Consider the following 113,533-nt stretch of genomic DNA (forward strand, 5'->3'; position numbering starts at 1 on the left):
GGGATGCTGTGCTCGTTGCGCTTCATGCTCGTAATCCTCCGCGACCGACCTGATCAGCGCTAGGGATTTGCGGTGCGACAAGGCGTCGCCCAGCGCATGATCGTAGGACACTTGGCACTCGCGGACCACGGACGGGAGCTCCATGATCCGGCCCGACCTGAGGCCTTCGGCATAGGCGAGGGGCGGCAGGTCCTCGAACCACATCAGCGACACGAAGCCCTCCAATAGGGCGTGGTAGCCGACCGAGAAGGGCAGGACGTGGACGCTGATGCGGTTGGTCTCAGCCAGGGCCGCGATGTGCCGGAGTTGCTTGCACATCACCTCTGGACCGCCGATCGGTCGCCGTAGCACCGCCTCGTCGAGCAGGACCCACACCTTCGGTGAGTGGAAGTCGTCGAGAATACGGGCGCGTTCCAGGCGGGTGACGAGGAGCTCGTCACGTTCGTCGTCGCTCTTGGGCACCGCACCCGAGCTGAGTACCTCGCGCGCGTAGGCCGGAGTCTGCAGGATGCCGGGCACCAACTTGGGGGCATACTCCCGGATTTCCGTCGCCCTCCCCTCGAACTCCAGTGCCTCCGCGAAGTGTTCCGCCACCTTGCGGCCGTCCAGCGTTGGAAGGAAGTTCTCGAAGAAGCCGCCCGTCTCCAGCATCTGATCCAGTCGCCGCGCGTCCTCCACGTCCGGCCTTCGCCGACCCGCCTCGATGTGCGCGATATGTGTGCGCGACATCACGGCACGCGCGCTCAGCTCCTCCTGCGTGAGTCCGGCCGCCTCCCGGCGTCGTTTCAGCTCGGCGCCGTACTGCTGCCTCGTCAGCGGATTGTCCTCGATCGCCACCGATCAACTCCCCCTCGTGCGGACCCCGTTGTCACGCTCAGCTACCTTCCGAGCGTACCCAGCGTCACGTCACTCTGTGCATGCATAAGCACAGAAAGTGAAAGGTGATGGCATGGACCTCACGAAAGAACAGGAAGAGGGCATGGCCGGGGCGCAGATCACCCTCCAGGTCTCGCGGGACGGGGGTCGCACCTGGGGACCCACGGTGACGTACCGCCCGACGCGGAAGGACGCGCCCATCGACCTGGCGGGCCGCTTCCCGCCGTGCCGGTGTCCGAGGTGCACGCGCGCGTAGCCTCACTGCTCCTTCAGCACCGGAAACCGCCGCGGCGCCAGCACCAGCAGCACCGCGAACGCCAGGGCCGCGGCGCACCCCGCCCCCACGTACACCGTGTGCACCGCGTCCGCGATGGCCGCGCGGGTCGTCTCCGGGGCCGTGCCGGCGTCCAACGCGCGCGTGACGGAGTCGAGGTCGCTCGCGCCGCCCAGGCGTGCGGCCAGGACGCCGTTGGCCACCGCGCCGAAGACCGCCGCGCCCACCGTCTGGCCGGTCTGGCGGCAGAAGAGGACGGACGCCGTGGTCGTGCCGCGTTCCGCCCAGCCGACCGTCGACTGGACCCCGACGATCAGGGGCAGTTGGAACAGGCCCAGCGCGGCGCCCAGGAGCAGCATCAGCAGGGTCGGCTGCCAGGCCGCGCCCGGGTAGGGGAGGAACGGGAAGGCGAACAGGATCAGGGCCGCCGTACCGATGCCCAGCATCGCCGTGTTGCGGAAGCCGATGCGCCGGTACACGTGCTGGCTCAGAGCCGCCGACACCGGCCAGCTCAGCGTCCATACGGACAGCACGAATCCGGCGGCGACCGGGGTGAGACCGAGCACCGACTGGGCGTACGTCGGCAGGAAGACCGTAGGGGCGACCATGAGGAGTCCCAGGGCGCCCAGGGCCAGGTTCACCGCGGCGATCGTGCGGCGGCGCCACACCCAGCCGGGGATGATCGGCTCCGCGGCCCGGCGTTCGATCAGGACCACGGCGACCACCAGGGCGAGTCCCGTGCCGAACAGGCCCAGTGACGGCCACGACAGCCACGCCCAGGCCACCCCGCCCTGCACGAGCGCCGTCAGCAAGACGCCCCCGCACGCGAACACCGCGAGCGCGCCCGCCCAGTCGACACGCGCGCGCGTGGTCTTCTCGGCGCGCCGCGGTTCGTGCAGATGACGGACGATCAGCCACAGCGCCACCGCGCCGATCGGCAGGTTGACCAGGAAGATCCAGCGCCAGTCCGCGTACGCGGCGAGCACCCCGCCGATGCCCGGTCCCGCGACCGCCGCCACCGCCCACACCGTGGACAGCTTGGCCTGGATCTTCGGGCGCTCCTCGAGCGGATACAGGTCGGCGGCAAGGGTCTGGACCGTGCCCTGCAGCGCGCCGCCGCCCAGCCCCTGGACGATCCGGAACGCGATCAGCGCCCCCATGTTCCACGCCACCGCGCACAGCAGGGAGCCGAGCAGGAACACCGCCGAGCCCGCGATCAGCACCGGTTTGCGCCCGAAGGTGTCGGAGAGCTTGCCGTAGACCGGCAGCGTCACCGTCACGGCCAGCAGATAACCGGAGAACAGCCAGGAGAAGACCGAGAAGCCGCCCAGGTCGCCGACGATCTGCGGGACGGCCGTGGAGACGATGGTGGCGTCCAGGGCCGCAAGGGCCATCGCCAGCATCAGAGCCGCTACGACAGCCCCGCGCCGGTTCGTGGAGACGTTCCGCGCGGGCTCCCGTATCGCCGGCTTCGTGTCGTCCACGCGGATTCCTTCCCCCTGCATCCATCTACCGGCGACCACTCTCCCACTTGACCCTCACGCGGCGGCAGGGTGCAGCCTGACTGCACCGGAGGGTGGACCCGTACCCCTAGATCGCCTCCACCCGGCGGTGGACTGCCCCTAGGGGTATCTCCGTACTACGGCTCGGGGCGGGTTCGTACCGCCGGAGGAGGAGAAGGGCCATGGTCCGTCCTTAACCTGGCTTTACGCCGCTGGGGAGCGGTGGGGGAGGGACGACCGGATCGACGGGGGTGGGGTTTTCCCCCGTAGAAGACGGTGCTGAGCACCAGCGCGCCGGACCGTCCCGCGGCACCAGACTGAACGCCGTACCCAAGCAACGAACCGATCGCCCTGCTGATCGGCTGTTGATTCACTGACCGATATAGGAGACATACCGTGACATCGGCTGTAACCATCACCAGGCACGGGGGCACTGGAGGGCGTACGGCCGTTGCCGCGCGGGCGCGGCAGGTCGTCAAGGCGTACGGGTCCGGCGAGACCCGCGTCGTCGCCCTCGACCATGTGGACGTGGACATCGCTCGCGGGCAGTTCACCGCGATCATGGGCCCCTCGGGGTCCGGCAAGTCCACCCTCATGCACTGCCTCGCCGGTCTCGACACCGTGACGAGCGGTCAGATCTACCTTGACGACACCGAGATCACCGGCCTGAAGGACAAGAAGCTCACCCAGCTGCGCCGGGACCGGGTCGGATTCATCTTCCAGGCGTTCAACCTGCTGCCGACGCTCAACGCGCTCGAGAACATCACGCTGCCCATGGACATCGCCGGGCGCAAGCCCGACAAGCAGTGGCTCGCACGCGTGGTGGACACGGTGGGACTTTCCGACCGACTCAGGCACCGGCCCACCCAGCTCTCCGGCGGACAGCAGCAGCGTGTCGCCGTGGCTCGCGCCCTGGCCGCGCGTCCCGAGATCATCTTCGGTGACGAGCCGACCGGAAACCTCGACTCGCGCGCGGGTGCCGAGGTCCTGGGCTTCCTGCGCCGTTCCGTCGACGAGCTCGGGCAGACCATCGTGATGGTCACGCACGACCCGGTGGCCGCCTCGTACGCGGACCGCGTGCTGTACCTCGCCGACGGCCGGATCGTCGACGAGATGTACAAGCCCACCGCGGAGGCCGTCCTGGACCGCATGAAGGACTTCGACGCCCGGGGGCGTACGTCATGACCGTCATGAAGACCTCCATGCGCAACTTCTTCGCGCACAAGGGACGCATGGCCCTGTCGGCCGTGGCGGTCCTGCTGTCGGTCGCCTTCGTCTGCGGGACGCTGGTGTTCACCGACACGATGAACACCACCTTCGACAAGCTCTTCGCGGCCACGTCCTCGGATGTGACGGTGAGCGCCAAGGGCGCCTCCGACAGCGGCGAGACGACCTCGGACAACGGCAAGCCGCCGGTCTTGCCGGCCTCCGTGCTCGGCAAGGTGCGTGAGGCACAGGGGGTGAAGACGGCGGAGGGGACCGTCTTCTCGACCTCGGTGACCGTCGTGGACGCCGACAAGGACAGCCTTTCGCCGTCCGGCGGCGGCCCGACCATCGTCGGCAACTGGAACCGCAACGACGCCCGCACCATGAAGGTCACCTCCGGTACGGCGCCGAAGAACTCCGGCCAGATCATGGTCGACAAGGACACCGTCGACAAGCACCACCTGAAGCTCGGTGACGAGATCGGCGTGATCAGCGCGGTCGGCACGCACACCGCGAAGATCTCGGGCGTCGCGGAGTTCCAGGTCACCAACCCCGGTGCCGCGATCTTCTACCTGGACACGAAGACCGCCCAGGAGAGCCTGGTCGGCGAGACGGGCGTGTTCACGAACGTCAACGTCACGGCCGCTTCCGGGCTCACCGACGCACAGCTCAAGAAGAACGTCGCCGCCGAGCTCGGCAGCGGCTACAGGGTGCAGACGGCCAAGGAGACCGCCGACGCCAACCAGAAGGACGTCGAGGGCTTCATGAACGTCATGAAGTACGCGATGCTCGGCTTCGCCGGGATCGCCTTCCTCGTCGGCATCTTCCTGATCATCAACACCTTCTCGATGCTCGTCGCGCAGCGGACCCGCGAGATCGGCCTGATGCGGGCCATCGGGTCCAGCCGCAAGCAGGTCAACCGCTCCGTGCTGGTCGAGGCCCTGCTCCTGGGCGTGACCGGTTCGGTGCTCGGGGTCGGGGCCGGTGTCGGCCTCGCGGTCGGCCTGATGAAACTCATGAGCTCCCTGGGCATACACCTGTCGACCAGCGACCTGACGATCGCCTGGACGACCCCGGTGGTCGGACTGCTCCTCGGCGTGGTCGTCACCGTGCTGGCCGCCTGGCTGCCGGCCCGCCGCGCGGGCAAGGTCTCGCCCATGGCCGCCCTCCGGGACGCCGGCGCCCCCGCCGACGCCAAGGCGGGCCGCGTACGGGCCCTGCTGGGCACGCTCCTGACCGCTGGCGGCGCCTACGCGCTCTACCTGGTCACCCAGGCGGACAAGGCCAAAGAGGGCTCCCTGTGGCTCGGCCTCGGCGTGGTGCTCTCCCTGATCGGCTTCGTCGTGATCGGCCCGCTCCTCGCGGGCGGTGTGGTGCGCGTCCTGGGCGCGGTCGTCCTCAGGGTGTTCGGCCCGGTCGGCCGCATGGCCGAGCGCAACGCCCTGCGCAACCCGCGCCGTACGGGAGCCACGGCCGCCGCCCTGATGATCGGCCTCGCGCTGGTCGCCTGTCTGTCGGTCGTCGGTTCGTCCATGGTCGCCTCGGCCTCGGACGAGCTCGACAAGACGGTCGGTACGGACTTCATCATCCAATCCGACAGCGGGCAGTTGGTCACGCCGGCCGCGGTGAAGACCGTCAAGAACACGCCCGGCCTTGAAGGGGTCACCGAGTACAGGACCACGGAGGCCGACTACACGACCCCCGACGGCAAGACGCTCAAGGACACCGACATCACGGCGGCCGACCCGTCCTACGCGACCGTCCTGCGGACCAAGACCGTCGCGGGGACGCTCGCCGACGCCTACCGGCCCGACTCGATGTCCGTGCACGAGAAGTTCGCCAGGGCGCACGGAATCCACCTGGGCTCGAAGATCAAGGTCGCCTTCAAGGACGGCGCCACCGCCGAGCTGACGGTCCGGGCGATCACCAGCAGTGACGTCGTCATCGACGCGGGCTCGAAGTACATCTCGATCGCCACGCTCGCCAAGTACGTGCCGGCCGACAAGATGCCGCTCGACCAGTTGGTCTTCGCCAACGCCAAGGACGGGCAGCAGGACGCCGCGTACAAGTCGCTGAAGTCGGCGCTGCACGACTATCCGCAGTACACCGTGCGCGACCAGACCGACTACAAGGAAGCCTTCAAGGACCAGATCGGACAGCTCCTGAACATGATCTACGGCCTGCTGGCCCTCGCGATCATCGTCGCGATCCTCGGTGTCGTGAACACCCTGGCGCTCTCGGTGGTCGAGCGGACCCGGGAGATCGGCCTGATGCGCGCCATCGGCCTCTCGCGGCGCCAGCTGCGACGGATGATCCGCATGGAGTCGGTGGTCATCGCGCTCTTCGGCGCACTGCTCGGCCTGGGCCTCGGCATGGGCTGGGGCGCGACCGCCCAGAAGCTCCTCGCCCTGCAGGGCCTGAAGGTCCTGGACATCCCCTGGCCGACGATCATCGGCGTCTTCGTCGGATCGGCCTTCGTGGGCCTGTTCGCCGCCCTGATCCCGGCGTTCCGGGCGGGCCGGATGAACGTCCTGAAGGCGATCGCGACCGAATAGCCACCCTGGGGACGGGGAACGCCCGGCGCCGAGAAGTCACGGGGGACTTCTCGGCGCCGGGTTCTTCGTTGTCCACGGGGAGCAGCTTGCGGGCTCTTCGCCGGCCACAGGGCGGCCGCGGGCGAGGCGGCGTTGTCCACAGGCTCCGACGGCCGGGCCGAGGCCGTCGTAGGCTGGAGACCCCCCGGCCCTTCGTTGTGTCGGGCCCTTCGCGTTGCCCACCCCCCAGAAACCCCCCGGACGAAAGCCGCCCAGAATGAGCTTGCACGGTCTGCTCGACGCCGTCGTCAAGGACCCCGCCCTCGCGGAAGCGATCACGGCGGCCCAGGACGGCAACCGCATGCACGTCGACCTGGTCGGTCCACCGGCGGCCCGTCCCTTCGCGGTCGCCGCCCTCGCGCGGGAGGCAGGCCGGCCCGTGCTCGCGGTGACGGCGACGGGCCGCGAGGCGGAGGACCTGGCCGCGGCCCTGCGCTCCCTGCTCCCGTCGGAGGGGGTCGTGGAGTACCCGTCCTGGGAGACCCTTCCGCACGAGCGCCTGAGCCCCCGCAGCGACACCGTCGGCCGCCGCCTGGCCGTCCTGCGACGGCTGGCCCACCCGCGCCCCGACGACCCCGAGACCGGCCCGGTCTCCGTGGTCGTCGCACCCGTACGGTCCGTGCTCCAGCCGCAGGTCAAGGGCCTCGGCGACCTGGAACCGGTCGCCCTGCGCACCGGGCAGACAGCCGACCTGAACACGATCGTGGAGGCTCTCGCCGCCGCCGCGTACGCGCGCGTCGAGCTTGTCGAGAAGCGCGGTGAGTTCGCCGTACGAGGCGGCATCCTCGACGTCTTCCCGCCCACCGAGGAACACCCCCTGCGCGTCGAGTTCTGGGGCGACGACGTCGAGGAGATCCGCTACTTCAAAGTCGCCGACCAGCGCTCCCTGGAGGTCGCCGAACACGGCCTGTGGGCCCCGCCCTGCCGCGAACTGCTCCTGACGGACGACGTACGCGCACGCGCGCGTGCCCTCGCCGAGGAGCACCCCGAGCTCGGCGACCTGCTCGGCAGGATCGGCGAGGGGATCGCCGTCGAGGGCATGGAGTCCCTGGCTCCCGTCCTCGTCGACGACATGGAGCTCCTGATCGACGTCCTGCCCAAGGGCGCCATGGCCGTCGTGTGCGATCCGGAGCGGGTCCGCACGCGTGCGTCCGACCTCGTGGCCACCTCGCAGGAGTTCCTGCAGGCGTCCTGGGCGGCCACCGCGGGCGGCGGCGAGGCGCCCATCGACGTCGGCGCGGCCTCCCTGTGGTCCATCGCCGACGTCCGCGAGCACGCGCGTGAGCTGGACATGATGTGGTGGTCGGTGTCGCCGTTCGCGGCGGACCTCGAACTGGAGGCGGACACCCTCAAGCTGGGCATGCATGCCCCCGAGACCTACCGCGGCGACACCGCGAAGGCCCTCGCCGACACCAAGGGCTGGCTCGCCGACGGCTGGCGCACCGTCTTCGTGACCGAGGCGCACGGCCCGGCGGCCCGTACCGTCGAGGTGCTCGGCGGCGAGGGCATCGCGGCCCGCCTCGACGCGGAACTCGCGTCGCTGAGTCCGTCCGTCGTGCACGTGGCGTGCGGCTCGATCGAGTACGGCTTCGTCGACCCGGCCCTGAGACTCGCCGTCCTGACGGAAACCGACCTGACCGGGCAGAAGGCGGCCGGCAAGGACGGCGCCCGGATGCCGGCCCGGCGCCGCAAGACGATCGACCCGCTCACCCTTGAGGCGGGCGACTACATCGTCCACGAACAGCACGGCGTGGGCCGCTACATCGAGATGGTCCAGCGGACCGTGCAGAGCGCCACGCGCGAGTACCTCGTCGTCGAGTACGCCCCCGCCAAGCGCGGCCAGCCCGGCGACCGGCTCTACATCCCCACCGACCAGCTGGAGCAGATCACCAAGTACGTCGGCGGCGAGGCGCCCACCCTGCACCGTCTCGGCGGCGCCGACTGGACCAAGACCAAGGCGCGCGCGAAGAAGGCCGTCAAGGAGATCGCCGCCGACCTGATCAAGCTGTACAGCGCGCGAATGGCGGCCCCCGGGCACGCGTTCGGCTCGGACACGCCCTGGCAGCGCGAGCTGGAGGACGCCTTCCCGTACGCGGAGACGCCGGACCAGCTCACCACCATCGCCGAGGTCAAGGAGGACATGGAGAAGTCGATCCCCATGGACCGCCTGGTCTGCGGCGACGTCGGCTACGGCAAGACCGAGATCGCGGTCAGGGCCGCCTTCAAGGCCGTACAGGACGGCAAGCAGGTGGCCGTCCTCGTACCGACGACCCTGCTGGTGCAGCAGCACTTCGGGACGTTCTCCGAGCGGTACTCGCAGTTCCCGGTGGTCGTGAAGGCGCTCAGCCGCTTCCAGACCGACACCGAGGCGAAGGCCGTCCTGGAGGGGCTGCGCGACAGCTCGGTGGACATCGTCATCGGCACCCACCGGCTGTTCTCCTCCGAGACCAAGTTCAAGGACCTCGGCCTGGTCATCGTCGACGAGGAGCAGCGCTTCGGCGTCGAGCACAAGGAGCAGCTGAAGAAGCTCCGCGCCAACGTCGACGTGCTGACCATGTCCGCGACCCCCATCCCGCGCACCCTGGAGATGGCGGTCACCGGCATCCGCGAGATGTCGACGATCACCACGCCCCCGGAGGAGCGCCACCCGGTGCTCACCTTCGTCGGGCCGTACGAGGAGAGGCAGATCGGCGCGGCCATTCGCCGTGAACTGCTGCGCGAGGGCCAGGTCTTCTACATCCACAACCGGGTCGAGTCGATCGACCGGGCCGCGGCCCGCCTGCGCGAGATCGTCCCCGAGGCGCGCATCGCGACCGCCCACGGCCAGATGTCGGAACAGGCCCTCGAGCAGGTCGTCGTCGACTTCTGGGAGAAGAAGTTCGACGTACTCGTGTCGACCACGATCGTCGAGTCGGGCATCGACATCTCCAACGCGAACACGCTGATCGTGGAGCGCGGCGACAACTTCGGTCTGTCCCAGCTGCACCAGCTGCGCGGCCGGGTGGGGCGTGGCCGCGAGCGGGGCTACGCCTACTTCCTGTACCCGCCGGAGAAGCCGCTGACGGAGACGGCGCACGAACGGCTCGCCACCATCGCCCAGCACACCGAGATGGGCGCGGGCATGTACGTGGCGATGAAGGACCTGGAGATCCGCGGCGCGGGCAACCTCCTCGGCGGCGAACAGTCCGGGCACATCGCGGGTGTCGGTTTCGACCTGTACGTCCGGATGGTCGGCGAGGCCGTCGCGGACTACCGGGCCTCCCTGGAGGGCGGTGTCGAGGAGGAGCCGCCGCTGGAGGTCAAGATCGAGCTCCCGGTCGACGCGCACGTCCCGCACGACTACGCGCCGGGTGAGCGGCTGCGCCTCCAGGCGTACCGCTCGATCGCCTCGGTGAACACGGAGGAGGACGTCAAGGCAGTACGCGAGGAACTCGTCGACCGTTATGGCAAGTTGCCGGAGCCGGTGGAGAACCTGCTGCTGGTGGCGGGGCTTCGGATGCTCGCACGCGCGTGTGGCGTCGGCGAGATCGTCCTCCAGGGCACCAACATCCGCTTCGCGCCGGTGGAGTTGCGGGAATCGCAGGAGTTGCGGGTCAAGCGTCTCTACCCGGGCACCGTCATCAAGCCGGCCGTGCACCAGGTGCTGGTGCCCCGTCCGAAGACGGCGAAGGTGGGCGGAAAGCCGCTGGTCGGGCGGGAGTTGCTCGGCTGGGTGGGGGAGTTCCTCACGTCGATCCTGGGGTCGTGACGGCGGGGGACCGTGACCGGGTGCCCCTCGACGGTGTGAGTCGCGGTCACTCGGTCACGCGGGGTGAGCTCAGGGCGTACGGAACAACGTGGTCGCGAGGGTACGGACGCCGGCCGTGACCTGCGCCACCGCGTGGAGCTCCACACCGACCAACTCGCCGCCGGGCCATGGCGGTTGCTCGGCGCGGCCGACACGGCCCGGCTCGCGGACCTGCTCGGCGACTTCTGGGTCGCGGTGCTGTCCTCCAGGTTGCTCCCGTCGGAGACGGCCTGGGCATCGGGAAGGTCTGACCGTGGTAGTCAGGAGGGATGCTCGGACGACTTCCTCTTGAGGAACAACTGGACGTGTTCCGTTCCACGCTCGGCCGGAACGAGACCCTGACCGAGGTGATGGCCAGGACGGCGACGCTTGACCTGCCGGGCTGGTACGTGACGGCGGGCTGCCTGTTCCAGACCGTGTGGAACGTGGTCACCGGCAGACCGCCGACCCGGGGCATCAGGGACTACGACATCTTCTACTTCGACGACACCGATCTCTCCTGGGAGGCCGAGGACGCCGTCATCGAGGCGGGACGGGAAGTGTTCGCAGGCCTGCGGGCCGAGGTGGAGATCCGCAACGAGGCCCGGGTGCACCTCTGGTACGAGCGGAAGTTCGGAGTGCCCTGCCCTCCGTACGACTCCACCGAGTCCGCCATCGACCGCTTCGCCGCGACGACGTGCTGTCTGGGCGTACGCCCGGAATCCGACGGGACGTGGCGCGTCTACGCACCCCACGGACTGTCCGACGTGTTCAACCTCGTGCTCCGCCCCAATCCCGTACTCGCTCCGAGAGAGGTCTACGAGACCAAGGCCGCGCGCTGGAAGGAGGAATGGCCGGAGCTCAGGGTGCTGCCATGGCCTGCGACGTGAAGCCGCCCGCGGGAAACCTTACGGCTGTTCGGGCCTGTCGCGATCCATGCCGAGCGACCCCTCGATCTTCTGCTGTGCGTCGTCGACCTGGCTCTCGTGCTTGTTGCCCGTCCGCTCGTTGACCTTCCGTTCCGCCACGTCGGACATGTCCTTGGTCTTGTCCTGCGCCTGGCGGTTGCTCTTGAACCTGTCGAAGATGCCCATCCCGAACTCCTTCCGGAGGTGACTCAGCAACGACGATACGGCTGATATGTCCGCATTGCCTACTCGGAAGGGCTGTGGTCTGGACCTCCTGAATGGCGCGGTGCGCCCGCTCGCTACGGTGTGCGCGACGTCGTACAGGGAAAGCGCTCCCTGCGGGGGCCGGACCGGGTTGCAAGGGGAGGGGCGCACGTGAGGCGTCTGAGGGGCGGGGCTGCGGCCGCCGTCGTGCTGGTGTTCGCCGTGGCCGGGTGCAAGGCGGAGACGGCCACAGGGTCCGGGGGGCCGGAGGAGAGCGGGGGTGCGGGCGGTTCGGGCGCGGCCCTCACCGCCGCCAAGTCACTCACCGTCAAGGGGCGGGCGCCCAAGACGGGGTACGAGCGCGACAGGTTCGGCACCGCGTGGGCGGACACGGACTCGAACGACTGCGACACCCGCGACGACATACTCAAACGGGATCTGGAGGACGTGAAGTTCACCCGCGGGGACTGCAAGGTGTCCTACGGCGTGCTCGAGTCGGACCCCTACTCGGGCAAGGAGGTGACCTACCGGCGTGGTCGCAGCCAGGTCGACATCGACCACGTGGTCGCGCTCTCCGACGCCTGGCAGAAGGGGGCCAAGTACTGGGAGCCCGGCAAGCGGATAGCTCTCGCCAACGACCCCCTCAACCTCCTCGCCGTCGACGCGAGCACCAACCGTTCCAAGGGGGACGGTGACACGGCGACCTGGCTGCCGCCGAACAAGGGGTACCGGTGCACGTATGTCGCCGCCCAGGTCGCCGTGAAGAAGAAGTACGACCTGTGGGTCACGGCCGCCGAGAAGTCCGCGATGGAGAAGGTCCTCTCGGGCTGCCCCGGCCAGAAGCTCCCGGCCGGCGGCAATCCGACGGCGGCGCCGCCGCGGTTCCACGCGGACTGAGGACTCGCGCCGGCCATGGGCTTCGGGCCTCGTGAGCCGTGGCCACCAGGGCTTGCGCCGAGCGGCCGCGGGGCGGGGGGCGGGAAATGCGCTTTCAGACGGGCGGGCCCGCGCCTACGGTGACCGCATGGAGCTGAAGGTGTCGAGTCTTGCCGAGCGTCCCGAGATGCGGGAGCGCGTTCTCGGCATGGCCAACAGCTGGCCGGAGTTCGTGACCCAGGACCCCGTGGGCAACGCCCACTACGGACGGATCTCCGCCGAACTCCCCGCGCACGTCCTGTTCGCCGAGGACGAGCGGGGAGAGGTCGTCGCGCATGCCCACAGCGTCCCCTTCGCCCTCCACGTCGAGGACCGCGGTGAACTGCCGGCGCGGGGCTGGGACGAGGTGCTGGTGTGGGCGTTCGAGGATCTGCGTCATGGCGTACGGCCCGACACGGCCAGCGCGATCTCGGTCGTCGTCGACCCGCGACTCCAGGGCCACGGCCTGTCCGCTCTGATGCTTTCGGCGATGCGTGACAACGCCCGCGCCCACGGCTTCAGCGAGGTCGTCGCGCCGGTCCGCCCCAGTGCCAAGCACCTGGAACCGCACACGCCGATCCAGGAGTACGCCCACCGGGTACGCCCCGACGGCCTGCCGTACGACCCCTGGGTGCGCGTCCACGCCCGGGCCGGCGGTGTCGTTCACGCGGTGGCACCGGCCTCCATGACGGTGTCCGGTTCGCTGGAGCAGTGGCGCGGCTGGACCGGACTGCCCTTCGACACCCAGGGCGACATCGAGGTGCCCGGGGCGCTGGTGCCGGTGCGGTGCGAGCCGGAGCGCGGCTATGCGGTGTACGTCGAGCCCAACGTATGGATGCGGCACGCCCTTTGAGCGTGCCGCATCCCTGGTGCGTCCTGATGCGCCGAGTCTCGGCGTGGCTCAGCCGCCGAGGGCGTCGAGGTCCAGGATCTCGCCGGCCGGCTTCTGCGCAGGGACCGGCTCGTCGAAGTCGCTGAAGATGACCGACCCCTGGTCCGCTCCGGCCGTGCTGTCGATCCGCAGCAGATACGGCTTGCCCTCGGTGGCGACATACAGCGTGTAGCGGTCCTTGCCGTCCTTCTCGTGCAGGGTGATCGCCGGCGCCCCGTCGACGGTGGTCGTGCTGCCGCGGCTCGCGTCGGAGTTGCCGTCCTCGGCGCCGTCGAGCACCGCGCCCAGGTCGCAGAAGCCCTCGAACTCCTTGGCGTCCTCGCCCGTCGCCTTCGTCTTGGTCCACTTGCCGGCCAGCATGGCCACGGCCGCGTCGGTGTCCGCCTTCGACTCGCCCTCGCTCTGCTCCCGCAGGAGCGCCTCGTCGAACTTCATGTACACGATGTCGCCGGTCTTGATCAGGTCGGCCTTGCCCTTGCCGCCCATGCCGATGGTGCCGGCGCACTCGCCCTTCTTGTTCAGGAGGACGTCGAGGCTGATGGTGCCGCCGCTCTCGTCGTCGGGGATGGCGCCCTTCATGCGCAGCGACGAGGCTCCGGTCGTGGCCTTGATGGCCCGGTCGGCTATCTCGCCGCCGGTCAGCCCGGCGAACGGTTCCTTCTTCGCGGCCGACTTGCCCGGCTCGGCGGATGCGCTGGACGCGCTCGTCCTGCTGTCCGCCTTGTCCTGGCCGGGCTGGCAGCCGGTGAGTCCTGCGGTGGCCGCGGCTGCGATGCAGAGAGCGGCAAGTGCGGTACGACGCATGGTGATTCCTTGGTGGGGATGCGGTGAGGTGATGAGGTGCGGGGCGCGCTGTGCGTGGGACGCGCCCCCGGTGGTGAGCGGAAGGAGACGGAAGCGGGCCGGCCGGCTCAGCCGGTCTTCTTCCAGTCCTTGCAACCGGTCGTCTTGAAGTAGGCGTCCGAGGCGCTGATCCTGACGACCGCCGTGCCGTTGACGTTGTCGTTCGCGACGATCGACTCGACGCCGTGGTCGGCGTCCTTGGTGCGCTCCCAGTAGCAGGAGTCGTCGGTGTTGCCGGTGGACTTGTAGGTGCCCGGGGCGATGTCGGCGCCGACTGCGAACATTCCGCCGTCACCGGACATCCGGGCGGCGGGGGAGCCCTTCGCCTTTTCGTCGACGGCCTCCCAGCCGTTGCAGTCGCTCGACTTGAAGAGCTTGTCGGTGGCTTTGACGGTGACGTAACCGGTGCCGGTGACATTGTCGTTGGCCAGCAGCGCGTCCATCTCGCCCGAGGCGTCCTTGGCCCGCTCCCAATGGCACATGCCGTCGCTGTTGCCGGTGGTGCGATACGTGACGGGCTTGATGTCCGAACCGACCTGGAAGTCGCCGTCCCCCGCGAACGCGGCCTCCTTCTCGGCGACCTCGGCCTTGCCGGTGCCGCCGTCCCCGTTGTCCCCGGCATTCGCCGACACGACTCCGATGACGACGACTCCCACGACGGCACCCAGCGCGATCTTGCCCTTCATGCCCATGGCCGTGTCCCCCTCCCGACGCGACGACCACCGCCAATCGACGGTCTTCTCGTTCGCCGGGTCAATGAGAGCAGAGTCTGTGAACCGAGTCAACACGATTCACGGTGTCTCTGGCGTACACGGCCGTGAAGGGGTGGATCTTGCCTACATCGGTATGCTCGACGTCACATGCGTACCGCAGGGCTGCTGCGGTACGACGAGGGGAGCGGCGAGTGCAGGACAACACGACTGAGGTGACCGCTGCCGGTATCGCACGGCTGGCCGGCGTGGGCCGCGCGGCCGTCAGTAACTGGCGCCGTCGGCACGCCGACTTCCCGAGGCCCGTCGGCGGCACCGAGACCAGCCCGTCCTTCGCGCTCGCCGAGGTCGAGTCCTGGCTGCGCAAGCAGGGAAAACTCGCTGAGGTCCCCTTGCGGGAACGCGTCTGGCAGCAGCTCTCCGGCCACCCTGAGGGCCCGGTCACCGCACTCACCCACGCGGGCTGCCTCCTGCTGCTGATCCACGACCGCCCGACGGTCTGGCTGGAGGTGAGCGCCGGCTCCGACGAGCGCCTCTCGGAGATGCTGCCGGGGGCGCTGCGGGAGGTGTTCACGCCGCGATTCGGACCCGAGTCGGCGATGAACACCGCACCCGCTGTGAACACCCCGGGGCGGGTTCACACCCCCGACGCCGACCGGGCCTCGGCGAACGCCGTGGACGGCACGACCGCCGCGGACGCCGTGAACCCCGCGAGCCGAGTGAACATCGCGGACGCCGTGAACACCGCGAACGCCGTGAACCCCCCACCCCCCGCACGCCCCGCCTCCGGTGTTCACACCCCCTCCGCTGTGAACACCCACCCCGCCGTTCACCTCCCCACCGGCTCGGAACTCCTGCCCTCCGCCCCCCTCCTGCGGGGCGTCGCCGAGCTGGCCGCCGAGCTGGGCGCCCGGCAGACCTTCGAGTTCCTGCTCGGCCGGCACCTCGACGCCAACCCGCGCCAGTACACGCTCACCCCCGCCGACCTGGCCGCTCTCATGGCCGACCTCGCCGGCCCCGCCCGCACCGTCCTGGACCCGGCCTGCGGCACCGGCGCCCTCCTGCGGGCCGCCGCCACCCGCCCCGACCAGGAGCTCCACGCCCAGGACAACGCCCCCGAACTCGCCGCGCTCACCACGCTCCGGCTCGCCCTGCAGACCTGGTCCACCGTGCACGCTGCGGTCGGCGACAGCCTGCGCGCGGACGCCCACCCCCGGCTGCGCGCCGACGCCGTCCTGTGCCACCCGCCGTTCAACGAGCGCAACTGGGGCCACGACGAACTCGCCTACGACCCCCGCTGGGAGTACGGCTTCCCGGCCCGCACCGAGTCCGAGCTCGCCTGGGTCCAGCACGCACTCGCGCGCCTCAAGGACGGCGGCGCCGGCGTCCTGCTCATGCCGCCCGCCGCCGCCTCCCGCCGCTCCGGCCGCCGTATCCGTGCCGATCTGCTGCGCCGCGGCGCCCTGCGCGCCGTGATCGCCCTGCCGGTCGGGGCGGCACCGCCGTACAACATCCCGCTGCACCTGTGGGTGCTGCGCCGCCCGGAGAAGGCGCCCGCGCAGCCGGAGGTGCTCCTCGTCGACGTGGGGCAGTTCGCGGGGGAGGGGCGCGGCGGGCCGGACTGGCGGGCCGTGCGCGAGGCCGTTCTCGACGCCTGGCAGGCCTTCGGACGGCCCGGTCGCTTCCCGGAACGGCCCGGAGTGGCCCGTGCGCTGCCCGTCATCGAACTCCTCGACGACGACGTGGACCTCGCTCCCGCCCGTCACCTGCCACCCCCCACGGCGGCCGGCGGCGCCGACCAGCTCACGGCCGTGCGCGAGCACCTGGGCGAAACCCTGCGCCTGACCGCCGACCTCACCCCGCCGCGCGGCGACGCCGCGCACCCCGCGCGGTGGCCGCTCACCACCATCGGCGAACTCGCGCGCGGGGGAGCCCTGATGCTGCGCACGGGCGGAAACGGCGGCCACGCACGCGTGCCCGTGCTCACCGACCACGATGTCCTCTTCGGGGCCGACCCCTCCGGGACGCTTCCCGAGAGCGAGGAGGAGGCGGTACTGACCGAACCGGGCGACGTCGTCGTACCGGTGCTGGGCGGCGGCTCGGTGGCGCGCGTGATCGACGCGACGACCGGGGGCGCCGCGCTGGGGCGCAACCTCGTGCTGCTGCGCCCCGATCCGGCGGCGCTCGACCCCTGGTTCCTGGCCGGCTTCCTGCGCGGCACCGCCAACAACCGCCAGGCCAGCAGTTATGCCTCCACCGCGACCCGCCTGGACGTGCGCAGGCTCCAGTTGCCCAGGCTCCCGCTCGACGAACAACGGCGCTACGGCCAACGCTTCCGCGTGCTCGACGAGTTCGAGCGGGCGCTCAGGCACGCGGGCCGGCTCGGAGAGCAGCTCGTGCGCGGAATGTACGACGGGCTCACCGACGGAACGGTCGCGCCCGACTGATCAGGACGACAACGGTTCGGTACAACCCGTGACCAGTTGTCGGTATCGGCCTATACGCTCGAACCCCACATCGAATCCCGGTTCAGGAGCGTTCATGTACGGCCACGGCGCGGCCCCGCCCGCCCGCGACTCGGGCACGGTCATCACCCTGCGCGTGGTGCTCGCCGCCGTCGGTTTCCTTTCGTGCGGCCTGCTCGCCTGCGCTCCGCTGTTCCGGATCGCCTTCCTGCGCGGGCGGTCGATCGACTGGGTGCTGTCCTGGGCGAGCCTTCCGGTGTCCATCGCGTGTTTCGCGGTGGTCGGCTCACTGCCCGAGAGCGATCCCAGGACCGACGTCGCCATGTCGCTGGTCCTGCTCCTCGGTCTCTTCAGCAGTGTGTACTTCGTCGTGATGGACATCCGGGTGCACCAGCAGCGGCGGTTCGCGGGCCACCCGCCGCCCCAGGGCCCGACCGTCCACAGCGGCTACGGCTATCCGCAGCCGACACCACCGCCGTACACGTCCACGCTTCTGCCGCAGCCGCCGGCACCTCCGGTCTCCGCCCCCGGTGTCGTCCCGCCCCCGCCGCCGCAGCGCCCCGCGCCCGCCCGGATCGACCAGGTGCGCGCCGAACTCGACGAGCTCAGCGACTATCTGCGCAAGCACGACGGCAACCCCGAGGGCGGCAGGTGACCGTGGCGACAGGACGTGTCGTCGCCGGCCGCTACGAACTGTCCACGCTCATCGGACAGGGCGGCATGGGCCAGGTGTGGACGGCGTACGACCAGCGGCTCGACCGGCGCGTGGCGGTGAAGCTGCTGCGCCCCGACAAGGTGGCCGGGCAGGAGGCTGACGAACTGCGCCGAAGGTTCGTGCGGGAGTGCCGGGTGACCGCGCAGGTCGACCACCCCGGGCTCGTCACCGTGCACGACGCGGGCAGCGAGGGCGAGGAGCTGTTCCTCGTCATGCAGTACGTCGACGGCGCGGACCTCTCCGACCATCTCGCCGAGCACGACCCGTACCCCTGGCAGTGGGCGGTCGCGGTCGCCGCGCAACTGTGCGCCGTGCTGAGCGCCGTGCACGCCGTGCCGATCGTCCACCGCGACCTCAAGCCGCGCAACGTGATGGTGAAGCAGGACGGCACGGTCACCGTCCTCGACCTCGGTGTCGCCTCCGTCATGGACACCGACACCACCCGTCTCACCCACACCGGTTCGCCGATCGGCTCGCCCGCCTACATGGCGCCCGAGCAGGCCATGGGCGGCGCGGTCGGCCCGTACACCGACCTGTACGCACTCGGCGTACTGCTGCACGAACTGCTCAGCGGCGACGTCCCGTTCGCGGGCTCCACCGCGCTCGGCGTACTGCACCGGCACCTGTACGAGCCCCCGCTGCCCGTGCGCCGCACCCGCCCCGAAGTCCCCGAGGCCCTCGAAGCGCTCGTCCTGCGGCTGCTCGCCAAGGACCCGCAGCACCGCCCGGCCTCCGCGCAGGACGTGTACGAGGACCTGGCGCTGCTCCTGCCCGCGCGCGGGATGCCCACCGGAGCACCCCTCGACCCCACCCGCCCCTTCCTGCGCCCGCACGCCCCCTGGCCGGACCGCGCCCGCACGCCCGCGCCCCAGCCCGCCCCGGTCACACCGGTCCCCGAGGCGACCGAGAAACCGGACGTCGCGCGCGCGGTCGACGAGGTCAAGCGGCTTCTCGGCGAGGGCCGCATCACCCAGGCCGTCGACATCCTCGGCGGCATCCTGCCCGCGGCCGCCGAACAGCACGGCGTGAACTCCCCGGTCGTACGCACCCTGCGCAAGCAGTACGCCGCCACCCTCATGGACGACGGCCAGTACCGCCGCGCACTGCCCGAACTGCGCCGCCTCGCCGACGAACGCGCCACCGAGGCCGGCCACGCCGACCCGCAGTCCCTGCGCTTCCGCTACGACGCCGCCCAGTGTCTGGAACAACTCGGGGAACCCGCGGCCGCACTGGCCGAATACCGCGCCCTGCTGCCGTACTACGAGAACCAGTACGTGGCCGGCGACCCCCAGCTCGCCCACGACGTCCGCCGCCGCATCGGGCACCTCCTGCTCGCCCTCGGCGACCGCGCCGCCGCCCACGACACACTCGCGCGCCTGCTGCACGACGTGGAGCGCTTGCACGGACCGGCGCACCCGCTCGCGGTCGAGGTCCGCCGGACGCTCCAGTGGCTGGGACAGGTGCGGGGTTAGAAGGCTCCGCCGCTTGGATTACGCTTCGTTTCAGCCAAATCACCATGTACAGCACAACCAACAGCACATCCAGGGGTGGGGTCGTCCATGTCCAGCCATCGGCAGTCGAAGAAGCGCAGATACGTCACGTGGGGCGTCGCCGGAGCCGCCGTGGTCGCCGGCGCGGGTCTCGCCGCGCAGAGCTCGATGGCCGCGACCACCTGGCCGGCGCAGAAGACGTACACCGGCCGCGCCTTCGACACCTGCGCCGCCCCCTCCCTCTCCGCGATGAAGGCCTGGCACGGCGGCCTCTACGGCGCCGCCGCCGTCTACGTGGGCGGCAAGAACCGGGGCTGCTCCCAGCCCAACCTCACCGCCTCCTGGGTCAAGTCGGTCAGCACGGTCGGCTGGAAGCTCATCCCGCTCTACGTCGGAGCCCAGCCGCCCTGCCAGAGCGGCTCCAACCCGGAGAAGCTCACCGCCTCCACCGCCGCCTCCCTGGGCGCGACGGACGGCGCGGACGCGGTGGCCAAGGCCTCCGCGCTCGGCATGAAGGTCGGCAGCCCGATCTATCTGGACATGGAGGCGTACGACATCACGAACAAGGCGTGCAACGACGCCGTGCTCACCTATGTGCGTGCCTTCGACAAGACCCTGCGCGCGAAGACGTACCGAGCGGGCTTCTACGGCTTCACCAGCTCCAGCGCCAAGGCGATCGCCAACGCGACCAACAAGACCGACCTGCCGGGCAACCTCTGGTACGCGCTGTGGGACAAGCAGAACACCACCACCGCGGACTGGCCCTTCGGCGCCACGCAGTACACGGATCACAGCCGTGGCCACCAGTACCTCGTGAACAGCAAGGAGTCGCGCAACGGCTACACGATCACCGTGGACCGGGACGCGTGGGACGGTCCGGTGGCCATCACCGGCTGACGGCAACCACGCGCGCGTGGCGCGGCGGTGCCCGAAGTCCTGGTGAATCGTTGGTCGAATGGGTTGGCCAGAGCCGGTCCCCTGCCTACCATCGATCACCGCAAGACCTTGTGCACCGTCGCACAATCTCCTCGGGAGGCCTCCTTGCACCGCCGTCGTCGCACCGCGCTCGTCCTCTCCGCCGCGCTCGCCGCCGCGGCACCCCTGCTCACCGCGTGTGGAAGCGACGCGCATCCCGGCGCCGCGGCCGTCGTCGGCGGGCAGCGGATCACTGTCGCGCAGCTGGAGAACCGGGTGACCGAGGTGCGGGACGCGCAGCGGGAGGCCGTCACCGACGAGGCCCAGTACGCGCAGGCCGTCGCCAAGACCGGCACCCTCACCCGCGACGTCCTGCACGGTATGGTCCTCGATCAGGTGCTGCACCGGGCGGCCGAGAACGCGGACGTGTCCGTCACCCGCAAGGAGGTCCAGGAGCTGCGCTCCGGCCTGGAGGAGCAGGCCGGCGGTGCCAAGGGCCTGGAGAAGGCATGGCTCCAGCAGTACGGCATCGCCCCCGAACGCCTCGACGAGAACCTCCTCCTCCAGCTGGAGGCCCAGAAACTCGCCGGAAAGCTCGGCACCGACACCGGCGACCCCGCCTTCTGGAACGCCCTGAGCAAGGCGTCCAAGCAACTCGACGTCGACCTCAACCCGCGCTACGGCACCTGGGACGTCGCGAAGAGCACCCGCGTCGACGCGAAGACCCCGTGGGTGCGGGAGGTCACGACGGCGGGCAGCGAGCAGAGCGCGTAGCGGGACCGAGGCAGCCCGCACCCGGGGATCAGCCCGACGTAGCGGGGCAGCCCACACGGCAGGCGGATGATCGTACGATCGCCCCGCCATCCCCCGCCTGTGGACAAACCGATCGCCCCGTCGACGCCGTGCGTTAGCTTCGAACTGTGAACGCAACCGGCTTCGAGCCCGCCCCTGACCAGGACCCGGACACGGCGTCCGCCCCCGGCCGCATCGTCCTGCTCACCACCAGCCACCGCGTCGCCCCCGGCCTGTTGTCCTGGCCCGCCTGGCAGGCGCTGCACGCCGCAGACCATGTTCTGTGCGCGGACGGAGCCCATCCCCAGCTGCCGTATCTGCGGGAGGCGGGGATAGCGGTCGACGAGACGTCCCCGACCGCCGAGGAGCTGGTCGGAGCGTGCGCGGGCGGACACACGGTGGTCGTCGTGGCCACGGGCGAGGGCGAGCCGGCCCTCACGGACGGTCTGGCACGCCTCGCCGGATCCGGACGCATACAGATGCCCGAGCTGGAGCTGCTCCCCGCCTCCTACGACCTGCCCGGTGCCCGGCTCCTCGACCTCGTCCAGGTCATGGACCGGATCCGCGCCGAGTGCCCGTGGTCCTCCCAGCAGACCCACGAGGGCCTCGCCAAGTACGGCATCGAGGAGGCGTACGAACTCGTCGAGGCCATCGAGGAGGGCGACCGCGACGAACTGCGCGAGGAACTCGGGGACGTCCTGCTCCAGGTCGTCTTCCACTCCCGTATCGCCGAGGAGGACCCGGACGCCCCCTTCTCCGTCGACGACGTCGCCGGCGGCATCGTCGCCAAGCTCATCCACCGCCATCCGCACGTCTTCGGCGACGAGACGGCCAGCACGCCGGAGGAGGTCAAGGCGCACTGGCTGCGCACCAAGGCGATAGAGAAGCAGCGCAGTTCGGTGACCGAAGGCATCCCGCTCGGCCAGCCCGGCCTCGCCCTCGCGGCGAAGCTGGCGTCGCGGGTTCGGACGGCGGGCCTGGACGTCCCGCTCCCGAAGACCGAGGGCATCGGCTACGAACTCCTCGTCCTGGCCGCCCGCGCCGAGGCGGAGGGCGTCGACCCGGAGGCGGCCCTGCGCGCGGCGGCACGGCTGTACCGGGACGCGATCCGGGAGGTCGAGGCACCCCACCCGCCGGATAACGTCAAGGAGTGACCGACCAGCCCTCAGCCACCCCCGCCGACCCTGCGACCCCCGGCACCCCCGCGTCCCCCGCCGTCCCCGCCGCCACGACTCCCGCCCCCGAGTTGTTCTCCTGGGAGTTCGCCACCAACCCCTATCCCGCCTACGCCTGGCTCCGCGAGCACGCCCCCGTGCACAGGACCCGGCTGCCCAGCGGGGTGGAGGCCTGGCTGGTCACCCGGTACGCCGATGCCAAGCAGGCCCTCGCCGACCAGCGGCTCAGCAAGAACCCGGCGCACCACGACGAGCCCGCGCACGCCAGGGGCAAGACGGGTATCCCGGGGGAGCGCAAGGCGGAGCTGATGACGCATCTGCTGAACATCGACCCGCCGGACCACACCAGGCTCCGACGGCTCGTCAGCAAGGCGTTCACACCCCGGAGGGTCGCCGAATTCACGCCGCGGGTGCAGGAGTTGACCGACCGCCTCATCGACGGGTTCGCGACCACCGGCACCGCCGACCTCATCCACGACTTCGCCTTCCCGCTCCCCATCTACGCGATCTGCGACCTGCTCGGCGTCCCCCGCGAGGACCAGGACGACTTCCGGGACTGGGCGGGCATGATGATCCGTCACGGAGGGGGGCCGCGCGGCGGGGTCGCGCGGTCCGTGAAGAAGATGCGCGGCTATCTCGCCGAGCTCATCCACCGGAAGCGGGAAGCGCTGCCCGACGAGCCGGCCCCGGGCGAGGACCTCATCTCCGGACTGATCCGCGCCTCCGACCACGGCGAGCACCTCACCGAGAACGAGGCCGCGGCGATGGCGTTCATCCTCTTGTTCGCCGGCTTCGAGACCACCGTCAATCTCATCGGGAACGGCGTGTACGCCCTCCTCACCCACCCCGAGCAGCGGAACCGGCTGCAGCAGTCCCTGGTCGCCGGGGAAAGAGGCCTCCTGGAGACCGGTGTGGAGGAGCTCCTGCGATACGACGGCCCGGTCGAGCTGGCCACCTGGCGGTTCGCCACCGAGCCCCTGAGGATCGGCGGTCAGGACATCGCGGCCGGTGACCCGGTGCTCGTCGTGCTCGCGGCGGCGGACCGGGATCCCGAGCGGTTCGCCGACCCCGATGTGCTCGATCTGTCCCGCCGTGACAATCAGCACCTCGGTTACGGCCACGGCATCCACTACTGCCTCGGTGCCCCGCTCGCCCGTCTGGAGGGGCAGACCGCGCTCGCCACCCTCCTCACCCGTCTCCCGGACCTGCAACTCGCGGTGGATTCAGCCGATTTGCGCTGGCGTGGGGGACTCATCATGCGTGGACTGCGCACTTTGCCCGTGGAGTTCACGCCCGTCCGGTAATCGACCGAGGGGTCCGGCCTATCCCCGCACGGGGCCTCGTAAACATGACGTGCCCTCAAGTCTGTGATCTTCACGTGATCTACGCGGCATTAACTTGTGACAAGTGATCGAATCCCTATACGTTCACGGACCAGCGCGGTGCCCTGCACCACCCGCCGCGCAGGTCCCTGCTCTCTCGGGAAAGGTCCCCCCATGCTCTCCGGGAACGGTCGTCACCGTCGCCCCCGTCAGGCTCCGGCTCTCCTCATTGCGGCCGGTGTGACGGGATCCGCCATCGCGATCCCACTGCTCGGGGCGACCGGAGCGAGCGCCGCCACCGGCACCACCTGGGACCGGGTCGCGGAATGCGAGAGCGGCGGCTCCTGGAGCGCGAACGACGGCAACGGCTACTACGGCGGCCTCCAGATGTCCCAGGAGAACTGGGAGAAGTACGGCGGCCTCGAATACGCCAAGACCGCGGATCTGGCCAGCCGCAACCAGCAGATAGCCGTGGCCGAGAAGCTTCTCGCGGACCAGGGCATCGCCGCGTGGCCGACCTGCGGTCTGCTCAACGGTCTCAGCAAGGACTCGAGCTCGGCCGATGTCGACACGGGTGTGGAGAGCGGGACGCCCTCGGCCTCCGCGTCCGGCTCGTCGGAATCATCCGGTTCGTCCGGTTCCTCCAACTCGTCGGGCTCCGGAGAGTCTTCCGGTCTGCTCGGCGCGCTGGACGGTTCGTCCACGACTCCCTCGCCGTCGGCCACCCCCTCCAGCGGTGACAAGGGTTCCGGCAAGTCGGACAAAAAGAACTCCTCGGGTTCCGAGGGTTCCGCCGCGGAAGGGGCGCAGTCTTCCGACAGCTCACCCGTGGTGAACCCAGAAGAGGACGAAGCGGACAAGTCGTGGCAGGAGGGCAGCTCTTCGGCCCTCGTGGACGTCGGCGCCCTCGGCTCCGGCAAGCACCGGGGTGGCAGCGCCGAGGAGAATGCGACGAAGAGCGCGGCCTCCTCCGCGGCCGGCCGCCACGCCGCCCGTACCTACACCGTCCAGGAGGGCGACTCCCTCGCCTCCATCGCCGACTCCCTTGGCCTCGACGGGGGATGGCGCGCCCTCTATGCCGAGAACAAGGACCGCATCGGGGCCGACCCGAGCAACATCGTCGCCGGTCAGACGCTCGACACAGGGGCTGAATAGGGCGGAAAAGCCCAGAAAAACAGCGGGAGTTCACGTCACACTTCGCACCGAATGTCCACTTTGGTGAAAGTGTGGGATGAGTCTCAGAAGCCCTGATCGTCTTTGAAATTCCGCCGAACGCGTGTCTACGGTCGTCACCGCTCGGCAACCCGAGCCCCGTCTGTCGCAACGCCGAATCCTGCCAGCGGCCGTACGGGAACAGTCGTCGCTTAACAGCGCCGTAGGCAGGAGCGGGGGACCCAAGGTAAGTGCCGGGCCCAGCAGTTGAGCTGGAACCGGCTTGGGGTTAAGCCGTGCACCGGGAGGTGCGCGGCCGGGCAACTCAACCGGCCCGAACCCGACAGCTCACCTCGTAGGCGTCGGTGAGGGGATCCACCATGCTGTTTTCCGGCAAGGGCAAGCACCGTCGTCCGTCCAAGGCCACTCGCGCCGCCGCGCTCGCCGGTGTCACCGGTGTCGCCATCGCCGCCCCGCTGATGGCGGCCGGCAACGCCTCCGCCGCCACCGCCTCCGAGTGGGACACCGTCGCCCAGTGCGAGTCCGGCGGCAACTGGTCCATCAACACCGGCAACGGCTACTACGGCGGTCTGCAGTTCTCGGCCTCCACCTGGGCCGCGTACGGCGGCACGCAGTACGCCGCGCAGGCCAACCAGGCCAGCAAGTCCCAGCAGATCGCCGTCGCCGAGAAGGTCCTCGCCTCGCAGGGCAAGGGTGCCTGGCCGGTCTGCGGCACCGGCCTGTCCAGCGCCACCTACAGCGGCGGCAGCAGCTCGTCCTCCTCCAACAGCTCCTCGAACACGAGCAGCCGTTCGACCGAGGAGCAGAGCGCCTCCCGTTCGACCGACCGTCCGGCGGCCAAGAAGACCGTCACCACCCCGACCGGCAAGAAGGTCAAGAAGGGCGACGGCGAGTACAAGGTCGTCAAGGGTGACACCCTCAGCTCGATCGCCGAGAAGCACAAGGTCAAGGGCGGCTGGCAGAAGCTGTTCAAGCTGAACAAGGACATCATCACCGACGCCGACTTCATCTACCCGGGCCAGCAGCTGCACCTCAAGTAAGGCCCAGCTGAACCACAGCGCCCTCACATCCGTGTCCTTCACGATGAAGGCCTCGTGAGGGTCCCCCCGTCCCCACGGGCTCCCCGCTCCGGTGCGTGTTCCCCCGTACGCACCGGGGCGGGGTTTTTTCATGCGCCGCCCCGGGCCGTCTTTGTTCAGTTCAGAAACAATTTACTTTCGGTTCTGTCCACGGGGCGGTCCACACGGTGGCCGATCCCCCGGAGCCGGTTAGGCTCGGTCTCGCAGAACCCACCGCGGTCCCGGCGGACCGTGTCAGACCCCAAGAAGGAGATGCTCGTGCCGTCCATCGACGTCGTCGTAGCCCGGGAAATCCTGGACTCCCGAGGCAACCCCACGGTCGAGGTCGAGGTCGGCCTCGACGACGGCAGCACGGGTCGTGCCGCCGTCCCGTCCGGCGCCTCCACGGGTGCCTTCGAGGCCATCGAGCTCCGCGACGGTGACCCCAACCGCTACCAGGGCAAGGGTGTCGAGAAGGCCGTCCTGGCCGTCATCGAGCAGATCGGCCCGGAGCTGGTCGGCTACGACGCCACCGAGCAGCGCCTGATCGACCAGGCGATGTTCGACCTGGACGCCACCGACAACAAGGGCTCGCTCGGCGCCAACGCCATCCTCGGCGTCTCCCTCGCCGTCGCCCACGCCGCCTCCGAGGCCAGCGACCTCCCGCTCTTCCGCTACCTGGGCGGCCCGAACGCGCACCTGCTGCCGGTGCCGATGATGAACATCCTGAACGGCGGCTCGCACGCCGACTCCAACGTGGACATCCAGGAGTTCATGATCGCCCCGATCGGCGCGGAGTCCTTCTCCGAGGCGCTGCGCTGGGGCACCGAGGTCTACCACACCCTCAAGAAGGTCCTGAAGAGCAAGGGTCTGTCCACCGGCCTCGGTGACGAGGGCGGCTTCGCGCCGAACCTGGAGTCCAACCGCGCCGCCCTGGACCTCATCCTCGAGGCCATCAAGGAAGCCGGTTACATCCCCGGCGAGCAGGTCGCCCTGGCGCTCGACGTCGCCGCCTCCGAGTTCTACAAGGACGGCAAGTACCAGTTCGAGGGCAAGGACCGCTCCGCCGCCGAGATGACGGAGTACTACGAGGAGCTCGTGGCGGCCTACCCGCTCGTCTCCATCGAGGACCCGCTGTTCGAGGACGACTGGGCCGGCTGGAAGGTCCTCACCGACAAGCTCGGTGACAAGGTCCAGATCGTCGGCGACGACCTGTTCGTCACCAACCCGGAGCGCCTGGCCCGCGGCATCGACGACGGCGCCGCCAACGCCCTGCTCGTCAAGGTGAACCAGATCGGCTCGCTCACCGAGACGCTGGACGCCGTCGAGCTCGCCCAGCGCAGCGGCTTCAAGTGCATGATGTCCCACCGCTCCGGCGAGACCGAGGACGTCACCATCGCCGACCTCGCCGTCGCCACCAACTGCGGCCAGATCAAGACCGGCGCCCCGGCCCGCTCCGAGCGCGTCGCCAAGTACAACCAGCTCCTGCGCATCGAGGAGATCCTCGACGACGCGGCCGTGTACGCGGGCCGCTCGGCCTTCCCGCGCTTCAAGGGCTGACCCCGGCAGGGCTAAGCCTTCGCCAGTCGTACGTACGTCCCCGTACCGGTCCCGTACCGTGTGCGGGGACGTACGCACGTAGAAGGGGAGGCGGAAAGCCGATGGCCGTGAAGGACCGGGACCGTTTCTCCACCGCGACCAGGATCAGACTGCTCGGCGAGCAGACCGCGGCCCGTGTCTACCGCTCCCAGACCAAGCGACAGGCCCGCCGCTCCCGGCTGACCGGCCGGGCCGCGCTGCTCGCGCTCGTGCTGTGCACGCTGGTGGTGGCGCTGGCGTACCCGATAAGGCAGTACGTCTCCCAGCGCGCCGAGATCGCCGATCTGCAGCGGGAGAAGGCGCGGGCCGCCGAGCGGGTGGAGAAGCTGCGCGACCTCAAGGCGCGCTGGCAGGACGACACGTACGCCGAGCAGCAGATCCGGCAGCGGCTGCACTATGTGATGCCCGGCGAGACGGGCTTCGTCGTGGTCGACCCGGACGCGGCCAAGCAGGCGCACACCGACCTCGGGGCCGCCGACCGCCCCTGGTACGCGAACGTCTGGGACGGGGTCGACAAGTCCGACGCCTCCGACCAGTGAACCGACCGATGGACCGATAGAAAGACAGGCATGGAAACGCCTCCGCCCTCCACTCCGCGAACCGAGCCGACCGACGCGGACGTCGAGGCCTTCAAGCAGCAGCTCGGGCGGCCGCCGCGCGGACTGCGGGCGATCGCGCACCGGTGTCCGTGCGGACAGCCGGACGTCGTGGAGACCGCGCCCCGGCTGCCCGACGGCACGCCCTTCCCGACGACGTACTACCTGACGTGCCCGCGCGCCGCCTCGGCGATCGGCACCCTCGAGGCGAACGGCGTCATGAAGGAGATGACGGAGCGGCTCCAGACCGACCCGGAGCTCGCGGCGGCGTACCGGGCCGCGCACGAGGACTACATCGCCCGCCGTGACGCCATCGAGGTGCTGGAGGGCTTCCCGAGCGCGGGCGGCATGCCGGACCGGGTGAAGTGCCTGCACGTCCTGGTGGGCCACTCGCTCGCCGCGGGCCCGGGCGTCAACCCGCTGGGCGACGAGGCGATCGCGATGCTGCCGGAGTGGTGGCGCAAGGGCGCCTGCGTCTCCCTCGCCGAGGAGGACGCCCAGTGACCCGCGTCGCCGCCGTCGACTGCGGTACGAACTCGATCCGGCTTCTCGTCGCCGACTGTGACCCCGCGACCGGCGAACTGGTCGACCTGGACCGTCGTATGACCATCGTGCGGCTCGGGCAGGGCGTCGACCGGACCGGGCGGCTCGCCCCCGAGGCGCTGGAGCGGACCTTCGCCGCGTGCCGGGAGTACGCGGCGGTCATCAAGGAGCACGGGGCCGAGCGGCTGCGGTTCGTCGCCACCTCCGCCTCACGGGACGCCGAGAACCGGGACGAGTTCGTGCGCGGGGTGCTCGACATCCTCGGGGTCGAGCCCGAGGTCATCTCCGGGGACCAGGAGGCGGAGTTCTCCTTCACCGGGGCGACCAGGGAACTCAAGGGCAGCGACCACCTGGCCAGGCCCTACCTCGTGGTGGACATCGGCGGTGGTTCGACGGAGTTCGTGGTGGGCGACGACCATGTGCGCGCCGCACGCTCCGTCGACGTGGGTTGTGTGCGGATGACCGAGCGGCACCTCGTGCGCGACGGGGTCGTCAGCGACCCGCCCACCGATGACCGGATCGCCGCCATGCGGGCCGACATCGAGGACGCTCTCGACCTGGCCGAGGAGACCGTCCCGCTACGCGAGGCGCGCACGCTGGTGGGGCTCGCCGGGTCCGTCACCACGGTGTCGGCGATCGCGCAGGAGCTGCCCGAGTACGACTCGCAGGCCATCCACCACTCCCGCGTCTCCCGCGACCGCGTCCGTGAGATCACCGACTGGCTGCTGCACTCCACCCACGCCGAGCGCGCGGCCGTGCCCTCCATGCACCCCGGGCGCGTGGACGTCATCGCCGCCGGGGCCCTCGTCCTCCTGTCGATCATGGAGCGGATCGGCGCCGAGGAGGTCGTCGTGAGCGAGCACGACATCCTCGACGGCATCGCGTGGTCGGTCGCGTAGGACCCTGCCGAGCACCTCTGCTGAGCAGGGAGAACAACGTATGAGCGCGTCCGGGGGGCCCTTCGGGGCCCCTCTTTGACGTGTCGCCGGGAAAGTTCGTGAAGTTCTTCACAAGGAATTCGGCCCTGTCGGACGACGAATCCGGTCCGGTTGGCCCTTCCGGGGTCCCGACACCCGTGTGAACACGTTCAAAACGGGGGGATGCGGACCTCGGGCGCGGGTCGTGCGAGGGGGTCGCGCGGGTCTCTCGCAGGAGGGCTTTCGGTGCAGAGAGGCAGCTCACGCGGCATTGACAACGGGTCGCCCTACACGGTGGTTCCCCTCTCGCGCCATGACGTGGATCACGCGAGTCGCGGAGGATAGCACACCCTCTGGGGAAGCTTGTGAAGGGGCGCACGAGCGACCCCCCTGGGGCGGGTGGATACTCGATGGCATGAGCACCACGGAGCGTCCCAGGATCCTCGTAGTAGGCGGTGGGTACGTAGGCCTGTACGCAGCTCGGCGCATTCTCAAGAAGATGCGCTACGGCGAGGCGACCGTCACGGTCGTCGACCCCCGGTCGTACATGACCTACCAGCCCTTCCTCCCCGAAACCGCCGCCGGCAACATCTCCCCGCGCCACGTCGTCGTCCCGCTGCGACGCGTGCTGCCCAAGGCGGAGGTTCTCACCGGCCGGGTCACCACCATCGACCAGGACCGCAAGGTCGCCTCGATCGCCCCGCTGGTCGGCGAGGCGTACGAGCTGCCCTTCGACTACCTGGTGATCGCGCTCGGCGCGGTCTCCCGCACCTTCCCGATCCCCGGCCTCGCCGAGCAGGGCATCGGTATGAAGGGCATCGAGGAGGCCATCGGCCTGCGCAACCACGTGCTTGAGCAGCTCGACAAGGCCGACTCCACGACCGACGAGGAGATCCGCCGCAAGGCGCTCACCTTCGTCTTCGTCGGCGGTGGCTTCGCGGGCGCGGAGACCATCGGCGAGGTCGAGGACATGGCCCGCGACGCGGCCAAGTACTACAGCAACGTCTCGCGCGAGGACATGCGGTTCATCCTCGTCGACGCCGCCGACAAGATCCTCCCCGAGGTCGGCCCCAAGCTCGGCCAGTACGGCAAGGAGCACCTGGAGAGCCGGGGCGTGGAGATCTACCTCTCCACCTCGATGGACTCCTGCGTCGACGGCCACGTGGTCCTCAAGAACGGCCTCGAGGTCGACTCCAGCACCATCGTGTGGACCGCCGGCGTCAAGCCGAACCCGGTCCTGGCCCGCTACGGCCTCCCGCTGGGCCCGCGTGGTCACGTCGACGCCCAGCCGACCCTCCAGGTCACCGGCACCGACTACATCTGGGCCGCGGGCGACAACGCCCAGGTCCCGGACGTCGCCGCCCGCAAGGCCGGGGTCGAGAACGCCTGGTGCCCGCCGAACGCCCAGCACGCGCTGCGGCAGGCGCGGGTCCTCGGCGACAACGTGATCTCCGGGATGCGGGGCTTCCCGCAGAAGGACTACAGCCACTCCAACAAGGGTGCTGTCGCGGGTCTCGGCCTGCACAAGGGCGTCGCGATGATCGTCATGGGCAAGATGAAGATCAAGCTCAAGGGTCGTCTCGCCTGGTACATGCACCGCGGCTACCACGGTCTGGCCATGCCGACCTGGAACCGCAAGGTCCGCGTCTTCGCCGACTGGACCCTCGGTATGTTCCTCAAGCGCGAGGTCGTCTCCCTCGGCGCGATGGAGCACCCGCGCGAGGAGTTCTACGAGGCCGCGAGGCCCGTGCCGGCCGCCGAGCCCAAGAAGACCGAGGCGAAGGCCTCCTGACCGGCTCCGGTCGCTGATCCACCCCGAAGGACCTCCCGCCATCCGTGGTGCGGGAGGTCCTTCGGCGTTCCCGCACCCACCGGGTGTACGTGGGTGCTGCATGTTTTTTGCCCGGACGTAACCCGCAGAAGGGACTGCGCCCCGGCATGCCGCTGTTTACCAAAGTGGACAATTCCGGGATCCTCGTCACGGAGGTGTACGCCATGGCAGATGCCGCGCTGCGGCTCAGGGACCTCGTCGGACAGTTGCTGGGAGTGCCGCTACCGGTGCGGATCCGCGCCTGGGACGGTTCGGAGGCCGGGCCGCCGGACGCGCCCGCGCTGGTCGTGCGCAACCGGCGTGCCGTGCGCCGGCTGCTGTTCAAGCCGGGCGAGCTGGGGCTGGCCCGCGCCTGGGTCGCGGGAGACCTGGACATCGACGGTGATTTCTACACCGCCCTCGACCTGATCTCGGGGCTCGTGTGGCAGCGCGGGGAGGACGCCAGGACCCTCTTCCAGGCCCTGCGCGATCCCGAGGTGCGCTCCGCCGTCCGCGGGCTCCTCGCCCTCGCCGGCCCGCCGCTGCCGCCCGCCCCGCCGCCCGAGGAGATCCGCCGGGCCCGCGGCCATCTGCACACCAGACGCAGCGACAAGCGGGCCATCAGCCACCACTACGACGTCGGCAACGGCTTCTACGAGATCGTCCTCGGGCCGTCGATGGTGTACTCGTGCGCCTACTGGGAGGCTCCCGAACCCGGGGGAACCCTGGAGCGCGCCCAGCGCGACAAGCTCGACCTCGTCTGCCGCAAGCTCGATCTGCGGGCCGGGCAGAGGCTCCTCGACGTGGGCTGCGGGTGGGGCTCCATGGCCATCCACGCCGCCCGCGAGTACGGCGTGAGCGTCGTCGGCATCACCCTCTCCCAGGAGCAGGCGGCCTACGCCCGCAAGCGCGTCGCCGACGAGGGGCTCACCGACCGGGTCGAGATCCGGGTGCAGGACTACCGGGACGTCACCGACGGGCCGTACGACGCCGTCTCCTCCATCGGCATGGCCGAACACGTCGGCGCGGAAAGGTACTTGGAGTACGCCGAGGTCCTGCTGAAGCTCCTGAAGCCCGGCGGACGGCTCCTCAACCACCAGATCGCCCGGCGCCCGCAGGGCGACGAAGCGGCGTACGACCTCGACGAGTTCATCGACGCCTACGTCTTCCCCGACGGCGAACTCGCCCCCCTCGGCACCACCGTGACCATGCTGGAGCGGGCCGGGTTCGAGGTGCGGGACGTGGAGTCGATCCGCGAGCACTACGCCCACACCCTGCGCCGCTGGGTCGCCAACCTGGAGGCCCAGTGGCAGCGCGCGGCCCGGCTCGCAGGTCCCGGACGGGCCCGTGTGTGGCGGCTGTACATGGCCGCGTGCGCCCTGGCCTTCGAACGCAACCGCATCGGCGTCAACCAGGTCCTCGCCGTCAGAACCACCGAATCCGGCACGTCCGGCCTGCCCCTGAGGTCCCGCACCTGGAACTGACTCCCGGGGAAGCCGCCGGCCATGGCCATCCGTGACCCGGCGCGGGCGGAGCGACTGCTGCGACTGGTCGGCGACCGGCGGACACGCTGCCGAGCGACGGGCCCAACTGCGATACGGCTGTTCGGCCGTGCGTGGTGCGCAGGCCGGCCGGTGGTTGCCTCGACGGGTCGGTGACCGGACGCGGTGCGCGGATCCTGCGGCGGTCGGCGGGCACCGGGGAGGAAGGAGGGGCCCGTAGGCGAGCGACGGGCCCCAAGTGCGGTAGAGCTGCGCGGCCTTGCGTGGACGCGGGCGGCGGCTGGTTGGCTGTGGGCCGTGGCGCCTGGATCTCGTGGCAGGGCGCCGGGGAGGAACCGGGGCCTGTTGTCGGGCAGTGGGTCCCATGTGCGGTAGGTGTGCTCGGCGTTGCGTGGATGCGGGCGGCGGCTGGTCGGCGGTCGGTCGTGGCGTGTGGGTGGATCTCGTGGCAGGGCGCCGGGGAGGAACCGGGGCCTGTTGTCGGGCAGTGGGTCCCATGTGCGGTAGGGCTGCTCGGACTTGCGTGGTGCTGGTTGGTTGGAGTGGTGGGTGCGACTGGTCGGCGGGCGCGGGGCCGTGCCGGTCGGCGTCGGGCCATGACGAGGGGGCCCGCCGAGCGGCGGGCCCCCTCGTGGCGTACGGCTGCCTGGTCTTACTCCGCCTTGATCGCCGCCAGCATGTTCATGCGGGCCGCCCGGCGGGCCGGCCACAGCGCGGCGAGGATGCCCACCGTCGCCGCCAGCAGCAGGAACACCCCCATCCTGGCCCAGGGCAGGACGAGTTCGTACGTCGCCATCTTCGTGCCGAGGAGCTCACCTGCCGCCCAGCCGAAGAAGACGCCCAGGCCGATGCCCAGGACCCCGCCGAACAGGGAGATGACCAGGGACTCCAGACGGACCATCCGCTTGATTCCCTTGCGGTCCAGGCCGATCGCGCGGAGCATGCCGATCTCCTGGGACCGCTCGAACACCGACATGGCCAGGGTGTTGATGACGCCGAGGACCGCGACGATCACCGCCATGGCGAGCAGGCCGTAGAGCATGTTCAGCATCAGCGTGAACATCTGCGCGATCGAGTCGGACAGATCCTTCTTGTCCTGGACCTTGATGGCCGGGTTGGAGCCGAGGGCCTTCTCCAGCTTGTCCTTGGCCGCGGCGGAGGCGCCGTCGGACGTCTTCAGCATGACCTGCATGTCGGACAGATCGCTCAGGTGCGGATTGAGCGTCGCGGTGTCGAGCATGATGCCGCTGATCAGTTCGTTGCCCTCGTAGACCCCGGCGACCGTGAGCTTCTGCGCCTTGCCGTCCTCGTAGTGGACGGTGAAGGTCGAACCGGCCTTCCAGCCGAAGGACTTGGCCCTCTCCTTGTCCACGACCACCTGGCTGCCGCCGACCCTGAACGCGCCGTCGTCCACCTTGAGGTCGGTCAGCTCGCCGATCGCGGAGCCGTTGACGCCGGTCAGGTACTCGGTCTGGCCGTCGATGCGGGAGGCCGCGTTGCGCAGCGGGCTGACGGCGGTGACGTCGTCGACCTTCGCCAGTTTCTTCTCGACGTCCGCCGAGAGTTCGTTGCCGTTGGCCATGGAGACGACGTAGTCCGCCTTGACGGCAGCCGTCGCCATCTTGTCGATCGACTTCTGGAGGCTGCCCGCCATCACCGTCATACCGGTGATCAGGGTGAGCCCGATCATCAGCGCGGAGGCGGTGGCGGCCGTACGGCGCGGGTTGCGCACCGAGTTCTGGCGGGCCAGCTTTCCGGAGATGCCGAAGACGCGCAGAAGCGGTGCCGCGGCCGCGATCAGCGGGCGGGACAGCAGGGGGGTGAGGATGAAGACACCGATGATCAGCAGGACCGCGCCCATGCCCATCGGGGCCTGGCCGTCCGAGCCGTCCATGGTGGTGGCCGCCAGGATGACGGCGACACCCGCCCCGCTGAACAGCGCGCCCAGCGTGTTGCGCAGCACCAGCGACTTGGTCGTCGCCTTCGCGTGCACGCTGCTCATCGCCGCGACCGGCGGGATCTTCGCCGCCCTGCGGCCCGGCAGCCAGGCCGCCAGCATGGTGATCAGCACGCCGACCGCGAGGGCCACGCCGACCGTGCCCGGCGTGATGACGAGCGGCCCGTCCGGGACGGTCGCCCCGAGCGTGCCCATGAGGGACTTGAGCCCGGCGCCGATGCCGATACCGGCCACGAGACCGGTCACGGCGGCGACCAGGCCCACCACGAGCGCCTCGATCAGCACCGACCGCGTGACCTGCCTGCGGGACGCGCCGACGGCCCTGAGCAGGGCCAGCTCCTTGGTGCGCTGGGCGACCAGCATGGTGAAGGTGTTGGCGATGATGAAGGTGCCGACGAAGAGCGCGATGCCCGCGAAGACCAGCAGCCCCTGCTTGAGACCGCTCATCGAGGACGAGATCATCTCGGCCTGCTCGTCGGCGAGTTCCTTGCCGGTCTCGGTCTCCACCAGGTCCGAGGGAAGCGCCTTGTCCAGCGCGGCCTTCAGCGCGGTCTGGGAGGTGCCGGAGGCCGCCTTCACGTCGATCTCGTCGTACGTCCCCGGCTTGCCGAACATCTTCTGGGCGGTGGCCGTGTCGAAGAGGGCCAGGCTGCCGCCGGCCGCGACATTGCCGTCGTCGGTGGTGAAGATGCCGGTGACGACCGGCTTCAGGACCGGGCCGTCGACCGAGATGCGCACGGTGTCGCCGACCTTGTAGCCGGCCCGCCGGGCGGTCTCGGAGTCGATCGCGACCTGGTTCGCGCCGTGCGGAGCGGCGCCCTCGGACAGCGGGTACCGGGGGTCCTTGTCCCCGTAGTAGTTGCCGCCCTGCGACTGGAAGCCGCCGCCGATGAGCTTGCCGTCCTTGTCGGCGATGGCGGTGAAGCCGCTGACGACGCCGATGGCGTTCGAGGCCCCCGGAACCCCGGCGCTCTTCTCGAGCAGCGCCTGGGTCAGGTCGGGGTTCTTCCCGATCGTGTTGCCCTTGTCCTCCCGGGACTCGGCGGTGACGGCCACGTCGACCTGGTCGAAGCCCTTGGCCGAACTCTTCTGGTAGGCCTCGGAGATGGTGTTGGTGAAGACCAGCGTGCCGGACACGAACGCCACGCCGAGCATGACGGCGAGCACGGTCATGAGCAGTCTGGCCTTGTGCGCGAGCACGTTGCGCAGGGCGGTGCGGAACATCAGGAGGTGCGGCCCTTCGCGTCGAACTGCTTCATGAAGTCGAGGACGTTCTCGGCGGTGGGCTGGTACATCTCGTCGACGATCCGGCCGTCCGCGAGGAACACCACCCGGTCCGCGTACGCCGCGGCCACCGGGTCGTGCGTCACCATCACGACCGTCTGTCCCAGCTCCCGCACGGAGTTGCGCAGGAAGCCCAGCACCTCGGCGCCGGAGCGTGAGTCGAGGTTTCCGGTCGGTTCGTCGCCGAAGATGATGTCGGGCCTGGACGCCAGTGCCCGGGCGACGGCGACGCGCTGCTGCTGGCCGCCGGAGAGCTGGGCGGGCCGATGGCTGAGGCGGTCCCGCAGCCCGACCATCTGGATGACCGACTCCAGCCACTGCTTGTCCGGTTTACGGCCGGCGATGTCCATCGGGAGGGTGATGTTCTCCAGGGCCGTCAGGGTCGGCAGCAGGTTGAACGCCTGGAAGATGAAGCCGATCTTGTCCCGCCGCAGCTTGGTCAGCTGCTTGTCCTTCAGGGAGCCGAGCTCGGTCTCGCCGATGCGGACCGAACCGGAGGAGAAGGTGTCGAGGCCGGCGACGCAGTGCATCAGTGTGGACTTGCCGGAGCCCGAGGGGCCCATGATCGCGGTGAACTCGGCCTGGTGGAACTCGACGGTGACCCGGTCCAGGGCGACCACCTGGGTCTCGCCCTGTCCGTAGATCTTCGACAGATCCGTGGCGCGCGCGGCCACGGTGGTGGTCCGGCCGGCGACGGGTGTGGTGGTCACGGGATGGAACTCCTAGCGGGACGACATCGTTGAAGGACGTCTTCCATCCTGGTGGCCGCAGCGGGCCGTGTAGTCAGCCGCAGTTCTGGTTCCGAGGGCAGACTTCGGAGGGACCACGCCGCTCGGCGTCATACCTGGGGATGACGGCGGCCCCTGATCGGGGCAAGTGCAGAGAACAGGTGGAGCGTCCTCGTTCGGGCGGTGAAATTCCGTCATTCCGCATGCGCGGCCGGGTTTCCCACGTAACGCTATTGGCAAGTGCGGATGGCCTGTTCCGTGGTCTGATGCACCCTCAGACGTCAATAAAATAAGACAACATCGGTCCGCCCGACCGCTGTTCGGGGGATGCGTCCCGATAGGCTCGGAACCTCGATGCGGAGCCCATGGCCTGCCCGGATGGTGGAATGCAGACACGGCGAGCTTAAACCTCGCTGCCCCTTCGCGGGCGTGCCGGTTCAAGTCCGGCTCCGGGCACTTTCCCGCCCACGCAGTGAGTTCTCACGCGTGGGCCGGTACTCCGCCGTCAACCCTCGTAGACAGTCAGTACGGCGCCGTCGATCTCGATCCGGCGGCCGGCGCGCAGGCCGTCCCGGCGCAGTGTTCTCAGACAGGTGTGGAACAGGGGCAGCTCATCCGCGTCCAGGACGGCGGCGGCCAGTTCCACGAGTTCGGTCACTGACTGATCGGTCAGTACCTCGGGCAGTTCGCCGGAGAGCAGAACGACCGATTCACCGGCGGGCCCTCGGACCACGGCTGTGGCCGGCCCGCCATGCACGAACAACACATTCCCCCCTGGGAGCCCGGGGTCGTGCGGCTCTCGCTCCTCGGGCAGGACGAGAGACTAGCGGGGGAGTGCGGTGCTTTCGGCCACAGTCGAAATTCTTTTTCCGACTCCACGGAAGAGTGAACATCCGCGGTCGCGGACCGCCGGGACATGCTTCCGGACGGTCACTTCCTTGGCCAGGGGTGGGCCAGAGTGGGTCAGCGCTCGGGTGGCCGTGGCCGTGGGGGGGGCTGAGGGTGGGTCAGTGCCTGGGTGGCCGCTGGCGTGGTGCGGGGTCGGGGCCGTGAAGGGCGCGTCTGCGGGCTGGGTCAGTGCCCCGGTGGCCAGGAAAGGCGCATCCGTCGTGTGGGTCAGTGCTCGGGTGGTCGCTTGCCTGGGGCGGGACCGTTCCCCAGGGCGCCGCTCGGGTCCGGCCGGGTGTTACTTCTTCGGGGTGCGGTCCAGTAGGGACTCCACCAGCGCGGTCACGTGGCGGCGGTCGTCGGCCGAGAGTTTCTGGAGGCTGGCGATGAGCAGGTCGACCTCGGGGTCGGCCGGGCGGGCCGTGCCCTCGGGGTCCTGGCCGGCCGGTGAGCCGTACACATGGATGCCGCAGGCCTCGGCGGCGGAGCGGCGCACGGTGTCCAACGGCAGTTCCAGCCCCTTGGACAGGCCCTCCAGGGTGGTCGACTGGGGCATGCGGACGACACGGTCGGTGGTCGCAAGGTGGTGGACGGTGGAGCGCGGGATGCCGCCGCGGCGCGCCACATCGCCGTAGGACCAGCCCTTGCGGTCCAGGCGCTCACGGATCAACTGCTGCAGTGCGTTGGCCACGGGTGGGTCACTTCCTGCTCGCCGCTCGGCGGAACCGTCCATGTCGCAGCCGATTCTACGGGCGGCCCCTCCCGCCTCCGAAAGGGTGATTCCCCGAACGGGTTGCGCACAGGCCCCGCCAGGCCCTAGTGTCCAATCTCGTTGGACAGCACGTCCGACCAGGTTGGACAGAGTGTGGGGGGAACCTGACTCGGTCCGACCGGAAATGCCCATCCCTGAGGGGGAATTGATCATGATGGACGCTCACGAGCTCGAGGCCGAGTCCGCGGAACTGCTGCCGGGCCGCGAGGCCCTCGGTCGTCTGAAGTTCAGCTTCAACAAGACGACCAACGTGACCAAGCACATCGCCAACGTCGAGGCCCACAACTCGTCCCTGGCCGTCAACGACCACTCCTTCGCGTCGGCCGCCGCCTCCAGTGCGGGCCAGAGCATCACGGTCACCCAGTAGCACCCGCGCACCACCTCGAACCTCATCCACATCACCACCTGAAAGGACGTCCGTCATGAGCATGGACATGCACGAGCTGGAGACCGAGTCCGCCGAGCTGCTGCCGGGCCGCGAGGCCCTCGGTCGTCTGAAGTTCAGCTTCAACAAGACGACCAACGTCACCAAGCACATCGCCAACATCCAGGCGGACAACCAGTCCGCGGCGCTCAACGACCACTCCTCGTACTCGGTCGCCGAGTCGCAGGCCTCGCAGTCGATCGTCGTCAAGCAGTAGCACCGGCGTGATCACGGCCGTCGGGGTGGACCGCCCGTACCAGCGGTGCGGTCCACCCCGACGGCCATGCAAGGGGGGAAACGGGGAGGACGTGGGGGGAGACCACATATGACAGTGCTCGGAGACGGGCCCCCGACGCTGTACGACCCCGGGCCGGTGCCCGGGCCCGGCGGCTGGCCGGTGACGTACGAGCAGGTGGCCACGGGCAGCCTGCCGGTCGTCGAAGCGCCGCTGGTGCCGCGGCTGAGCGCGGGACTGCGACTGCACGGCGAGTACCAGGGATCGGGCTTCACCGAGCCCAAGTACATCGCCCGCCGGGGGGACGGGCAGGTCGTGCAGCTGTCACGGCTGCTGCATCTCGTGGCGTCGTCCGTCGACGGCGTACGCGACACCGAGTCGATCGCCCACCGGGTGAGCGCGAGATTCGGCCGCGAGGTCAGCGGAGAGAACATCCGCTTCCTGGTGGAGAAGAAGCTCGAACCGCTCGGGGTGACGGTCCCCGAGGGCCAGGAGAGCGACGAGGTCGACGCACCGCGCTCCGACCTCCTGCTCGCCCTCAAGGGCCACCGGGTCATCTTCGACGAGCGGCGCACGGCACGGATCGCGCGGATGTTCGCGTGGCTGCACCGGCCGTTCGTGGTCGCGGCCGTGCTGCTCACGACCGTGGCCATGGACGTGTGGCTGTTCGGTTTCTTCGGGGCGATCGAGCCCGTCCTGGAGGTCCTCGACCAGCCGGTGCTGATCCTGATCGTGTTCGGCCTGACCGTGGCCTCGCTCGTCTTCCACGAGTTCGGCCACGCCTCCGCGTGCACCTACGGCGGCGCCCGGCCCGGGTGCATCGGCTGCGGGATCTTCCTCATCTGGCCGTCGATGTACACCGACGTCACCGACGTCTACCGGATCGGGCGCGGCGGGCGGATCAGGACCGACCTGGGCGGGGTCTACTTCAACGTCGTCTTCATGCTCGCGATGGCCGCGCTGTACTTCGCGACGGGGGAGCAGTTCTTCCTCGCCGCGGTGTATCTCGGACACTTCGAGATCCTCGAACAGCTGATGCCGGCGGTACGGCTCGACGGCTACTACATCCTGGGCGACCTGGCCGGCGTCCCGGACCTCTACGGCAAGATCAAGCCGATCCTGCTCGGTCTGGTCCCGGGGAGGAAGGGACGGGCCGCGCGCGAAGAGGTCGCCGGGCTGAAGAAGTCGGCACGGACCATCGTGGCCGCGTGGGTGCTCACCATGGTGCCGCTGATCATCGGCGAGATGGGCTACGCGCTGTGGAACCTGCCCCGGATCATCGCCACGATGACCCGGTCCATGGTCGAGCAGTTCTCCGGCACCGGGTCGGCCTTCGCGGACGGCAGGGTCGTCGAGGGGCTCGTCGGGGTGCTGGGCTGTCTGATGCTGCTGATCCCGATGGGCGGTGTCGTCTACCTCTCCGTGAAGATCGGAGGGCGGATCCTGCGGGCCGCGAAGCGGTCCACGGCGGGGCGGCCCCGGTTGCGGGTGGCGCTGTGCGCGGTGCTCCTCGCCGGACTGTCGGGCCTCAGTTACGCATGGACGTCCGGGCTGACACCCCAGCCGCTCCCGAAGAAGCCTCCGATCGCGCCGATCCTGCAGCCCGGGGTGTCGACGGAGGAACCGCAGCCCCGCCAGGCCACGACGCCTGACGGCGACGCCTCGACATCGGACCAGGACGCCTCGGACGACCCGGCGGGCACGGGCCCCGGTGCGGTTCCACCGTCGGCGGCGGGGCGTTCCAAGGGCTCCGGCGACCCCACCCCCGGGACATCCACCGACGCGTCGACATCCGCCTCACCGGCGTCGTCCGCGACGGCACCGGGCTCGGCGACCGGGGGCTCCTCCCGCGGGCCTGCGTCCCCGACGCAGGGCACCTCGGCGGCCCCGGAACCGTCGTCACCGGGTACGGGAGCGGGCCCCTCCAGCCCCGCCTCGTCCCCGACCCCGTCGGAAAGCATCCCGCCCTCACCCACCGAGGCCTCGTCCCCACCGCCGGCCAGCGGTTCTCCGGGGGTGTCCTGAGCACCCCGGCCGGTCGGGTCGCCACCGCCGCCCCCCCCGCATCCGTACTCATCCATCCATTCAGGGAGATCCCTTGAACAGCCACCGAAAACCCCGTACCTCCACCCCGTTCACCCGGCGTGCCGTTCGCGTGGGGCTGTTCGCCGCCGGTGTCGCCGGTGTGGCGACCGCCGTGCCGGCGCAGGCCGCCACCGGCGGGGCGACCAAGGTCGCCGTCGCGTCGGACCATGTCTTCAGTCATGCCGACCGTCTCGACCACACGGAGGCGAAGGACTCGTTCACCATCCGGCAGTTCGGCAAGGTGAACGCCGCCTCCGTGCGCAACCAGGCCAACGCGGTCTCGTCGGGCTGCACCGCCGACGACGCCTGCCGTTCGGTCGCGCTGTCCTTCCAGATCGTCACCATGGCGGGCGAGCACACCCGCCTGAACGCCGTGAACCTCAGCGACGCCACCAACAAGAGCTGCACCGGCTGCCAGACCCTGGCCGGCGCCTATCAGTTCGTGGTCTCCACGCCCGCCCCGCTCACCCTCGACTCCGACCACCGCCGCCAACTCGCCGACATCCACCACCGGCTGGACACCCTGACCCGCTCCCGGATCCCCGCGGCCGACCTGCGGACCCGGGCCGACGCCCTGGCCGCCGAGGTCAACACCGTCCTCCAGGACGCCGTGGCCGACGCCCCGAAGGGCGACGCGCAGGACGACGTCACCATGCACCGCCACCTGGACGGCTGGCCCGGCCGCTGACCCGTCCGGCCGCCAGGCCCGCGGCAGCCTTCCGCGGGTCCGGCGGCCGCACGGACCGTTGACATCGGCAGGCCCCCGGCGCAGACTCATCGCACGAAAGTGAAAGAAATTTCACCAGGCGAACACCATGAAGGTCTCCGAAGGGAACGCCCGATGCGTACCACCGTCGGCATCATCGGAGCCGGCCCCGCCGGCCTCCTCCTCGCCCGGCTCCTCCACCACGCCGGCATCGACTCGGTCGTCCTGGAGAGCCGCGACCGCGCCTACGTCGAGCACCGCCAGCGCGCCGGGATCCTGGAGCAGGGCACGGTCGACGTGCTGCGCGCGGCCGGCGCCGGGGAACGCATGGACCGCGAGGGACTCCCGCACGACGGCATCGAGCTGCGCCACGACAAGAAGCGTCACCGCGTCGACTTCCCCGCCCTCACCGACGGCCGGTCCGTGATGGTCTACGCCCAGACCGAGGTCTGCAAGGACCTCATCGCCCTCCAGCTCAAGGACGGCGGCCCCCTGCTGTTCGAGGCGGAGGCCCTGGCCGTCGAGGGCGCCGACACCGACACCCCGCGCGTCCGCTTCCGGCACGAGGGCCGCGAGGACGTCCTGGAGTGCGAGTACGTCGTCGGCTGCGACGGCTTCTGGGGCGTCGCGAGGCAGGCGATACCCGCCGAACTGACCAAGGTCTTCGAGCGGGCGTACCCCTTCGCGTGGCTCGGCATCCTCGCCGACGTCCCGCCCTCCCACGACGAACTCGTCTACGCCCGCCACGACCGCGGCTTCGCCCTGCTGTCCATGCGCTCCCCGTCCGTCTCCCGCCTCTACCTCCAGGTCCCCGAGGGCACGGACGCCGGGAGCTGGGAGGACGAGGAGATCTGGGACGAGCTGGAGCGCCGCTTCGAGACGGACGACGACTGGACCCTGGAACGCGGCCCGATCACCCAGAAGTCCGTCACCCCCATGCGCTCCTACGTCCACGAGCCGATGCGCCACGGCCGTCTCTTCCTCGCCGGCGACGCCGCGCACATCGTCCCGCCCACCGGCGCCAAGGGCCTCAACCTCGCCGTGGGAGACGTCGTGACCTTCGCGAGGGCGCTGACGCATGAGAAGGAGACCGGTTCGGCCGAGCGCCTCGACGCCTACTCCGAGACCTGCCTGCGCCGGGTGTGGCAGGCCGAACGGTTCTCGTACGACATGACGAGCCTCCTGCACCGGGCACCCGACGCCACTCCCTTCGAGGACCGGATGCAGCTGGCCCGGCTGGAGCGGATCGCCGGTTCGCGGGCCGCCGAGACCGACCTCGCCGAGGGATACACCGGCTTCCCCTTCGAGTGAGGCCCCTCCAGTGCCGGGAATCACGCGTACGCGTAGCGTGTTGGCCAGCACAACGAGGGAAGATCCTCCTCAAGCACTAGGGTCATTCCTTTGCCTACCCATTACTCTTGAGGGCAAGGTCCACAGACGGTGGCCATGGAGGAGTGAAATGAGGAGCAGCAACCCGGTCTTCTCGCGACGGGGGTTCAGCCGCGACAACGGCTACGCGGGCTTCAACACCGCGCCGCAGGCCGGGGGCGCAGCCGTGGGCACGCAGGGCAGCCCCTACGCGCAGCCGCAGGGCAACCCGTACGCGACCAACCCCTATGCCCAGCAGGACCTGCAGCAGGCCGCACCGCCGCAGACCCCGGTGACCACCGGCCGGATGACGATGGACGACGTCGTCATGCGCACCGGCACCACGCTCGGCATCCTGATCGTCACGGCCGCGCTCGCCTGGGCGCTGCTGCCCGTCGACGACGCCAACATCGGCCGCTCGTACGGCATCGGTATCGGTGCCGCGGTGATCGGCATGGTCCTGGCGCTCGTGCAGTCCTTCAAGCGCACGGCCACGCCCGCGCTGATCGTGTCGTACGCCGCGTTCGAGGGCGTGTTCCTCGGTGTCGTCTCCAGCGTCGTCGACAACCGCATCGCGAGCGGCGCGGCCATGCAGGCCGTGATCGGCACCCTGGCGGTCTTCGCCGCGGTACTGGTGGCGTACAAGGCCGGCTGGATCCGCGTGAACCGGCGGTTCTACGGCTTCGTGATGGCGGCCGCGCTCGGCTTCATGCTGCTGATGGTGGTCAACCTGCTGTTCGCCGCCTTCGGCGGCGGTGACGGCCTCGGCTTCCGCAGTGGCGGCCTCGGCATCCTGTTCGGCATCATCGGCGTCCTGCTCGGCGCGTGCTTCCTCGCCCTCGACTTCAAGCAGGTCGAGGACGGCATCGCCTACGGCGCCCCGCGCGAGGAGGCGTGGCTGGCCGCGTTCGGTCTCACGCTGACGCTGGTGTGGATCTACATGGAGTTCCTGCGACTCATCGCGATCCTCAACAGCAACGACTAGTCCTCGACGGTCGTTCAGGTCGTACGGCGAAGGGTCCCCGGTTCCGACCGGGGGCCCTTCGGCATGTGCGCAGCTCAGAAGTACCTGCGCGCGGCCCTCCTCATGTCGTACTCGTGGATGATCGCCTTGGCGTGGCCGTACGCGAGGTTGTGTTCGTGGCGGAGCCAGCTGACCTTTTCCTCGAAGCGGAAGAGGGCCGGGCCTTCATCGACGGTGCGGAGCCAGTCGGAGACTTCACGACCGGTGCAGTGGGGGATGCGGGCGAGCAGGTTGCGGTGGGTCTCCTCGGAGAGGACGTGGGACATCGGCGCCTCCGGACGCAAAGGGGATGTAAGCCGGTCCTTCAGGTCACGGTGCCTGAGCGTTCGCCTGTTGGCAACAGTCCCGGTGGGACGCGTACGGTTGCCGGGTGGCTGATACCTCGCGTCTGACCCGGGCTGTGGACCATTTCGCCGACCGTCTGCGGGCCGCGCCGCAGAGCCGGTTGCAGCGGGGCGCCGCCGCTGAGGCGCTGGGACTGGCCCGGGAATTCGCCCGTCGGACGCAGGTTCTCGAGGAGCCCGGGACCGAACCTCGCGAGATGCCGGACGCGGGGATGTTCGCCGCGGCCGACCAAATCACGGTGGCCGTACATGACTTGGCTCTCGTCCTGACGGACGAGAGCCAAGTGGAAGAAGCGATGGAACTGGTGGCGCAGGCACAGCAGCGTGCCGGAGTGTGACTCCTACAGGGAGGCTATGACCCGGTCCGCCAGGATGTAGACGTTCTCCTCGCCGCACGCGAACGTCAGCGTGTACGCGCCGGAGATGCCCGAGCCACCCAGCAGCACCGGTGTCTCGCCCGCGCGCAGGGCCGCGGAGAGGCGCTCGGCCGTCTCGCGGTGGCCCGGGGTCATGCAGAGGGTCGTGCCGTCGGCGAAGACGTAGACGTCCAGCGTGCCGAGGGGCCCCGGGCGGACATCGGCCAGTGCGGTGCCGGAGGCGGCCAGGTCCTCCAGGGTCGCCACGGTTCGCTCGTGGTCGCCGACCACCGGTGAGCCGACCGGGACGAAGTCCGGGTGGGAGGGGTGGCGGCGGCGGGCCGCGGCCAGTTCGGGGCTGTCTCCGGGGGTGCCGCCGGCGAACTCGTCCGCGTCGGCCGAAGCCTCCGACACCGGCTCCAGGCCCACGAAATCGGCTTGCCGGGGCAGGAACAGGTCACTGTCGGGCAGTCCGAGCAGCGAGGGCGCGTCGGAGCCGTCCCGTGCTTCCTGGGCGGCCCAGAAGGCACGCGCCTCGGCGAGTTCGCGCTCGCGTTCCTCGGCGAGGGCCTCGGCCACGGCGGCGCGTATCTCGTCGACGTCAGCGGCGGGACGGGCGGCCGGTACGAGACCCCGTAGGGGCGCGGTGTTGTTCCTGGCGAGCTCGGTGTGCAGGGCGGCGACCTGTCGGCGCAACACCATGAGGGTGCGCAGGACGGCGACGCCCACGGCGCCCGTGGCGGCCGTGGTGACCAACAAGGCGATCGGCATGGCGCTCACTGACGTACTCCCGGTTCAAAGTCGACCCCCGACTTCCTACATCAGCTTGAAGGGCGGACTATCCAACTGTCAGTGCGTAACGTCACGAATCGGACAGGACTTTGGGTCGGGGGTTTGGTGGTGAAACGGCTCTGACCTGCGTAGATCCCTTCCAGAAGGGAGATAGGTCACATCCTGGGGGAGATTGGATCACAAATCGGCCCAGAACCTTGGAGTTTCCTCGGTTCTGGGCCAAAGAGTGGCACTAAGTGCCCGTACGGATACGGAGCGTTGACGTTCTTGTCGTCTTTTAGCTCAGACGCTCGATGACCATCGCCATGCCCTGGCCGCCGCCCACGCACATGGTCTCCAGACCGAACTGCTTGTCGTGGAACTGGAGGGAGTTGATGAGCGTGCCGGTGATGCGGGCGCCCGTCATGCCGAAGGGGTGGCCGACGGCGATCGCGCCACCGTTGACGTTCAGCTTGTCGAGGTCGATGCCGAGGTCGCGGTAGGAGGGGATCACCTGGGCGGCGAACGCCTCGTTGATCTCCACCAGGTCGATGTCGTCGATGGTGAGGCCGGCACGGCGCAGGGCCTGGTTGCTCGCGTCGACCGGGCCGAGGCCCATGATCTCGGGGGAGAGGCCGGAGACGCCGGTGGAGACGATACGGGCGAGCGGGGTGAGGCCGAGCTCGCGGGCCTTGGTGTCGCTCATGATGACGAGCGCGGCGGCGCCGTCGTTGAGCGGGCAGCAGTTGGCGGCGGTGACCATGCCGTCGGGGCGGAAGACCGGCTTCAGGCCCTGGACGCCCTCGAGGGTGACGCCGGCGCGCGGGCCGTCGTCCTTGGAGACGACCGTGCCGTCGGGCAGCGTCACCGGGGTGATCTCGCGCTCCCAGAAGCCGTTCTTGATGGCTTCCTCGGCGAGGTTCTGCGAGCGGACGCCGAACTCGTCCATGTCCTGGCGGGTGACGCCCTTGGAGCGGGCGAGGTTCTCGGCCGTCTGGCCCATCGCGATGTAGGCGTCCGGGACGAGGCCGTCCTCGCGCGGGTCGTGCCAGGTCGTGCCCTCCTGCTGGGCGACGGCGGCGGTGCGGGCCTCGGCCTCGGCGAAGAAGGGGTTGTGCGTGTCCGGGAGGCTGTCGGAGTTGCCCTTGGTGAAGCGGGAGACCATCTCGACACCGGCCGAGATGAACACGTCGCCCTCGCCGGCCTTGATGGCGTGCAGGGCCATCCGGCTGGTCTGGAGCGAGGAGGAGCAGTAGCGGGTGACCGTGCAGCCGGGGAGGTGGTCCATCCCCATCTGTACGGCGACGATCCGGCCGAGGTTGTTGCCCTGCTCGCCGCCGGGCAGACCGCAGCCGAGCATCAGGTCGTCGATGTCGCGGGGGTCGAGCTCCGGGACCTTGGCGAGGGCGGCCTGGATGATCGTGGCGGTGATGTCGTCCGGGCGCAGGTCCTTGAGGGAGCCCTTGAAGGCGCGGCCGATGGGGGAGCGGGCGGTCGAGACGATCACGGCTTCGGGCATCACGGCTCCATTGGCGTACGAGGGTGGTTCTTCGGTCTTCGGGTCGTGGCTGCTTGGGAAGTTACCCGTACGTATGGGCTGGGTCACGGGGGTGGCGGTGTGACCTTTGTCTAAGCGCTTGCTTTGTACGGCGGCGGTTGCGCCGACAGGGTCACTGGACGCCCGTCGCGCTGGTGGGTGACGGCTCCGCCTCCTTGACCCGCCGCCTGCGCCGCCGCTTCAGCAGAGCCCATGGCCCCTTCGGACCCGTCGGCATCGCGGCCGCGACCTCCGTGCCCGCCTCCGACGCCGCCTCCGCCGCGGCCCTCGCCACCGGCAGGAAGCCCTCACGGCGGGAGGCGTCCGGGCGGTCCTCGTCGGCCGGCCAGAGGCTCAGGGCCGCGCACACCGTCGGCAGCACCGCCATCGCCGCCGTCGCATAGCCCTCCGCCGAGGGGTGGTAGTTGTCGGGGCCGAACAGCTCCCGCGGGTTCGCCTCGAACTCCGGGCCCAGCAGGTCGCCCAGGGACACCGTGCGGCCGCCCTGTTCCACCGCGCCGATCGTCTGCGCGGCCGCCAGCTGGCGAGAGGCCCGGCGGGCCAGCCACCGCAGCGGCTGCTGGACCGGCTCGATCGTGCCCAGGTCGGGACAGGTGCCGACCACGACCTCGGCACCGGCCGTGCGCAGCCGCCGTACCGCGGAAGACAGATGGCGCACCGAACGCGTCGCCGGCATCCGGTGCGTGACGTCGTTCGCGCCGATCATGATCACACAGACGTCCGGGATCCGCTCGGGGTCCGCCAACGTCAGCGCCACCTGACGGTCCAGGTCGTCCGAGGTGGCCCCGGGGAGGGCGAAATTACGCAGTTCCACCGGGCGCTCCGCCACCGCCGCCAGACCGGACGCCAGCAGCGCGCCCGGCGTCTGGCCCGCCCGGTGCACCCCCTGGCCCGCGGCCGTGGAGTCGCCCAGCATCACCAGCCGCAGGGGCGGCTCGCCGGCGGTGGCGTAGACATGGCCGTACCGGCCCTCGGCCTGCGGGACATGCGGCGTCGTGCCGTTGCCCACCTGGCGCCTGGCCAGCCGCACCTCCGCCAGCAGCAGCCCCATGGCCGCCGCGCCGACCAGACCGATCCCGCCGCCGCCGTACGCAGCGCCGGCCGCGATCCGCCTGGCCGTCCTCGCCCTCGACATGCTCGTCATACGTCGCCGCCACCTCCGTCGAACCCGCTACACCCACTCCTTGCCCCGCACGGACCGTGGCCCAATCCCAACAGGGAGTGAACGACCGTCATGGCGCCCGATCAGGCCATAGGCTGGCCGGACCACTAGGACCACTTCTTTGCAAGCATCCGGAGACAACGGTGCAATTCCACGACTCGATGATCAGCCTCGTCGGCAACACCCCGCTGGTGAGGCTCAACAGCGTGACCAAGGGCATCAAGGCGACCGTCCTGGCCAAGGTCGAGTACTTCAACCCCGGCGGCTCCGTGAAGGACCGCATCGCCCTGCGCATGATCGAGGCGGCGGAGGAGAGCGGGGCGCTGAAGCCCGGGGGCACCATCGTCGAGCCGACCAGCGGAAACACCGGGGTCGGGCTCGCCATCGTGGCGCAGCAGAAGGGGTACAAGTGCATCTTCGTGTGCCCCGACAAGGTGTCGACGGACAAGATCAACGTCCTGCGGGCCTACGGCGCCGAGGTCGTCGTCTGCCCGACCGCCGTGGACCCCGAGCACCCGGACTCCTACTACAACGTCTCCGACCGGCTGGTGCGCGAGACGCCCGGCGCGTGGAAGCCCGACCAGTACTCCAACCCCAACAACCCGCTCTCCCACTACCACTCCACCGGCCCCGAGCTGTGGGAGCAGACGGAGGGGAAGATCACCCACTTCGTGGCGGGCGTCGGCACCGGCGGCACCATCTCCGGCACCGGCCGCTATCTGAAGGACGCCAGTGACGGCACGGTCCAGGTCATCGGCGCCGACCCCGAGGGGTCCGTGTACTCCGGCGGGTCGGGGCGGCCGTATCTCGTGGAGGGCGTCGGCGAGGACTTCTGGCCGACCGCCTACGACCGGACCGTCGCCGACGAGATCGTCGCGGTGTCGGACAAGGACTCCTTCCAGATGACCCGCCGGCTGGCCAAGGAGGAGGGCCTGCTGGTGGGCGGCTCCTGCGGCATGGCCGTCGTCGCGGCCCTGCGCGTCGCCGAGCGCCTGGACGAGAACGGCGTCGTGGTGGTCCTGCTCCCGGACAGCGGGCGCGGGTACCTCTCGAAGATCTTCAACGACGAGTGGCTCGCGTCCTACGGGTTCCTCGAGGAGACGGGCCCGACCGCACGCGTCGGGGACGTGCTGAAGTACAAGGAAGGCATCATCCCCCACCTGGTCCACATGCATCCGGACGAGACGGTCGGCCAGGCCATCGAGGTGCTGCACGAGTACGGCGTCTCGCAGATGCCGGTGGTGAAGCCGGGTGCCGGACACCCCGACGTGATGGCGGCGGAGGTGGTCGGTTCCATCGTCGAACGGGACCTTCTGGATGCGCTGTTCACCCAGCGTGCCAACCTCACGGACCCGCTGGAGAAGCACATGTCGGCCCCCCTGCCGCTGGTGGGTTCCGGTGAGCCCGTCGTGGATCTGATGTCGATCCTGGGCGGCGCGGACGCGGCGATGGTGCTGGTCGAGGGCAAGCCGACCGGGGTCGTGACCCGTCAGGACCTTCTGGCGTACATGGCGCGCGCGGCGGAGTGACGCGCAGGAGTGTTCGCCGTCCTCAGCGTCTTCGCATGCGAGGACGGCAACACCCCTCGTGACCCGTCAGTTCATGCCGAGTATCTGATCCGCAGCAGTCCCGGATCGAACGGGGCACGACGCGACCGTCCGGGCGGAAGCGGCAGGACGGTCACCGATTCCAGGACGCCGGCGATCGCCGCCCGCCGCTGAGCGAGGCTCATCACGGGCCATTGTGAGGGGTCCCTGCCCGCCGAAGTGGCCTGCCTGTTCCGTCGGTGGTCCGCCCGAGCCGCTTCCAGACCGGAGATACGGGCCTCAAGATCGGTCATCTCGACAGCGAGAGATTCGCGCTGTCCGACAAGGCGTTGCAGCAGCGCCGTACCGGCCCACTCCGGCTGCCTGCCATCGGCGGTGCTGCGCTGTTCGCTCAGCAGGGAGAGAACGATCTCCTCAAGGTAGCGGTCGACGTCACGGACATTGCGAGCGGTGCCTCCGCAGTCAAGGGCAGCACACACATACACGGCGTTGTCGGGGTTGTTCGCCGTCGGCCGTGCGCAACCACCCATCTTGGCGTCACAGGTGGTGCCGTCGTCCCGACGGGCACCGCAGCGCAGATATCCGCTGAACAGGTACTTACGGAAGCTCCGAGGCTCTTGTCCTGCAGGCGGACTGCCGTTCGTCAGGCGGGTGCCTCGGTTGGCGCCACGCCGTCGGGAGAGGTCCACCAGTGCCTGCCACTCGTCGACGGTCGCGGGGGTGTCCCACTGGCCCACGACGGGCAGACCGGTGGTGGGGTCCTGGACAAGTTGCCCATGGATGGCCCGGTATCCGCACATCACGGGGTTGGTCAGAGCCTGGCGGACAGTCGCTCCGCTCCACCGGTTTCCCGACGCTGTCCGGATCTCCCGCGCATTCAGCTTTCTGGCGATGTCGTTCCAACTCGTTCCGCGCAGCGCCGATTCGATCATCTCCCGCAGCACGGGCCACTCGTCGGGATCCCTGAGCATGTTGATCTTGCGTCCTGATCGGGGATCCGGGCAGAGCCAACCGAAGCGTCTGCGCCCTCCAGGAGTCCCGCCGTCGATGGCACGTCGGCGGATGTGGCGCTCGATGCGCTCCTTTGTCCTCCAGACCTCCTCGGCGCAGGCGCTCGCGCTGCCGGTGCTGTCCGTCGAGCAGAGATCGAACACGGCTTGGCGTTCGATGAAGAGCCCTTCCTCGGTGACGGTGAGGGCCTGACGCACCCGGGCGAAGTCCGCAGCCAAGCGCCACACGCGTTCCCGCTCCGTTGCCACGAGGGCCTGGACGGGATGGCCGTCGGTGGTTCTCCGGCAGTGCAGCGCGTCGACCACCTCCACGAACGCCGGTCGTACGACAGTGGGTTGTGCCGCTGTCAGGCCGTTGTCCTCGTAGAACCGGACGATGGCCACCCCGAACGCGTCGGCCGTCTCGATGTTCTCCTCGTGCTGATGACGAATGCCTGTCCCGGCTTCGCGCCCCTTGGCCAGGACGGCGGACCGTGTGCTCTGGTCGGCACTGATCCGGGCGTAGTCCACGCCGGGTATCCGGCCGCCGAGCCACTCCTCGAAGCTGCGCCCGGCTTCCAGAGCCGAGACGAGTGAGGGATTGAGGAAGCTCCTGGACCAGCCGGACATACGGATACCTCTTCGAGGTGGGATGAACAGTTCGGGCACCTCGAAATATGCAGGTGGACGGCACGGCTGGTGAGTGGATGGCGGACTGAACCAGCAGATCGGGTGATGAGCCGTGCCGTGGATTGACGTCTGGGACGGCGAACGATCGGACTTCGCGGAACTGGTACGAGGGCGTCACGTCCGCGCAGCACACGCTTAACACGGGTCCGGCACATTGATGGATGTCGGCAAGGGCGGGAGCGGCTCCCCGCCCCGGCCGGCAACCGAAACGTCCTAGGACCTCCGGAGCGGCTCCCGGACCTCCATGGACGCCGGACGTGAGACCTGGCCTGACCCGGTCGACGTCCCTCGCGGGGACCGCCGTCGTCCCGCCCCCCGGTAACGGGGGTGCGGCGGTCCCCGCGATATTTTTTTGCCGCCGCGCTCGGCGGCCGCCCCTCAGCGGGTGGGACTCGATGCCCAGCTTCCCAGCAGCGCCAGTCGCTCCGCCGTCTCCGAGCCCGGCTCCGGTGTGTACGCCACGAGGGTCTGGTCCGGACTCTCCGGCAGGACCAGGGACTCGTACGGCAGGGTCAGCAGGCCCGCGACCGGGTGGCGGACCCGCTTGACGCCGTACATGCACGCCTTGACCTGGTGATCGGCCCACAGGCGGCGGAAGTCCTCGCTCTTGAGCGAGAGTTCGCCGACGAGGTCGCGCAGTCCGGGGTCGTCGGGGTGGGCGCCGGCGTTCAGCCGCAGATGGGCGACGGTCTGGGCGGCGACCGCGGCGAAGTCGGGGTAGAGGTCGCGTCCTTGGGGCTCCAGGAAGAGCTGCCGGACGACGTTGCGCCGCGCGGGAGCCATGCGGCTGTAGCCGCTCACCGCGTCGGCGAGGGCGTTCCAGGCGAGCACGTCCATGCGTGGTCCGAGGATGAAGGCGGGGGTGCGTTCCATGCTGTCGAGCAGCAGTTGGATGCCGGGACGCACGCGTGGCGCGGCCTCGCGGCGCCGGTTCGTCCGTTTCTTCGGCGGCCGGGCGACCGCGTGCAGATAGGCGTGCTCGGTCTCGTCCAGGCGCAGCACCCGGGAGATGGAGTCCAGGACGGCGTCCGACACGCTCGGGCCCCTGCCCTGCTCCAGCCGGATGTAGTAGTCGACGCTCACCCCGGCCAGCTGCGCCACCTCCTCCCGGCGCAGTCCGGGCACGCGGCGCCGCCCGTACGAGAGCAGCCCCACCTCCTCGGGCTGGATGCGGGCGCGGCGCGAGCGCAGAAAGTCTCCGAGATCCCCGTCCATGGGTTCGATCGTAGGGGAGGGCCGGGATCCGAGCCTGGTACTGGCAGACCCAGGAAAAGCGCATCCCTGGGTACGGCGGCCCGGGCGCCGCAGGGTGGTGGACGAGGCCGGGGAGACGCCCCGGCGGGCATTCCACCGAGGAGTACATCGATGTCGTACGAGAATCTGGCCGGACGTACCGCCGTCGTCACCGGAGCCGCGAGTGGCATCGGCGAGGCCACGGCCGTGCTGCTGGCCGCGCAGGGGGCGCGGGTCGCGCTCCTCGCGCGGCGCGGTGAGCGGCTGGAGGCGATCGCCGGGAAGATCCGGGCCGGCGGCGGACAGGCGCTGGCGGTGGTGGCCGATGTGACCGACGGCGCGTCCGTGGCGGCCGCCGTGGAGAGCGTCCACGGGGCGTACGGGAGCGTCGACCTGGTGGTGAACAACGCCGGTGTGATGCTGCCGAACCCGATCGTGGACGCCCGGGTCGACGAGTGGCAGCGGATGATCGACACCAATGTCACCGGTGTCCTGCGGGTCGTCGGTGCCTTTGCCGAGGACCTGAACGAGGCTGCGGCGCAGGGGCGCAGCGCGGACCTGGTGAACGTCTCGTCGATCGGCGCGCACGTCACCAACTTCACCAACTACGCCGTGTACGGGGCGACGAAGGCCGCGGTCACCCATCTCTCGGCGCTGCTGCGCGCCGAGTTCGGGCCGCGGGGCGTGCGGGTCACCAACATCGAGCCAGGGCTGACGGAGACCGAACTGGCCACGCACATCGACAACGACGGGTTGCGGGAGCAGGTCGGCGGGATGGCCGAGGCGATGGGCGCGCTGTCTTCCACGGAACTCGCGGATCTCGTCGCCTACGTCACCAGCCGGCCCCGGCACGTCAACCTGCGCCAGGTCGTGGTCCTGCCGACCGCGCAGGTGTGAGCGCCGGGTCAGCCCTCCCAGTCGCTGCTCTGTGAGGACGACGGCTTGGTGCGTCGGCCGCCTCGGAAGAGGTCGGGGTTGAGGCGCAGCGCCTGGAAGGCGTTGACTCCGACGATGCCGACCCAGGCGACCAGGAGGCCGGGCAGGTGGGCGATGCCGCCGCCGATGGCGGAGAGCGGGATCGCCAGCACCAGGGAGACGATGCCGAAGCCGAAGCGTTCGCCGAAGGAGTCGGTGGGCCTGGGCGAGCGGGCGCCCCGGGCCGTCACCATCTGCTGCTCGGCGAGCTGCCGGCGCAGGCGGCGGTCCACGGCGCCGTCGATCCGCTGGTCGACCTTCTCCAGGAACGAGTCGACCAGCGCGGACTCGTACTCCTCGCCCAGTTCCCTGCGGGCCTGCAGGGTGGCGTTGAGTTCCTTCTTGAGTTCGGGGTCCCGCTCATCCATTGGGGTCATGGAACCCACGGTAGGCAGCCGGAACGCCCGCTGCACTGGGGTTATCCCCCCTGTTGCGGCGGGGGTCCGTCCTACGCCAGCCCGTGCTGCTTCGCGTACGCGTTCGCCACGTCCTCCGGGTCCTTCTTGTCGTTGTCGACCTGGCTGTTGAGCTGGGTGAGCTGCTCGGTGGTGAGGACGTTTCCGAGGCGGGCGAGCGCCTTGCGGACCGTGTCGTCGGCCTTGCGGTCGGCGATGAGGGGGACGATGTGCTGGCTGGGGATGAGGTTCTTGGGATCGGTCAGCACCACCCAGCCGTTGGCCGCGATGTCGGTGTCGGTGGTGAAGAGGTTCGCCACGTCCACGTCCCCCTTCTTCAGGGCGCCCTTGACCAGTGGGCCGTCCGAGTCGAGCGACTTGAACTCCTTGAACTCGACGCCGTACACGTCCTTCAGCCCGACCGCGCCCACCCGGCGCTTCTTCACCTCGGGCGCGGCCCCGATGACCAGCTCGCCGTTCTGCTTGGCGAGATCGGCGAGGGAGGTCAGGCCGTACTTCCGTGCGGTCGCCCGGGTGACGACGAAGCAGTCGGAGTCGGCCGCCTGGCCGTACGGCAGCACCTGGAGGCCGCCGGGCAGCGCCAGGGTGAGCGCGTTCTGCATGGTGCCCGGCTCGGCGGAGGCGTCCTTCGGGGCGAGGTAGTTGAGCAGGGCGCCCTGGTACTCGGGCAGCAGGTCGATGTCGCCCGCCTTGAGCGCGGGGATCACGATCTCTCGGGTGCCGAGGTTGGGGCGGACCTTCACCTTCACGCCGGCCTGCTGGAGCACCGCCGCGTAGAGGTAGCCCAGCACCTGGTTCTCGGTGAAGTTGGCGGTGCCGATGGTGACTCCGCCCTTGCTGGAGCCGCCGCCACCGGACGAGCTCCCCTGGCCGTCGAGGGAGGTGACGCCGCTGGAGCAGGCGGAGAGGGCGGGGACGGTGACGGCTGCGCCCGCGAGCGCGCCGAGGAGAGTGCGACGGTTCATCGGAGGGATCCCTAGGCAGTGCGGTGGCGGAAGAGGAAGCGCTGGAGGCCGGACAGCAGCAGGTCGAGGGCCACGGCGACCACGGCGACCAGCACCGCTCCGCCGAGCACCTGAACGAGGTCGCGCTGGGCGAGGCCGTCGAAGACGTAGCGGCCCAGGCCGCCGAAGGAGACGTAGGCCGCGATGGTCGCGGTGGCGACGACCTGGATGAGTGCCAGGCGCAGGCCGGTCATGATCAGGGGGAGCGCGAGCGGCAGTTCGACCTGGAGGAGGACCTGGTGGCCGCGCATGCCCTGGCCGCGGGCGGCATCGCGCACGTCCGGGTCGACGGCCGACATACCGGCGTAGGTGTTGGTGACGATCGCCGGGACCGCGAGGGCGACCAGGGCGACGTAGACCGGGAGCATGGACAGGCCGCCTGCCAGGAAGACCAGCACGACCAGGCCGACGGTGGGCAGGGCGCGGCCGAAGGAGGCCAGGTTGATCGCGAGGAAGGCGCCCTTGCCGGTGTGGCCGATCAGCAGGCCGAGGGGGAGGCCGATCGCGGCCGCGACGAGGGTCGCGAGGAGGGAGTACTGGAGGTGCTCGGCGAGGCGGTGGGCGATGCCGTCCGTTCCCGTCCACTGGGAGCCGCTGGTCAGCCAGGAGCCGAGGTTCTTGAAGAGTTCGTACATGTCAGGCTCGCCTCCGCCGCCACGGGGTCAGGACGTACTGCAGGGCCACCAGCAGGGCGTCCGCGACCACGGCGAGCAGGAGCGTGAGGACCACGCCCACGATCACCGGGGTCGGGAAGTCGCGCTGGAAGCCGTCGGTGAAGAGCTGGCCGAGGCCGCCGTCGCCGATGTAGGTGGCGACCGACACCAGGGAGATCGACATGACGGTCGCGATCCGCACGCCCGCCATGATCACCGGGAGTGCGAGGGGCAGTTCGACGGTGAGGAGCGTGCGCAGGGGGCGCGTGCCCATCGCCTTCGCGGCCTCCTTGGTCTTCGCGGGGACCGAGTCGAGGCCCTCGACCGTGTTCCGCAGCAGGACGACCAGGGTGTAGACCGTCAGGCCGATCACGGTCGTGGTGCGGGTCAGACCGCTGACCGGCAGCAGAAGCACGAAGATCGCGATGGACGGGATCGTGAACAGGACGTTCGAGAGACCGAGCAGGAAGCCGCGCAGGGGGCGGATCCGGTGGGCGACCACCGCGAGGGGCAGCGAGATCAGCAGGCCGAAGAAGACGGCGCTCAGGGCAGCCTGGAGGTGGGAGACCGTGAGCGTGGTCAGGTCGTCGGTGTGGCCGGATATCCACGACCAGTCGATGGTCATGCGGCCACCCGGGCTTCCGCGTGGGCGCGGCCGGCGTGCCGGTGGATCTCGTCGCGGGAGGTGACACCGGTCAGGACGCCGTCGGCGTCGACGCGGGCGACCAGGCCGGTGGGGGAGGCGAGGGACTCGTCGAGGGCGGCGAGCAGGGAGTCGCTGTCCTTGAGGGGCCGTACGGGGAGTTCGAGGGCGTCCGCCGAGCGCCAGTGCGCCGGCTTCCCGGCTTCGTCGCGTACGAGGGTCCAGGCGCCGCCGTCCGGGGCCGGGCCCTGCGGGACCTCGGCCAGGGTCTTCAGCGAGAGCAGCTTCAGGCCGCGCTCGGCGCCGAGGAAGTCGGCCACGAAGTCGTCGGCCGGACGGGCGAGGAGCTCGGCGGGCGGGGCGCACTGGACGAGGTGACCGCCGGTCCGGAAGATCGCGATGCGGTCGCCGAGGCGTACGGCCTCGTCGACGTCGTGCGTGACGAAGACGATGGTCTTGCTCAACTCCTTCTGGAGTCGGAGCAGTTCGTCCTGGAGTTGGGTGCGCACCACCGGGTCGACCGCGCCGAAGGGCTCGTCCATGAGGAGCACCGGCGGGTCGGCGGCGAGGGCGCGGGCGACGCCGACGCGCTGTTGCTGGCCGCCGGAGAGCTGGTGGGGGTATCGCTTGCCTGCCTCGGCGGTCAGGCCGACGGTCTCCAGCAGTTCCGACGCCCGGGCCCGGGCCTTCTTGCGGCCGTGGCCGAGCAGGAGCGGGACGGTGGCGATGTTGTCCAGCACCGTGCGGTGCGGGAAGAGGCCCGACTGCTGGATGACGTATCCGATGGAGCGGCGCAGTTCGGCCGCGTCCTGCTGGGTGACGTCCTTGCCGCCGACCTTGATGGTGCCGGAGGTCGGCTCCACCATCCGGTTGATCATTCTGAGGGTGGTCGTCTTGCCGCAACCGGAGGATCCGACGAGGACGGTCACACCGCCCTCCGGCATGTCGAGGGTGAGATCGTGCACTGCTGTCGTGCCGTTGGGGAAGCGCTTGTGGACCGTGTCGAACTGGATCATGAGATGTCCCTTGCCCGGCTGTATAACGTCATGCAGAGTTCTCGGTAGCTGAATAGGTTGTCAACGGTTCGGTGTTAATCCGAGGTAACGGATGACCGCCAGGCAAGATCGAATGTCCGCTTTGAGGGGAGTTTGAGCTAGATGTCGTCTCGGATCGTGGACACTCCTGATCCCGTCACGGCCGGGCATACGCGCTTGGTGATCCTCGACGGGATCGGTCTCGGCGTCGCGGACGTCGTCCGCCTCGCCGACGGGAGCGCGCGACCGGTGCCCGGGACCGACGCGATGAAGCGCGTGACGGAGTCCTGGGACGCCGCCCGCCAGATCGCCGCGACCGGACGCGTCTACGGCCGCTCGACCGGTGTCGGCGCCAACCGGAACGAGGACGTGCCCACCGAGGCGGCCGCCGAACACGGTCTGCGGCTGCTGCGCAGCCACGCCGGCGCGATCGGCGAGGAACTCCCGGCCCGGCAGGTCCGGGCGACGCTCGCGGTGCGGGCCAACCAACTGCTCGCGGGGGGCGCGGGGCTGCGGCCGACCGTCGTGACGGCCCTGTGCGAGGCGCTGGAGAGCGGGGCGTACCCGGTCGTCAACGAGTTCGGCTCGGTGGGCACGGGAGACATCGCGGCCCTGGCCCAGGTGGGTCTGGCGCTGGCGGGAGAGCATCCTTGGCGAGGGGCGAACGGCGCTGCCCCCGAGCCCCAACTCCTCGACAACAACGACGCCCTCGCCTTCATCAGCAGCAACGCCCTCACCCTCGGCCAGGCCGCCCTCGCGCTGCACGAACTGCGCGGGCTCATCGAGGCCACGCAGGTCGTCGGGGCGCTGTCGCTGCTGGCCGTCGACGGGTCGCACGAGGCGTACGCCGCCCCCGTGCACGCCGCCCGGCCGCACCGCGGGTCCGTCGAAGTGGCGCGGCGGATGCGGGAGTTGATCGGGGCGGAGGACCGGCCCACCCCGCCGCTCGGCCGGATCCAGGACCCGTACGGCTTCCGGTGTCTCCCTCAGATCCACGGGCCCGCCCAGGACGCCGCCGACACCCTGGAGGAGGTCCTCGCGATTGAGATCAACGCGGCCGCCGAGAACCCGCTCATCTCTCCCGAGGACATGGCCGCCTACCACCACGGCGGCTTCTACCAGGCCCAACTCGCCCTTGCTCTCGACCACTTCAGGCTGGCCCTCACCCAGGTCGCCCGGCTGTCCACGTCCCGGCTCTCCACGCTCAACGAGCCGGCCTTCACCCGCCTGAGGCCCTTCCTCGCCGACCCGGAGCCCGCCTCCTCCGGCGTGATGATCCTGGAGTACGCCGCCGGAGCCGCCCTCGGCGATCTGCGGGCCTTCTCCGCGCCCGCCTCACTCGGCCACGCTGTACTCTCCCGAGGCGTCGAGGAACAGGCCAGCTTCGCCTCGCTCGCCGCCCGTCAGACACTGCGCGCGTGCGGCGCGTACCGTCTCGTCGTCGGCTGCGAACTCGTCGCCGCCGTACGGGCGCTGCGCCAGCGCGACCTCAGGCCCGACCCGGACCTCCCGGTGGGCCGCGCGCTGGAGCTCGCCGAGGCGGTGCTCGAAGAGGACCCGGCCGACCGGCCGCTCACGGGCGACGTGACGGCGGCGACGACACTGCTCGACCGGTTCACGGACATCTGGAGGGGGCGCGAGGCATGAGCGACACGGCTGGAGTGGACACTCCCGCGGGACGGCTGCAGGCACTGTTCGAGGGGCACCGGCTCACGCCGACCCAACGGCGCATCGCGCACAGCATGGTGCGGCGGGCCGGGGACGTGCCGTTCCTGTCCAGCGTGGAGCTGGCCGAACTGGCCGGGGTCAGCCAGCCCTCCGTCACCCGCTTCGCGGTCGCCCTCGGCTTCGACGGCTACCCCGCCCTGCGCAGGCACCTGCGCGAGGTCGCGCCCACCGAACAGTCGACGGCCTCGGCGTCGTACAACGAGTACCAGCAGGCCGTCGAGGCCGAGATCGAGAACCTCAGGCACCTGGCGGAGATCCTCGCCGACCCGCGGCCGGTGCACAGGGCCGGCCGGCTGCTCGCGGCCTCCCGCCCCCTGCCGGTGCTCGGTCTGCGGGCCGCCGCCTCCCAGGCGTACGGCTTCGCGTACTTCGCCGCCAAGGTTCATCCGGACGTACGGCTGCTCAACGAGGGCGGCACGATGATCCACGACCGCATCGACGCCGCCGTCCGCGCGGGCGCCACGACCCTGCTGTGCTTCGCGCTGCCCCGGCATCCCCGCGAGGTCGTCGACACCCTCGCCTACGCCAAGGAGGCGGGCCTGAGCGTCGTGACGGTCGCCGACTCCGCCTTCGCCCCGGTCGCCAAGGTCTCCGACCTGCTGCTGCCCGCCGCCGTCGGCACCGGCCTCGCCTTCGACACCGCGTGCGCGCCGATGCTCCTCGGCCGGGTGCTGCTGGAGGCGATGTGCGACGACCTGCCGGACGCGCAGTCCCGGCTGGAGGAGTTCGACGCGCGGGCGGCGGCGCGGGGACTCTTCGTGGAGTAGGGCGTTTTTTCAGGCTCGTCTCACGTTCGCTCGCTACTCTCCCCGACCGGCAGGACTGTGCCAGGACGACGAGGAGGCGGGACGTGGCACGCGCAGATCGCAGGGTTCAGGGGCTGGCTCGGGTGGCCGTCGTCGTGCGGGCCGGGGCGGCGCCGCTGTGGTGGCTCGGGGTGTGCGCGGCGGGCGTCGGGCTGCTGATCCCGGGCCTGACCGGGCGCCGGATCGGGGTGATGGCGGGCGCGGCGCTGTTCATCGTCGCCGTGGCCGTGGTGTCGTACAGCCGCCGCAAGCGGTACACGACGCTGGGGCGGGCGGCCGCTCGCGCGGGAAAGCACGATGTGCTGCAGGACCGTGCGGTCAGTGTGCGCAACTGGCGCCGCGGACACCGCTGGTGGCTGCTGCTGGCCTGGCTGGTCGCGCTGGCGAGTTCGTTCGCCGTGCCCGTCGCCGGCGGCATGCTGCTGGCCGGGTGCGGTACCGGACTGCGGCTCAAGGCCGCCTGGCTCGGGCGGCGCGAGCGGGCCGAGGACGCACTGCTGTGGGTGCGGGTCGACTGGCTCGCCGGGAACGGTGGCCGCCCGGCCGGCAAGGCGGTCAAGGCGTACCGCAGCACGGGTATCGCGGCGGGCGACGCGGCCCCGGGAGGATCGCGCCGCCGCACCGCGGCACTCGTCTAGTTCCGGTGCTCCCGGGTCACACCTCCAGGTCGGTCTCGATCTGCTTCAGCTGGTGGCGCGCCATCGCGAGGTTGGAGCGCTTGGCGTCCAGGACCAGGTAGAGGAACAGGCCGTTGCCACCGCGTCCGCTGATCAGGCGGATCAGGTGGTACTGGTCGGACAGGGTGATCAGGATGTCCTCGATCTGGCCCTTGAGGCCGAGGTGTTCCATCGTGCGCATCTTCGCGCGGACCACGTCGGTGTTGCCCGCGGCGGCCACGTTCAGGTCGAAGCCCTTGCTGCCGCCCATGGTGCCGAGCGCCATGCCGCTGGTGTAGTCGACGAGCGCGACGCCGGTCGCGCCCTCGATGGAGGCGAGAGCCTCCTTCAGTGTGGTTTCGGTGTTGGCCATGACTGTGTCTCCTCGTTCTCTCAACTTTCGGTGGTGGTGCGGGCCGCCGTCGGTGCGGTGGCCGCGGCGCGCGGGTCCGTGGGCTTGGCCCGGGACGTGCGAGCCGCTCTGGCACGTGCCGGAGCGGGCTTCGCGGGCGCCTTCGTGATGGCTTCTGTGTGCGCGGTGGCCGCGCTGTCGACGAGCTCCCCGATCCGGGCACCCGCCCGGCGGCCCTCGAGATGCAGCCGGCCGACGTTGACCCGGTCCTGCGCGAGCAGCGTGACGACGGCCCCGGCGCCCGCCGCGTACGTGGCGACGTAGCCGTACATGCCCCGCACGAGCAGTTCGCGCAGGTCGCCCTGGCCGGTCTCGTCGGCCAGCTGGGCGGCGAGCGTCCGGGTGGCCCCGGTGAGCGCGGCCACGGCCTCCGGATCGACACCCGGGGTGTCCTGGGCCAGGACGAGACCGTCGGCGTCCGCCGCGAGGGCGCCCGTGAGCTGCGGCACCCGGGCTCTGAGCCGGCGCAGCTCCTCCAGGATCCCGTCCTGAGCTGCTGCCATCAGGTCTCTCCTCTCGGCGCGGATCCGCTGCCGCTCAAAGGGCCTCCAGCGCATCCCTGAGCCTCTTCAGCAAGGTGATGTGGGGATCGACGGAGTCGACGGGGGGAACGGCGCCCGGCGGCCCGGGCAAAGGCTCGGTGAGGGACACGGGCGGGCGGGGTGCGACCACTCCGGCCGCCACCAGCCGCCGTACGTCCACCAGGGTGTGGAAGGCCGGGCGGCCCAGCTCGCGCGCGATCTCCGACGCTGTGCGGATGCCGTTCACGCAGGCCAGCACCGCCTGCCGCCGGGCCGGGAGCAGCGGGGGCGCGGGGCGGTGCTCCCGGGCCAGCGGGACCTCGTCCGGCAGGGCGTCCGGCCAGATGTGGTGCAGCAGGTCGCGGCGGCGCAGGGTCTCGCGCTCCAGGTCGGCGACCGGGACCGGGCGCGGGCCGCCGGGGGTGTCGTCGGGTTCCCGGGGCTCGACGGCGGGCTCGTCCGGTCCGTCCTCTCCGTCCTCGGTGCCGTAGCGGAAGCGGCCCGGGGTGCTGCTCGGGGCGAGGGCGAAGTACGCCGCGTCGTACAGCGCGGTCAGCCGGCACATCTCCAGGGCGCCCGCGGTGAGCAGCCCGCCCGCGACCAGCCGGCGGCCCGCCCGGTGCACGGCCTCGGCGCCGGTGAGTCGGCGGGCCCCGGTACCGGCGCTCCCCGTGCTCGCGACGCTCTCGGCCAGGGCCTGCCGCCAGACGTCGGCGTCCAGTGTGCCGTGGGCGGCGAGGAGGACGTCGGCGCCGGGGGCATCCGGGCTCTCGGCGTGCACTACCTTGCCGTCGGCGAGGTGCAGGGTGCCGCGCTCGCGCACCAGGATGCCGGTGGCGCGCTCGGCGGCCAGCCGGGTCAGCATCGGCGAGACACCGCCCCAGCCGCGGCCCAGGGCGGCCGCCTTGTCGCGCACCGGCAGCCGGGGCGGCGGGGTGGCGGGCGTGGTGGTGCGGACCGTCGTCATCCGAGCTCCAGCCGTCCGGCCATCTCACCGAGCCGGATCCGGGCCAGCGCGAGATTGCCCTCCGCGCGGGCCAGCCACAGATGCAGGAACACGCTGCTGTCGAAGGACGTCGGCACGAATCGCAGGACGTGGTAGCTGTCCCGGTTGCTGAGGATGAGATCTTCGACCGGCGGGTCCGGCTCGTCCCCGGGCGCCCCCGCCTCAGCGGTCCGGGAGCTCTCGGAGGCGAAGGCGCGCTGCTCGGCGGCGAGCCGGGCGAGCTCGGCGGCCTCCGCGGCGGCCGCCTCCTGGTCGCCGCCGGGGGCTTCCCCCACGGCGCCCAGGGCCAGCCCGCTCGTCCAGTCGACCAGCGCGGCCCCCCGCGCTCCCGGCAGCCGCATGGCTTCCAGCAGGCACTCGTCGATTCCCTGCACCGTGGCTCCCCTCCCGCCTGGGGTTCGGCTGAGTGACGCCGAAACTACGCAACGTGTGCGCGACGGGTGAGGGATCTGGCATTTTCCGGTGGAACATGCTCCGGGTGGCTAGAGTGGGTCAACTTGCCTTGTTTGCAGGCCCATTGATCAGTCGATCCGCCGCTGCGTGTCAACGGCTCCCGGGTGCGTGGAGGGTGGTGAGCGCACCGGCGTGCGCCCCTCCGGATTCGGCCACGATCGAAGAGAGCGTCTGCGGATCGCGCACGGTCGCGAAGCGAACGCCTCCCGCATGGGCGGGGACGAAGCCGTAAATGCCCGGCCGGGCCAGCGAGTTGTACGCGTAGTGGTGCGCGAAGTAGTACGCGCCCGTGTCCAGCGCCGCCGCGTAGTCCCCCTGGTCGAGCAGCGGCAGTGCGCGCCCCTCGGCCAGCAGGTCGCCCGCAAAACAGGCGGGACCGGCGACGTCCTGCACCACCTCGGGTCCGCTCTTGGGCCGTCCCTTGCCGTCGTACGCGGTGATCCTGAGCGGCCACGACCCCGGCACGTACACCGTCCGCGTCGCCACCTGCACGCCCGCGTGCGTCACCGCGACCGCCCGCCCGCCCGCGCTCTTGGCGTACTCCACCCGCGCCACGATCGTGCCGTGCTTGGCCAGCAGCGACCGCCCGAACTCGGTGACCAGCCCGTACCGCCCGTCGAACAGCCCCGGTGCCGCCTCCCTGAGCGCCCGCGCGTACTCCGCGTACGTCGGTGCCGTCACGTCCGAGGCGAAGTTCACCGGCAGCCCGCCGCCGATGTCGATCGTGTCGATCTGCGGCCGCCCGATGCGCCGGTTGATCTCCTCGGCGAGGGCGTACGTCTCCGCGACTCCCTGGGCCATCAGAGGGAGCGGGATGCCCTGCGAGCCGGTGTGCGCGTGCAGCCGGCTCAGCCAGGGCCGGTCGAGGTAGGCGCGCATGACCCACTCGCGCGCCCCCTCGTCCCGCAGCGCCACCCCGAACTTCGAGGTCGCCGTGGCCGTGGAGGTCGCCCCGATGGAGCCGCCGCCGACCTGCGGGTTGACCCGGATCCCGAGCGGGGAGCGGCTGACCGCCGACCGTACGAGGCCGTCGATGCGGTCCAGCTCCTGCGGGTTGTCCGCGTTGACGGCGATCCCCAGTGCCAGCGCCTCCCTGAGCTCGGCCGGCGTCTTGGCGGGCGAGTCCAGGACGGTCTGGGCCGGTGACAGCCCCGCCGCCCGAGCCAGCGCGAGTTCGCCCGGGCTCGCCACCTCCGCGCCGATGCCCTCCTCGCGCAGCAGCCGCAGCACCGGCACCAGCGGGGTCGCCTTCACCGCGAACGCGTGCAGCACCGGGGTGCCCGGCGCGGTGACCTCGGCGAAGGCCGCGCGGAGCTCCGCCGCCGACTCCCGGATCCCGGTGACGTCGAGAAGTCCGACGATGGGGGAGTCCGGCCCCAGCAGGCCCTGTTCCACGGCTGCGCGCACCGCCTCGTCCCGGCGGGTGGCCCGTCCCTCGCCGCTGTTGCCGTACTCGTCCACCACGACTCCTCCTCGTCGTCCCTGCCGTTGCGCCGCGTTCGGATGTCCGAACGAAACATCCCTGCCCTGTCGATGCTGACGCCAGAACGTATTGACTAGTTCTATTCAGAAAGCCAGGATGTGAATATCGACAGCAACAATCCGGCAGCAGAGCCCAGGAGGCAGACCATGTCAGGACCCCGCCCCGTCCGAGCGCCGCGCGGTACGGAACTGAGCGCCCTGGGATGGCAGCAGGAAGCCGCCCTGAGGATGCTCCAGAACAACCTCGACCCCGAGGTCGCCGAACACCCCGACAAGCTCGTCGTCTACGGCGGCACCGGCAAGGCCGCCCGCGACTGGCGCTCCTTCGACGCCATGGTCCGCACGCTGCGCACCCTCAAGCAGGACGAGACCATGCTGGTCCAGTCCGGCCGGCCCGTCGGCGTCATGCAGACCCACGAATGGGCTCCCCGCGTCCTGATCGCCAACTCCAACCTCGTCGGCGACTGGGCCAACTGGGAGGAGTTCCGGCGCCTGGAGGCCCTCGGTCTGACCATGTACGGGCAGATGACCGCCGGTTCCTGGATCTACATCGGCACCCAGGGCATCCTCCAGGGCACCTACGAGACCTTCGCCGCCGTCGCCGCGAAGAAGTTCGGCGGCACCCTCGCGGGCACGATCACCCTCACCGCCGGCCTCGGCGGCATGGGCGGCGCCCAGCCGCTCGCCGTCACCATGAACGACGGTGTCGCGATCTGTATCGACGTCGACCCGCGCGCGATCGAGCGCCGTATCGAGCACCGGTACCTCGACGTCAGGGCCGACAGCCTGGAGCACGCCCTCCACCTCGCGGTCGAGGCCCGGGACGCCCGCCGCCCGCTCTCCATCGGTCTGCTGGGCAACGCGGCCGAGTTGCTGCCGCGCATGCTCGCCGAGAGCGCGCCCATCGACATCGTCACCGACCAGACCTCCGCGCACGACCCGCTGGCGTATCTGCCGGTGGGCGTGGACTTCGAGGACATGGCCGACGCGGCCGCCAAGGACCCGGCCGGCTTCACGACCCGGGCCCGTGAGTCGATGGCCCGGCACGTCGAGGCCATGGTCGGCTTCATGGACGCCGGCGCCGAGGTCTTCGACTACGGCAACTCGATCCGGGGCGAGGCCCAACTCGCCGGGTACGACCGGGCGTTCGCCTTCCCCGGGTTCGTCCCCGCCTACATCCGGCCGCTGTTCTGCGAGGGCAAGGGCCCCTTCCGCTGGGCCGCGCTGTCCGGTGAGGCCTCCGACATCGCCAAGACCGACAAGGCGATCCTGGAACTGTTCCCCGAGAACGAGTCCCTGGCCCGCTGGATCAAGATGGCGGGAGAGCGGGTCCACTTCCAGGGCCTGCCCGCGCGTATCTGCTGGCTCGGCTACGGCGAGCGGGACAAGGCCGGGGACCGGTTCAACGACATGGTGGCGAGCGGAGAGCTGGCGGCACCGCTGGCGATCGGACGGGACCACCTGGACGCCGGGTCCGTCGCCTCCCCGTACCGCGAGACCGAGGCCATGCTCGACGGATCCGACGCGATCGCCGACTGGCCGCTGCTGAACGCGATGGTCAACGTGGCGTCGGGCGCGTCCTGGGTCTCCCTTCACCACGGCGGTGGCGTGGGGATGGGGCGGTCCATCCACGCCGGGCAGGTCACGGTGGCCGACGGCACGAAGCTGGGCGGGGAGAAGGTCCGGCGGGTGCTGACGAACGACCCGGGCATGGGTGTCATCCGGCACGTGGACGCGGGCTACGACATCGCCGAGTCCGTCGCCGACGAGCGGGGTGTGCGGGTGCCGATGCGTGAAGGTGATGGGGCGTGACGGAGCGCGGCACCTCCGCAACGGTCCAGAGCCACGGCACGTCCGGACCGGTCCAGAGCCACGGCACGTCCGGACCGGTCCAGAGCCACAGCACCGCCTCCTTCCAGGAGATGTGGCGCGAGCTGCTCCCCATCGGCCGGCACCCCGACTCCCACGGCTACCGGCGCTTCGCCTGGACCGGGGCCGACACCGAGTGCCGGGCCTGGTTCAAGGAGCAGGCCGAAGCCCGCGGACTGGCCTACGAGGTCGACCGGAACGGCAACCAGTGGGCCTGGCTGGGGGACCCCGCCCAGGGGGACGCCGTCGTCACCGGGTCGCACCTCGACTCCGTGCCCGACGGGGGCGCCTTCGACGGGCCCCTCGGAGTTGTGTCCTCCTTCGCCGCGCTCGATGAACTGCGGGCGCGGCAGGCCGAGTTCACCAAGCCCCTCGCCATCGTCAACTTCGGGGACGAGGAGGGCGCCCGGTTCGGGCTCGCCTGTGTCGGGTCCCGGCTCACCGCCGGGCAGCTCACCGTCGAGCAGGCGCACCGGCTGACCGACGGGGAGGGGGTCACGCTCCCGCGGGCCATGGAAGCCGCCGGACACGACCCCGACGGCATCGGAGCCGACCCGCGGCGGCTCGCCGGTATCGGCGCCTTCGTCGAGCTGCACGTCGAGCAGGGACGGTCGCTCGACCTCTCCGGCGACCGGGTCGGCATCGCCAGCGCCATCTGGCCGCACGGCCGCTGGCGGTTCGACTTCCGGGGCGAGGCCAACCACGCCGGCACCACCCGCCTCGTGGACCGGCGCGACCCCATGCTGTCGTACGCCGAGACCGTGCTCGCCGCCCGCCGGGAGGCCGAACTCGCCGGTGCCGTCGCCACCTTCGGCAAGATCGCCGTCGAGCCGAACGGCGTCAACGCCATCCCCTCCCTGGTGCGCGGCTGGCTCGACTCCCGCGCCGCCGACCAGGAGAGCCTCGACCAGGTGGTCGGCGGGATCGAGAAGGCCGCCAGGGAGTACGCGCAGGCGCACGGCATCGCCCTCGACGTCGTCCGGGAGTCCTTCACCCCCGTCGTCGAGTTCGACCACGCCCTGCGCGACGAACTCGCCCGCATCCTGGGCACCGGCACCGATCTCAAGGTGCCCGTCCTGGGTACCGGCGCCGGACACGACGCCGGGATCCTCTCCGGGAGCATCCCGACCGCCATGCTGTTCGTGCGCAATCCCACGGGCGTCTCGCACTCCCCGGCGGAATCCGCCACCGAGGACGACTGCGTGGCCGGGGTCCTCGCGCTCGCCGACGTACTGGAAGGGCTGGCCTGCAGGTGACACCGAAGACCTACTGGCTGGAGCACGCCTGGCTCGACACCCACGTCGAGCCCGGCGTGGCCTTGGACGTGGAGGGCGGCCGCGTCGCCGCCGTCCGTACGGACACCGACACCCCGCCCCCCGGCGCCGAGATCCTGCGCGGACTGACGCTCCCGGGCCTGGCGAACACCCACTCGCACGCCTTCCACCGGGCCCTGCGCGGCACCGTCCAGGTCGGCTCCGGAACCTTCTGGACCTGGCGCGAGGTCATGTACTCGGTCGCCGACAGGCTGACCCCGCAGACGTACCACGCGCTCGCCCGAGCCGTGTACGCGGAGATGGCGCTGGCGGGCGTGACGGCGGTCGGTGAGTTCCACTACCTGCACCACGCCCCGGGCGGCTCCCCCTACACCGACCCCAACGCCATGGGCGAGGCCCTGATCGAGGCCGCGGCCGAAGCCGGTATCCGTATCACCCTCCTCGACACCGCCTATCTCTCCTCCGGCTTCGGACAGCCGCCCACCCCCCACCAGCTCCGCTTCTCCGACGGCAGCGCGGACGCCTGGGCCGAACGCTGTTCAGTTCTCAAGGACCGGGATCACGCGAGGATCGGTGCGGCGGTCCACTCCGTACGGGCCGTGCCCGCCGGCCAGTTGGCGACCGTGGCCCGCTGGGCCGAGGAACGCCGGGCCCCGCTCCATGTGCACCTGTCCGAGCAGACCGCCGAGAACGACGCGTGCCGCGAGGCCCACGGGTGCACGCCCACCGAACTGCTGGCCGAGCACGGTGTCCTCGGGCCACGCACCACCGGCGTCCACAACACCCACCTCACCGACGCGGACATCGCCCTGATCGGCGACAGCGGCACCGGCACCTGCATGTGCCCGACGACGGAACGGGACCTGGCCGACGGCATCGGACCCGCGGTCGCCCTGCAGCGCAGGGGCTCACCGCTCTCCCTCGGCTCCGACAGCCACGCCGTCATCGACCTGCTCGAAGAGGCCCGCGCGATGGAGCTCAACGAGCGCCTGCGCACCCGCAGGCGAGGTCACTGGACGGCGGCGGCCCTCCTGCGGGCGGCCTCGGCCGACGGCCACGCGGCCCTCGGTTGGGACGGCGCCGGCACCCTGGAGCCCGGCGCGCTCGCCGACTTCACCACCATCGCCCTCGACTCGGTCAGGACGGCAGGGCCGCTTCCGCGGCTCGGGGCCGAGACGGCCGTATTCGCCGCGTCGGCAGCAGACGTGTCGCACACGGTCGTGGGAGGTCGGCACGTCGTACGGGACGGGGTCCACGCGCTCGTGCCGGATGTGCCGAAAGCCCTCGCGGACGCCGTCGCGGCGCTGCACGGATGACCCCGGGCCGCCCGCCCCCACGGCCGGCCCCCGACCCCGCCCCCACTGCCGACCAGGCCACCGAGGACGCCATGAGCAACGCGACGACCGTCAGTCCCGCCCACTCCGCGAGCAGCGCAAGCACGCTCATCACCAACATCGCCGCCCTGGTCACCAATGACCCCTCTCTCGGATGGGGGTCCCCCCGCTCGAGCAAATTCGAGAGTGGGGGAGGATCTCCCCTCGGACTGATCCAGGACGCGGCCGTCGTCATCGAGGGCGACCGCGTCGTGTGGACCGGTGATCAAAGCAAAGCACCCGCCACTGACAACCGGGTCGACGCGGGCGGGCGGGCGGTCCTGCCCGGCTTCGTCGACTCCCACAGCCACCTCGTCTTCGCGGGCGACCGCACCCAGGAGTTCAACGCCCGCATGTCAGGGCGGGCCTACAGCGCGGGCGGCATCCGGACGACGGTCGCCGCGACCCGCGCGGCCACGGACGCCGAACTGGAGGCGGGCCTCACCCGCTACCTGGCCGAGGCCCTGCGCCAGGGCACGACGACCTTCGAGACCAAGTCCGGTTACGGCCTGACGGTCGAGGACGAGGCGAGGGCCCTGCGCATCGCCGCCGCCCACACCGACGAGGTCACCTATCTCGGTGCCCACATCGTGTCGCCGGACTACGCGGACGACCCGGCGGGCTACGTCTCGCTCGTCACCGGCGAGATGCTCGACGCCTGCGCCCCGTACGCCCGCTGGATCGACGTCTTCTGCGAGAAGGGCGCCTTCGACGGAGACCAGGCCCGCGCGATCCTCACGGCGGGCAGGGCGAAGGGCCTGCACCCCCGCATCCACGCCAACCAGCTCTCCTACGGCCCCGGCGTACAGCTGGCCGTCGAGCTGGACGCGGCCAGCGCCGACCACTGCACCCACCTCACCGCCGAGGACGTGGACGCCCTGGCGAACAGCCGTACGGTCGCCACGCTCCTCCCCGGCGCGGAGTTCTCCACGCGCGCCGAGTGGCCCAACGCCCGGCGCCTCCTGGACGCGGGCGTCACCGTCGCCCTGTCCACGGACTGCAATCCGGGCTCCTCCTTCACCTCCTCGGTGCCCTTCTGCATCGCCCTCGCGGTACGCGACATGCGGATGACCCCGGACGAGGCCGTCTGGTCGGCCACGGCGGGCGGAGCGGCCGCTCTGCGCCGCGAGGACATCGGCCGTCTCACCCCGGGCGCCCAGGCCGACCTGATCCTCCTGGACGCGCCGAGCCACGTACACCTGGCGTACCGGCCGGGGGTGCCGCTGGTCAGCGGGGTGTGGCGGCGCGGCACACGCGTGGCCTGAGCCGGCCGCACGCGCCGGCCGCGACGATCACGTCGAACCCGCCCGCCACCGCTGCTCCGCACCCCCGGTCAGCGGCTCCAGCGAGACACCGTCCCCGCCCCCGGGTGTCATCCCGGTCGCGATGGCGATCGCCGGGCGGATCACCCCGTCGGGGTCGACCGTGAAGCGGAGGTTGTCGCTGTTGTCGCCCTCGACCGAGTCGCAGGACCAGATGCCGAGGCCCTTGTCGACGTCACCGCGGCTGTCGAGGCAGAAGTCGGGGTCGGCGGCGGACTGGAGGACGCCCCGGTCGGAGTCGACGCGCCAGCGCTGGGAGCGGTCCGAGGAGCAGGGGGCGGTGACGACGTCCGTGCCGTTGCCGAAGTCGCCGGCGACGTCCAGGCAGCGGGCCGTGGAGACGTTGACCACCTGGGCGTAGGAGGCGCCCGGCGGGCGGAACGGAGGCGGGCTCGTCCTCCGGGGCGGTGCCGAAGTCCTTGTCGCGGAAGGGGAAGCGGAGGGGGACGGCGGCCTGCTGGTCGAGGAGGGCGAGGGCGAGACCGTCGTCGTCACCGTCACCTGCGGCGGGCCGGGTAGCGCCCCGCCCGCTGAAGCCGAGGCGGAGGCCGAAGCGCCCGCCGGAGAGCCACCTCCCCGTGACACCAGGAACAGCAACAGCGGCGCGAGAGCCACCCCGAGCGCCGCCGAGGCCAGGACGAGCCGGCGCGGGCGTGGCCAGGTGCCGGACGGCGTGCGGGACCCCGTCCGCGGTCGCGCCTCCGGCTCGGCCGTGCTCCGCCCCACGTACGCCGTCCCGCCCCACGGCAGCAGTCCCTCCGCCAGGGCCGACCGCGGAGTATCCCGCAACGCGCACAGTTCCTCGTGGGCCGCCGCGCAGTGCGGGCAGCGGACCATGTGGGCGTGCAGATCGGTGCTGGTGCGGGGACTGTCCGGACGTACCGACTCCTCGATGAGGCGGCGGAAGTCCGCGCAGCGGGAGTCGTCCGAGGCGGCGAGGCGCAGTCTCAGACATGTCCGGGCCAGGGACTGCAGGGCCCCCTCCGTGCCGTAGACCACGTCCTCGCGGGTCAGGCCCAGGTGGCCGGCGGTGCGGGCTTCCGGCTCGGCCTCCACCAGGCCGTACCAGACGAGGCCCTGGGTGCGGGCCGGCAGGGACTCGAAGGCGGTGAGCATGGGCGGCACCGGGCCGCCGGGCCCCGCCGTGTTCAGGAGCAGCAGGACGCTCGGGTCCAGGCCCGCCGCCCGCTGGTCCCCGGCCCACGCCGCCGCCGACCGGGCCGTCAGCAGCAGGAGCCGGTGGCGCCAGGGGACGCCGGGGTCGACCCCGCGGGCCGTCTCCCGGGCGGCGAGGGTGAAGGTCTGCGCGGCCAGCTGCCGCGCGGCGCTCTCACCGGCCGTGCAGAGGCCGGCGTAGGCCAGGACCGAGGGCTGGTGGCGGGCGCGGAGCTCCAGCAGGGCCGCGTACGCCGTGACCGTGTCGGCGCGCAGCAGCTCCGTGAGCCGGGCGTCGGACGCCCCGTCGGGGCGAGTCATGCGCACCCTCCTCCTGACGTACCGGCCAGTCTGTGAGGGACCATAGTGAGGGAAGTGAACCGTTGGGGAAAGGGTTTCTCCGAGTAACCACGAGCCACCCCGAACGCACGGTGCCCGGTGTCCGACCGGACACCGGGCACACGCGCAGGTCAGTAGTGCCGACGCGTCACTCCTCGACGGTCAGCCCCTTGCGCAGCCGTACCAGAGTCCGCGACAGCAGCCGCGAGACATGCATCTGCGAGATGCCGAGCTCGTCGCCGATCTCGGACTGGGTCATGCCCGCGACGAAGCGCAGCGAGAGGATCTGGCGGTCCCGGGAGGGCAGCTCGGCGATCAGCGGCTTCAGGGACTCGACGTACTCGATGCCCTCCAGACCGTGGTCCTCGTAACCGATCCGGTCGGCCAGCGCACCCTCGGAGTCGTCCTCCTCGGGCTGGGCGTCCAGCGAGGAGGCGGTGTACGCGTTGGACGCGGCCATGCCCTCGACGACCTCGTCCTTCGACAGTCCCAGACGCTCGGCGAGCTCGCCCACCGTCGGGGCGCGGTCGAGCTTCTGGGCCAGTTCGTCGCCGGCCTTGGCCAGGTCGAGCCGGAGCTCCTGGAGGCGGCGCGGCACCCGCACCGACCAGGACGTGTCCCGGAAGAACCGCTTGATCTCGCCCACGATGGTTGGCATCGCGAAGGTGGGGAACTCCACACCGCGGCTGAGTTCGAAGCGATCGATCGCCTTGATCAGGCCAATGGTGCCGACCTGGATGATGTCCTCCATCGGCTCACTGCGGGAGCGGAAGCGGGAGGCGGCGAACTTGACCAGGGCGAGGTTCAGTTCGACGAGCGTGTTGCGGACGTACGAATACTCGTGCGTGCCCTCCTCCAGCGACTCCAGCCGCGCGAAGAGGGTCTTGGAGAGGGCGCGCGCGTCCACGGCCCCCACCTCTTCGAAGGGTGGGATCTCCGGGAGCCCGGCGAGCACATCGTCTTCGCTGTCCTGCTCGATGGGATTCAGATGTTCCGGGGGGGATGTCGACGTCGCCTGATGGGTATGCGAGGCGTCGAGCCGGGGTGACATGATGTCCTCCATCGTTCTCGGCATAAGGCTGCCGAAGCCAGTTCGTGCACTGCGGTGTGCGGCGCCTCCAAAGCCGGCCGTGTCGAGTACGTGTCTGTACTAGCCCTACCCGGTTTCCCGACACGACCGCAAGTGTGTTCTGTGTGGTTATGTCCGTTTGTGGGTGATTGTTCGGGTGTCGGAGGGTGTGGAGAAGGCGTAGTGTTCGAGGGCGTCATCAGCAGCCACGATGTCGGGAGAGAGAGACGGCATGGACCGCGGGACGGTCGGCAGCGCACAGTCTGGCCGGCTTCTGGTTGAGGTGCGGCAAGAGGGCTCCAGCGCCGTCGTGACTCCAGCAGGTGAGTTGGATCACCACACGGCCGATTTGTTGCGTGAGCCACTCGAGGACTGCCTCGCCAAGGGGAAGAGCCGGCTTGTCGTCGACTGCACACGGCTGGAGTTCTGTGACTCCACCGGACTGAACGTGCTGCTCGGGGCGCGGCTGAAAGCTGAGGCGGCGGGAGGTGGCGTGCACCTTGCGGGCATGCTGCCGGTCGTGGCACGGGTCTTCGAGATCACGGGGGCCGATGCGGTCTTCACCGTGCACGACACCCTGGACGAGGCCCTGGCCGAGGAATCCGGCGGCTGAGGCGGCGAGACGAGTGGTGGTCCCGGTGCCCTGGCTCGCGCCCCGCTCGTCTCCTCCGGCCGGTCTCCAACGGGTGTCACACCCCTCGTGCCGGACATACGTCCCCAATGGAGGGGTGTTCTACCGGTCCGCTCGGGCAGGAGACATCCGTACTGACTGTTCGGTGAGCGACCATGCAGTGACGTTTTGAATCGTGAACCGGTGAATCGGTGAGGTGAAGCGCTGATGAGCACCACCCGGCCCTACTCGCCGGGCGACCGTGACCCGGAGCCCAGCGTGGAGCCTGGCGGCGAAGCCGAGGTGCCGACGGGACCGCAGGTCCGGCGGCTGAGCTTCGAGGGGGAGAGCGGGGTCGTCCCGCTCGCGCGCGACTTCACCCGGCAGGCGTTGTACGCGTGGGGGTGGCTGCCGGCGGCGTCCGCCGACCGGCGGGCCGTGGCGGAGGACGTGCTGCTCGTCGTCTCCGAGCTGGTGACGAACGCGTGTCTGCATGCGGAGGGCCCGGATCAGTTGCGGATCTCCTGTGACAACAAGGTGATCCGCCTCGAGGTCTCGGACAAGGGCACCGGGCAGCCGGCGCCGCGGACTCCGCACCGGGCCGGACGGCCGGGCGGGCACGGCATGTTCATCGTGCAGCGGCTCTGCCTGGACTGGGGAGTCGTACGGGCCCCCGGGGTGGCCGGCAAGACCGTGTGGGCGGAGCTCGGCGCACCCGCCTAGCACCGTCCCGGCGCTCTCCCCGTGGCGTCCCCACAGTTCCGACACTTACTTTCTCTTCCTTCCTCTGGTGCCCCGGCGTACCTTGACGGCCGATCTGATGTGCCGTCAGGAACGAGTAAGGGGAGCGGAACCGTGTCGTACCCGAAACGAACCGCCGCGCTCGCGTCCGTCGCGGCTCTGGCCGGCTCGGCGGTGCTGATGGCCGCCCCCGCTGCCCTTGCCGAGGTCGTGAACGTCAACTACCAGTGCAAGACACCGATCGGTGACAAGAGCGCCGTCTCACCCATCGACATCAAGGGCGTCAAGAGCGGCAGCGGCTACAAGCTCACCATGTCCTGGCAGAAGGGCGTCTCGTCCAGCCCCGTCGATCTCGGCAAGGGCGCGATGAACCCGAGCGCCACCATCAAGCTGGGCGGCGCCGACAGCGGGACCCTGAGCATGACGGGCCCCGCCAACCAGGCGACCGTCCCCGCCAACACCCCCATCAAGATCAATGACCTGACCGGGACGTACACCCCGAAGAAGTCCGGCAAGGTCACCTTCACGGCGGGCGTGCTCACCATCAAGGCGCTCGGGACGACGACCACCTGCACGCCGACCAACAGCCCCGGCGCCTCGCTGACCCTGGACGTCACCGCCGCCTCGGGCTCCTCCGGCGGCACCCAGAGCGACAGCAACGCGTCCGGCAGCGGTTCCGCCCTCCCGCAGACCGGTCCCGAGGACTCGGCGATCGCCCTCGGCACACTCGGCGGCACGGTACTGCTCGCGGGCGCGGCCGGCGCGCTGTGGCTGACCCGGCGCAACCAGGCGGCCCGCGTGCGCCGCTGAGGCGGCCCGGACCGCCTTCGTACGACAGCTGGAGCCGCCCATGCCGTCCACCGCCCGTGTCCTGCCTCCGCCGATCCCGCCGGCTCGCGTAGCCGACGGGTGGCCCGGCACGCCCCACGGCGTGGTGGCGGGGGGCGGTGGATCTCGCGTACGGCGACGAGGGCGTCGTACGGCCGCATCCGGGCCCGAATCCCCGTGTACGGAGTCCGAGTTGACGGGAGTGACGACGTGAGCCCGAGCGGCAGGGTGCGGTGGGCGGTGCTGGTGGCAGTGCTCGCGCTGTTGCTGGCGCCCCTGGCGGGGACGGCGGCCGCCGCCGACAAGCCGAGCGTGGAGCTGTCCAAGTCCCAGGCCGGGACCGGAAGTTCGATCACCGTGAGCGGCGGCGGATGGCGTGAGCGGGCGCTGCTGATGATCCTGATCTGCGGGCAGGCCGTGCCGTCGCGCGGGGTGCCCGGAGGCACCAACTCCTGTGCCAACGCGGACGGCCGGGCCGTCACCACGGACGCGAAAGGGCGCTTCAGCAGGAAGCTGCCCGTCGCCGAGCCGCCGGTGCCCTGTCCCTGCGTGGTGCACGTGGCCACGGTGACCGGAGCGAAGGCCGAGGCCGACGCGATCTTCCAGGTGGCCGGACACGCCGTGGAGCCGCTGCCCGCCGAGACGGACGGCGGGCGGCTGTCCGTCCTCACCGACACCCGGCTCGACGGCTCGGGCGGACTGCTGACCTGGTTCGGGGCGCCCCCCGCCCGCACCCTCGTCTTCACCGTCGGCAACGTCGGCACCTCCGCCGTCAAGAACCCCGTCTTCCAGGTCGGCACCGCACACGGCGTGTTCGCCCCGCAGTGGGAGGAACAGCAGTGGCGCGGCACGATCCAGCCGGGCAGGAAGGCGCGGCTCGAACTGCCCGTCGAACTGACGGGCGGCGCGCACGGCGCGTACACGGTGTCGCTGAAGTACGGCGGCAAGGTGCTGGCCGAGCAGCCCTGGGACGTGGGCCGGCCCTGGGGCGTGACCCTGTTCTGGATCCTGGTCTGCCTGGTGGTGCCCGCAGCGCTGTTCCGCATCGGCATGGCCGTGGTGGACCGGGTGCGGCCACGGCCCGCCGGAGGCATCCGGCACCGCGGACTGCGGCTGCCCGAACTCGCCCTGCGCCTGCCGGGCTTCAAGCCCTCCACGGCCGCGCACGCGGCCACCCCGACGTCCACCCTGCCGTGGTTCACCCCGGACGCGGATCCGGGCGCGGCCGGTGGCCGGCTCTCCGCACCGCACGACGACAGCCCGACGAGTCCGACGACTCCCACCAGAGAGGGATCCCCGTGAGCATGCGAAGGAGAGCCACCCCGGCCGACGGGCCGAGAAGAGTGGGCGCGGCGGCCGCGGCGCTGGTGCTGGCCGGGGCGGGCGTGGTGCTCGGCCTGGCCGCCGGTCCCGCCCAGGCCGCTGAGGTGTCGTTCGCGACCCGGTGCGTGCTGCGGACTCGACCCCGTCAACGGCACCACCAAGGTCGAGATCACCGCGCCGGCCACCGCGAAGGTCGGCGACGAGATCGACGTGGTGTGGAAGTTCACGCAGGCCGCGTCGAAGAACCCGAACATCATCGACCTGCCCGCCAACTCCGTCCAGCCGACCGGCACGTTGAAGGCCGCGGGCGCGCAGACCGCCGACATCGCGATGACCGGGCCGCGTGAGAACCCCGCGATCCCCAAGGGCGGCGACATGGTGCTGTCCGACATGAAGGGCACGCTGAAGTTGACGGCGGCCGGTGAACTCACCCTGACGCCGGGCCCGTACACGGTGAACGCGATGGGGACGAACACGGTGTGCACGCCGATGGAGACGGTGCCGAAGGGGGCGACGGTCACCGTGGCGGCGGGTGACGGGACGTCGACGCCCACGCCGACCGGGACGCAGTCCCCGTCCCCCGACCCGACCGACAGTGCCACGCCGACCGACAGCGCGACCCCGACGGACACCGCGAGTCCGACCTCCACCGCGTCGGACGACGGCCAGACCGACTTCACCGGCAAGGCGGTCGACATCCCCTACACCTGCCAGTCGCCCCTCGGCGAGAAGAAGGCCACCTCCACGATCCAGATCAACGCCAAGAAGAGCGGCGGCAGTTACGGCCTCACCGTGCAGTTCAAGAACTCCCCGATGGACAGCCCCGCCGACATCCCCGCGGACTCGGTCAAGCCCTCCATGGACGTGGTTCTGGGCGGCGACGACAAGGGCTCGGTCCATGTCGAGGGCCCCACCAACGCCGAGGCCATCAAGTCGGGCGACCCGATAGAGATCCCGGACATGACGGGCACGTACAAGCCGGGTGCGACGGGTGAGTCGACGCTGTCGCCGGGTGTCCTGACGATCGAGGCGCTGGGCACGACCACGACCTGCAAGCCGGACAAGACAGAGGTCTCCCTGACCCTGACCACGAAGGAGCAGGAGGGCGGGGCGTCGGGCGGTTCGTCGTCCTCCGGCGGTTCTTCGTCCGGTACGTCGACGAGCGGCGGACTGGCGGCCACGGGCGCGGACGACCACGCGGCCCTGAAGGCACTGGGCCTGGTGGCGGGAACGGCGGTGCTGCTGGGGGCGGCTGTGTTCACCTTCATGCCTGGAAGGCGGATGAGGTAACGCCCTTCAGGGGCGCGGGGAACCGCGCACAGCACGTGAACCGACGGGGCCGTCGGAACCCACCTGGATTCCAACGGCCCCGTCGCTTCAGGCCGGCCCTAACGAACGTCCCCCATGAGGGACTTCACCTTCCGCCGGTACATCCACACGGCGAACCCGGCGAGCGCCGCGAGCGCCGCCTCGCCGAACACCGCGGGCGTCCCGCTGAGGTCGACCCCGGCGATCGCCGGGTTGGACAGCAGGCCGGTGATCGAGTCGCCCGCGGTGACCGCGAGGAACCAGACACCCATCATCTGCGAGGCGTACTTCGCGGGAGCCATCTTCGTCGTCACCGACAGGCCGACCGGCGAGAGGCACAGCTCACCCACGGTCTGGATGAAGTAGATGCCCACGAGCCACATCGGGCTGACCGCGGTGCCGTTCGCCGCCATGGCGATCGGGACCAGGAAGAAGAAGAACGAGACACCGACCAGGACCAGGCCCATCGCGAACTTCACGATGGTGCCGGGCTCCTTGCCCTTGCGGTTCAGCCACACCCACAGCCAGGCGAAGACCGGGGCCAGCGCCATGATGAACAGCGGGTTCAGCGACTGGTACCAGGAGGTCGGGAAGTCGAAGCCGAGCAGTGAACCGGCCGTCTTCTGGTCGTTCGAGCCGAAAGCCTGGACCGTGGACGCGCCCTGGTCGTAGATCATCCAGAACACGGCGGCCGCGACGAAGAACCAGATGTAGCCGGACATCTTCGACTGCTCGGCGGTCGTCAGTTCTTTGTCCCGCTTGATGCGCAGCAGCACACCCGCCGGGACGACCAGACCGATGACGGTGAGCGGGATCATCGCCCAGTTCAGCGTGAAGTGGCCGGTGAAGCCGACGACGCCGTAGAAGACGGTCGCGGCGATCACCCAGAACAGGCCCTTGCGCAGCCAGGCCGCGCGCTCCTCGGCCGCCAGGGGCTTGGGCACCAGGTTGCTCTGCGGGCTCAGGTTGCGGGTGCCGAGCAGGAACGCGGCCAGACCGATCGCCATGCCGACCGCGGCCATGCCGAAGCCGAGGTGCCAGCTGACCTCCTGGCCGACGGTGCCGATGGCCAGCGGGGCGAAGAAGGCGCCCGCGTTGATGCCCATGTAGAAGATCGTGAAGCCGCCGTCGCGGCGCGGGTCGTCCGGGCCGTCGTACAGGTGGCCCACCATCGTGGAGATGTTGGCCTTGAGCAGACCGGAACCGGCCGCGACGAGCGCGAGCCCGGCGAAGAAGGGTGCCTGGCCGCCGGGCAGCGCCAGCACCAGGTGGCCGCACATGATCGTGACGGCCGCGATGGCCACGGTCTTGCGCGGGCCCCAGACGCGGTCGCCGAGCCAGCCGCCGGGCATGGCGAGCAGATAGACCATCGCCGAGTAGACGGAGACGATCACGGTGGTGGTCGCCAGGTCCATCGCGAGGCCGCCGCCCATGCTGCCCTTGCCGGCGTCGGGGCCGCCGGAGAGCAGGTAGACGGTGAGCAGGGCCTTCATGCCGTAGTAGGAGAACCTCTCCCACATCTCGGTCATGAAGAGTGTGGCCAGTCCGCGGGGGTGGCCGAAGAAGGTCTTGTCGGAACCGGGGGTGCCCGGAGTCACCGAGTCCTTCGTCAGGCTGGACGCCATGGTCGTTCCTTGCTGGTGGGGATTACCGCACACAAAAGAGACCTTCAGCGACAGATGCGCCAAAGGTCCCCACGTTGCGACAGGCATTGATTCACCATACGGCAGGATACGGCCGGAAATGGAAGGACTTGAGACGTGAATCACAGGTGGTCAAGGAACCGTACACCCTGTTTCTAAGGTCCTTACGGGATTGGCACCCCACACTCACAGGTTCACCCCAGATCCACAAAAGGTAAGAACCACTGGGTCGCGATCACACCACAGCATCTTTCAAGAGCGGTCTACCATCAGCTCATGACCCGTGTACTGCTCGCCGAGGACGATGCGTCCATTTCGGAGCCGCTGGCCCGCGCCCTGCGCCGGGAAGGGTACGAGGTCGAGGTGCGTGAGGACGGCCCCACCGCACTCGACGCCGGAATGCAGGGCGGCATCGACCTGGTCGTCCTCGACCTGGGTCTGCCCGGCATGGACGGCCTCGAGGTGGCCCGCCGGCTGCGCGCCGAAGGCCACGCCGTACCGATCCTCATCCTGACCGCACGTGCCGACGAGGTGGACACCGTCGTCGGTCTCGACGCGGGCGCCGACGACTACGTGACCAAGCCCTTCCGGCTCGCCGAGCTGCTCGCCCGGGTCCGGGCCCTGCTGCGACGCGGGGCGTCCGAGCCGGCCCAGCCGCCGGCCACCCACGGGGTGCGCATCGACGTCGAGTCGCACCGGGCGTGGATGGGCGACGAGGAACTCCAGCTCACCGCCAAGGAGTTCGACCTGCTGCGGGTGCTGGTGCGGGACGCGGGGCGGGTGGTGACCCGGGACCAGCTGATGCGCGAGGTCTGGGACACCACGTGGTGGTCGTCGACCAAGACGCTCGACATGCACATCTCGTGGCTCCGCAAGAAGCTCGGCGACGACGCGGCCAACCCGCGGTACATCGCGACGGTACGAGGAGTGGGCTTCCGCTTCGAGAAGAGCTGAATCCCCGGGTATCGGCTAGGTAAGAGGACATGCGCCGTCGACTGATCCAGTCCACGCTCGCCGTAGTGCTCGTGGTGATCGCCGTCTTCGGCGTCTCCCTCGTCATCGTCGAGACCCGCACCATCAGCAACAGCGCCCAGGAGCGGGTCGATTCCGAGGCGATCCGGCTGGCCGGGATCGTGGACAGCCGGCTGTTCGCCGCGGAGGACGTGAGCGCGGAGATCCTGCGTGACCAGGTCGCGCAGGAGCGGTACGCCGTGATCCGCATCCCCGGAGAGGATCCGATCGAGGTCGGTTCCCGGCCGGTCGGCCAGGTCATCAGCTCCACGGAGAAGGGCGAGGAGGGCGAGACGGTCACCGTCCAGGAGCCGCGCTCCTCGGTGACCCGGGAGGTCGGCCGCACGCTGCTGATCATCGGCCTCGTGGCACTGCTCGCGGTGATCGCCGCGGTACTGCTCGCGATCCGCCAGGCCAACAAACTGGCCTCACCGCTGACCGACCTCGCCGAGACCGCGGAACGGCTCGGCTCGGGCGACCCCCGGCCCCGGCACAAGCGGTACGGCGTCCCCGAGCTGGACCGGGTCGCCGATGTGCTGGACTCCTCCGCCGAGCGCATCGCGCGCATGCTGACGGCGGAGCGGCGCCTGGCCGCCGACGCCTCCCACCAGCTCCGTACGCCGCTGACCGCGCTCTCGATGCGGCTCGAGGAGATCACCCTCACCGACGACCCGGACACGGTGAAGGAGGAGGCGAACGTCGCGCTGACCCAGGTGGAGCGGCTGACGGACGTGGTCGAGCGGCTGCTGACCAACTCCCGCGACCCCCGAGCCGGCAACGCCGTCACCTTCGACCTCGACGAGGTCATCCAACAGCAGCTAGCGGAGTGGCGGCCGGCGTACCGCAGCGCGGGCCGGGCGATCGTCAGCTCGGGCAAACGGCACCTCACCGCCGTCGGTACGCCCGGCGCGGTGGCCCAGGTCCTGGCCGCGCTGATCGAGAACTCCCTCATGCACGGCGGCGGCACGGTCGCGCTGCGCACCCGCGTCACCGGCAACCAGGCCGTCATCGAGGTCACCGACGAGGGCCCCGGCGTCCCCGCCGACCTCGGCGCGCGGATCTTCGAGCGCACCATCAGCGGCCGCAACTCCACGGGCATCGGCCTCGCGGTCGCCCGGGACCTGGCGGAGGCCGACGGTGGCCGCCTGGAAATGCTTCAGGCCCAGCCTCCGGTCTTCGGCCTGTTCCTCTCGCGCACCCCGCTCAAGTCGACGGTGCTGGACGACGACGAGCCGATGGTGCGGTGAGCTGCGCGGGCTGAGCGGGGGGCGGTGGGTCAGGGGCATGCGTCGGGGGATCCGCTGCTCGGGGCGACGGCGAGTCGTTGGTGCGGTGAGCTACGCGGGCTGAGGGGCCTGTCAGAGCACCCGCTGCTTGGGCCGGGGCGGCTTTTTGACCGCCGCCTGCTCCGCCTCCTCCAGGAAGGACTCCGCGCTCGCCACCGCCTCGCGGGCGGGGAGGGTCTTGAAGACCCAGCTGCGGTAGGACCAGAAGCGGAAGAGGGTGGCGATGCCGATGCCGACGAACTTGAAGATGTTGCTCTGCAGGGGGCTGTCCCAGCCGAAGCCGTAGGTCGCGGCGTACAGGATGCCGTTCTCGATGACGAGGCCGACCACGCTGAACAGCAGGAACAGCGTCAGTTCCTTGGTGCGGCCGCTCTTGTCGCGGTCGCGGTACGTGAAGTACCGGAACCCTATGTAGTTGAAGACGATCGCCACCACCGTGGCGATGACGCTCGCACGGACCACCGGAAGCTCGGTGAGATGCCGTACGAGGTTGAACACGACGAGGTTGACGAGGAGGCCCGCTCCGCCGACCGCACCGAATTTGGCGACCTCGCGAACGATCCTTCGCAGCCCTGAGGAACCATGTCCCATGGTCGTACAGGCCCCCAGTCGATTGGTTTCGTCAACTCAGCCATGCTAACCACCCCTCTGGCCCATTGCCTGTGGATGAGCTCACACACAGGGAAACAAGCTGGTAAGACGGCCGGTAAGAGGCGCTGAATCCGGCCGCCGTGGCGTGACCGATACCCTGGGGTCGTGACGTTCCCCGTAGTCGGCATGGTCGGCGGAGGCCAGCTCGCCCGTATGACACACGAGGCAGGCATCCCGCTCGGCATCAGGTTCAAGGTCCTCAGTGACACCCCTCAGGATTCCGCGGCGCAGGTGGTGAGCGACGTCGTCATCGGCGACTACCGCGACCTCGACACGCTGCGCGACTTCGCGCGCGGGTGCGACGTGATCACCTTCGATCACGAGCACGTACCCACCGAGCACCTCAGGGCCCTGGAGGCGGACGGCATCCCCGTGCGCCCCGGCCCCGACGCGCTCGTGCACGCCCAGGACAAGGGCGTGATGCGCGCGCGGCTCGACGCGATCGGCGTCCCGTGCCCACGGCACCGGATCGTCAGTGATCCCCAGGACGTGGCGGCCTTCGCGGCGGAGGGCGACGGCTTCCCCGTCGTCCTCAAGACCGTCCGCGGTGGCTACGACGGCAAGGGCGTGTGGGTCGTCGACTCCGTCGAGGAGGCCGCGGACCCCTTCCGGGCCGGCGTCCCCGTCCTCGCCGAGGAGAAGGTCGACTACGTCCGCGAGCTCGCCGCCAACGTCGTACGGTCGCCGCACGGCCAGGCCGTCGCCTACCCGGTTGTCGAGTCCCAGCAGGTGAACGGCGTCTGCGACACCGTGATCGCCCCCGCGCCCGACCTCGACGAGGCGCTCGCCCTCAAGGCCGAGCAGCTGGCCCTGTCCATCGCCAAGGAACTGGACGTCGTCGGCCACCTCGCCGTCGAGCTCTTCCAGACCCGCGACGGCCGCGTCCTCGTCAACGAACTGGCGATGCGCCCGCACAACTCCGGGCACTGGACGCAGGACGGTGCGATCACCTCCCAGTTCGCCAACCACGTCCGGGCCGTCCTCGACCTCCCGCTCGGCGACCCGCGCCCCCGCGCGAAGTGGACCGTCATGGTCAACGTCCTCGGCGGCGACTTCCCCGACATGTACTCCGCGTACCTGCACTGCATGGCCCGCGACCCCAAGCTGAAGATCCACATGTACGGCAAGGACGTGAAGCCCGGACGCAAGGTGGGCCACGTCAACACCTACGGCGACGACCTGGACGACGTTCTCGAACGAGCACGTCACGCTGCCGGCTACCTGAGAGGCACGATCACCGATTGACCTGAGGCCTCTCCCCGTCGGGGATGAGGCCTGTCACGGCTCGCGCCACGACGTTTCCTGCTTCATCGCCGACTGCCCGCCCGGAGGAGCTCCGTTGGGGTCTTACACCGGCTCGCGGATGGCGGGCCCGTTTGTCGAAGAACGCCGAGTAGGCACTCTGCAGATGCCGCAACGACTGCTGCAGCGGCACAGAGGAGACCTGTGCCGGAAAGCCGTGCTCTTCGGTCTTCTTCCACACCGTGAGCATCGCCGATGTTTCCACGTAGGAGACCCGGCGGTGTTCCAGCGTCCATGCTCGAGACCGGGCATCGAGCGCCATGTTGTAGACCCTGCGCACGCAGCCGAAGGTGCGCGACAGCTCGGCTGCCTGCTCCGCAGTCGGATAGAAGCGGTACTTGAACGCCCGCTTCACGCACTTGCCCCCCATGGCTCACTCGCTAGGTCCTTCGATGTAAGCCTGTCCGACGTTCGGGGAATCCTGCTGTGCGGAAACCCAGAGGAACTGCTCCCGCACATGAGCGGAGCACCCGTCCAAACCAATCGGCTGAGGCCGAGAAGGTACGCAAGGAGATGGAAATGAGCCCCGTTGTTGGCATCGTCATGGGTTCGGACAGCGACTGGCCCGTCATGGAGGCCGCCGCCCAGGCACTCGACGAGTTCGAGATCGCGTACGAGGTCGACGTCGTCTCCGCGCACCGCATGCCGCGCGAGATGATCACCTACGGCGAGCAGGCGGCCGAGCGGGGCCTGAAGGTGATCATCGCGGGCGCGGGCGGTGCCGCTCACCTTCCCGGCATGCTCGCCTCCGTGACCCCCCTTCCGGTGATCGGCGTGCCGGTCCCGCTGAAGTACCTCGACGGCATGGACAGCCTCCTGTCCATCGTGCAGATGCCGGCCGGTGTCCCCGTCGCGACCGTCTCCGTCGCCGGTGCCCGCAACGCCGGTCTGCTCGCGGCCCGCATCCTCGCCGCCCACGACGAGGAACTCCTCGGCCGCATGCGGGAGTTCCAGCAGGACCTCAACGACCAGGCCACCGAGAAGGGCAAGCGCCTGCGCGCCAAGGTCGAGGGCTCCAACGGCTTCGGCTTCGGCAAGTGACGGCCGTGGGTTCGCTGGAGAGCGCCCGGGAACTCCTGCGTGAGTTCCCGGTCGTCGACGGCCACAACGACCTCCCGTGGGCGCTGCGTGAACAGGTCCGTTACGACCTCGACGCGCGGGACATCGCCACGGACCAGTCGGCCCACCTGCACACCGACCTGGCGCGGCTGCGGGCCGGCGGCGTCGGGGCGCAGTACTGGTCGGTGTACGTCCGCTCGGACCTGCCCGACGCGGTGCCGGCGACGCTGGAACAGATCGACTGCGTACGGCAGTTGATCGCGCGGTACCCGCAGACGCTGGCGCCCGCGCTGACGGCCGCCGACATGGAGGCGGCGCGCTCTCAGGGCCGTATCGCCTCCCTCATGGGTGCCGAAGGCGGCCACTCCATCGCCAACTCCCTCGCCACGCTACGCGCGTTGTACGCGCTCGGCGTGCGCTACATGACCCTCACCCACAACGACAACGTGGACTGGGCGGACTCGGCGACGGACGAGCCCGGCGTCGGGGGTCTGTCGGCCTTCGGCCGTGCGGTGGTCCGGGAGATGAACCGCGAGGGCATGCTGGTGGACCTCTCGCACGTGGCGGCGACGACCATGCGGGACGCGCTCGACGCCTCGCTCGCGCCGGTGATCTTCTCCCACTCGTCCTCGCGGGCGGTGTGCGACCACCCGCGCAACATCCCGGACGACGTCCTGGAGCGCCTCCCGTCCAACGGAGGCATGGCGATGGTGACCTTCGTCCCGAAGTTCGTCCTCCAGGCAGCCGTCGACTGGACGGCCGCGGCCGACGAGAACATGCGCGAGCACGGCTTCCACCACCTCGCGACCACCCCGGAGGCGATGAAGGTGCACCGCGCCTTCGAGGAGGGCAACCCGCGCCCGGTCGCCACGGTCTCGACGGTGGCCGACCACCTGGACCACATGCGCGAGGTGGCCGGCGTGGACCACATCGGCATCGGCGGCGACTACGACGGCACGGCCTTCACCCCCGATGGCCTCAGCGACGTCTCCGGCTACCCGAACCTGATCGCCGAACTCCTGGACCGGGGCTGGTCCAAGCCCGACCTCGCCAAGCTGACCTGGCAGAACGCGGTCCGGGTGCTGGGCGCGGCGGAGGACGTGGCGCGGGACCTCCGGGCGAGGCGCGGGCCGTCCAACGCGACCCTCTCCCAGCTCGACGGCTGAGCGTCCGGAGCGGGGCGGGCGGTGTGGCCGCCCGCCCCGCCCGTGTACCTCGGACACCGGTCCCCGCCGGGTGCCGGCGGCGGCGAGCGCGCTCCCTGCGCCACTACGAGCCCCAGGGCCCGCTGTGGGCCGACCGCACGCCCGGCGGGCACCAGGACTACTCCGAGGCCGTGGTCGGCCGGGTCGTACGCCACCAGGCGTTGTTCGTGGCCGGACTGCACAGCACCCGGTCCGGAACGGTCCCCCGGACACCCTCGACGACGTCATCGAGGCAGCATGCGGCACCTGACACCGCCGTACCCCCGAACGCCCCGCCCACCAGGAAGCCCCCCGCGCTCCGTGCGACGGTGGCCGTACGGCGATGAGGAAGATCACGACGTACGGAGCCCGTCATGGCAGACCTCCAGGACGAACTGCCCCCCACGGCCGAGGTGGGAGAGCTGCCCCGGCTCTTCGAGGCTGTGCCGGAGCTGTACACCCCCGTCTCCGACCCGGACAGCGAGCCCCTGGACCGTGCTCGCGCGATCCTCGCCGCGCACCCCGTCGCCGACGGCTACAGCGGTCTGCCCTGGGCCCTGAGACACCTGCCCTGGTTCGACCTGGAGGTCGGCGAGAGTGCCGTGGACACGGATGTGCCCAGGCTCAGGGAGGGGCACGTCGGCGCCCTGATGTGGTCGCTGCACCTGCCCGAGGGGCTCGACGGGGACCGTGCCGTCGGCGCCACGCTGGAACAGCTGGACCTGGTGAAGACCGTCGTACGCAATCACCCGGAGGGGTTGCGTCTGGCCTGCACCGCCGGGCAGACCACCGACGCCCGCAACTGCGGCCGCGTCGCCGTCCTGCTCGGCCCCGCCGGAGCCGCCGCTCTCGGAGGCTCGCTCGGCATCCTGCGCTCCCTGCACACCCTCGGCCTGCGCGTCCTCACCCTGACCGGGGTGTCCTGGGCGAGCGAGGCGGGGCTCACGCGGTTCGGCGAGGAGGTGCTGCGCGAGATGAACCGGCTCGGAGTCCTCGCCGACCTCTCCGGCGCCTCCGAGGCCACCGTCCGGCGGACCCTGGCGGTGGCCAAGGCGCCCGTGCTCTTCACCCGCTCCGCCGCCCGCGCCCTGCGCCCCCACCCGGCCAACCTTCCCGACGACCTGCTCGCCGAGCTGGGCGCCGCCCGGGGCCTGTGCATGGTGCCGCTGACCGCCGAGCAGACCGGCCCGACGGTCCGGGACGTCGCCGACCACCTCGACCACCTGCGCGCGGTCGCGGGCGCCGAGAGCGTGGGCCTGTCGGGCACCTACGACGCCGGCATCGCCCACCCCCAGGAGCTCGACGACGCCGCCTGCTACCCCCATCTCGTCGCCGAGCTGCTCCGCCGCGGCTGGGAGGAGGCCGACCTCGCGCTACTGACCTGGGGGAACGTCCAGCGGGTACTGCGCGAGTCCGACTTCACCGCGCGAGCGGCGCAGCTACGGCGCGAGCCGTCCACGGCCAAGATCGCCGAGCTCGACGGATAGCCGGCGGCGCGGCGCGGGATCGGTCCGGGGAGGCGGATTCGTCGGGCCGGAGGGATAGCCGGCGGCGTCGCACGCGATCGGTCGGGCGAAGGTGAAGATCGCCGGCTGGGCGGGTGGCCGGCGGCGTCGCACGGGATTGGTCCGGCGGAGGTGAAGATCGCCGAGCTCGGCGGGTGGCTGGCGGCGTCCGATGGGATCGGTCGGGCGAAGGTGAAGATCGCCGGCTGGGCGGGTGGCCGGCGACGCCGCAAGTGGAGTCGCCGAGCTCGGCGGGTGGCTGGCGGCGTCGCACGGGATCGGTCGGGCGGAGGCGGGATCGTCGGGCTCGGCGGTGGCCGGGGGCGTCGCACGGGATTGGTCCGGCGGAGGTGAAGATCGCCGAGCCCGACAGCCGGCCGACGGCGTTACACCGGGTCGATCCGGCAGAGGCAGAAGGGGTGCCCCGCCGGGTCCGCGTACACCCGGAAGTCCTCCTTGTCCTCCGCGTGCAGCGGCCGTCCACCCAGCTCCAGCACCCGGGCCTCGGCCGCGTCGATCTCCTCCCAGGTGGTCCCGCCGTCGAAGTCGAGGTGGAACTGCTGGGAGTTGCGGTCCGCCCGCGGCCACTCCGGCGGGGTGAGGCCCGGTGCGCTCTGGAAGGCCAGCCGGGGGCCGCCGGGGACGCGCAGGACCACCCAGTCGGGGTCGTCGTCCTCCGGGGTGCCGCCCACGATCCCGGCGTAGAAACGGGCGAGCGCACGGGGGTCGGGGCAGTCGATCACGACGGAACGGAAGCGTGCGACAGTCACGAGGGATCCTCCTGGTTCGACCGGCGGTTCAGCAGGCGCAGAGACAGAACGGGTGCCCCGCCGGGTCCGCGTACACACGGAAGGTGCGGGAGCGGTCCTCGGCGTCCAACGGCTTCGCCCCGAGCGCCAGCACCTCCTTCTCGGCCGCGTCCAGGTCGGGGACCGTCAGGTCCAGGTGGAACTGCTGCGAGGCGTCGGGGGCGGGCCACTTCGGCGCTACGAATCCGGGGGCGGCCTGGAAGGCCAGCGACGGTCCGCCGGGGGTCCTGAGGTCCACCCAGTCCCCCTCGCCCTCGACGCTGCCGCCGAGGACACCGGCGTAGAAACCGGCGAGCGCGCGGGGGTCCGGACAGTCCAGTACGACGACTCCGAGTTCGGCGATGGCCATGGCTTCCTCCTTGAAGCGGTGTTACCTGTAGATCCGGGTAACCAGTAACCGTTACTGCATGCTCCCGCATTGGAGGTAACCTCGCAAGGGGATACACGAGCTAGGTAGCGTGCAGCCATGAGTGAGCGATCGCCCGCACCCGGGGGGCTGGACCTGGTCCAGGCCCTGGTCAACACGGTGGATCTGGAGTCGGGTGCCGATTCGCTGGACACGGCGGAGGGGCGGGCGCGCTTCGGGATCGCCGAGGGCGAGGTCGCGGAGGCGCGCGAGCTGCGGGAGTCGCTGCGGGTCGCTCTGCTGGCCCACGCGGGGCATCCGCCGCATCGCGGGGTGACGCCGCTGGGGGAGTTGCTGGCGGCGGCGCCGCTGGTCCTGACGGTGGCCGCGTCGGACGGCTCGGCCGCCCTCGCCCCCGCCGACCCCCGCCCGCTCCGCTCCCGTGTCGCCGCCGCCGTCGCGGAGTCCCTGATCGCCGGCACCTGGACGCGGCTGAAGGCCTGCGAGGCGGCGGACTGCCACTGGGCGTACTACGACCGCAGCCCGGCGGGCCGGGGGCGCTGGTGCTCCATGCAGGTGTGCGGCGCACGGGCGAAGATGCGGAGGTATCGGGGGAAGGCGGCGTCCTAGGAGGTGCGGGTGCGGCCACGACGGTGCCGCACCCGGCTACGCGCCCTCCTCACCTCCACGCGGAGCCGAAGCCGCGGCCCGCGACCCCACCAGAAGCAGGCACAGCACCGCGACCCCCGCGACCAGACCGGCCAGGACCAGCAGCGGATCCAGCGGTCGGGCCGTGGACGCGGCCGTCTGGGTCGCGGCGGGCTGTGCCGCCTGCGGGGCCTGCGGCGACGGCGCCGTCGGCGGTACGGCCGCCTGGGACGCCGTGGGTGAGGGCGACGAGCCGGCACGGGTCGCCGCCGGCTTGCGGCTCGTCGTCATCCCCGGCATCGACGAGTGCTGTTCCTGACTCGTGGACGGCTGCGTGTGCTCGTGCTGCGTCGGTGCCGCCGGGGTCGGCGCCGGAGCCGCCGCCCGGACCGTGATGCCCGCCGTCATGTCCGGGTGGACCGTACAGACGTAGCCGTAGGCACCGGCCGTGGTGAACGTGAAGCTCCAGCTCTCGCCCTTGTTCAGCATGGGGGAGTGGATCGCGAGCGGGCCGGAGGTGGTCTTCACGTCGTGCGGTGCCGTGTCGTAGTTGGTCCACGTCACCGTGGACCCGGCGGGCACACTCAACGACGCAGGCGAGAACGCGTACCCCTTCATCGCCACCTGGAATGTCGCCGCCGACGCCTCGTGACCGTAGGGCAGCATCCCCACGACGAGCAGCGCGAGCACCGCCGCGGCCCGCAGTACCCCCCTCATGCGAACTCCGCCGCGACGAGCAGCCTGAGCCGCGTGGCCGGAATCCGCCACGGCAGCCGGAATCCGGTGGCCCGGCGCAGCAGCCGGTACGGCAGCTTGGCCGCGCCCACGACGAGCAGCCGGTCCTCGTCGCGCTCGACCACCCGCAGCCGCAGCAGGACGGGGAAGGCGACGCCGTTCAGGGCGAGGTCGCCGGTGAGCTGGAGCCGGTCGCCGGGCACGGAGTCGACCCGCTCTGAGGAGAGGACGGCCCGCAGTTCACGGTCGTCGAACGCGAAGCGGAACGACGGCTGTTCGGCGTCCTGGGACATCTCCATGGACGCCCCGGCGAGCGGCACCCGTCGGCGCCGCAGCGGCAACGGCCCGTACCAGGCGGTGAGTTCGGCGAGCGAGCGGCCGGGGGCCACGGTGTGGCGCCAGGGCGGAGGAACGGTGGGCAGGGTGACGGTTGTCATCCCGAACTCCTTGGAAAGCGGTTCCCGAAATGTGGCGGGGGTGTGGAGAATGGGTCGTGGACGCCGCTCCGGCCGGCTGAGCCCCGGCCGGAGCGGCGTCCACCCTTGCGCGGGACGCGTCAGCAGCTGGCGGTGAGGAAGTCCGTGGTGGGCTGGAGCATGTGCCCGGCCCAGACGGTGTGCATCTTCACGTAGCTGTCGACGTCGAGCAGGTCGGTGACCTGCTGTCCGAGCGATTCCTCCAGGTGTGCCGAGTAGATGTGCTGGAGCAGCACGGTGAGGGTGTCGTCGGCCACCGAGCCACCGTCACTGACGGCCGGCTTGAGGATGGACTCGATCCACACCGTGTGCATCTTGAGGTACGAGTCGAGCGCCAGCGCGTCCTGTACCTGCTGGCCCGGCGACTCGGACAGGTGCGCCGCGTAGAGGTGCTGGAGGATCGGCAGCAGCTCGTTGTTGATGCTGGCGCACTGCTCGCCGGAGCCGGATCCGCCGCCACCGGAGGTCGGCGTGGCCGTCGGGGCCGTGGTGGGCGTGCCGGTGGGCGGCGTCGCGGTGGGGGTGGCCGTCGGAGTGGCCGTGGGCGTGCCGGTCGGAGTCGCGGTCGGGGTGGGCGCAGGCGTCGTACCGCCACCGCCACCGCCGGACGCGGCGACGACCTTCACGGACGACACCATGTCCGGGTGCACCGCGCAGTAGTACTCGTACGTCCCCACCTTGGTGAAGGTGTACGACCACGACTGGCCCTGCTTCAGGGTCCCCGAGTCGAAGGCCACCGGGGCCTTGGTCGTGGTCACCGTGTGCGGTGCGCTGTCGTGGTTGGTCCACTGGACGGTCTGGCCGGCCTCGACGACGAGCTGCTTACCGTCGCCGAACTTGTAGCTCATGATGTCGACCTGGTAGTCCGGCTTGGCGGCCGCGGCGGGCTGGACCTCGGCAGCGGCGGCAGCGGGCGCCTGAGCCGCGCCCGCGGTCTGCTGCGAGGAACTGGTGGAACCCGAGGCCGCGTTCAGCAGTCCGAGGCTGAGCACGGCCGCGAGCGCCGCGCCGAGCCCCACGAACAGCAGGGACCGGCCCCCGGACCTACCGGCCTTGGCCGTCGGCGGCTCAAGCCGCCGCTCGCCGGTCTCATCGCTTCTTTTCACTTCAACTCCTATTGTTTCCCAGGGAGTTGTTTCCCATGGAGTTCAGCGGCCAGGATCGGCCGTGACCAGCAGACTCGTCACGGCGAGGACGACGAGGACCAGCCCCGTCTCGACCGCGACCGAGTAACCGAAGGGCCGCACGGTGGCGGCGTCGCCGCGCAGCAGCACGGCGAGATCGAGGCGGGTGCGCACCCACTGGCGGCTCGCGTACGCGGCCACCAGGACGCTCCCGAGGACGGCTGTCTTGACGAGCAGCAGATGCCCGTACGAGGTGTGCAGCAGGGCGCCGTACGACCCCACCACCTGCCAGGCGAGCACCAGCCCGGCGCCGACGATGCCCGCCACGCTCACGGCCGCGAGCTTCGAGTAGCCCGGCACGACCTGCGCCAGCTCCGCGGCCCGGCGGCGCGGCAGCACGGCCAGCGCGAGCATGGCGAGCCCGCCGATCCACAGCGCGGCCCCGAGCAGGTGTACAAAGTCGGCGACGGCGCCCCACGTGGGCTCGCTGCCCTCGGAGTTGTGGCCCGTCATGCCGGTCGTGCGCAGCAGGCCGAAGGTCACCGCGAGGGCGCCCACCCGCCAGCCCGGCGAGCGGGAGGTGGCCGCGCCGCCCTGGAGCAGGGCGCTGAGCACCACGGCCGCGAGCACCCACATCAGCCCCCGTGCGGCGAGCACGATGCCGGGTTCGGTGGCCAGGATGTCCGCGTAGGTCGCCGGGCGCAGCGCGTCGCGCAGTCCGCCGAAGGAGGTGTAGGCGCCCTGGAGCCCGACGGCCGCCACGGTCGCCAGCAGTCCGCCGGTCCAGGCGAGCCCCAGCAGTGCCCGGGCCCGCGGTTCGTGGGTGCCGCCCGGCCACAGCAGTGCGACGAAGGCGATTCCGCCGACGAACAGGGCCAGGGCGAGGTATCCGGTCCAGCGGACGGCGACGAGGCCCTTGCGCACCGAGGGGGACGGTGCGGGAGCGGCAGCCGGGGCCTCGTCGCCGCCGGTCTTTGCGGCGGCCGTGCCGGCGGTGAAGGCGATCCGGCCGGAGGAGGCATGCCCGTCCTCCTCGTCCACGACGGACCAGACGACGGCGAACCTCCCGTCCGCCGGGCTGTTGAGAGCGACCCGCACGACGCTCTTCTTCGCCGTATGCGACACCGGCAGCCGGTCGCCGTCCACCGTCAGCACCCGCACGTCGGCCAGGTCGACGGCCTCGTCGAAGGTCAGGGTGAGCCGGTCGGGGGTCTTCGCCAGGGTGGCCCCGTCCTTGGGGGAGGAGCTCACCAACCCGGTGTGGGCGGAGGCGGGTTGGACCACGCCGAACAGGGCGCAGAACAGGGCGGCGAGGAGGAGCAGGGTCCGGCGCAGGGTCCTCACGGGGTCGCCTCCGGCTGCGGGGAGGCGGAGGCGGGGGCGAGGATGCCGCCGAGGAGGGCGGAAGCGGGGGCGAGCCCGACGCAGGGGGAGGCGGTGGGTGACGGCGACGGGGAGGGAGACGCCGCCGGGCCGTCCAGGAGGCCGAGGACGGAGTCGGTGACCCCGACGAGCAGCGGCTGTACGAGCTTGACCTCGCCGTCCGTGCAGGAGTCCGTGCCCGAGGGGGAGGGCGTGGGGGTGGAGGGCGTGGGCGTGGGGGAGCCGGTGCCCGGGACCGGCGTGGTTCCGTGGCCGGCGTGCCCGCCGCCCTGGCCGCCACCGGAGCCGATGGGGACGGTACCGGTCACCGCGCCTCCGCCGCCGGTGCCGAACCCGCCGCCGTAGCCGAGGCCCCCGCCGACTCCGCCGTACGACGGCAACTCCCCGGAGCCCACCGGGGCCTGACCGGATCCCGGGGACGTCGTCGCCGGTGCCGTGGCCGCGGGCGGGGTGACCGGGGGAGCGGCCTCGGCCGCGCCGGAGGCGGGGGCGCCGATGCCCGACGCGTAGCCCAGCACGATCACCACGGTGCCGACGAGTGCCCCGGCGACCAGTTCGTCGCGGTGGTCACGCGGGACACCCGTCGCCCTGCGGAACAAGGGCATGACTCACTCCTGACATGCTCAGCTCAATCTGACCGAAGAACGCGGCCGATGACGAACAGTGGAGTGGAGCGTGGATTCCGCATCACTACGCACCGGTTAACCGATGGTTGCCTACCTCTCCATTACGGGGGTGTGGTCTGTGAGAACGGTCGATTCCGCACTGTGCTCGAATGCAAATCGAACTCGTGTTGAGGATTCCGGGGAGGGCGGGCATATGCCAGGTCGGCGCACGGCAGGGCCCCGGCGCTGGAACACGCCGGGGCCCTGTACGACCTGTCTCCGGGGTCAGGCGGTCGGCCGCCCCATCGCCCGGTAAGTCCACCCGGCCTTGCGCCACAGCGCCGGGTCCAGCGCGTTGCGGCCGTCAAGGACGACCTTTGCCGCCGCCACCTCGCCGAGGGCCGCCGGGTCCAGTTCGCGGAACTCCCGCCACTCCGTGAGGTGGAGTACGACGTCGGCGCCGCGGACCGCGTCCACGGCGGTGTCGGCGTAGCCGAGGGTCGGGAAGAGGCGGCGGGCGTTGTCCATGCCCTTCGGGTCGTAGACCGTGACCTGGCCGCCCTGGAGGTGGATCTGCCCGGCGACGTTCAGCGCGGGCGAGTCCCGGACGTCGTCCGAGTCGGGCTTGAAGGTGGCGCCGAGCACCGCGACCCGCTTGCCGAGGAACGGCCCGCCGCCCAGTATCTGCCGGGCCAGTTCCACCATCTGGCCGCGCTGGCGCATGTTGATCGAGTCGATCTCGCGCAGGAAGGTCAGCGCCTGGTCGGCGCCGAGCTCACCCGCACGGGCCATGAAGGCCCGGATGTCCTTCGGCAGGCAGCCGCCGCCGAAGCCGATCCCGGCCCGCAGGAACTTCTTCCCGATCCGGTCGTCGTAGCCGATGGCCTCCGCCAGCTTCGCCACATCGCCGTCCGCGGCCTCGCACACCTCCGCCATCGCGTTGATGAACGAGATCTTGGTCGCCAGGAAGGAGTTCGCGGACGTCTTCACCAGCTCGGCGGTCGGGAAGTCGGTCACCACGAACGGTGTGCCCTCGCCGAGCGGCGTCGCGTACACCTCGCGCAGCAGCTTCTCCGCGCGCTCGCTGCGCACTCCGACGACGATCCGGTCGGGGTGCAGTGTGTCGTCCACCGCGAAGCCCTCGCGCAGGAACTCGGGGTTCCAGGCCAGCTCGGCGTCCGCGCCCGCGGGGGAGTGGTCGGCCAGGTAGCGGGCCAGCCGGTCGGCGGAACCGACGGGCACCGTCGACTTGCCGACGACGAGGGCCGGGCGGGTCAGGTGCGGGGCGAGGGAGGCGATCGCGGAGTCGACGTACGACATGTCGCAGGCGTACTCGCCGTGCCGCTGCGGGGTGTTCACGCAGACGAAGTGCACGTCACCGAACGCACCGACCTCGGCGAAGTCCATGGTGAAGCGGAGCCGGCCGGTGGAGCCCTCGATCCCGGCGACATGCTTGCGCAGCAGGTCCTCCAGGCCCGGCTCGTACATCGGGACCTCGCCCCGCTGGAGCATCTCGATCTTCTCGGGCACCACGTCGAGCCCCAGCACCTCGAACCCGAGCTCGGCCAAGGCCGCGGCGTGGGTGGCGCCGAGGTAGCCGGTGCCGATCACGGTGATCTTGAGGGCCATGGAGACTCCAGAAAGGGGGACGGGCCAGTGCGCGCCCGAGCATAGTCGGACGGTCTGACGGGCAGTTTTCCCGCTGTCGCCAAGCTCACGTATCCCTCCCGTGGGGCGGGCCCTAAAATTTGAGTTACTTAACGGTAATTAGCACAGGCATTGCAGCGTCCTTGGAGCGTGAGAGACCTTGGCCGGATCGGCTGACTTCGACCTGTACCGCCCGTCCGAGGAGCACGACATGCTCCGGGACGCCATCCGCTCGCTGGCGGAGGCGAAGATCGCGCCCTACGCCGCCGCGGTCGACGAGGAGGCCCGCTTCCCGCGCGAGGCGCTGGACGCGCTGGTCGCGAGCGACCTGCACGCCGTGCACGTCCCCGAGGAGTACGGCGGCACGGGCGCCGACGCGCTGGCCACGGTGATCGTGATCGAGGAGGTCGCGCGCGCCTGCGTGTCCTCCTCCCTGATCCCCGCCGTGAACAAGCTGGGCTCGCTCCCGGTGATCCTCTCCGGCTCCGAGGAGCTGAAGAAGAAGTATCTCGGCCCGCTCGCCAAGGGCGACGCGATGTTCTCGTACGCCCTCTCCGAGCCGGACGCCGGCTCCGACGCGGCCGGCATGAAGACCAAGGCGGTCCGCGACGGCGACCACTGGATCCTCAACGGCGTGAAGCGCTGGATCACCAACGCGGGCGAGTCCGAGTACTACACGGTCATGGCGGTCACGGACCCGACCAAGCGCTCCAAGGGAATCTCGGCGTTCGTCGTCGAGAAGTCCGACGAGGGCGTCTCCTTCGGCGCCCCGGAGAAGAAGCTCGGCATCAAGGGCTCCCCGACCCGCGAGGTCTACTTCGACAACGTCCGCATCCCCGCCGACCGCATGATCGGCGACGAGGGCACCGGCTTCGCCACCGCGATGAAGACCCTCGACCACACCCGCATCACCATCGCCGCCCAGGCCCTCGGCGTCGCCCAGGGCGCCTTCGACTACGCCAAGGGCTACGTCCAGGAGCGCAAGCAGTTCGGCAAGGCCATCGCCGACTTCCAGGGCATCCAGTTCATGCTCGCCGACATGGCCATGAAGATCGAGGCGGCCCGCGCCCTGACGTACCAAGCGGCGGCGAAGTCCGAACGCGGCGACAAGGACCTCACCTTCCAGGGCGCGGCGGCCAAGTGCTTCGCCTCGGACGTGGCGATGGAGGTCACCACGGACGCGGTCCAGCTGCTGGGCGGGTACGGCTACACCCGGGACTACCCGGTGGAGCGCATGATGCGCGACGCGAAGATCACGCAGATATACGAAGGCACGAACCAGGTCCAGCGGATCGTCATGGCCCGCAACCTGCCGTAGCCGGTCCGACCGGCGACGACCGAGCCCCCGGATGCGCTCCGGGGGCTTTTGTCGTAGTGCGGGTGGGGCATTTCGGGGTGGATTGGTCGCGTCCGCCCGATGGCGCCCCGCGAGACAGGGGCGTAGGACGGAAGGGCACGGGGCCCGCCCCGGGTTCCCGCATCCCCCAGGAGGAGCCATGACCCAGGCCGAGAGCATGTCCGCGATGAGCAAGGAGATGCAGGACTGCGTGGCGGCGTGCATGGAATGCCACAGTGTCTGCGAGGAGACCATGAGCTCCTGCATGCAGATGGGCGGCCAGGCGCAGATGCAGATCATGCGCGCGCTCATCGACTGCGCCGAGATGACCCGCATGTGCGCGGACATGATGATGCGCCGCTCGCCCCTGTCGGCGGAGATGTGCGCGATGTGCGCCAAGGCGTGCGAGATGTGCGCCGAGGCGTGTATGTCCATGCCGGACGATGCCCAGATGATGCGCTGCGCGGAGGCGTGTCGTCGCTGCGTGCAGACCTGCCGAGCGATGTCGGGAATGGCGATGTGACGCCTGCCGGCTGACTGATCAAGGGCACCCGCCGGGGTGTCCTTGATCACCGGGGGTGCAGACTGCTGGGCATGACCTCGCCCGAGAGCACGACGCCGCCCTGCACGGATGAGCAGGGACGGCCCGCAGGCCGGCTCTTCCAGCCGCCGCCGCTGCCCCCGGCGACGGACGCCACCGAGGCCTTCGACGCCGCCGAGCGGGACATGTGGCAGGGCCGGACCGAGGCCTACGCCGGGAGTTTCGCGCGGCTGTGCGCCCAACCGGTGGAGGCCCTGCTCGACGCGGCCGGAGTGGGTGAGGGGACGCGGGTCCTCGACGTCGGGACCGGCACCGGTACGGCGGCCGTGGCGGCGCGGGCGCGCGGTGCCCGGGTGAGTGCCGTGGACGCCGATGCCGGGATGGTGGCGGAGGCGCGTGCCCGCGGGCTCGACGCGCGCACCGGTGTGCTGCCCGAACTCCCTTACGGTGACGGCGAGTTCGATGCCGTCGTCGGCAACTTCGTCGTCAACCACGTCGGCCGCCCCCGGGCCGCCCTCGCCGAACTCCACCGCCTTCTGCGCCCCGGCGGCCGGATCGCCCTCACGACGTGGAGCGCACGGCGCGGCGCGGGACAGGACCTGCTGGGCCGGGCCTGCGAGGCGGGCGGGGCCGTACCGCCGGCCTACCTCCCGCGGCTGGATCCGGCGGAGGACTGGGCCCGTACGGCGGACGGCCTCGCCGAACTGCTCGGCGGGGCGGGATTCATCGAGACGGAGACGGCCGAACTGACCTGGGAGCACCGGGCCGGAGTCGAGGAGTGGTGGAGCGCCGCCGCGGGCGGGGTCGCCACGATCGGACTGGTCGTCACCTCGCAGGACCCGGAGACCGTCGCGCGGATCCGGCGGGAGTACGAGCGTCTGAGCGCTGAACACGCGGTGGCGGAAGGGCAGTTGGCCCTTCCGCACATCGCGCTGCTCGGCTCGGGACGGCGGGCTTGAGGACCCTGGCCCTCAGTTGCCCGAGACGGTGACCTTCTCGTCGTTGTTCAGCTCCTGCACCAGCTGCTTCACCTTCGCCTTGTCCCAGACGAGGTTGCCTCCGGTCGACCCGGAGATCGGCATGTTCAGCGAGGTGCCGTCGCCGCTGTTGACGCCCTTCATCGCGAAGAACATGGACCCCAGGTCGTACAGGCCCATGTCCTTGTCGACGATGAGCGAGTCCAGGCCGGCGCCGAGCGTCGGGTAGAGCTTGAAGGGGTTCAGGACCGTGCCGGGGGTGGCCACCTGATGGGCAAGGGCCGCGAGGAACTTCTGCTGGTTCTTGGTGCGCTGCAGGTCGGACGCGGCGAACGCGTGCCGGGTGCGGACGAAAGCGAGCGCCTGGTCGCCGTTCAGCTTCTGCTTGCCCGCCGTGAAGTCGGCGCCGGAGTACTTGTCCTTGAACCCCTTGTCGATGTCGATCTCGACCCCGCCGACCGCGTCCACGATGCTCGCGAAGCCGGCGAAGCCGATCTCGACGTAGTGGTCGATCTTCAGTCCGGTGTTGAACTCGACCGTGCGCACCAGCAGTTCGGGGCCGTCCTCGGCGTAGGCGGCGTTCAGCTTCACGTGCCGGCCCGTGCCCTTGTAGGTCTTGCCGGACTCGGAGCCCACGAAGGTCGGGATCTCCACGTCCGAGTCACGCGGCAGCGAGATCAGCGTGTCGCCGTTGCTGCCGGTGTGCAGGATCATCATCGAGTCGGTGCGCTTGCCCTCGGCGGAGCCGGTGTGCAGCTGCTTCTTCTGCTCCGAGGAGAGCCCGGCGCGGCTGTCGGAGCCGACGATCAGGTAGTTGGTGCCGTCGCCCTGCTCCGGCCGGTCGATGACCTTGGACAGGTCGACCTCGCGGTTGAGCTTGGAGTCGGCCCAGAAGTAGGTGGCGACGCTCGTCACGATCAGCCCGGTGATCACGACGATCGCGGTCCACTTGATCCGCTTGCGCCAGTTCGGCGCGGGCCGCGGACCACGGCCGCCGCCGCCGGGCTCGCCGGGGCCGCCGTAGCCACCGCCCCCGCCGGGGGCGCCGTAGACCTGGCCGGTGTTGTAGCCGCTGTCATAGCCGCCGCCGTGGCCCTGGCCGTCGACGTACGACGGCTGCTGGGGCACGCCGTTGCCGTACGGCGGCGCGGACGGGCCCTGACGGCCGTACGCGCCCTGCCCGGGCGCCCCCTGATCGCGGCGAACCTGCCGCATCACGCGGGCGCTCTCGGGCTGTGCGCTCGCGCTGCCGCGTCCGTACCGGTCGCGGTCGTCGCCGGACCATCCCTCGGGCCAATCGTTCATGGGGCCCAGTGTGCAGGTACCGGCTGTGCCCTATACAAGGGTCGTCGGAAAATCAGGGCAGCGCTGTTGCCAAGCTGACACAAATTCCGCGATTGTCATCACGGCATAAGGTGGAGGCCATGACAGACCAGGCCACCGTCGCGCAACCGGGTACTCCGGAGATCCCGGGCAAGCCGACCTCGGCGTCCCGCACCACGCTGAGCCACATCATGACCCAGGCCGACACCAACCTCCTCGGTACCGTGCACGGCGGCGTGATCATGAAGCTGGTGGACGACGCGGCGGGAGCGGTGGCAGGGCGGCACAGCGGCGGGCCCGCCGTCACCGCCTCCATGGACGAGATGGCGTTCCTGGAGCCGGTCCGGGTGGGTGACCTCGTCCATGTGAAGGCCCAGGTCAACTGGACCGGCCGGACCTCGATGGAGGTCGGTGTGCGGGTCCTCGCCGAGCGCTGGAACGAGTCCACGCCCGCCACCCAGGTCGGCTCCGCCTACCTCGTGTTCGCCGCGGTCGACGCCGACGGCACGCCACGCCGGGTCCCGCCGGTGCTCCCGGAGACGGAACGGGACGAGCGCCGCTACCAGGAGGCCCAGATCCGCCGCACCCACCGCCTCGCGCGACGCCGGGCGATCATGGAACTGCGGGAGAAGCGGGCGGCGGAGGGCTTCGAGGACTGAGCCGCCGCCGTGAGAGAGCTCACGGACAGCGCTCCGCCTACACGCACCCCACCTCGTCCCCCGTGATCACCCCGGACTCCCCCTGGAGCTCGTCCTCGGCCCGTACCTTGCGTACCCGCTCGAAGTCCGCGCCCGCGATCACCTTGAGTACCGCCCCCTGTCCCTTCACCGCCCGCAGCTCGCTGCCGGGCAGGGCCGCCGCCAGGGAGTGGGCGGAGCGGTCCCAGCGGGGGTCGTAGGCGACGACCGTGCGCTTCAGCGTGCGGTCGGCGGAGTCCACCGGGAAGCCCGTCGTACGGAACCCCGTCGCCGCCAGCGCCGCGTCCACGCGCTTGCCGAGTCCGCCCGCCGCCGTGCCGTTCTCGACCTGGACGCGGATCTGCTGCGGGGCCACCGGGACCAGCAGCGCCTTGTCCTTCGGCTTGTACGCGGCCAGCGGCTGGTCCTCGCGCAGGGACTTGAAGAGCCGCGACGACTTCACCGGATCCCACTTCAGGGTCGACCCCACGCCCTTGACGGCGTATCCCATCTGCCCGATCGGCACGGTCGTGAACTCCGAGGAGGAGGGGGAGAAGTTCCGCATCGCCCGGCCCAGACCGAGCAGTTCGTCCGTGCCGAAGCCCTTGTCGGCGCGTACGGAGCCGAGGACGGCCCGGGCCACATCGCGGAACCTCATCGGGTTCAGGAGGATGCCGGACGAGGTCGCCCGGTCGATCAGCGCCGCGAGGAAGCGCTGCTGCCGCTTCATCCGGCCGAGATCGGAGGAGCCGTCGGCGTGCCGGGAGCGGACGTACTGCAGTGCCTGCCCGCCCATCAGCCGGTGCCGGCCGGCCGCGAGGTCGAGGCCGGTGTACGCGTCCTTGAGCGGGTCGGCGTTGCAGATCTCGACGCCGCCGAGCACGTCCACCGTCTTCATGAAGCTGGTGAAGTCGACCTCCAGATAGTGGTCGATCTTCACGTGGGTCATGTTCTCGACGGTCCGGACCGTCAGCTGGGGCCCGCCTTCCGCGTAGGCCGCGTTGATCTTGATGGCGTGCCCGTGGTGGCGTTCCCCGGTGGTCATGTCGACGTGCGCGGGCGTCATCGCGTACGAGTCGCGCGGCAGGCTCACCACGCTCGCCCGCTCCCGGTCCTCCGAGATGTGCACGATCATGATCGTGTCGGTGCAGTGGCAGGGCGCGCCGCCCAGCTTGTACTTCTGCCGTTCGGCCTCGGTGATCTTGTCACGGCCGTCGGTGCCGACCAGCAGCACGTTCATGCCGTCTCCGGCGCGCGGCCGGTTCTTCATGTCCTTGAAGGGGTCCACGCGCGCGATGTCCGCGTCGAGGCTGGTGACGACCGCGTGCCCGATCCCGGCGGAGGCGAGCACGACGACGGACAGCGTGGTCGCCGCCCGCATGCCCCAGCGGGGCCGCTTGCGTCGCACGGGAGGCCGCGAGGGCCGGCGCTGCGGGGGGCGAGGGCGGGCGGCGGAGGGGCGGGGCGGCGTGCTGGGCATGGGGGGACACCTCCGCGAGGGCAGCCGAACGAGGGATCATGAGCACCGTAGGCCCATACGATCTGCGACGACCGGCACCGCCCCGGGTGGGGCGCGGCGGTGTCCCCCGTTCGCGGTAACGTGAGCCCCCTATGAACGCCAAGCCCGACGTGCAGCTCCCCGCCGTATCTGTGATCATGCCCGTCCTCGACGAGGAGCGGCATCTGCGCGGAGCCGTCCAAGCGATCCTCGCGCAGGAGTACGCCGGCGAGATGGAGGTCGTGATCGCCCTCGGTCCGTCCACGGACCGCACGGACGAGATCGCGGCTCAGCTCGTAGCGGAAGACTCCCGCGTCCACACCGTCCCGAACCCCACCGGCCGCACCCCCGCCGCCCTCAACGCCGCGATCAAGGCCTCCCGCCACCCGATCGTCGTCCGCGTGGACGGGCACGGCATGCTCTCGCCGAACTACATCGCGACCGCCGTACGGCTCCTGGAGGAGACCGGCGCGCAGAACGTCGGCGGCATCATGCACGCCGAGGGCGAGAACGACTGGGAGCACGCGGTCGCCGCCGCGATGACCTCGAAGATAGGTGTGGGCAACGCGGCCTTCCACACCGGTGGCGAGGCACAGTCGGCCGAGACCGTCTACCTCGGTGTCTTCCGGCGCGAGGCGCTGGAGCAACAGGGCGGCTACAACGAGGAGTTCATCCGCGCCCAGGACTGGGAGCTGAACTTCCGGATCCGTGAGGCGGGCGGGCTGATCTGGTTCTCGCCGGAGCTCAGGGTGTCGTACCGCCCGAGGCCGAGCGTGAAGGCCCTCGCCAAGCAGTACAAGGACTACGGCCGCTGGCGGCACGTCGTCGCCCGCTACCACGAGGGCTCCATCAACCTGCGCTACCTCGCCCCGCCGACCGCGGTGTGCGCGATCGCGGCCGGAATCGTGGTCGGCGCCGCGCTGACCCCGCTCGGCTTCGTCGTCCCCGGCGGCTACCTCGCGGCGATCGTCCTCGGCTCGCTGCCCGCGGGCAAGGGGCTCCCGCTCAAGGCACGGCTCCAGATCCCGGTGGCGCTCGCCACCATGCACATGTGCTGGGGCTACGGCTTCCTGACCAGCCCGCGCTCGCTGGCCAGGCGGGTCATCGCCTCGCGGCGGCCCGCGGTGCTGAACAAGGTGTGAGTCGCATCACCAGGTGAACCCCGGGTTGACGTGCATGCAGGCCGAGTCGTCCGCCCCGTTGAGGGCCTCAGCCGTCTTCGGGGTGGTGTTGTCCTTCTTGGCAGCCTTGTACGTCGTACCCTCGCGCCAGTCCGCTCCCACGACGAGCGTGACCCCGGAGACATCGGTCGACTTCTTCACCGAACTCATCGGAATGCCCAGGGACTTGGCGACCGCCTGGGCATCACCCTCCAACTCGGCGCTCGGGTAGCGCACCAGCGTCGCCGCCTCGCTCAGGGACGTCGTCCGGTCGGAGACCGCCTTGTCGTAGCCCTTCTCCACCAGCAGTCCGGCCACCGTGCTCGCCCGGCCGCTCGCCGCGGCCAGGGAGCTGGTGCGGGTGCCGTTCTGGACCAGCACCCCGATCTCGTCCTTCGCGGCGGCCGGGTCGTCGGAGGCCGCCTCGGCCTTCTCGGCGGTCGCCTTCTTCGCGTCCTTGCCGTCGAGCGCGATGTCCTCGCGCACCAGCCGGAAGAGCTGCTCGGCGTCCTCGGTGGGCTCCACCCGTGCGCCCACGTACCGGTTGGGCATCGTGGTCATGGTGATGCGCTCCGGCTCCACCTTCCGCAGCTCGTTGCTGAGGTCGTAGAGCTTCTTGACGGTGCCGAGCCCCGAGTCGACGGTGATGGCCTTCGTCGCCTGCTCGGCGAGCTTGCGCAGCTTGTTCGGGCTGCTCATGGTGGCGTTCTCGCGCAGCTCGCGGACCATCGAGTTCATGTACATGTGCTGAGCCTTGGCGCGGGCGAGGTCGCTGCCGTCCTCGAAGCCGTAGCGGGTGCGCAGCCACTGGAGGGCCTGCACGCCCTTGACGGAGGAGGTGCCCTTCTCCAGCTTCAGGCCGGAGCCGTGTCCCTGGCTGTCCCGCGAGTGGATGTTGGCGTCCACGCAGACCGGGACGCCGCCGATGGCGTCGGCCATGGACACCACTCCCGAGAAGTCGACCATCATGAAGTGGTCGATGTGGATTCCGGTGAGCTCCTGCCAGGTGGCCACCGTGCAGCCCGGGCCGCCGTGGCCGAGGCTCTGGTTGGTCATCGCCCGGCCGTTGCTCGCCGCGTACACCTTGCCGTCGTCCGGGTCCGTGCACTTGGGGATCTTCACGAGGGTGTCGCGCGGCATGCTGACGACCGAGAGGTTGGTGCGGTCGGCGGACAGGTGCAGCAGCATCTGCACGTCCGCGAGGGGAGTGGAGCCGAACGTCTCCTTGGCGCCGCCCAGCTTCTGGTTCTCCTCGTTGTCCCGTGCGTCGGAACCGATGATCAGGATGTTCAGCGGGGTCTGGCCCGCCGCGTTCGGCGTCGGCTCGGCGACCTTGTTGTCGCCCAGGTTCAGATCGTCCTGCTCGATGTTGGAGTTCAGGTGCCGGTAGTAGAGGTAGCCGGTCCCGGCCACCGCGAGTATCAGCACCGCGAGCGTCGTCGCGGACCATCTGAGCATCCGGTGCTTGCGCGGCGCCCTCCGGCTGCCGTGCCCGGATTCCGCCTCGGTCCCCGGCGCGACGTCCTGCACGCTGTATTGCGTTGTCAACGTTCCCGTCCTCCCCACCCACCCCACCGGACCCGCACGCCATGCGTCGGGCCCGCCGCACGTCTTAGACATACGACGGGCCCGTGAGGTTGCCCTACGAACCTGTGTGAGACCTGGGGCCTGCCTCGGGGGACCTCAGCTCGCGCACTGCGCCTTGTCCGCCGTGGACTTGTCCACGCCCGGTGCGGCCGCCGTGGAGGAGTTGAGCTTCACGCCCGCGCCCTTGAAGTCCTTGCCCAGGGTGAGCGTCATGGCCGGCAGGCCCTGGGCGTTGGTGACGCTCTTGCCCGGCTTCATCGCCGAGCCGGAAAGCCCCATGATGTCCGCCAGCCGGCGCGCCTGGTCGGCCTGGCCGGGGGCGTACTCCAGGGTCGTCTTCGCCAGCGTCGCCCCGGCGTTGCCCGCGTTCTCGGACTTGGTCACGCCCGCCTCGGTCTGGAGGTAGGAGAGCTGCTGCTGCGCGCTGCCCCCCGCCGCACCGCCGTTGAGGATGCGCACGCGGACGTCGGACGCGGCGGACTTGGTGCCCTTGAGCCGGGCCGCGACCTCCGCCTTCTCCTTCTTCTCCTGCGCCTTGACCTCGGTGAAGGAGACGTCGCCCGCGATCGCGTCGAAGATCGCGGGTGCCCTCGTCTTGTCGACGACCACCGTCGCCTTGACGGTCTCGGCGGGATTGTCGACCACGGGGATCGTCATGAAGCTGATGTTCTTCGTCGGCACCTTCTTCAGCTCCAGGGCGATGTCCTTGAGCGTGCCGACCGTGCCGATCGCCTTGTCCACGGTCAGCGCGTTGGTCGCGGCCTCCGCCAGCTTCAGCAGCTTGGTGGGGCTGGTGAGGGTGTCGCCGGAGGTCATCTTGCGCATCAGCGAGCCCAGGAACTGCTGCTGTACCTTGATCCGGTCCAGGTCGCCCTCGTTGCCGAAGGCGTGCCGGGTGCGCACGAAGGCGAGGGCCTGCTCGCCCTCCACCTTCGACGCGCCCGCGGGCAGGACGAGCTTCGACTTCTTGTCGTTGACGGCGTTCTCCACACAGACCTCGACCCCGTCCACCGCCGTGGTCAGGGTCTTCACCGCGTTGAAGTCGGCCATCACGAAGTGGTCGGGCTTGATGCCGGTGGCCGCCTCGACCGTGCGCATCGTGCAGCCGGCGTCCCGGCCCCTCTCGCCGAGGCTCCTGTTGAAGCGGACACCGTCCTGCCCCGCGACGACCGCCTCGGTGCCGTCCTCCTGCTTGGTCTGGCAGTCCGGTATGTCGACGATCAGGTCGCGCGGGATGCTGAGCGCGGTCGCGTTCGTCCGGTCCTTGGCGACGTGCAGCAGGATGTTGGTGTCGGCGTGGCCCACGCTGCCCGCGTCGCCGTAGCCCTCGTTGCCCTCACCGGTGCGCTTGTCGGTGCCGATGATGAGGATGTTGAAGGCCTCGTCCTTGCTGAAGTTGCTGGCTGCCGCGTCGCCGACGTCGGTCGTGCCGACATTGCCCTCGAGGTGCTTGAGGTAGAAGTAGCCCGTCGTGGCACCGGCGACCAGGACGAACGCCATCGTGCCGCCGGTCCACAGCAGGGCCTTCTTCGCCTTCGACTTCTGCTTGACCGGTCGCCGTCCGCGCCGCCCCGGCAGTGGCTCCTCGGGCGGCGCGCCCCGGCGCCTGCGCGGCGGCGGTACGTCCCGGCCGGGGGCCACGGGGGCGGTCGTACGGCTGCCCGGCGCGCCCGTCCTGCTCGGCGAGGGCGCGGCTCTGCGCGGACCGGGAATGCCCGACTGCGGTGCGGAAGGGCTCAGTCGCAGTTCGTATTCGCCGGTGTTCGGATTGAGCACCCACTGGTCTGCGGGGTCGACGTCGTCCGCCCGCCCACGGCCTTGTGCGTCCACGGTTGTCCGAATCCTCCGTCAGGGCCACGCGGCGATCGCTGGATCGCTCACACTATCCGCCCGGTTGGGCCTTGAGCGACGTGAGTTGTTCCTGTGCCGATTCTGTCAGTACGTACGTACGCCCGGCCCCCTCCGTTCGGCCCCCGGCGCTCCCGTTCGCCTACCACTGGTAGACCGAGTACACATCCATGCACTGACCGGTGTCCGAGCCGTTGATGGCGTCCGAGTTGCCCGGCAGATCACCGGCCTTGGCCTCGGACTGCTTCGGATACGCCGTCCCGGTACGCCAGTCGGCGCCCACGACGAGGGTGACCCCGGAGACATCGGTCGACTTCTTCACCGAACTCATGGGGATTCCGAGGGACTTGGCGATGCGCTGGGCGTCGCCCTCCAGGTCGGCGCTCGGGTAGCGCACGACCGTCCGGTCCTCGGAGAGGCCCGCCGTCGCGTCCTTGGACGCCTGCAAGAAACCTTTCCTCACGAGCTCCTCGGCGATCGTGCCGGCGCGTCCGCCCGCCGGGCCGCGGGTGGAGGTCGCCGTCGCGTTCTGCACCAGGACGCCGATCTCGTCGTCCGGCGCGGAAGGGGTTTTGGTGGCCGCGACGGTCTTCTTCCCCTCCGACGCCTTGCCCTTGTTGTCGAGGGGCACGTCGTCGCGGAGCATCTCCCAGAGCTTGTCGGCGTTCGCGCCGTCGGGTACGACGTGGTCCTTGTTCTTCGGGTCCTGGACGTTCGGCATCGTCACCGAGGTGATGCGGTCCGTCGGCACCGACTTGAGCTGCATGCCCAGGTCGTAGAGCTTCTTGACCGAGCCGATCTCCTCGGACACCTTGAGGGACTTCGTGGCCGCCTCGGCGAGGCCCATCAGCCGCGGGGTGTCGGTGAAGACGTTCTGCCCCTTCAGCGTCCGGATCATCGAGTTCAGATACATGTGCTGGGCCCTGGCCCGCATCAGGTCGCTGCCCCAGGCGTGCCGGGTGCGCAGCCATTGCAGGGCCTGCTCGTCCTCGACCTTGTGCGTGCCCGCCGTCATCTTCAGCCCGGAGCCGCCGGGCACGTCGGCCGTCGGGCGGTCCCACACGTTCTGCTTCACACAGACGGAGACACCGCCGATGGCGTCCGCCATCCTCACCACGCCCGAGAAGTCGATCGTCATCCAGTGGTCGATGTAGACCCCGGTGAGGTTCTGCCAGGTGGCGAGCGTGCAGCCGGCGCCACCGCGCGCCAGGGACGTGTTGATGATGTCGGTGGTCGGCGGGTACTTCTCCCCGGTGTCCGGGTCCGTGCACTTGGGGATGTCGACCCGGGTGTCGCGCGGGATGCTCACCATCGCGGCGCTCTTGCGGTCCGCCGACAGGTGGATGAGCATCTGCACATCGCCCAGTGGCGGGTTGCCGCGGTTGTCCCTGCTGCCGCCGAGCTTCACGTTCTCGTCGGAGTTGCGGCTGTCCGAGCCGATCAGCAGGATGTTCAACGGCGTCTGCCCGGCCGCGTTGGCCTCGGCTTTTTGCGCCTTGGAGTCGCCGCTGCTGCGCTCTCCCTTGCGGATGTTGCCGTTCAGATGCTGGTAGTAGAGGTATCCCGCACCGGCGCTGCCAAGTATCAGCACGGCGAGCGTGGTCGCCGACCATCTGAGCACCCGGTGCTTGCGCTGGGCCCTGGCCCGCCGCCGCCCGTGCCGCCCGGGTCCGCCCGGACCGGGCCCCTCGGCGGGCCGTACATCCGGCCGCGCCCCCTCCTCGTGCACACTGCTGTGCCCCATCCCCTGTCTCCCCACCCTCACGCTCACCCAGAACGAACGAAAAGACCTGCCCTACGACTGGTTAGACGCACGACAGGCCTCTTAGGTCACCGCGGAGCCGGCGAACAACTCCCCGTCTGCGCCGCGGCGTCCGGCACGCACGCTCGCGGCGTTCCCGAAACGCCCACGTGGCTCCTGCACGAGGACGCGCCGGTGCCTTGCGATCGCACGCACCGGACGCCGCGGCGCGGGGCCCTTCGGGCGGACTACGGGGGGTTGTTCACCAGGCTCTCACTTGGCGCACTCGACCTTGTCGGCCGTGGACTGCTGCACCCCCTCGGGTGCCTTCGTCGCCGTGGTGAAGGACGCCCCGGCGCCCTTGAAGTCCTTGCCGAGGGTGAGGGTCATGGTGGGCAGGCCCTGGGAGTTGGTCACGCTCTTGCCGGGCTTCAGCTGGGCCCCGGACAGGCCCAGGATGGCCGCCAGCCTGCGCGCCTGGTCGGCCTGGTCGGGGGCGTACTCCAGCGTGGTCTTGCTCAGCGCCGCGTCCGCGTTGCCCGCGTTCTCCGACTTCAGTACGCCCTCTTCGTTCTGCAGGTACTCCAGCTCGGCCTGCGCGCTGCCCGCCACCGCACCGCCGTTGAGGATGCGCACCCGCACCTCGGACGCGGCCGACTTGGTGCCCTTGAGCCGGGCCGCCTCCTCGGCCGCCTCGGCGCTCTTGGACGCGCCGGCCTTCTTCTTGACCTCGGTGAACGACACATCGTTCTTGATCATGTCGAAGACGGTGGGAGCGGTCGCGTCGTTGAGGACGACCGTCGCCTTCACCTTCTCCGTCGGGTTGTCGACGACCGGGACCGTGGTGAACGTCAGGTTCTTCACGTTCAGCTTGCCCAGCTCCAGACCGAGGTCCTTCAGCTTGCCGATGCTGTCGAGGTTGGAGTCGACGGTCAGCGCCTTGGTGCCCGCCTCCGCCAACTTGATCATCTTCGTCGGATTGGTGAGTGTGTCGTTCGACTTCAGCTTGCGCATCAGCGCGCTCAGGAACTGCTGCTGCAGCCCGATCCGGCTCAGGTCCCCGCCGAAGCCGACCGAGTGCCGGGTACGCACGAAGGCGAGGGCCTGCTCGCCCGAGATGGTGTGCTTGCCCTTCGACAGCTTGAGCTTCGAGTCCTCGTCGTCGATGTCCTTGGCCAGACAGACCTCGACCCCGCCGACCGCCGTGGTCAGCGTCTTGACCGCGTTGAAGTCGGCCACCATGAAGTTGTCGGCCTGGATCCCGGTGAGTTCGGTGACGGTCCGCACGGTGCAGCTGGCGGTGCGTTCGTCCTGGCCCAGGCTCGTGTTGAAGCGCACGTCGTCCGTGCCCTGGATGACCTTGGTGGTGCCGTCCGACAGCGTGGTCTCGCAGTCGGGGACGTCCACGATCAGGTCGCGCGGGATGCTCAGCGCGGTCGCGTTCGTACGGTCCTTGGAGACGTGCAGCAGGATCGTGGTGTCCGCGTGCCCGACGCTGTCCTTGTCGCCGTAGCTCCCGTTGCCCGCGCCGGTGCGCTTGTCGGTGCCGATCAGCAGGATGTTGATCGCCTTGTCCGACTGGAAGCCGCCGGTGCTGGCACCGTCGTCGGAGACGGAGCTGATGTTGCCGTTCAGGTGCCGGATGTAGAGATAGCCGCCGCCCGCCGCCGCGACCAGCACGAACGCCATCGTGCCGCCGGTCCACAGCAGGGCCTTCTTCGCCTTCGACGTCTGTTTGACCGGTCGGCGCCCACGGCGCCCCGGCAGCGGCTCCTCGGGCGGCGCGCCCCGCCGCCTGCGCGGCGGCGGCACCGCACGGCCCGGCGCCACGGGACTGGCCGTACGACCGGCGGGTGCGCCCGCCCTGTTCGGGGAGGGCGCGGATCTACGGGGACCGGGAATACCCGACTGCGGTGCGGAAGGGGTCAGTCGCAGTTCGTATTCACCGGTGTGCGGGTTGAGTACCCACTGGTCTGCGGGGTCGATGTCGCCCGCCCGCCCACGGCCTTGTGCGTCCACGGTTGCTGAATCCTCCGTCGGCCGGATGCACCGGAGCGCTCACACTAGCCGCCCGATTCGCCGACAGGTTACGACGGTGACAAATTCCACGCCCCTACAACCGGGCAATCCGCCCATTTGCTCGGACACCGGTTCGCCGCCTTGGGAAACGCTTTACCCGCAGCTGTCCTCGGCGGCCGTGTTGCCGCGGAAGGTGGGTGCCCCGCTCTCGTTCTCAGATTCTCCATAGGGTTCTTCGTCATGAGAATGTTCTGAAAACCTCGGGGCTTTCTCCTTCACCTTCACCGGCGCATCCTTGCGCAACCGTTCGAAAAGCCGCCGGGCCTCGGGTTCCGCGAGTTGATCACGATTGGCGTCGTTGACATACGGCTCCCGCGGCACGGTAAGGAATTGCACACGCTCCGTGGGGATGTGCCGCAGGCCGCGCACGAGTTCGTACAACCCGCGCAGACTCGCCAGCTCGGGATCGGTGGTGAGCGAGGAAGTCGCCGCGTCCAGCACGGGATAGAGCTTCACCGGATTCAGCAGTACGTCATTGCTCTGCACCTTGTGGACGAGCGCCCCGAGAAAACGCTGCTGACGGTCCATCCGCTCGGTGTCGCTGCCGTCGCCGAGGGACTTGCGGGCCCGCACATAGCCGAGCGCCTCCTCGCCGTCCAGCGTCACCCGCCCCGCCGGAAGCCGCAGCTTGGCCGCCTTGTCGTTGATCGGTTCGTTCAGACAGACCGTCACTCCGTCGACGGCGTCCACCATGTCCTTGAACCCATGGAAGTCGACGACCATGTGATGGTCCACGCGAATGTTCGTGAGTTTCTCGACGGTCCGGATGGTGCAGGCCGAACCGCCCTTCTGGAAGGCGCTGTTGAACATGGTGAACGCGGGCTTGCCACGGGTCCCGTCCGCCCCCAGACAGGCCGGCACGTCCACCATCAGGTCCCGCGGCAGCGACACGGCCGTCGCGGTGCGCCGCCCGGCGGACAGATGCAGCAGGATCGTGGTGTCCGACCGCTCGGTCCCCGAGTCCCGCCCGTACCGTGCGTTCTCGTCCCCCGACCGTGAGTCGGACCCGATCAGCAGAATGTTCTGCGCGCCCTTGACGAGTGAGGTGGGCCGCTCCTTCTCGTACCGGGCGAGCTCCGCGGCGGCCGCGTCGTCCGGGGTGATGTTCCCGTCGAGCTTGGCGTAGAGGGCCCATGCGGCGCCGGCGGTGGCTGCGGCGGCCACGGCGACGGCGAGTCCGGCACCGCGCAGCCACCGCCGCCGCCGGCGGCGTATGAGCCCTTCACCGCCGGCCGACGCCCCAAGGCCGGGTCCGAGGGCGCGAGCTCTGTCGGTCACGAGTCGGCCCACCCCTCATGGCGTACGAATCTGTACTTACGACCATGACGCGGACCGGTTCCCGGGGGCGGCCGGTACTGCTCCACTCGGGTGACCGCACGCGGCGCGCGACCCTCCGGTCATCGACGAACAGCCGTGACCCGCTCACTCTCGATCCGCTGGGCGAGCCCCTCCTCGCCCAACCGCTCCAGATGACGGCACAGCACCACGGACCCCCCGGTGGCGAGCGCCCCGTACAACCCGGCGTTCAACCCGTCCCACGTGTCGTACGGCAGCCCCGACAACACGCGGTCCCCCGTCCCCTCGGCCCGAGCCCGCTCGACGAGCTCCGCCGCGCTGAACTCCCGCCCCGCCACGATCAACGCGGGTTCGTCAGGGTCCACCGGAGCGAACGGAACGAACCGGTCCCCCTGTCCCGGCACCTCCACGGCATAGTCCACGAAGCCGTCCGGCGTCTGCGGGAAGCGCCCGCCCAGCGGCCGCAGGGCCAACGCGACCCGCTCCCCGGAACACGCCCGCGCCGCCTCCAGCGTGTCCGGACCGCTCACGACCACGTCGGCCGCGGCCGGATCACCGCCGACGTCCGCGACCACTCCCACCGACGCGCAGGCCAGCAGCCACACCGCCGTCTGCCAGTGCGCGGGCAGCAGCAGCGTCACCCGGTCACCGGGCGCGGCGGCGAGGTCGCCCTGGAGGAGGTTCGAGGTCTTGGCCACCCAATTGGCGAAGGTGGCCACGGACAATTCGACACGTTCGCCCGTGGCGTCGTCGTAGAAGGTCACCAGGGGGCGTGCGGGGTCCGCGGCGAGCGCGGAACGCAGCAGGTCGGCAGGGGTGCGATCGGTGGCGTTCATCCGCAGAAGCGTACGCGGGCACGCGGCCGGACACCCTCGAGCGGGGCCACCGGTTCGGCGCAACAGCACCCGACGGTCCGTCAGTTTCCCGATGGACAGATTTATATGACTATGTCCAGGATCGGGAGCATGCGTGGACTACTTGCTTCCTCGGTCGGCGTCACCTGCGCGGCCGCCCTCGCCCTGTCCCTCACCTCGCCCGCGGTCGCGGCGAGACCGGTGTCCCCGGCTGCCGTGAGACCGGCGTCGGGCGCGGAAGCCCCCGGCAGCACCCAGTCGCTGCCCCTGGCGCCCCTCGCCTCCCGCGACTTCACCCTCGCCCCGGCCGACGAACAGGGCCTGCCCCGCCGGGACGTACGGCACTTCTCCCTCGCCGGCGTGATCTGGGACGACCCCGACATCGAGCTGCACGGCCGCGTCCAGATCCGCACCCGTGCGGTCGGCACCGACACCTGGTCCGGCTGGCAGGACCTGGAGGCCCACAACGACGACACCGCCGACCCCGGCGCGGCCGAGCGCATCTCCGGCCGCGTCCACGGCGCCACGGCACCGCTGTGGGTGGGCGACTCGGACGGCGTGGAGGTGAGGGTCCGGGCCGAAGCCGACCGCAGCGCCGAGGACACGGCCCGCGGCTCCCGTACGGTGGCCACGACCGCTCCTCTCCCGAAGGGGCTGCGTCTGGAACTGGTGGACCCGGGGGAGAGCGCACCGGCGTCCGCCCGGCAGGAAGCCGCGGCGGCGGGCGACCCCCACCGCGCCGTCGCACCTCGCTCCGACCCCACCCCCGAACCGGCCGAAGATCCCGCCACGATGGACACGTCGGCCCCCACCGCCGAACCACCCGAAGATGCCGCCGCGATGGACGCGTCCGCCGCCAACGCCGGTCTGGCCGGTGCCGGTGCCATCGAGATCCCGGCGCTGAACCGGCAGCAGACCGAACAGGAGCTGTTCGCCCTGCGCGCGGGGGAGTTGACGGAGCGGCAGCGGGCGAAGCCGTACATCGGAGCGCGCCCGCGCATCGTGACCCGGCGCGGCTGGGGCGCCGACGAGGGGCTGCGTGAGCGGAGGTTCGTCTACACGAAGAAGGTCAAGGCGGCCTTCGTGCACCACACGGCGTCCGGCAACGGGTACCGCTGTTCGCAGGTGCCCTCGCTCATTCGCGGTATCTACCGCTACCACGTCAAGAGCATGGGCTGGCGTGACATCGGCTACAACTTCCTCGTCGACAAGTGCGGAAACATCTACGAGGGCCGGGCGGGCGGCGTGGCGAGGCCGGTCCTCGGCGCCCACACCCTTGGCTTCAACACCAACAGCATGGGGATCGCCGTCGTCGGCAG

General features: G+C 70.5%; 102 protein-coding genes, 1 tRNA gene, 3 pseudogenes and 1 riboswitch (3 of these 107 cut by a window edge). Of the genes and pseudogenes, 58 read left to right on the forward strand and 48 right to left on the reverse strand.

Annotated features, from left to right (window positions below):
• On the reverse strand, window positions 1–26 hold the start of the coding sequence (locus tag OG841_RS27165; protein ID WP_371566991.1) for a DUF397 domain-containing protein. It extends 190 nt beyond the left edge of the window; the window shows 26 of its 216 coding nt (coding positions 1–26); it begins with the start codon at window positions 24–26; the stop codon falls past the left edge of the window.
• Window positions 1–837: the 5' portion of a helix-turn-helix domain-containing protein gene (locus tag OG841_RS27170; protein WP_371566992.1), read on the reverse strand. It extends 3 nt beyond the left edge of the window; only the first 837 of its 840 coding nucleotides appear in the window; the start codon lies at window positions 835–837; the stop codon falls past the left edge of the window. Before OG841_RS27170 ends, OG841_RS27165 begins: the two co-directional genes overlap by 29 nt.
• A 112-nt stretch (window positions 838–949) precedes the next feature.
• On the opposite strand from OG841_RS27170, the gene OG841_RS27175 reads away from it, so the two are divergent.
• Window positions 950–1,132 carry a hypothetical protein gene (locus OG841_RS27175; protein WP_371566993.1) on the forward strand — a complete coding sequence of 61 codons (183 nt, stop codon included), beginning with the start codon at window positions 950–952 and terminating at the stop codon, window positions 1,130–1,132.
• A 2-nt stretch (window positions 1,133–1,134) separates the two neighbouring features.
• On the opposite strand, the gene OG841_RS27180 is transcribed toward OG841_RS27175, so the two are convergent.
• Window positions 1,135–2,634, reverse strand: coding sequence for an MFS transporter (locus tag OG841_RS27180; protein ID WP_371566994.1), 1,500 nt, complete (start codon window positions 2,632–2,634; stop codon window positions 1,135–1,137).
• A 414-nt stretch (window positions 2,635–3,048) separates the two neighbouring features.
• On the opposite strand from OG841_RS27180, the gene OG841_RS27185 reads away from it, so the two are divergent.
• The 5 genes and pseudogenes from OG841_RS27185 to OG841_RS27205 all read left to right on the forward strand — a co-directional run bounded on the left by OG841_RS27185 (window position 3,049) and on the right by OG841_RS27205 (window position 11,108).
• Complete coding sequence (locus tag OG841_RS27185) at window positions 3,049–3,837, forward strand: ABC transporter ATP-binding protein (protein ID WP_031045031.1); 789 nt, start codon at window positions 3,049–3,051, stop codon at window positions 3,835–3,837.
• Complete coding sequence (locus tag OG841_RS27190; RefSeq protein ID WP_371566995.1) at window positions 3,834–6,413, forward strand: ABC transporter permease; 2,580 nt, start codon at window positions 3,834–3,836, stop codon at window positions 6,411–6,413. The genes OG841_RS27185 and OG841_RS27190 overlap by 4 nt, the downstream gene beginning before the upstream one ends.
• Before the next feature lie 256 nt (window positions 6,414–6,669).
• Complete coding sequence (mfd, locus tag OG841_RS27195; protein WP_328639098.1) at window positions 6,670–10,200, forward strand: transcription-repair coupling factor; 3,531 nt, start codon at window positions 6,670–6,672, stop codon at window positions 10,198–10,200.
• A 99-nt stretch (window positions 10,201–10,299) separates the two neighbouring features.
• A pseudogene (locus tag OG841_RS48645) lies at window positions 10,300–10,490 on the forward strand (helix-turn-helix domain-containing protein); the annotation flags it as partial.
• 18 nt (window positions 10,491–10,508) lie between these two features.
• Entirely contained in the window at window positions 10,509–11,108 is a 600-nt protein-coding gene (locus OG841_RS27205; protein ID WP_328639097.1) for a nucleotidyltransferase family protein, read from the forward strand.
• Between the two features lie 18 nt (window positions 11,109–11,126).
• Here the strand turns inward: OG841_RS27205 and OG841_RS27210 are convergent, their stop codons facing one another.
• Window positions 11,127–11,312: an antitoxin gene (locus tag OG841_RS27210; RefSeq protein ID WP_328639096.1), complete on the reverse strand. Its 186-nt coding sequence runs from the start codon at window positions 11,310–11,312 to the stop codon at window positions 11,127–11,129.
• A gap of 189 nt (window positions 11,313–11,501) precedes the next feature.
• Here OG841_RS27210 and OG841_RS27215 point away from each other — a divergent pair, with 189 nt between their 5' ends.
• Together OG841_RS27215 and OG841_RS27220 are read left to right on the forward strand one after the other, a co-directional pair.
• Window positions 11,502–12,227 carry an HNH endonuclease family protein gene (locus OG841_RS27215; protein ID WP_328639095.1) on the forward strand — a complete coding sequence of 242 codons (726 nt, stop codon included), beginning with the start codon at window positions 11,502–11,504 and terminating at the stop codon, window positions 12,225–12,227.
• A 127-nt stretch (window positions 12,228–12,354) separates the two neighbouring features.
• On the forward strand, window positions 12,355–13,098 hold the full coding sequence (locus tag OG841_RS27220) for a GNAT family N-acetyltransferase (RefSeq protein WP_328639094.1): 744 nt from the start codon (window positions 12,355–12,357) through the stop codon (window positions 13,096–13,098).
• A gap of 48 nt (window positions 13,099–13,146) precedes the next feature.
• On the opposite strand, the gene OG841_RS27225 is transcribed toward OG841_RS27220, so the two are convergent.
• Together OG841_RS27225 and OG841_RS27230 are read right to left on the reverse strand one after the other, a co-directional pair.
• Window positions 13,147–13,941, reverse strand: coding sequence for a hypothetical protein (locus tag OG841_RS27225; RefSeq protein WP_328639093.1), 795 nt, complete (start codon window positions 13,939–13,941; stop codon window positions 13,147–13,149).
• Between the two features lie 107 nt (window positions 13,942–14,048).
• Complete coding sequence (locus OG841_RS27230; RefSeq protein ID WP_328639092.1) at window positions 14,049–14,672, reverse strand: hypothetical protein; 624 nt, start codon at window positions 14,670–14,672, stop codon at window positions 14,049–14,051.
• A 212-nt stretch (window positions 14,673–14,884) separates the two neighbouring features.
• Between OG841_RS27230 and OG841_RS27235 the strand changes: the two genes are divergently transcribed.
• The 15 genes from OG841_RS27235 (at window position 14,885) to OG841_RS27305 (ending at window position 32,744) form a co-directional block, all read left to right on the forward strand.
• Entirely contained in the window at window positions 14,885–17,137 is a 2,253-nt protein-coding gene (locus OG841_RS27235; RefSeq protein WP_328639091.1) for an N-6 DNA methylase, read from the forward strand.
• Between the two features lie 94 nt (window positions 17,138–17,231).
• The gene (locus OG841_RS27240; protein ID WP_328639090.1) at window positions 17,232–17,810 is read left to right on the forward strand and encodes a hypothetical protein; all 579 of its coding nucleotides are present in this window, start codon (window positions 17,232–17,234) and stop codon (window positions 17,808–17,810) included.
• Window positions 17,811–17,848: 38 nt separating this feature from the next.
• Window positions 17,849–19,342 carry a serine/threonine-protein kinase gene (locus tag OG841_RS27245; RefSeq protein ID WP_328643562.1) on the forward strand — a complete coding sequence of 498 codons (1,494 nt, stop codon included), beginning with the start codon at window positions 17,849–17,851 and terminating at the stop codon, window positions 19,340–19,342.
• Window positions 19,343–19,429: 87 nt separating this feature from the next.
• Complete coding sequence (locus OG841_RS27250) at window positions 19,430–20,257, forward strand: glycoside hydrolase domain-containing protein (protein ID WP_328639089.1); 828 nt, start codon at window positions 19,430–19,432, stop codon at window positions 20,255–20,257.
• 144 nt (window positions 20,258–20,401) lie between these two features.
• Window positions 20,402–21,049 (forward strand): SurA N-terminal domain-containing protein, encoded by a 648-nt coding sequence (locus OG841_RS27255; RefSeq protein ID WP_328639088.1) that lies wholly within the window; start codon window positions 20,402–20,404, stop codon window positions 21,047–21,049.
• 146 nt (window positions 21,050–21,195) lie between these two features.
• A complete protein-coding gene (locus OG841_RS27260) occupies window positions 21,196–22,221 on the forward strand; it encodes a nucleoside triphosphate pyrophosphohydrolase (RefSeq protein ID WP_328639087.1) in 1,026 nt (341 codons plus the stop codon).
• Entirely contained in the window at window positions 22,218–23,546 is a 1,329-nt protein-coding gene (locus tag OG841_RS27265) for a cytochrome P450 family protein (RefSeq protein ID WP_328639086.1), read from the forward strand. Before OG841_RS27260 ends, OG841_RS27265 begins: the two co-directional genes overlap by 4 nt.
• A gap of 192 nt (window positions 23,547–23,738) precedes the next feature.
• Window positions 23,739–24,719 (forward strand): transglycosylase family protein, encoded by a 981-nt coding sequence (locus OG841_RS27270; protein WP_328639085.1) that lies wholly within the window; start codon window positions 23,739–23,741, stop codon window positions 24,717–24,719.
• 206 nt (window positions 24,720–24,925) lie between these two features.
• Window positions 24,926–25,093: riboswitch (cyclic di-AMP (ydaO/yuaA leader) on the forward strand.
• Window positions 25,094–25,096: 3 nt separating this feature from the next.
• Window positions 25,097–25,777, forward strand: coding sequence for a transglycosylase family protein (locus tag OG841_RS27275; protein ID WP_328639084.1), 681 nt, complete (start codon window positions 25,097–25,099; stop codon window positions 25,775–25,777).
• 291 nt (window positions 25,778–26,068) lie between these two features.
• Window positions 26,069–27,355 (forward strand): phosphopyruvate hydratase, encoded by a 1,287-nt coding sequence (gene eno, locus OG841_RS27280; protein ID WP_057610369.1) that lies wholly within the window; start codon window positions 26,069–26,071, stop codon window positions 27,353–27,355.
• 101 nt (window positions 27,356–27,456) lie between these two features.
• On the forward strand, window positions 27,457–27,933 hold the full coding sequence (locus OG841_RS27285; RefSeq protein ID WP_328639083.1) for an FtsB family cell division protein: 477 nt from the start codon (window positions 27,457–27,459) through the stop codon (window positions 27,931–27,933).
• Between the two features lie 30 nt (window positions 27,934–27,963).
• The gene (locus OG841_RS27290) at window positions 27,964–28,494 is read left to right on the forward strand and encodes a DUF501 domain-containing protein (RefSeq protein ID WP_062044019.1); all 531 of its coding nucleotides are present in this window, start codon (window positions 27,964–27,966) and stop codon (window positions 28,492–28,494) included.
• Window positions 28,491–29,432 (forward strand): Ppx/GppA phosphatase family protein, encoded by a 942-nt coding sequence (locus tag OG841_RS27295; protein ID WP_328639082.1) that lies wholly within the window; start codon window positions 28,491–28,493, stop codon window positions 29,430–29,432. Before OG841_RS27290 ends, OG841_RS27295 begins: the two co-directional genes overlap by 4 nt.
• A gap of 433 nt (window positions 29,433–29,865) precedes the next feature.
• Window positions 29,866–31,242, forward strand: coding sequence for an NAD(P)/FAD-dependent oxidoreductase (locus OG841_RS27300; protein ID WP_328639081.1), 1,377 nt, complete (start codon window positions 29,866–29,868; stop codon window positions 31,240–31,242).
• A gap of 203 nt (window positions 31,243–31,445) precedes the next feature.
• Window positions 31,446–32,744 carry a cyclopropane-fatty-acyl-phospholipid synthase family protein gene (locus OG841_RS27305; RefSeq protein ID WP_328639080.1) on the forward strand — a complete coding sequence of 433 codons (1,299 nt, stop codon included), beginning with the start codon at window positions 31,446–31,448 and terminating at the stop codon, window positions 32,742–32,744.
• Between the two features lie 670 nt (window positions 32,745–33,414).
• On the opposite strand, the gene OG841_RS27310 is transcribed toward OG841_RS27305, so the two are convergent.
• Entirely contained in the window at window positions 33,415–35,943 is a 2,529-nt protein-coding gene (locus tag OG841_RS27310) for an ABC transporter permease (RefSeq protein WP_328639079.1), read from the reverse strand.
• Window positions 35,943–36,713, reverse strand: coding sequence for an ABC transporter ATP-binding protein (locus tag OG841_RS27315; protein WP_328639078.1), 771 nt, complete (start codon window positions 36,711–36,713; stop codon window positions 35,943–35,945). Before OG841_RS27315 ends, OG841_RS27310 begins: the two co-directional genes overlap by 1 nt.
• 390 nt (window positions 36,714–37,103) lie before the next feature.
• On the opposite strand from OG841_RS27315, the gene OG841_RS27320 reads away from it, so the two are divergent.
• Window positions 37,104–37,187, forward strand: a tRNA-Leu gene (locus OG841_RS27320).
• A gap of 49 nt (window positions 37,188–37,236) precedes the next feature.
• Here the strand turns inward: OG841_RS27320 and OG841_RS27325 are convergent.
• Together OG841_RS27325 and OG841_RS27330 are read right to left on the reverse strand one after the other, a co-directional pair.
• Window positions 37,237–37,497, reverse strand: a complete 261-nt coding sequence (locus OG841_RS27325) for a hypothetical protein (protein ID WP_328782245.1) — start codon at window positions 37,495–37,497, stop codon at window positions 37,237–37,239.
• A gap of 420 nt (window positions 37,498–37,917) precedes the next feature.
• Window positions 37,918–38,310: a helix-turn-helix domain-containing protein gene (locus OG841_RS27330; protein WP_057611613.1), complete on the reverse strand. Its 393-nt coding sequence runs from the start codon at window positions 38,308–38,310 to the stop codon at window positions 37,918–37,920.
• Window positions 38,311–38,542: 232 nt separating this feature from the next.
• Between OG841_RS27330 and OG841_RS27335 the strand changes: the two genes are divergently transcribed.
• From OG841_RS27335 to OG841_RS27360, 6 genes are all read left to right on the forward strand, one after another.
• Window positions 38,543–38,758 carry a hypothetical protein gene (locus tag OG841_RS27335; protein ID WP_225886303.1) on the forward strand — a complete coding sequence of 72 codons (216 nt, stop codon included), beginning with the start codon at window positions 38,543–38,545 and terminating at the stop codon, window positions 38,756–38,758.
• Window positions 38,759–38,813: 55 nt separating this feature from the next.
• Window positions 38,814–39,032, forward strand: coding sequence for a hypothetical protein (locus tag OG841_RS27340; RefSeq protein WP_007382551.1), 219 nt, complete (start codon window positions 38,814–38,816; stop codon window positions 39,030–39,032).
• Window positions 39,033–39,140: 108 nt separating this feature from the next.
• Window positions 39,141–41,075: a hypothetical protein gene (locus tag OG841_RS27345; RefSeq protein ID WP_328639076.1), complete on the forward strand. Its 1,935-nt coding sequence runs from the start codon at window positions 39,141–39,143 to the stop codon at window positions 41,073–41,075.
• Between the two features lie 73 nt (window positions 41,076–41,148).
• Window positions 41,149–41,823 (forward strand): hypothetical protein, encoded by a 675-nt coding sequence (locus tag OG841_RS27350; protein ID WP_328639075.1) that lies wholly within the window; start codon window positions 41,149–41,151, stop codon window positions 41,821–41,823.
• 153 nt (window positions 41,824–41,976) lie between these two features.
• Window positions 41,977–43,152 (forward strand): 4-hydroxybenzoate 3-monooxygenase, encoded by a 1,176-nt coding sequence (locus OG841_RS27355; protein WP_328639074.1) that lies wholly within the window; start codon window positions 41,977–41,979, stop codon window positions 43,150–43,152.
• Window positions 43,153–43,300: 148 nt separating this feature from the next.
• Window positions 43,301–44,194, forward strand: a complete 894-nt coding sequence (locus OG841_RS27360) for a Bax inhibitor-1/YccA family protein (RefSeq protein WP_328639073.1) — start codon at window positions 43,301–43,303, stop codon at window positions 44,192–44,194.
• Between the two features lie 74 nt (window positions 44,195–44,268).
• Here OG841_RS27360 and OG841_RS27365 read toward each other — a convergent pair whose 3' ends face one another.
• Window positions 44,269–44,499, reverse strand: coding sequence for a DUF4287 domain-containing protein (locus OG841_RS27365; RefSeq protein WP_069764017.1), 231 nt, complete (start codon window positions 44,497–44,499; stop codon window positions 44,269–44,271).
• A 104-nt stretch (window positions 44,500–44,603) separates the two neighbouring features.
• Between OG841_RS27365 and OG841_RS27370 the strand changes: the two genes are divergently transcribed.
• Complete coding sequence (locus tag OG841_RS27370) at window positions 44,604–44,915, forward strand: hypothetical protein (RefSeq protein ID WP_328639072.1); 312 nt, start codon at window positions 44,604–44,606, stop codon at window positions 44,913–44,915.
• Between the two features lie 3 nt (window positions 44,916–44,918).
• Here OG841_RS27370 and OG841_RS27375 read toward each other — a convergent pair whose 3' ends face one another.
• The 3 genes from OG841_RS27375 to OG841_RS27385 all read right to left on the reverse strand — a co-directional run bounded on the left by OG841_RS27375 (window position 44,919) and on the right by OG841_RS27385 (window position 48,406).
• Complete coding sequence (locus OG841_RS27375) at window positions 44,919–45,713, reverse strand: hypothetical protein (protein WP_328639071.1); 795 nt, start codon at window positions 45,711–45,713, stop codon at window positions 44,919–44,921.
• 289 nt (window positions 45,714–46,002) lie between these two features.
• Complete coding sequence (locus OG841_RS27380) at window positions 46,003–47,223, reverse strand: acetyl-CoA C-acetyltransferase (protein ID WP_266384096.1); 1,221 nt, start codon at window positions 47,221–47,223, stop codon at window positions 46,003–46,005.
• 151 nt (window positions 47,224–47,374) lie between these two features.
• Complete coding sequence (locus OG841_RS27385; protein ID WP_328639070.1) at window positions 47,375–48,406, reverse strand: SGNH/GDSL hydrolase family protein; 1,032 nt, start codon at window positions 48,404–48,406, stop codon at window positions 47,375–47,377.
• Window positions 48,407–48,567: 161 nt separating this feature from the next.
• Here OG841_RS27385 and OG841_RS27390 point away from each other — a divergent pair, with 161 nt between their 5' ends.
• Window positions 48,568–49,953, forward strand: coding sequence for a cystathionine beta-synthase (locus tag OG841_RS27390; protein WP_328639069.1), 1,386 nt, complete (start codon window positions 48,568–48,570; stop codon window positions 49,951–49,953).
• Between the two features lie 71 nt (window positions 49,954–50,024).
• On the opposite strand, the gene OG841_RS27395 is transcribed toward OG841_RS27390, so the two are convergent.
• Both OG841_RS27395 and OG841_RS27400 read right to left on the reverse strand, forming a co-directional pair.
• Window positions 50,025–51,590: a recombinase family protein gene (locus tag OG841_RS27395; RefSeq protein WP_328639068.1), complete on the reverse strand. Its 1,566-nt coding sequence runs from the start codon at window positions 51,588–51,590 to the stop codon at window positions 50,025–50,027.
• 438 nt (window positions 51,591–52,028) lie between these two features.
• Window positions 52,029–52,865 carry a helix-turn-helix transcriptional regulator gene (locus tag OG841_RS27400; RefSeq protein ID WP_328639067.1) on the reverse strand — a complete coding sequence of 279 codons (837 nt, stop codon included), beginning with the start codon at window positions 52,863–52,865 and terminating at the stop codon, window positions 52,029–52,031.
• Between the two features lie 150 nt (window positions 52,866–53,015).
• On the opposite strand from OG841_RS27400, the gene OG841_RS27405 reads away from it, so the two are divergent.
• On the forward strand, window positions 53,016–53,780 hold the full coding sequence (locus OG841_RS27405) for an SDR family oxidoreductase (RefSeq protein ID WP_328639066.1): 765 nt from the start codon (window positions 53,016–53,018) through the stop codon (window positions 53,778–53,780).
• 8 nt (window positions 53,781–53,788) lie between these two features.
• Here the strand turns inward: OG841_RS27405 and OG841_RS27410 are convergent, their stop codons facing one another.
• From OG841_RS27410 to OG841_RS27430, 5 genes are all read right to left on the reverse strand, one after another.
• A complete protein-coding gene (locus OG841_RS27410; RefSeq protein ID WP_328643561.1) occupies window positions 53,789–54,226 on the reverse strand; it encodes a hypothetical protein in 438 nt (145 codons plus the stop codon).
• 80 nt (window positions 54,227–54,306) lie between these two features.
• Window positions 54,307–55,239 carry an ABC transporter substrate-binding protein gene (locus OG841_RS27415; RefSeq protein WP_326667683.1) on the reverse strand — a complete coding sequence of 311 codons (933 nt, stop codon included), beginning with the start codon at window positions 55,237–55,239 and terminating at the stop codon, window positions 54,307–54,309.
• 11 nt (window positions 55,240–55,250) lie between these two features.
• Entirely contained in the window at window positions 55,251–55,913 is a 663-nt protein-coding gene (locus tag OG841_RS27420) for an ABC transporter permease (protein ID WP_328639064.1), read from the reverse strand.
• 1 nt (window position 55,914) lies between these two features.
• Window positions 55,915–56,556, reverse strand: coding sequence for an ABC transporter permease (locus tag OG841_RS27425; protein WP_266518422.1), 642 nt, complete (start codon window positions 56,554–56,556; stop codon window positions 55,915–55,917).
• On the reverse strand, window positions 56,553–57,590 hold the full coding sequence (locus OG841_RS27430; protein WP_365118604.1) for an ABC transporter ATP-binding protein: 1,038 nt from the start codon (window positions 57,588–57,590) through the stop codon (window positions 56,553–56,555). The genes OG841_RS27425 and OG841_RS27430 overlap by 4 nt, the downstream gene beginning before the upstream one ends.
• A gap of 141 nt (window positions 57,591–57,731) precedes the next feature.
• Between OG841_RS27430 and OG841_RS27435 the strand changes: the two genes are divergently transcribed.
• The 3 genes from OG841_RS27435 (at window position 57,732) to OG841_RS27445 (ending at window position 60,780) form a co-directional block, all read left to right on the forward strand.
• On the forward strand, window positions 57,732–59,255 hold the full coding sequence (locus tag OG841_RS27435; RefSeq protein WP_371566998.1) for an aromatic amino acid ammonia-lyase: 1,524 nt from the start codon (window positions 57,732–57,734) through the stop codon (window positions 59,253–59,255).
• Window positions 59,252–60,103 (forward strand): MurR/RpiR family transcriptional regulator, encoded by an 852-nt coding sequence (locus OG841_RS27440; RefSeq protein ID WP_328639061.1) that lies wholly within the window; start codon window positions 59,252–59,254, stop codon window positions 60,101–60,103. Before OG841_RS27435 ends, OG841_RS27440 begins: the two co-directional genes overlap by 4 nt.
• Before the next feature lie 83 nt (window positions 60,104–60,186).
• Window positions 60,187–60,780 (forward strand): hypothetical protein, encoded by a 594-nt coding sequence (locus OG841_RS27445; protein WP_328639060.1) that lies wholly within the window; start codon window positions 60,187–60,189, stop codon window positions 60,778–60,780.
• Window positions 60,781–60,796: 16 nt separating this feature from the next.
• Here OG841_RS27445 and OG841_RS27450 read toward each other — a convergent pair whose 3' ends face one another.
• The 5 genes from OG841_RS27450 to OG841_RS27470 all read right to left on the reverse strand — a co-directional run bounded on the left by OG841_RS27450 (window position 60,797) and on the right by OG841_RS27470 (window position 64,651).
• Window positions 60,797–61,171: a hypothetical protein gene (locus tag OG841_RS27450; RefSeq protein WP_326667692.1), complete on the reverse strand. Its 375-nt coding sequence runs from the start codon at window positions 61,169–61,171 to the stop codon at window positions 60,797–60,799.
• Window positions 61,172–61,191: 20 nt separating this feature from the next.
• Window positions 61,192–61,713, reverse strand: a complete 522-nt coding sequence (locus tag OG841_RS27455; protein ID WP_371566999.1) for a roadblock/LC7 domain-containing protein — start codon at window positions 61,711–61,713, stop codon at window positions 61,192–61,194.
• 34 nt (window positions 61,714–61,747) lie between these two features.
• On the reverse strand, window positions 61,748–62,698 hold the full coding sequence (locus OG841_RS27460) for a hypothetical protein (protein WP_371567000.1): 951 nt from the start codon (window positions 62,696–62,698) through the stop codon (window positions 61,748–61,750).
• A complete protein-coding gene (locus OG841_RS27465; RefSeq protein WP_328639057.1) occupies window positions 62,695–63,111 on the reverse strand; it encodes a hypothetical protein in 417 nt (138 codons plus the stop codon). Before OG841_RS27465 ends, OG841_RS27460 begins: the two co-directional genes overlap by 4 nt.
• Window positions 63,112–63,280: 169 nt before the next feature.
• Entirely contained in the window at window positions 63,281–64,651 is a 1,371-nt protein-coding gene (locus OG841_RS27470) for a diaminopimelate decarboxylase (RefSeq protein ID WP_371570841.1), read from the reverse strand.
• Between the two features lie 168 nt (window positions 64,652–64,819).
• On the opposite strand from OG841_RS27470, the gene hutU reads away from it, so the two are divergent.
• The 4 genes from hutU to hutI all read left to right on the forward strand — a co-directional run bounded on the left by hutU (window position 64,820) and on the right by hutI (window position 70,453).
• Entirely contained in the window at window positions 64,820–66,484 is a 1,665-nt protein-coding gene (gene hutU / locus OG841_RS27475) for a urocanate hydratase (RefSeq protein ID WP_328639056.1), read from the forward strand.
• A 110-nt stretch (window positions 66,485–66,594) separates the two neighbouring features.
• Complete coding sequence (locus OG841_RS27480; RefSeq protein WP_328643559.1) at window positions 66,595–67,797, forward strand: allantoate amidohydrolase; 1,203 nt, start codon at window positions 66,595–66,597, stop codon at window positions 67,795–67,797.
• Window positions 67,794–69,131, forward strand: coding sequence for a formimidoylglutamate deiminase (locus OG841_RS27485; protein WP_328639055.1), 1,338 nt, complete (start codon window positions 67,794–67,796; stop codon window positions 69,129–69,131). The genes OG841_RS27480 and OG841_RS27485 overlap by 4 nt, the downstream gene beginning before the upstream one ends.
• Window positions 69,128–70,453 carry an imidazolonepropionase gene (gene hutI, locus OG841_RS27490; protein WP_328639054.1) on the forward strand — a complete coding sequence of 442 codons (1,326 nt, stop codon included), beginning with the start codon at window positions 69,128–69,130 and terminating at the stop codon, window positions 70,451–70,453. Before OG841_RS27485 ends, hutI begins: the two co-directional genes overlap by 4 nt.
• Before the next feature lie 27 nt (window positions 70,454–70,480).
• On the opposite strand, the gene OG841_RS27495 is transcribed toward hutI, so the two are convergent.
• Together OG841_RS27495 and OG841_RS27500 are read right to left on the reverse strand one after the other, a co-directional pair.
• Window positions 70,481–71,986 carry an RICIN domain-containing protein gene (locus OG841_RS27495; protein WP_365118606.1) on the reverse strand — a complete coding sequence of 502 codons (1,506 nt, stop codon included), beginning with the start codon at window positions 71,984–71,986 and terminating at the stop codon, window positions 70,481–70,483.
• A gap of 166 nt (window positions 71,987–72,152) precedes the next feature.
• Window positions 72,153–73,067 carry an RNA polymerase sigma factor SigF gene (locus OG841_RS27500; RefSeq protein WP_328639052.1) on the reverse strand — a complete coding sequence of 305 codons (915 nt, stop codon included), beginning with the start codon at window positions 73,065–73,067 and terminating at the stop codon, window positions 72,153–72,155.
• Window positions 73,068–73,305: 238 nt separating this feature from the next.
• Here OG841_RS27500 and OG841_RS27505 point away from each other — a divergent pair, with 238 nt between their 5' ends.
• From OG841_RS27505 to OG841_RS27525, 5 genes and pseudogenes are all read left to right on the forward strand, one after another.
• Window positions 73,306–73,686, forward strand: coding sequence for an STAS domain-containing protein (locus tag OG841_RS27505; protein WP_069764043.1), 381 nt, complete (start codon window positions 73,306–73,308; stop codon window positions 73,684–73,686).
• 225 nt (window positions 73,687–73,911) lie between these two features.
• Complete coding sequence (locus tag OG841_RS27510) at window positions 73,912–74,406, forward strand: ATP-binding protein (RefSeq protein ID WP_328639051.1); 495 nt, start codon at window positions 73,912–73,914, stop codon at window positions 74,404–74,406.
• A gap of 132 nt (window positions 74,407–74,538) precedes the next feature.
• A complete protein-coding gene (locus OG841_RS27515) occupies window positions 74,539–75,234 on the forward strand; it encodes an LPXTG cell wall anchor domain-containing protein (protein ID WP_328639050.1) in 696 nt (231 codons plus the stop codon).
• Window positions 75,235–75,462: 228 nt separating this feature from the next.
• Entirely contained in the window at window positions 75,463–76,554 is a 1,092-nt protein-coding gene (locus OG841_RS27520) for a hypothetical protein (protein WP_328639049.1), read from the forward strand.
• Window positions 76,555–76,619: 65 nt separating this feature from the next.
• A pseudogene (locus OG841_RS27525) lies at window positions 76,620–77,865 on the forward strand (hypothetical protein).
• Between the two features lie 98 nt (window positions 77,866–77,963).
• On the opposite strand, the gene OG841_RS27530 reads toward OG841_RS27525, so the two are convergent.
• Window positions 77,964–79,508 carry a peptide MFS transporter gene (locus OG841_RS27530; RefSeq protein ID WP_328639047.1) on the reverse strand — a complete coding sequence of 515 codons (1,545 nt, stop codon included), beginning with the start codon at window positions 79,506–79,508 and terminating at the stop codon, window positions 77,964–77,966.
• 294 nt (window positions 79,509–79,802) lie between these two features.
• Here OG841_RS27530 and OG841_RS27535 point away from each other — a divergent pair, with 294 nt between their 5' ends.
• Together OG841_RS27535 and OG841_RS27540 are read left to right on the forward strand one after the other, a co-directional pair.
• A complete protein-coding gene (locus OG841_RS27535; protein WP_057611579.1) occupies window positions 79,803–80,480 on the forward strand; it encodes a response regulator transcription factor in 678 nt (225 codons plus the stop codon).
• A gap of 29 nt (window positions 80,481–80,509) precedes the next feature.
• Entirely contained in the window at window positions 80,510–81,784 is a 1,275-nt protein-coding gene (locus tag OG841_RS27540) for an ATP-binding protein (RefSeq protein ID WP_266563843.1), read from the forward strand.
• 111 nt (window positions 81,785–81,895) lie between these two features.
• On the opposite strand, the gene OG841_RS27545 is transcribed toward OG841_RS27540, so the two are convergent.
• Window positions 81,896–82,414: a GtrA family protein gene (locus OG841_RS27545; protein ID WP_328639046.1), complete on the reverse strand. Its 519-nt coding sequence runs from the start codon at window positions 82,412–82,414 to the stop codon at window positions 81,896–81,898.
• Between the two features lie 165 nt (window positions 82,415–82,579).
• Between OG841_RS27545 and OG841_RS27550 the strand changes: the two genes are divergently transcribed.
• Entirely contained in the window at window positions 82,580–83,719 is a 1,140-nt protein-coding gene (locus OG841_RS27550) for a 5-(carboxyamino)imidazole ribonucleotide synthase (RefSeq protein ID WP_328639045.1), read from the forward strand.
• A gap of 82 nt (window positions 83,720–83,801) precedes the next feature.
• Here OG841_RS27550 and OG841_RS27555 read toward each other — a convergent pair.
• Window positions 83,802–84,146 (reverse strand): annotated as a pseudogene (locus tag OG841_RS27555) (helix-turn-helix domain-containing protein); the annotation flags it as partial.
• Between the two features lie 149 nt (window positions 84,147–84,295).
• Here OG841_RS27555 and purE point away from each other — a divergent pair.
• Window positions 84,296–84,817, forward strand: a complete 522-nt coding sequence (purE, locus tag OG841_RS27560; protein WP_266563849.1) for a 5-(carboxyamino)imidazole ribonucleotide mutase — start codon at window positions 84,296–84,298, stop codon at window positions 84,815–84,817.
• 5 nt (window positions 84,818–84,822) lie between these two features.
• Window positions 84,823–86,001: a dipeptidase gene (locus tag OG841_RS27565; RefSeq protein WP_328643558.1), complete on the forward strand. Its 1,179-nt coding sequence runs from the start codon at window positions 84,823–84,825 to the stop codon at window positions 85,999–86,001.
• Window positions 86,002–86,158: 157 nt separating this feature from the next.
• Here the strand turns inward: OG841_RS27565 and OG841_RS27570 are convergent, their stop codons facing one another.
• Window positions 86,159–86,395 (reverse strand): hypothetical protein, encoded by a 237-nt coding sequence (locus OG841_RS27570; RefSeq protein ID WP_328639044.1) that lies wholly within the window; start codon window positions 86,393–86,395, stop codon window positions 86,159–86,161.
• Here OG841_RS27570 and OG841_RS27575 point away from each other — a divergent pair.
• Entirely contained in the window at window positions 86,394–87,506 is a 1,113-nt protein-coding gene (locus OG841_RS27575) for a dipeptidase (protein ID WP_328639043.1), read from the forward strand. The two genes, OG841_RS27570 and OG841_RS27575, sit on opposite strands and share 2 nt — an antisense overlap.
• A 404-nt stretch (window positions 87,507–87,910) precedes the next feature.
• Here the strand turns inward: OG841_RS27575 and OG841_RS27580 are convergent, their stop codons facing one another.
• Window positions 87,911–88,294 (reverse strand): VOC family protein, encoded by a 384-nt coding sequence (locus tag OG841_RS27580; protein WP_371567001.1) that lies wholly within the window; start codon window positions 88,292–88,294, stop codon window positions 87,911–87,913.
• Window positions 88,295–88,322: 28 nt separating this feature from the next.
• On the reverse strand, window positions 88,323–88,682 hold the full coding sequence (locus OG841_RS27585) for a VOC family protein (protein WP_365118614.1): 360 nt from the start codon (window positions 88,680–88,682) through the stop codon (window positions 88,323–88,325).
• Window positions 88,683–88,799: 117 nt separating this feature from the next.
• Here OG841_RS27585 and OG841_RS27590 point away from each other — a divergent pair, with 117 nt between their 5' ends.
• A complete protein-coding gene (locus tag OG841_RS27590; RefSeq protein ID WP_365118616.1) occupies window positions 88,800–89,309 on the forward strand; it encodes a CGNR zinc finger domain-containing protein in 510 nt (169 codons plus the stop codon).
• Between the two features lie 36 nt (window positions 89,310–89,345).
• Here the strand turns inward: OG841_RS27590 and OG841_RS27595 are convergent, their stop codons facing one another.
• The 6 genes from OG841_RS27595 to OG841_RS27620 all read right to left on the reverse strand — a co-directional run bounded on the left by OG841_RS27595 (window position 89,346) and on the right by OG841_RS27620 (window position 95,279).
• On the reverse strand, window positions 89,346–90,044 hold the full coding sequence (locus OG841_RS27595) for a cupredoxin domain-containing protein (protein ID WP_328639039.1): 699 nt from the start codon (window positions 90,042–90,044) through the stop codon (window positions 89,346–89,348).
• Window positions 90,041–90,499 carry a hypothetical protein gene (locus OG841_RS27600; protein WP_371567002.1) on the reverse strand — a complete coding sequence of 153 codons (459 nt, stop codon included), beginning with the start codon at window positions 90,497–90,499 and terminating at the stop codon, window positions 90,041–90,043. The genes OG841_RS27595 and OG841_RS27600 overlap by 4 nt, the downstream gene beginning before the upstream one ends.
• Before the next feature lie 119 nt (window positions 90,500–90,618).
• Entirely contained in the window at window positions 90,619–91,644 is a 1,026-nt protein-coding gene (locus tag OG841_RS27605; RefSeq protein ID WP_371567003.1) for a cupredoxin domain-containing protein, read from the reverse strand.
• A 42-nt stretch (window positions 91,645–91,686) separates the two neighbouring features.
• Window positions 91,687–93,006 (reverse strand): copper resistance CopC/CopD family protein, encoded by a 1,320-nt coding sequence (locus OG841_RS27610; RefSeq protein WP_328639036.1) that lies wholly within the window; start codon window positions 93,004–93,006, stop codon window positions 91,687–91,689.
• Window positions 93,003–93,650, reverse strand: a complete 648-nt coding sequence (locus OG841_RS27615; RefSeq protein WP_328639035.1) for a hypothetical protein — start codon at window positions 93,648–93,650, stop codon at window positions 93,003–93,005. Before OG841_RS27615 ends, OG841_RS27610 begins: the two co-directional genes overlap by 4 nt.
• 285 nt (window positions 93,651–93,935) lie before the next feature.
• On the reverse strand, window positions 93,936–95,279 hold the full coding sequence (locus OG841_RS27620) for a UDP-glucose dehydrogenase family protein (RefSeq protein WP_280858087.1): 1,344 nt from the start codon (window positions 95,277–95,279) through the stop codon (window positions 93,936–93,938).
• A gap of 178 nt (window positions 95,280–95,457) precedes the next feature.
• Here OG841_RS27620 and OG841_RS27625 point away from each other — a divergent pair, with 178 nt between their 5' ends.
• The 3 genes from OG841_RS27625 (at window position 95,458) to OG841_RS27635 (ending at window position 98,133) form a co-directional block, all read left to right on the forward strand.
• Window positions 95,458–96,615, forward strand: coding sequence for an acyl-CoA dehydrogenase (locus OG841_RS27625; protein WP_326667738.1), 1,158 nt, complete (start codon window positions 95,458–95,460; stop codon window positions 96,613–96,615).
• A gap of 178 nt (window positions 96,616–96,793) precedes the next feature.
• Window positions 96,794–97,156: a four-helix bundle copper-binding protein gene (locus tag OG841_RS27630; RefSeq protein WP_266518486.1), complete on the forward strand. Its 363-nt coding sequence runs from the start codon at window positions 96,794–96,796 to the stop codon at window positions 97,154–97,156.
• Window positions 97,157–97,359: 203 nt separating this feature from the next.
• Entirely contained in the window at window positions 97,360–98,133 is a 774-nt protein-coding gene (locus tag OG841_RS27635; protein ID WP_328643557.1) for a methyltransferase domain-containing protein, read from the forward strand.
• A 12-nt stretch (window positions 98,134–98,145) separates the two neighbouring features.
• On the opposite strand, the gene OG841_RS27640 is transcribed toward OG841_RS27635, so the two are convergent.
• Window positions 98,146–99,456 (reverse strand): LCP family protein, encoded by a 1,311-nt coding sequence (locus OG841_RS27640; protein ID WP_328639034.1) that lies wholly within the window; start codon window positions 99,454–99,456, stop codon window positions 98,146–98,148.
• A 119-nt stretch (window positions 99,457–99,575) separates the two neighbouring features.
• On the opposite strand from OG841_RS27640, the gene OG841_RS27645 reads away from it, so the two are divergent.
• Window positions 99,576–100,133 carry an acyl-CoA thioesterase gene (locus OG841_RS27645; protein ID WP_328639033.1) on the forward strand — a complete coding sequence of 186 codons (558 nt, stop codon included), beginning with the start codon at window positions 99,576–99,578 and terminating at the stop codon, window positions 100,131–100,133.
• Between the two features lie 37 nt (window positions 100,134–100,170).
• Here the strand turns inward: OG841_RS27645 and OG841_RS27650 are convergent, their stop codons facing one another.
• On the reverse strand, window positions 100,171–101,631 hold the full coding sequence (locus tag OG841_RS27650; RefSeq protein ID WP_328639032.1) for an LCP family protein: 1,461 nt from the start codon (window positions 101,629–101,631) through the stop codon (window positions 100,171–100,173).
• Window positions 101,632–101,762: 131 nt separating this feature from the next.
• Between OG841_RS27650 and OG841_RS27655 the strand changes: the two genes are divergently transcribed.
• Window positions 101,763–102,791 (forward strand): glycosyltransferase family 2 protein, encoded by a 1,029-nt coding sequence (locus OG841_RS27655; protein ID WP_328639031.1) that lies wholly within the window; start codon window positions 101,763–101,765, stop codon window positions 102,789–102,791.
• A gap of 6 nt (window positions 102,792–102,797) precedes the next feature.
• On the opposite strand, the gene OG841_RS27660 is transcribed toward OG841_RS27655, so the two are convergent.
• The 6 genes from OG841_RS27660 to OG841_RS27685 all read right to left on the reverse strand — a co-directional run bounded on the left by OG841_RS27660 (window position 102,798) and on the right by OG841_RS27685 (window position 112,196).
• Entirely contained in the window at window positions 102,798–104,429 is a 1,632-nt protein-coding gene (locus OG841_RS27660) for an LCP family protein (protein ID WP_371567004.1), read from the reverse strand.
• Between the two features lie 63 nt (window positions 104,430–104,492).
• A complete protein-coding gene (locus OG841_RS27665; RefSeq protein WP_365118621.1) occupies window positions 104,493–106,226 on the reverse strand; it encodes an LCP family protein in 1,734 nt (577 codons plus the stop codon).
• A gap of 160 nt (window positions 106,227–106,386) precedes the next feature.
• Window positions 106,387–107,988: an LCP family protein gene (locus tag OG841_RS27670; protein WP_328639029.1), complete on the reverse strand. Its 1,602-nt coding sequence runs from the start codon at window positions 107,986–107,988 to the stop codon at window positions 106,387–106,389.
• Between the two features lie 270 nt (window positions 107,989–108,258).
• Complete coding sequence (locus OG841_RS27675; protein ID WP_328639028.1) at window positions 108,259–110,004, reverse strand: LCP family protein; 1,746 nt, start codon at window positions 110,002–110,004, stop codon at window positions 108,259–108,261.
• A 153-nt stretch (window positions 110,005–110,157) separates the two neighbouring features.
• Complete coding sequence (locus tag OG841_RS27680; protein ID WP_328639027.1) at window positions 110,158–111,342, reverse strand: LCP family protein; 1,185 nt, start codon at window positions 111,340–111,342, stop codon at window positions 110,158–110,160.
• A gap of 119 nt (window positions 111,343–111,461) precedes the next feature.
• On the reverse strand, window positions 111,462–112,196 hold the full coding sequence (locus tag OG841_RS27685; RefSeq protein WP_328639026.1) for a TIGR03089 family protein: 735 nt from the start codon (window positions 112,194–112,196) through the stop codon (window positions 111,462–111,464).
• Window positions 112,197–112,325: 129 nt separating this feature from the next.
• Here OG841_RS27685 and OG841_RS27690 point away from each other — a divergent pair, with 129 nt between their 5' ends.
• Window positions 112,326–113,533, forward strand: the 5' portion of a protein-coding gene (locus tag OG841_RS27690) for a peptidoglycan recognition protein family protein (protein ID WP_371567006.1). The gene runs 265 nt beyond the window's last position; 1,208 of the gene's 1,473 nt are visible here — the first part of the coding sequence; the start codon lies at window positions 112,326–112,328; its stop codon lies off the right edge, out of view.

It is taken from the genome of Streptomyces canus, assembly GCF_041435015.1.
Classification (GTDB): Bacteria; Actinomycetota; Actinomycetes; order Streptomycetales; family Streptomycetaceae; genus Streptomyces; species Streptomyces canus_G.

Excerpts from the sequence above, each read along its gene's own strand:
- OG841_RS27175 (WP_371566993.1), top strand. The coding sequence starts at position 950 with ATGGACCTCACGAAAGAACAGGAAGAGGGCATGGCCGGGGCGCAGATC.
- OG841_RS27190 (WP_371566995.1), top strand. The coding sequence starts at position 3,834 with ATGACCGTCATGAAGACCTCCATGCGCAACTTCTTCGCGCACAAGGGA.
- mfd (WP_328639098.1), top strand. The coding sequence starts at position 6,670 with ATGAGCTTGCACGGTCTGCTCGACGCCGTCGTCAAGGACCCCGCCCTC.
- OG841_RS27205 (WP_328639097.1), top strand. The coding sequence starts at position 10,509 with ATGCTCGGACGACTTCCTCTTGAGGAACAACTGGACGTGTTCCGTTCC.
- OG841_RS27210 (WP_328639096.1), bottom strand. The coding sequence starts at position 11,312 with ATGGGCATCTTCGACAGGTTCAAGAGCAACCGCCAGGCGCAGGACAAG.
- OG841_RS27220 (WP_328639094.1), top strand. The coding sequence starts at position 12,355 with ATGGAGCTGAAGGTGTCGAGTCTTGCCGAGCGTCCCGAGATGCGGGAG.
- OG841_RS27225 (WP_328639093.1), bottom strand. The coding sequence starts at position 13,941 with ATGCGTCGTACCGCACTTGCCGCTCTCTGCATCGCAGCCGCGGCCACC.
- OG841_RS27230 (WP_328639092.1), bottom strand. The coding sequence starts at position 14,672 with ATGGGCATGAAGGGCAAGATCGCGCTGGGTGCCGTCGTGGGAGTCGTC.
- OG841_RS27240 (WP_328639090.1), top strand. The coding sequence starts at position 17,232 with ATGTACGGCCACGGCGCGGCCCCGCCCGCCCGCGACTCGGGCACGGTC.
- OG841_RS27250 (WP_328639089.1), top strand. The coding sequence starts at position 19,430 with ATGTCCAGCCATCGGCAGTCGAAGAAGCGCAGATACGTCACGTGGGGC.
- OG841_RS27270 (WP_328639085.1), top strand. The coding sequence starts at position 23,739 with ATGCTCTCCGGGAACGGTCGTCACCGTCGCCCCCGTCAGGCTCCGGCT.
- OG841_RS27275 (WP_328639084.1), top strand. The coding sequence starts at position 25,097 with ATGCTGTTTTCCGGCAAGGGCAAGCACCGTCGTCCGTCCAAGGCCACT.
- eno (WP_057610369.1), top strand. The coding sequence starts at position 26,069 with ATGCTCGTGCCGTCCATCGACGTCGTCGTAGCCCGGGAAATCCTGGAC.
- OG841_RS27285 (WP_328639083.1), top strand. The coding sequence starts at position 27,457 with ATGGCCGTGAAGGACCGGGACCGTTTCTCCACCGCGACCAGGATCAGA.
- OG841_RS27290 (WP_062044019.1), top strand. The coding sequence starts at position 27,964 with ATGGAAACGCCTCCGCCCTCCACTCCGCGAACCGAGCCGACCGACGCG.
- OG841_RS27300 (WP_328639081.1), top strand. The coding sequence starts at position 29,866 with ATGAGCACCACGGAGCGTCCCAGGATCCTCGTAGTAGGCGGTGGGTAC.
- OG841_RS27305 (WP_328639080.1), top strand. The coding sequence starts at position 31,446 with ATGGCAGATGCCGCGCTGCGGCTCAGGGACCTCGTCGGACAGTTGCTG.
- OG841_RS27310 (WP_328639079.1), bottom strand. The coding sequence starts at position 35,943 with ATGTTCCGCACCGCCCTGCGCAACGTGCTCGCGCACAAGGCCAGACTG.
- OG841_RS27335 (WP_225886303.1), top strand. The coding sequence starts at position 38,543 with ATGATGGACGCTCACGAGCTCGAGGCCGAGTCCGCGGAACTGCTGCCG.
- OG841_RS27340 (WP_007382551.1), top strand. The coding sequence starts at position 38,814 with ATGAGCATGGACATGCACGAGCTGGAGACCGAGTCCGCCGAGCTGCTG.
- OG841_RS27345 (WP_328639076.1), top strand. The coding sequence starts at position 39,141 with ATGACAGTGCTCGGAGACGGGCCCCCGACGCTGTACGACCCCGGGCCG.
- OG841_RS27355 (WP_328639074.1), top strand. The coding sequence starts at position 41,977 with ATGCGTACCACCGTCGGCATCATCGGAGCCGGCCCCGCCGGCCTCCTC.
- OG841_RS27360 (WP_328639073.1), top strand. The coding sequence starts at position 43,301 with ATGAGGAGCAGCAACCCGGTCTTCTCGCGACGGGGGTTCAGCCGCGAC.
- OG841_RS27365 (WP_069764017.1), bottom strand. The coding sequence starts at position 44,499 with ATGTCCCACGTCCTCTCCGAGGAGACCCACCGCAACCTGCTCGCCCGC.
- OG841_RS27380 (WP_266384096.1), bottom strand. The coding sequence starts at position 47,223 with ATGCCCGAAGCCGTGATCGTCTCGACCGCCCGCTCCCCCATCGGCCGC.
- OG841_RS27385 (WP_328639070.1), bottom strand. The coding sequence starts at position 48,406 with ATGACGAGCATGTCGAGGGCGAGGACGGCCAGGCGGATCGCGGCCGGC.
- OG841_RS27395 (WP_328639068.1), bottom strand. The coding sequence starts at position 51,590 with ATGTCCGGCTGGTCCAGGAGCTTCCTCAATCCCTCACTCGTCTCGGCT.
- OG841_RS27400 (WP_328639067.1), bottom strand. The coding sequence starts at position 52,865 with ATGGACGGGGATCTCGGAGACTTTCTGCGCTCGCGCCGCGCCCGCATC.
- OG841_RS27405 (WP_328639066.1), top strand. The coding sequence starts at position 53,016 with ATGTCGTACGAGAATCTGGCCGGACGTACCGCCGTCGTCACCGGAGCC.
- OG841_RS27410 (WP_328643561.1), bottom strand. The coding sequence starts at position 54,226 with ATGGATGAGCGGGACCCCGAACTCAAGAAGGAACTCAACGCCACCCTG.
- OG841_RS27415 (WP_326667683.1), bottom strand. The coding sequence starts at position 55,239 with ATGAACCGTCGCACTCTCCTCGGCGCGCTCGCGGGCGCAGCCGTCACC.
- OG841_RS27420 (WP_328639064.1), bottom strand. The coding sequence starts at position 55,913 with ATGTACGAACTCTTCAAGAACCTCGGCTCCTGGCTGACCAGCGGCTCC.
- OG841_RS27425 (WP_266518422.1), bottom strand. The coding sequence starts at position 56,556 with ATGACCATCGACTGGTCGTGGATATCCGGCCACACCGACGACCTGACC.
- OG841_RS27430 (WP_365118604.1), bottom strand. The coding sequence starts at position 57,590 with ATGATCCAGTTCGACACGGTCCACAAGCGCTTCCCCAACGGCACGACA.
- OG841_RS27435 (WP_371566998.1), top strand. The coding sequence starts at position 57,732 with ATGTCGTCTCGGATCGTGGACACTCCTGATCCCGTCACGGCCGGGCAT.
- OG841_RS27440 (WP_328639061.1), top strand. The coding sequence starts at position 59,252 with ATGAGCGACACGGCTGGAGTGGACACTCCCGCGGGACGGCTGCAGGCA.
- OG841_RS27450 (WP_326667692.1), bottom strand. The coding sequence starts at position 61,171 with ATGGCCAACACCGAAACCACACTGAAGGAGGCTCTCGCCTCCATCGAG.
- OG841_RS27455 (WP_371566999.1), bottom strand. The coding sequence starts at position 61,713 with ATGGCAGCAGCTCAGGACGGGATCCTGGAGGAGCTGCGCCGGCTCAGA.
- OG841_RS27460 (WP_371567000.1), bottom strand. The coding sequence starts at position 62,698 with ATGACGACGGTCCGCACCACCACGCCCGCCACCCCGCCGCCCCGGCTG.
- hutU (WP_328639056.1), top strand. The coding sequence starts at position 64,820 with ATGTCAGGACCCCGCCCCGTCCGAGCGCCGCGCGGTACGGAACTGAGC.
- OG841_RS27480 (WP_328643559.1), top strand. The coding sequence starts at position 66,595 with ATGTGGCGCGAGCTGCTCCCCATCGGCCGGCACCCCGACTCCCACGGC.
- hutI (WP_328639054.1), top strand. The coding sequence starts at position 69,128 with ATGACCCCGGGCCGCCCGCCCCCACGGCCGGCCCCCGACCCCGCCCCC.
- OG841_RS27495 (WP_365118606.1), bottom strand. The coding sequence starts at position 71,986 with ATGACTCGCCCCGACGGGGCGTCCGACGCCCGGCTCACGGAGCTGCTG.
- OG841_RS27500 (WP_328639052.1), bottom strand. The coding sequence starts at position 73,067 with ATGGAGGACATCATGTCACCCCGGCTCGACGCCTCGCATACCCATCAG.
- OG841_RS27505 (WP_069764043.1), top strand. The coding sequence starts at position 73,306 with ATGGACCGCGGGACGGTCGGCAGCGCACAGTCTGGCCGGCTTCTGGTT.
- OG841_RS27510 (WP_328639051.1), top strand. The coding sequence starts at position 73,912 with ATGAGCACCACCCGGCCCTACTCGCCGGGCGACCGTGACCCGGAGCCC.
- OG841_RS27530 (WP_328639047.1), bottom strand. The coding sequence starts at position 79,508 with ATGGCGTCCAGCCTGACGAAGGACTCGGTGACTCCGGGCACCCCCGGT.
- OG841_RS27535 (WP_057611579.1), top strand. The coding sequence starts at position 79,803 with ATGACCCGTGTACTGCTCGCCGAGGACGATGCGTCCATTTCGGAGCCG.
- OG841_RS27540 (WP_266563843.1), top strand. The coding sequence starts at position 80,510 with ATGCGCCGTCGACTGATCCAGTCCACGCTCGCCGTAGTGCTCGTGGTG.
- OG841_RS27545 (WP_328639046.1), bottom strand. The coding sequence starts at position 82,414 with ATGGGACATGGTTCCTCAGGGCTGCGAAGGATCGTTCGCGAGGTCGCC.
- purE (WP_266563849.1), top strand. The coding sequence starts at position 84,296 with ATGAGCCCCGTTGTTGGCATCGTCATGGGTTCGGACAGCGACTGGCCC.
- OG841_RS27575 (WP_328639043.1), top strand. The coding sequence starts at position 86,394 with ATGGCAGACCTCCAGGACGAACTGCCCCCCACGGCCGAGGTGGGAGAG.
- OG841_RS27570 (WP_328639044.1), bottom strand. The coding sequence starts at position 86,395 with ATGACGGGCTCCGTACGTCGTGATCTTCCTCATCGCCGTACGGCCACC.
- OG841_RS27585 (WP_365118614.1), bottom strand. The coding sequence starts at position 88,682 with ATGGCCATCGCCGAACTCGGAGTCGTCGTACTGGACTGTCCGGACCCC.
- OG841_RS27590 (WP_365118616.1), top strand. The coding sequence starts at position 88,800 with ATGAGTGAGCGATCGCCCGCACCCGGGGGGCTGGACCTGGTCCAGGCC.
- OG841_RS27595 (WP_328639039.1), bottom strand. The coding sequence starts at position 90,044 with ATGAGGGGGGTACTGCGGGCCGCGGCGGTGCTCGCGCTGCTCGTCGTG.
- OG841_RS27600 (WP_371567002.1), bottom strand. The coding sequence starts at position 90,499 with ATGACAACCGTCACCCTGCCCACCGTTCCTCCGCCCTGGCGCCACACC.
- OG841_RS27615 (WP_328639035.1), bottom strand. The coding sequence starts at position 93,650 with ATGCCCTTGTTCCGCAGGGCGACGGGTGTCCCGCGTGACCACCGCGAC.
- OG841_RS27620 (WP_280858087.1), bottom strand. The coding sequence starts at position 95,279 with ATGGCCCTCAAGATCACCGTGATCGGCACCGGCTACCTCGGCGCCACC.
- OG841_RS27630 (WP_266518486.1), top strand. The coding sequence starts at position 96,794 with ATGACCCAGGCCGAGAGCATGTCCGCGATGAGCAAGGAGATGCAGGAC.
- OG841_RS27635 (WP_328643557.1), top strand. The coding sequence starts at position 97,360 with ATGTGGCAGGGCCGGACCGAGGCCTACGCCGGGAGTTTCGCGCGGCTG.
- OG841_RS27640 (WP_328639034.1), bottom strand. The coding sequence starts at position 99,456 with ATGAACGATTGGCCCGAGGGATGGTCCGGCGACGACCGCGACCGGTAC.
- OG841_RS27645 (WP_328639033.1), top strand. The coding sequence starts at position 99,576 with ATGACAGACCAGGCCACCGTCGCGCAACCGGGTACTCCGGAGATCCCG.
- OG841_RS27650 (WP_328639032.1), bottom strand. The coding sequence starts at position 101,631 with ATGCCCAGCACGCCGCCCCGCCCCTCCGCCGCCCGCCCTCGCCCCCCG.
- OG841_RS27655 (WP_328639031.1), top strand. The coding sequence starts at position 101,763 with ATGAACGCCAAGCCCGACGTGCAGCTCCCCGCCGTATCTGTGATCATG.
- OG841_RS27660 (WP_371567004.1), bottom strand. The coding sequence starts at position 104,429 with ATGTCTAAGACGTGCGGCGGGCCCGACGCATGGCGTGCGGGTCCGGTG.
- OG841_RS27670 (WP_328639029.1), bottom strand. The coding sequence starts at position 107,988 with ATGGGGCACAGCAGTGTGCACGAGGAGGGGGCGCGGCCGGATGTACGG.
- OG841_RS27685 (WP_328639026.1), bottom strand. The coding sequence starts at position 112,196 with ATGAACGCCACCGATCGCACCCCTGCCGACCTGCTGCGTTCCGCGCTC.